At 74.2% G+C, this 114666-nt stretch carries 90 protein-coding genes and 3 pseudogenes (1 of these 93 only partly in view); 36 read left to right on the top strand and 57 right to left on the bottom strand.

Going from position 1 to position 114666, the window contains the following annotated elements:
* Positions 1-323 carry the end of a class I SAM-dependent methyltransferase gene (locus tag ABGA99_RS22580; RefSeq protein ID WP_347579930.1) on the top strand. The gene continues 574 nt to the left of window position 1, outside the view, so only the last 323 of its 897 coding nucleotides appear in the window; the start codon falls outside the window, past its left edge; its stop codon occupies positions 321-323.
* Positions 324-388: 65 nt separating this feature from the next.
* Positions 389-1909 carry a sulfatase-like hydrolase/transferase gene (locus ABGA99_RS22575; protein WP_347579931.1) on the top strand — a complete coding sequence of 507 codons (1521 nt, stop codon included), beginning with the start codon at positions 389-391 and terminating at the stop codon, positions 1907-1909.
* A gap of 18 nt (positions 1910-1927) precedes the next feature.
* Here ABGA99_RS22575 and ABGA99_RS22570 read toward each other — a convergent pair whose 3' ends face one another.
* A complete protein-coding gene (locus ABGA99_RS22570; protein WP_347580023.1) occupies positions 1928-4165 on the bottom strand; it encodes an excinuclease ABC subunit UvrA in 2238 nt (745 codons plus the stop codon).
* A 98-nt stretch (positions 4166-4263) separates the two neighbouring features.
* On the bottom strand, positions 4264-4698 hold the full coding sequence (locus ABGA99_RS22565; protein ID WP_347579932.1) for an anti-sigma factor antagonist: 435 nt from the start codon (positions 4696-4698) through the stop codon (positions 4264-4266).
* Between the two features lie 324 nt (positions 4699-5022).
* On the opposite strand from ABGA99_RS22565, the gene ABGA99_RS22560 reads away from it, so the two are divergent.
* The 3 genes from ABGA99_RS22560 to ABGA99_RS22550 all read left to right on the top strand — a co-directional run bounded on the left by ABGA99_RS22560 (position 5023) and on the right by ABGA99_RS22550 (position 10555).
* On the top strand, positions 5023-7107 hold the full coding sequence (locus ABGA99_RS22560; RefSeq protein WP_347579933.1) for a family 20 glycosylhydrolase: 2085 nt from the start codon (positions 5023-5025) through the stop codon (positions 7105-7107).
* Between the two features lie 150 nt (positions 7108-7257).
* Entirely contained in the window at positions 7258-8376 is a 1119-nt protein-coding gene (locus ABGA99_RS22555) for a hypothetical protein (RefSeq protein ID WP_347579934.1), read from the top strand.
* Positions 8377-8530: 154 nt separating this feature from the next.
* A complete protein-coding gene (locus ABGA99_RS22550) occupies positions 8531-10555 on the top strand; it encodes a translation factor GTPase family protein (RefSeq protein WP_347579935.1) in 2025 nt (674 codons plus the stop codon).
* A gap of 72 nt (positions 10556-10627) precedes the next feature.
* Here ABGA99_RS22550 and ABGA99_RS22545 read toward each other — a convergent pair whose 3' ends face one another.
* Genes ABGA99_RS22545 through ABGA99_RS22535 form a run of 3 tightly spaced genes read right to left on the bottom strand, consistent with a single transcriptional unit; the run spans position 10628 to position 14935 of the window.
* Positions 10628-12886, bottom strand: a complete 2259-nt coding sequence (locus tag ABGA99_RS22545) for an alpha-N-acetylglucosaminidase (RefSeq protein ID WP_347579936.1) — start codon at positions 12884-12886, stop codon at positions 10628-10630.
* 31 nt (positions 12887-12917) lie between these two features.
* The gene (locus tag ABGA99_RS22540; protein WP_347579937.1) at positions 12918-14135 is read right to left on the bottom strand and encodes a Gfo/Idh/MocA family oxidoreductase; all 1218 of its coding nucleotides are present in this window, start codon (positions 14133-14135) and stop codon (positions 12918-12920) included.
* Positions 14132-14935: a DeoR/GlpR family DNA-binding transcription regulator gene (locus ABGA99_RS22535; protein ID WP_347579938.1), complete on the bottom strand. Its 804-nt coding sequence runs from the start codon at positions 14933-14935 to the stop codon at positions 14132-14134. The genes ABGA99_RS22540 and ABGA99_RS22535 overlap by 4 nt, the downstream gene beginning before the upstream one ends.
* 96 nt (positions 14936-15031) lie before the next feature.
* Here ABGA99_RS22535 and ABGA99_RS22530 point away from each other — a divergent pair, with 96 nt between their 5' ends.
* Entirely contained in the window at positions 15032-15919 is an 888-nt protein-coding gene (locus ABGA99_RS22530; RefSeq protein ID WP_347580024.1) for a sugar isomerase, read from the top strand.
* Positions 15920-15940: 21 nt separating this feature from the next.
* Here the strand turns inward: ABGA99_RS22530 and ABGA99_RS22525 are convergent, their stop codons facing one another.
* Positions 15941-17602 carry an acetolactate synthase large subunit gene (locus tag ABGA99_RS22525; protein WP_347579939.1) on the bottom strand — a complete coding sequence of 554 codons (1662 nt, stop codon included), beginning with the start codon at positions 17600-17602 and terminating at the stop codon, positions 15941-15943.
* Between the two features lie 186 nt (positions 17603-17788).
* Between ABGA99_RS22525 and ABGA99_RS22520 the strand changes: the two genes are divergently transcribed.
* Positions 17789-20026, top strand: coding sequence for an ATP-binding domain-containing protein (locus ABGA99_RS22520; protein ID WP_347579940.1), 2238 nt, complete (start codon positions 17789-17791; stop codon positions 20024-20026).
* 87 nt (positions 20027-20113) lie between these two features.
* Here ABGA99_RS22520 and ABGA99_RS22515 read toward each other — a convergent pair whose 3' ends face one another.
* Genes ABGA99_RS22515 through ABGA99_RS22500 form a run of 4 tightly spaced genes read right to left on the bottom strand, consistent with a single transcriptional unit; the run spans position 20114 to position 25628 of the window.
* Positions 20114-22552 (bottom strand): glycoside hydrolase family 3 N-terminal domain-containing protein, encoded by a 2439-nt coding sequence (locus ABGA99_RS22515; protein WP_347579941.1) that lies wholly within the window; start codon positions 22550-22552, stop codon positions 20114-20116.
* Positions 22549-23367, bottom strand: coding sequence for a carbohydrate ABC transporter permease (locus tag ABGA99_RS22510; protein ID WP_347579942.1), 819 nt, complete (start codon positions 23365-23367; stop codon positions 22549-22551). Before ABGA99_RS22510 ends, ABGA99_RS22515 begins: the two co-directional genes overlap by 4 nt.
* Positions 23367-24320 (bottom strand): sugar ABC transporter permease, encoded by a 954-nt coding sequence (locus ABGA99_RS22505; RefSeq protein ID WP_347583299.1) that lies wholly within the window; start codon positions 24318-24320, stop codon positions 23367-23369. Before ABGA99_RS22505 ends, ABGA99_RS22510 begins: the two co-directional genes overlap by 1 nt.
* Positions 24321-24326: 6 nt before the next feature.
* Entirely contained in the window at positions 24327-25628 is a 1302-nt protein-coding gene (locus tag ABGA99_RS22500) for an extracellular solute-binding protein (protein ID WP_347579944.1), read from the bottom strand.
* Between the two features lie 141 nt (positions 25629-25769).
* On the opposite strand from ABGA99_RS22500, the gene ABGA99_RS22495 reads away from it, so the two are divergent.
* The 9 genes from ABGA99_RS22495 (at position 25770) to ABGA99_RS22455 (ending at position 37439) form a co-directional block, all read left to right on the top strand.
* Positions 25770-26801, top strand: coding sequence for a LacI family DNA-binding transcriptional regulator (locus tag ABGA99_RS22495; protein WP_347583298.1), 1032 nt, complete (start codon positions 25770-25772; stop codon positions 26799-26801).
* A 185-nt stretch (positions 26802-26986) separates the two neighbouring features.
* Positions 26987-27952, top strand: a complete 966-nt coding sequence (locus tag ABGA99_RS22490) for a pectate lyase (RefSeq protein WP_347579946.1) — start codon at positions 26987-26989, stop codon at positions 27950-27952.
* A gap of 295 nt (positions 27953-28247) precedes the next feature.
* A complete protein-coding gene (locus ABGA99_RS22485; RefSeq protein WP_347579947.1) occupies positions 28248-29381 on the top strand; it encodes a PQQ-dependent sugar dehydrogenase in 1134 nt (377 codons plus the stop codon).
* 97 nt (positions 29382-29478) lie between these two features.
* Positions 29479-30408, top strand: a complete 930-nt coding sequence (locus ABGA99_RS22480; protein WP_347579948.1) for an SDR family oxidoreductase — start codon at positions 29479-29481, stop codon at positions 30406-30408.
* Positions 30405-30944 carry a carboxymuconolactone decarboxylase family protein gene (locus ABGA99_RS22475; protein WP_347583297.1) on the top strand — a complete coding sequence of 180 codons (540 nt, stop codon included), beginning with the start codon at positions 30405-30407 and terminating at the stop codon, positions 30942-30944. The genes ABGA99_RS22480 and ABGA99_RS22475 overlap by 4 nt, the downstream gene beginning before the upstream one ends.
* Before the next feature lie 312 nt (positions 30945-31256).
* Complete coding sequence (locus ABGA99_RS22470) at positions 31257-32663, top strand: sulfatase-like hydrolase/transferase (protein WP_347583296.1); 1407 nt, start codon at positions 31257-31259, stop codon at positions 32661-32663.
* A gap of 39 nt (positions 32664-32702) precedes the next feature.
* On the top strand, positions 32703-33236 hold the full coding sequence (locus tag ABGA99_RS22465) for a winged helix-turn-helix domain-containing protein (protein ID WP_347579951.1): 534 nt from the start codon (positions 32703-32705) through the stop codon (positions 33234-33236).
* Between the two features lie 55 nt (positions 33237-33291).
* The gene (locus ABGA99_RS22460; RefSeq protein ID WP_347579952.1) at positions 33292-34230 is read left to right on the top strand and encodes an LLM class flavin-dependent oxidoreductase; all 939 of its coding nucleotides are present in this window, start codon (positions 33292-33294) and stop codon (positions 34228-34230) included.
* A gap of 515 nt (positions 34231-34745) precedes the next feature.
* A complete protein-coding gene (locus ABGA99_RS22455; protein ID WP_347583306.1) occupies positions 34746-37439 on the top strand; it encodes an FAD/NAD(P)-binding protein in 2694 nt (897 codons plus the stop codon).
* Between the two features lie 75 nt (positions 37440-37514).
* On the opposite strand, the gene ABGA99_RS22450 is transcribed toward ABGA99_RS22455, so the two are convergent.
* Positions 37515-38288, bottom strand: coding sequence for a hypothetical protein (locus tag ABGA99_RS22450; RefSeq protein ID WP_347583295.1), 774 nt, complete (start codon positions 38286-38288; stop codon positions 37515-37517).
* A 247-nt stretch (positions 38289-38535) separates the two neighbouring features.
* On the opposite strand from ABGA99_RS22450, the gene ABGA99_RS22445 reads away from it, so the two are divergent.
* Positions 38536-38985 carry a hypothetical protein gene (locus ABGA99_RS22445; RefSeq protein ID WP_347579954.1) on the top strand — a complete coding sequence of 150 codons (450 nt, stop codon included), beginning with the start codon at positions 38536-38538 and terminating at the stop codon, positions 38983-38985.
* Positions 38986-39027: 42 nt separating this feature from the next.
* Positions 39028-39921: a hypothetical protein gene (locus ABGA99_RS22440; protein WP_347583294.1), complete on the top strand. Its 894-nt coding sequence runs from the start codon at positions 39028-39030 to the stop codon at positions 39919-39921.
* Here ABGA99_RS22440 and ABGA99_RS22435 read toward each other — a convergent pair.
* From ABGA99_RS22435 to ABGA99_RS22375, 13 genes are all read right to left on the bottom strand, one after another.
* Positions 39908-40930, bottom strand: a complete 1023-nt coding sequence (locus tag ABGA99_RS22435) for an AraC family transcriptional regulator (protein WP_347579956.1) — start codon at positions 40928-40930, stop codon at positions 39908-39910. The two genes, ABGA99_RS22440 and ABGA99_RS22435, sit on opposite strands and share 14 nt — an antisense overlap.
* A 149-nt stretch (positions 40931-41079) precedes the next feature.
* Complete coding sequence (locus ABGA99_RS22430) at positions 41080-44118, bottom strand: family 16 glycoside hydrolase (RefSeq protein WP_347583293.1); 3039 nt, start codon at positions 44116-44118, stop codon at positions 41080-41082.
* Between the two features lie 99 nt (positions 44119-44217).
* The gene (locus ABGA99_RS22425; protein ID WP_347583292.1) at positions 44218-45150 is read right to left on the bottom strand and encodes a dihydrodipicolinate synthase family protein; all 933 of its coding nucleotides are present in this window, start codon (positions 45148-45150) and stop codon (positions 44218-44220) included.
* Positions 45151-45199: 49 nt separating this feature from the next.
* The gene (locus ABGA99_RS22420) at positions 45200-45793 is read right to left on the bottom strand and encodes a 3'-5' exonuclease (RefSeq protein WP_347579959.1); all 594 of its coding nucleotides are present in this window, start codon (positions 45791-45793) and stop codon (positions 45200-45202) included.
* Positions 45794-45849: 56 nt separating this feature from the next.
* Positions 45850-47115, bottom strand: coding sequence for an ROK family transcriptional regulator (locus ABGA99_RS22415; RefSeq protein ID WP_347579960.1), 1266 nt, complete (start codon positions 47113-47115; stop codon positions 45850-45852).
* 171 nt (positions 47116-47286) lie between these two features.
* Positions 47287-48015 (bottom strand): SRPBCC family protein, encoded by a 729-nt coding sequence (locus tag ABGA99_RS22410; protein ID WP_347583291.1) that lies wholly within the window; start codon positions 48013-48015, stop codon positions 47287-47289.
* A gap of 27 nt (positions 48016-48042) precedes the next feature.
* Entirely contained in the window at positions 48043-49239 is a 1197-nt protein-coding gene (locus ABGA99_RS22405; RefSeq protein WP_347579962.1) for a VWA domain-containing protein, read from the bottom strand.
* Between the two features lie 72 nt (positions 49240-49311).
* A complete protein-coding gene (locus ABGA99_RS22400; RefSeq protein ID WP_347579963.1) occupies positions 49312-50322 on the bottom strand; it encodes a MoxR family ATPase in 1011 nt (336 codons plus the stop codon).
* A 45-nt stretch (positions 50323-50367) separates the two neighbouring features.
* Positions 50368-51234 carry a xanthine dehydrogenase family protein subunit M gene (locus ABGA99_RS22395; protein ID WP_347579964.1) on the bottom strand — a complete coding sequence of 289 codons (867 nt, stop codon included), beginning with the start codon at positions 51232-51234 and terminating at the stop codon, positions 50368-50370.
* A complete protein-coding gene (locus ABGA99_RS22390; protein ID WP_347579965.1) occupies positions 51231-53615 on the bottom strand; it encodes a xanthine dehydrogenase family protein molybdopterin-binding subunit in 2385 nt (794 codons plus the stop codon). The genes ABGA99_RS22395 and ABGA99_RS22390 overlap by 4 nt, the downstream gene beginning before the upstream one ends.
* Positions 53612-54118 carry a (2Fe-2S)-binding protein gene (locus ABGA99_RS22385; RefSeq protein WP_347579966.1) on the bottom strand — a complete coding sequence of 169 codons (507 nt, stop codon included), beginning with the start codon at positions 54116-54118 and terminating at the stop codon, positions 53612-53614. Before ABGA99_RS22385 ends, ABGA99_RS22390 begins: the two co-directional genes overlap by 4 nt.
* A 75-nt stretch (positions 54119-54193) precedes the next feature.
* Positions 54194-55411 (bottom strand): cysteine desulfurase-like protein, encoded by a 1218-nt coding sequence (locus ABGA99_RS22380; protein WP_347579967.1) that lies wholly within the window; start codon positions 55409-55411, stop codon positions 54194-54196.
* Between the two features lie 74 nt (positions 55412-55485).
* A complete protein-coding gene (locus ABGA99_RS22375; RefSeq protein WP_347579968.1) occupies positions 55486-56772 on the bottom strand; it encodes a sulfite oxidase in 1287 nt (428 codons plus the stop codon).
* A gap of 216 nt (positions 56773-56988) precedes the next feature.
* Here ABGA99_RS22375 and ABGA99_RS22370 point away from each other — a divergent pair, with 216 nt between their 5' ends.
* The 3 genes from ABGA99_RS22370 to ABGA99_RS22360 all read left to right on the top strand — a co-directional run bounded on the left by ABGA99_RS22370 (position 56989) and on the right by ABGA99_RS22360 (position 59447).
* Positions 56989-57684, top strand: a complete 696-nt coding sequence (locus tag ABGA99_RS22370; RefSeq protein WP_347579969.1) for a hypothetical protein — start codon at positions 56989-56991, stop codon at positions 57682-57684.
* 32 nt (positions 57685-57716) lie between these two features.
* Positions 57717-58481, top strand: a complete 765-nt coding sequence (locus tag ABGA99_RS22365; protein ID WP_347579970.1) for a hypothetical protein — start codon at positions 57717-57719, stop codon at positions 58479-58481.
* Positions 58482-58544: 63 nt separating this feature from the next.
* Positions 58545-59447, top strand: coding sequence for an aldo/keto reductase (locus ABGA99_RS22360; protein WP_347583290.1), 903 nt, complete (start codon positions 58545-58547; stop codon positions 59445-59447).
* Positions 59448-59459: 12 nt separating this feature from the next.
* Here the strand turns inward: ABGA99_RS22360 and ABGA99_RS22355 are convergent, their stop codons facing one another.
* Entirely contained in the window at positions 59460-60410 is a 951-nt protein-coding gene (locus ABGA99_RS22355) for a beta-ketoacyl-ACP synthase 3 (RefSeq protein ID WP_347579972.1), read from the bottom strand.
* A 152-nt stretch (positions 60411-60562) separates the two neighbouring features.
* Positions 60563-61414, bottom strand: coding sequence for a glycerophosphodiester phosphodiesterase family protein (locus ABGA99_RS22350; RefSeq protein WP_347579973.1), 852 nt, complete (start codon positions 61412-61414; stop codon positions 60563-60565).
* A gap of 192 nt (positions 61415-61606) precedes the next feature.
* On the opposite strand from ABGA99_RS22350, the gene ABGA99_RS22345 reads away from it, so the two are divergent.
* On the top strand, positions 61607-62785 hold the full coding sequence (locus tag ABGA99_RS22345) for an endonuclease/exonuclease/phosphatase family protein (RefSeq protein WP_347583289.1): 1179 nt from the start codon (positions 61607-61609) through the stop codon (positions 62783-62785).
* 21 nt (positions 62786-62806) lie between these two features.
* Here ABGA99_RS22345 and ABGA99_RS22340 read toward each other — a convergent pair whose 3' ends face one another.
* The 7 genes from ABGA99_RS22340 to ABGA99_RS22310 form a co-directional block, all read right to left on the bottom strand.
* On the bottom strand, positions 62807-64315 hold the full coding sequence (locus ABGA99_RS22340) for an FGGY family carbohydrate kinase (protein ID WP_347583288.1): 1509 nt from the start codon (positions 64313-64315) through the stop codon (positions 62807-62809).
* 22 nt (positions 64316-64337) lie between these two features.
* Positions 64338-64940: an ATP/GTP-binding protein gene (locus ABGA99_RS22335; protein ID WP_347583287.1), complete on the bottom strand. Its 603-nt coding sequence runs from the start codon at positions 64938-64940 to the stop codon at positions 64338-64340.
* A complete protein-coding gene (locus tag ABGA99_RS22330; RefSeq protein ID WP_347579977.1) occupies positions 64927-65283 on the bottom strand; it encodes a DUF742 domain-containing protein in 357 nt (118 codons plus the stop codon). Before ABGA99_RS22330 ends, ABGA99_RS22335 begins: the two co-directional genes overlap by 14 nt.
* Positions 65283-65723: a roadblock/LC7 domain-containing protein gene (locus ABGA99_RS22325; protein ID WP_347583286.1), complete on the bottom strand. Its 441-nt coding sequence runs from the start codon at positions 65721-65723 to the stop codon at positions 65283-65285. The genes ABGA99_RS22330 and ABGA99_RS22325 overlap by 1 nt, the downstream gene beginning before the upstream one ends.
* A complete protein-coding gene (locus ABGA99_RS22320) occupies positions 65720-68314 on the bottom strand; it encodes a nitrate- and nitrite sensing domain-containing protein (protein ID WP_347579979.1) in 2595 nt (864 codons plus the stop codon). The genes ABGA99_RS22325 and ABGA99_RS22320 overlap by 4 nt, the downstream gene beginning before the upstream one ends.
* An 83-nt stretch (positions 68315-68397) precedes the next feature.
* Positions 68398-69921: an amino acid permease gene (locus ABGA99_RS22315; protein WP_347579980.1), complete on the bottom strand. Its 1524-nt coding sequence runs from the start codon at positions 69919-69921 to the stop codon at positions 68398-68400.
* A gap of 61 nt (positions 69922-69982) precedes the next feature.
* Positions 69983-70984, bottom strand: a complete 1002-nt coding sequence (locus ABGA99_RS22310; protein ID WP_347579981.1) for a hypothetical protein — start codon at positions 70982-70984, stop codon at positions 69983-69985.
* Positions 70985-71437: 453 nt separating this feature from the next.
* Between ABGA99_RS22310 and ABGA99_RS22305 the strand changes: the two are divergent.
* Together ABGA99_RS22305 and ABGA99_RS22300 are read left to right on the top strand one after the other, a co-directional pair.
* A pseudogene (locus ABGA99_RS22305) lies at positions 71438-72026 on the top strand (iron ABC transporter permease); the annotation flags it as partial.
* Positions 72023-72412 (top strand): ATP-binding cassette domain-containing protein, encoded by a 390-nt coding sequence (locus ABGA99_RS22300; RefSeq protein ID WP_347579982.1) that lies wholly within the window; start codon positions 72023-72025, stop codon positions 72410-72412. The pseudogene ABGA99_RS22305 and the gene ABGA99_RS22300, both read left to right, overlap by 4 nt.
* Positions 72413-72517: 105 nt before the next feature.
* Here ABGA99_RS22300 and ABGA99_RS22295 read toward each other — a convergent pair whose 3' ends face one another.
* Positions 72518-73033 carry a GNAT family N-acetyltransferase gene (locus tag ABGA99_RS22295; RefSeq protein WP_347579983.1) on the bottom strand — a complete coding sequence of 172 codons (516 nt, stop codon included), beginning with the start codon at positions 73031-73033 and terminating at the stop codon, positions 72518-72520.
* Between the two features lie 105 nt (positions 73034-73138).
* On the opposite strand from ABGA99_RS22295, the gene ABGA99_RS22290 reads away from it, so the two are divergent.
* Entirely contained in the window at positions 73139-73744 is a 606-nt protein-coding gene (locus ABGA99_RS22290) for a YdeI/OmpD-associated family protein (RefSeq protein WP_347579984.1), read from the top strand.
* Between the two features lie 89 nt (positions 73745-73833).
* Here the strand turns inward: ABGA99_RS22290 and ABGA99_RS22285 are convergent, their stop codons facing one another.
* The 3 genes from ABGA99_RS22285 to ABGA99_RS22275 all read right to left on the bottom strand — a co-directional run bounded on the left by ABGA99_RS22285 (position 73834) and on the right by ABGA99_RS22275 (position 75899).
* Positions 73834-74643, bottom strand: a complete 810-nt coding sequence (locus ABGA99_RS22285; protein WP_347579985.1) for an SAM-dependent methyltransferase — start codon at positions 74641-74643, stop codon at positions 73834-73836.
* Between the two features lie 186 nt (positions 74644-74829).
* Complete coding sequence (locus tag ABGA99_RS22280; RefSeq protein WP_347579986.1) at positions 74830-75075, bottom strand: DUF397 domain-containing protein; 246 nt, start codon at positions 75073-75075, stop codon at positions 74830-74832.
* Positions 75076-75077: 2 nt separating this feature from the next.
* Complete coding sequence (locus ABGA99_RS22275; RefSeq protein WP_347580026.1) at positions 75078-75899, bottom strand: helix-turn-helix transcriptional regulator; 822 nt, start codon at positions 75897-75899, stop codon at positions 75078-75080.
* Between the two features lie 325 nt (positions 75900-76224).
* Here ABGA99_RS22275 and ABGA99_RS22270 point away from each other — a divergent pair, with 325 nt between their 5' ends.
* Complete coding sequence (locus ABGA99_RS22270; RefSeq protein WP_347579987.1) at positions 76225-76473, top strand: hypothetical protein; 249 nt, start codon at positions 76225-76227, stop codon at positions 76471-76473.
* An 83-nt stretch (positions 76474-76556) separates the two neighbouring features.
* Positions 76557-77432 carry an IS701 family transposase gene (locus tag ABGA99_RS22265; protein ID WP_347579988.1) on the top strand — a complete coding sequence of 292 codons (876 nt, stop codon included), beginning with the start codon at positions 76557-76559 and terminating at the stop codon, positions 77430-77432.
* A gap of 57 nt (positions 77433-77489) precedes the next feature.
* Here the strand turns inward: ABGA99_RS22265 and ABGA99_RS22260 are convergent, their stop codons facing one another.
* Positions 77490-78062 carry a helix-turn-helix domain-containing protein gene (locus ABGA99_RS22260; protein WP_347579989.1) on the bottom strand — a complete coding sequence of 191 codons (573 nt, stop codon included), beginning with the start codon at positions 78060-78062 and terminating at the stop codon, positions 77490-77492.
* A gap of 83 nt (positions 78063-78145) precedes the next feature.
* Here ABGA99_RS22260 and ABGA99_RS22255 point away from each other — a divergent pair, with 83 nt between their 5' ends.
* Positions 78146-79096 carry an NADP-dependent oxidoreductase gene (locus tag ABGA99_RS22255; RefSeq protein ID WP_347579990.1) on the top strand — a complete coding sequence of 317 codons (951 nt, stop codon included), beginning with the start codon at positions 78146-78148 and terminating at the stop codon, positions 79094-79096.
* 113 nt (positions 79097-79209) lie between these two features.
* Here the strand turns inward: ABGA99_RS22255 and ABGA99_RS22250 are convergent, their stop codons facing one another.
* The 3 genes from ABGA99_RS22250 to ABGA99_RS22240 form a co-directional block, all read right to left on the bottom strand.
* Positions 79210-79545 (bottom strand): L-rhamnose mutarotase, encoded by a 336-nt coding sequence (locus tag ABGA99_RS22250; protein ID WP_347579991.1) that lies wholly within the window; start codon positions 79543-79545, stop codon positions 79210-79212.
* Positions 79542-80303, bottom strand: a complete 762-nt coding sequence (locus ABGA99_RS22245; RefSeq protein WP_347579992.1) for an SDR family oxidoreductase — start codon at positions 80301-80303, stop codon at positions 79542-79544. Before ABGA99_RS22245 ends, ABGA99_RS22250 begins: the two co-directional genes overlap by 4 nt.
* Positions 80304-80477: 174 nt before the next feature.
* Entirely contained in the window at positions 80478-81053 is a 576-nt protein-coding gene (locus ABGA99_RS22240; RefSeq protein ID WP_347579993.1) for a TetR family transcriptional regulator, read from the bottom strand.
* Between the two features lie 74 nt (positions 81054-81127).
* On the opposite strand from ABGA99_RS22240, the gene ABGA99_RS22235 reads away from it, so the two are divergent.
* Positions 81128-83014: an ABC transporter ATP-binding protein gene (locus ABGA99_RS22235; RefSeq protein ID WP_347583285.1), complete on the top strand. Its 1887-nt coding sequence runs from the start codon at positions 81128-81130 to the stop codon at positions 83012-83014.
* On the opposite strand, the gene ABGA99_RS22230 is transcribed toward ABGA99_RS22235, so the two are convergent.
* Positions 82999-86433 carry a S8 family serine peptidase gene (locus tag ABGA99_RS22230; RefSeq protein WP_347579995.1) on the bottom strand — a complete coding sequence of 1145 codons (3435 nt, stop codon included), beginning with the start codon at positions 86431-86433 and terminating at the stop codon, positions 82999-83001. The genes ABGA99_RS22235 and ABGA99_RS22230 overlap by 16 nt on opposite strands.
* Positions 86434-86562: 129 nt before the next feature.
* Between ABGA99_RS22230 and ABGA99_RS22225 the strand changes: the two genes are divergently transcribed.
* A complete protein-coding gene (locus ABGA99_RS22225; RefSeq protein WP_347579996.1) occupies positions 86563-87579 on the top strand; it encodes a helix-turn-helix domain-containing protein in 1017 nt (338 codons plus the stop codon).
* Between the two features lie 188 nt (positions 87580-87767).
* On the opposite strand, the gene ABGA99_RS22220 is transcribed toward ABGA99_RS22225, so the two are convergent.
* The 5 genes and pseudogenes from ABGA99_RS22220 to ABGA99_RS22200 form a co-directional block, all read right to left on the bottom strand.
* On the bottom strand, positions 87768-91583 hold the full coding sequence (locus ABGA99_RS22220; RefSeq protein WP_347583284.1) for a S8 family serine peptidase: 3816 nt from the start codon (positions 91581-91583) through the stop codon (positions 87768-87770).
* Positions 91584-91700: 117 nt separating this feature from the next.
* The gene (gene pcaD / locus ABGA99_RS22215) at positions 91701-92459 is read right to left on the bottom strand and encodes a 3-oxoadipate enol-lactonase (protein ID WP_347583305.1); all 759 of its coding nucleotides are present in this window, start codon (positions 92457-92459) and stop codon (positions 91701-91703) included.
* A 110-nt stretch (positions 92460-92569) separates the two neighbouring features.
* Positions 92570-93080, bottom strand: a pseudogene (locus tag ABGA99_RS22210) (protocatechuate 3,4-dioxygenase subunit alpha).
* Between the two features lie 10 nt (positions 93081-93090).
* Positions 93091-93405: pseudogene (locus ABGA99_RS22205) on the bottom strand (hypothetical protein); the annotation flags it as partial.
* Between the two features lie 125 nt (positions 93406-93530).
* Positions 93531-94427, bottom strand: a complete 897-nt coding sequence (locus tag ABGA99_RS22200) for a LysR family transcriptional regulator (RefSeq protein WP_347583283.1) — start codon at positions 94425-94427, stop codon at positions 93531-93533.
* Between the two features lie 57 nt (positions 94428-94484).
* Between ABGA99_RS22200 and ABGA99_RS22195 the strand changes: the two genes are divergently transcribed.
* Both ABGA99_RS22195 and ABGA99_RS22190 read left to right on the top strand, forming a co-directional pair.
* Positions 94485-95387, top strand: a complete 903-nt coding sequence (locus tag ABGA99_RS22195) for an EamA family transporter (RefSeq protein WP_347583282.1) — start codon at positions 94485-94487, stop codon at positions 95385-95387.
* A gap of 132 nt (positions 95388-95519) precedes the next feature.
* Positions 95520-96635 (top strand): isoaspartyl peptidase/L-asparaginase, encoded by a 1116-nt coding sequence (locus ABGA99_RS22190; protein WP_347583281.1) that lies wholly within the window; start codon positions 95520-95522, stop codon positions 96633-96635.
* Between the two features lie 112 nt (positions 96636-96747).
* Here ABGA99_RS22190 and ABGA99_RS22185 read toward each other — a convergent pair whose 3' ends face one another.
* The 9 genes from ABGA99_RS22185 to ABGA99_RS22145 all read right to left on the bottom strand — a co-directional run bounded on the left by ABGA99_RS22185 (position 96748) and on the right by ABGA99_RS22145 (position 106883).
* The gene (locus ABGA99_RS22185; protein ID WP_347580003.1) at positions 96748-97329 is read right to left on the bottom strand and encodes a hypothetical protein; all 582 of its coding nucleotides are present in this window, start codon (positions 97327-97329) and stop codon (positions 96748-96750) included.
* A 329-nt stretch (positions 97330-97658) separates the two neighbouring features.
* Positions 97659-98438 carry an FHA domain-containing protein gene (locus ABGA99_RS22180; RefSeq protein WP_347583280.1) on the bottom strand — a complete coding sequence of 260 codons (780 nt, stop codon included), beginning with the start codon at positions 98436-98438 and terminating at the stop codon, positions 97659-97661.
* A gap of 144 nt (positions 98439-98582) precedes the next feature.
* A complete protein-coding gene (locus ABGA99_RS22175; RefSeq protein WP_347580005.1) occupies positions 98583-100448 on the bottom strand; it encodes a serine/threonine-protein kinase in 1866 nt (621 codons plus the stop codon).
* Positions 100449-100566: 118 nt separating this feature from the next.
* Positions 100567-101337: an FHA domain-containing protein gene (locus ABGA99_RS22170; protein WP_347583279.1), complete on the bottom strand. Its 771-nt coding sequence runs from the start codon at positions 101335-101337 to the stop codon at positions 100567-100569.
* A gap of 103 nt (positions 101338-101440) precedes the next feature.
* A complete protein-coding gene (locus ABGA99_RS22165; RefSeq protein ID WP_347583278.1) occupies positions 101441-102337 on the bottom strand; it encodes a Gfo/Idh/MocA family oxidoreductase in 897 nt (298 codons plus the stop codon).
* Positions 102334-103533 (bottom strand): ROK family protein, encoded by a 1200-nt coding sequence (locus tag ABGA99_RS22160; protein WP_347583277.1) that lies wholly within the window; start codon positions 103531-103533, stop codon positions 102334-102336. The genes ABGA99_RS22165 and ABGA99_RS22160 overlap by 4 nt, the downstream gene beginning before the upstream one ends.
* Before the next feature lie 15 nt (positions 103534-103548).
* The gene (locus ABGA99_RS22155) at positions 103549-104415 is read right to left on the bottom strand and encodes a carbohydrate ABC transporter permease (protein ID WP_347580009.1); all 867 of its coding nucleotides are present in this window, start codon (positions 104413-104415) and stop codon (positions 103549-103551) included.
* A complete protein-coding gene (locus ABGA99_RS22150) occupies positions 104415-105431 on the bottom strand; it encodes a sugar ABC transporter permease (RefSeq protein WP_347583276.1) in 1017 nt (338 codons plus the stop codon). Before ABGA99_RS22150 ends, ABGA99_RS22155 begins: the two co-directional genes overlap by 1 nt.
* Positions 105432-105479: 48 nt before the next feature.
* Positions 105480-106883, bottom strand: coding sequence for an extracellular solute-binding protein (locus ABGA99_RS22145; RefSeq protein ID WP_347580011.1), 1404 nt, complete (start codon positions 106881-106883; stop codon positions 105480-105482).
* Positions 106884-107038: 155 nt separating this feature from the next.
* Here ABGA99_RS22145 and ABGA99_RS22140 point away from each other — a divergent pair, with 155 nt between their 5' ends.
* The 4 genes from ABGA99_RS22140 (at position 107039) to ABGA99_RS22125 (ending at position 112401) form a co-directional block, all read left to right on the top strand.
* Positions 107039-108085 (top strand): zinc-binding alcohol dehydrogenase, encoded by a 1047-nt coding sequence (locus ABGA99_RS22140; protein WP_347580012.1) that lies wholly within the window; start codon positions 107039-107041, stop codon positions 108083-108085.
* A gap of 76 nt (positions 108086-108161) precedes the next feature.
* The gene (locus ABGA99_RS22135; RefSeq protein ID WP_347583275.1) at positions 108162-108962 is read left to right on the top strand and encodes a sugar phosphate isomerase/epimerase family protein; all 801 of its coding nucleotides are present in this window, start codon (positions 108162-108164) and stop codon (positions 108960-108962) included.
* Positions 108959-110413 carry a trehalase family glycosidase gene (locus ABGA99_RS22130; RefSeq protein WP_347580014.1) on the top strand — a complete coding sequence of 485 codons (1455 nt, stop codon included), beginning with the start codon at positions 108959-108961 and terminating at the stop codon, positions 110411-110413. The genes ABGA99_RS22135 and ABGA99_RS22130 overlap by 4 nt, the downstream gene beginning before the upstream one ends.
* Positions 110410-112401 carry a glycogen debranching N-terminal domain-containing protein gene (locus tag ABGA99_RS22125; protein ID WP_347580015.1) on the top strand — a complete coding sequence of 664 codons (1992 nt, stop codon included), beginning with the start codon at positions 110410-110412 and terminating at the stop codon, positions 112399-112401. The genes ABGA99_RS22130 and ABGA99_RS22125 overlap by 4 nt, the downstream gene beginning before the upstream one ends.
* 96 nt (positions 112402-112497) lie before the next feature.
* On the opposite strand, the gene nhaA is transcribed toward ABGA99_RS22125, so the two are convergent.
* Positions 112498-114393 carry a Na+/H+ antiporter NhaA gene (gene nhaA, locus ABGA99_RS22120; RefSeq protein WP_347580016.1) on the bottom strand — a complete coding sequence of 632 codons (1896 nt, stop codon included), beginning with the start codon at positions 114391-114393 and terminating at the stop codon, positions 112498-112500.
* Between the last annotated feature and the right edge of the window lie 273 nt (positions 114394-114666).

The raw sequence follows: 114666 nt of genomic DNA, 5'->3' as shown, positions 1-114666 counted from the left end.
CCGGCCGCGGCCCCGTACGCAAGGACTCCCCGCACACGTACACCGACGGCCCGCCGCTCACCGGCCCGGTCACCAGCTACGAGTGGCGCCACGGCATCGGCGACGTGGTCACGGCGCTGACCGGCGCCGGTCTCGCCGTCGACCTGCTGCGCGAGACGGACCTGCTGCCGTGGCCGCGGTTCGCGGCGATGGAGCGGGACCCGCAGAGCGGCTGGTGGCGGCTGCCGCCGACCCGGCCCGCGGTCCCGCTGATCTTCGCGCTGCGCGCCGCACCCGCGCCCGGACCCGTGCGGGGGCTTGAACTCCGGGCCCGTTCCGGGTGACCCTCCCCGGACGACCGAGCCCCCGTCCGGGGTACGCCACCCGCCCCCGTCAGGAAGCACCCCGTATGACGCAGCGCACCCGCCGCCCCAACATCCTGCTCCTCACCAGCGACCAGCAGCACTGGAACACCCTCGGCCGCGGCAACCCCGAGATCCACACCCCGCACCTCGACCGGCTCGCCGCCCAGGGCACCGCCTTCGAGCGCGCGTACTGCCCCAACCCGACCTGCACCCCGACCCGCGCCTCGATGATCACCGGCAAGTACCCCAGCCAGCACGGCGCGTGGACGCTCGGCACCAAACTGCCCGAGGACCAGCCGACGCTCGGGCAGCACCTGGGGGCCGCCGGGTACGCCACCTCGCTGGTCGGCAAGGCGCACTTCCAGCCGCTCGTGAGCACGGCGGAGCACCCCTCCATCGAGTCGTACCCGCTGCTGCAGGACCTGGACCACTGGCGGGACTTCCACGGCCCGTACTACGGATTCGACCACGTGGAACTGGCCCGCAACCACACCGCGGAGGCGCACGCGGGCCAGCACTACGCGCTCTGGCTGGAGGAGCGGGGCTGCGCGGACTGGCGGCGGTTCTTCCGGCCGCCGACCGGCACCCTGGACCCCGGTGTGCGGCACACCTGGCCGATCCCCGAGGAACTGCACTACAACGCGTGGATCGCCGAGCGCACCGGCGCGCTGCTGGAAGGGTACGCCGAGCGCGGCGAATCGTTCTTCTGCTGGGCCAGCTTCTTCGACCCGCACCCGCCGTACCTCGTGCCCGAGCCCTGGGACCGGATGTACGACCCGGACGCGCTGACCGTCCCGGAGGCCGTCGTGGGCGAACACGACGGCAACCCGCCGCACTTCGGCCTCACCCAGCAGGACCGGCCCGACTTCTCCCCGTGGCAGGAGTCGGGGCAGTACGTCCACGGCTTCCACTCCCACCGGCTGCCGGCCGCCGAGCGGCGGCGGCTGGTGGCGACGTACTACGGGATGGTCAGCATGCTCGACGCCTACGTCGGCCGGATCCTGGACCGGCTCGACGCACTCGGTCTGGCCGAGGACACGATCGTGGTGTTCACCACCGACCACGGGCACTTCTTCGGCCAGCACGGGCTGCAGGCCAAGGGCGCGTTCCACTACGAGGACCTGCTGCGGGTACCGTTCCTCGTCCGGCTGCCCGGCCGGGTGCCCGCGGGGCGCGCCTCGTCCGCGCTGGTGTCGACCGTCGACCTGGCGCCGACGTTCCTGGAACTGGCCGGGCTGCCGGTGCCGCGGGAGATGACCGGCGTCAGCCAGGCGGAGGTCTTCACCGGCGGCGCGGCGAGCGCGCGGGACCACGTCATCTGCGAGTTCCGGCACGAGCCGACGTCGGTCAGCCTGCGCACGTACGTCGACGACCGCTACAAGCTGACGGTCTATCAGGGACGGACGTACGGCGAGCTGTTCGACCTGCGCGCCGATCCGGGCGAGACGCGCAACCTGTGGGACGACCCGGGGAGCGCCGGGCTCAAGTCCGAGCTGCTGCTCAGGTACATCTGGGCGGAGCTGGGCAAGGAGCCGATGTGGATGCCGCGGGTGGCGGCGGCGTAGGCGCTCCCCGGGGGCGGTTCAGTCCCGGTCGACGTACTCGCGCAGGTGCTGGGCCGTGAGCGTGTCCGCCTCCGCGATCAGGGCGGCCGGAGTGCCGGTGAACACCACCCGGCCGCCGTCGTGGCCGCCGCCGGGACCGAGGTCGATCAGCCAGTCGGCGTGCGCCATGACCGCCTGGTGGTGCTCGATGACCACCACCGAGTTGCCCCCGTCGACCAGCCGGTCGAGCAGCGCCAGCAGCTTGTCGACGTCGGCCATGTGCAGCCCGGTGGTCGGCTCGTCGAGGATGTACGTGGCCGCCTTCTCGGCCATGTGGATGGCCAGCTTCAGCCGCTGCCGCTCGCCGCCGGAGAGGGTGTTGAGCGGCTGGCCGAGGCGCAGGTAGCCCAGGCCCACGTCGGCGAGCCGGCCGAGGATGACGTGCGCCTGGCCGGCGGGGAAGAAGTCGTGCGCCTCGGCGACCGACATCCCCAGCACCTCGCTGATGTTCTTGCCGCGCAGCGTGTACGTCAGCACCTCGGGCGTGTAGCGCTTGCCCTCGCACTCCTCGCACACGGACGCGACGCCGGCCATCATCGCCAGGTCGGTGTAGATCAGCCCGATGCCCTTGCACTTGGGGCAGGCGCCCGCGGAGTTGGCGGAGAACAGGGCGGCCTTGACCCCGTTGGCCTTGGCGAAGGCGGTACGCATCGGGCCGAGCAGACCGGTGTACGTCGCGGGGTTGGACCGCCGCGAGCCGCGGATCGGCGACTGGTCGGCGACCACGACGCCGTCCCGGCCGGCGAGGTAGCCGTGCACGAGGGAGGACTTGCCCGAGCCGGCGACGCCGGTGACCACCGTGAGCACCCCGAGCGGCACCTCGACGCGGACGTCGCGGAGGTTGTGCAGGTCGGCGCCCTCGACGGCGATGTGCCCGCGCGGCTGCCTGGGCCGCTCGCGCAGCCGAACCCGGTGTTCCAGGTACCGGCCCGTCAGCGTGCCGGAGGCGCGCAGCCCCGGCACGTCGCCGCTGAAGGTGACGTGCCCGCCGTCGCTGCCTGCGCCGGGGCCGAGGTCCACGACGTGGTCGGCGATGGCGACGACCTCCGGCTTGTGCTCCACGACGAGCACGGTGTTGCCCTTGTCGCGCAGCCGCAGCAGCAGGTCGTTCATGCGCCGGATGTCGTGCGGGTGCAGCCCGATGGTGGGCTCGTCGAAGACGTAGGTGACGTCGGTGAGGCTGGAGCCGAGGTGGCGCACCATCTTCACGCGCTGCGCCTCGCCGCCGGAGAGGGTGGCGGAGGGGCGGTCGAGGCTGAGGTAGCCGAGGCCGATCTCGACCAGCGAGTCCAGCACCCCGCGCAGGTTGTCCAGCAGCGGCCCCACCGACTCGCTCTCGATCCCGCGGACGAACTTGGCGAGGTCGGTGATCTGCAGGGCGGCGCATTCGGCGATGTTCCGGCCCTGGATCTTCGAGGAGAGGGCGGCGGCCGAGAGCCGGGTGCCGCCGCAGTCGGGGCAGGCGGCGAAGACGACGGCCCGGTCCACGAACGCACGGACGTGGCTCTGCAGCGCGTCGCGCTCCTTCACCAGCCACATCCGCGTGATCTTGGGGATGAGCCCCTCGTAGGTGATGTTGTGGTTGCCGACCTTGACCTTCACGGTCTCCTTGTGGAGGAGGTCGTGCCACTCCTGTTCGGTGAAGTCGGCGAGCTTCGCGTCCGGGTCGTAGAAGCCGGAGGAGACCAGGACTTCCCAGTACCAGTTGCCGACGGCGAAGTTCGGGATGGTGACGGCACCCTCGTTGAGGGAGAGCCGGCGGTCGACGAGCTGGTCGACGTCTATCTGCGAGACCTCCCCCAGGCCCTCGCAGCGCGGGCACATGCCCTCGGGGACGTTGAAGCTGAACGCGCCGGAGGTGCCCACGTGCGGCTGGCCCAGCCGGCTGAACAGGATGCGCAGCATCGCGTACGCGTCGGTGGCCGTGCCCACCGTGGAGCGGGAGTTGGCGCCCATCCGCTCCTGGTCGATGACGATGGCGGCGGAGAGGTTGTGCAGCCCGTCGGCGTCGGGCCGGGGCAGGTTCGGCATGAAGGACTGCACGAAGGCGCTGTACGTCTCGTTGATCAGCCGCTGCGACTCCGCGGCGATGGTGCCGAAGACGAGCGAGGACTTGCCGGAGCCGGAGACGCCGGTGAAGACCGAGAGCCGCCGCTTGGGGATGTCGAGCGAGATGCCGGCCAGGTTGTTCGCCCGGGCGCCGCGCACCTTGATCACGTCGTGGGTGTCGGCGAGGCTCGCCGCGCCGGCGGCGGGCCCGGGGCCCGGAGGATGGTTCTCTGCTGCTTGCGCTGAACACATGAGCGCGATTCTAATCAAATTTGACTAGCGACCGCTCCCGGGTTTTCTTCGGGCAGGGCGTCGGCCAGCGACGGCACCGGACCGAGCGTGTCGAGCAGGCCGCAGTACCGCAGGATCCGGTGCGCCATGACGCCCTCGGGGCAGACCAGCCGCAGCTCGCCGCCGCGGTCGCCGGTGCGTCTGCGGGCGCGCACCAGCAGCCGCAGGCCCGAGCAGTCGAGGAACTCCGTACGGCCCAGATCGATGACCACGCGCGGCGCGGCCGCGCCGGTGATCACGTCGAGGTACGGCTCGACATCGAGCTGGGCGGCGAGGTCGATCTCACCGCGCAGCTCCAGCACCGTGAATCCGTGCAGCCGGTAGCTCCGCGCGAAGCGCGACTCCACCCGGTCGGCGTGTTCGTCGCCGCCGGTACGCCACGAAGCTCCGGTCACGTCGTCTGTGTACACCACGTGCTCCCCCCACGGGGCCCGTTCTGCCCAGCCGGGGGCAGGCAGCCGAGATCATAGTCACCGGGGTCCAGGGTGGACCGCCAACCGTAGTGCGGCATGTCGGGACAGGGGCAAGGTTGGCGCAAACGAGCCGGTCAAGATTCCCTCAACCGGGCGATTAATTCACAAACAGCTTGACCGATTCTCACACGATATGGCAATGGGCTGTCACTGCATCAGGTGCCGGCGCGTAAGTCCACGCCGCGCCGCGCTTCCGTCCATGGCCGCGGTCGCCGACGGGCTGGTACGCCTGGGCAGTTGACGTCGCCCGAGGGAGCCGCCATGCCGCAGGAGACCCCAGCGCCAGCACCGCGCAGCCCGTCCGTACGCACGGCGCCGCACGCCGGGCCGTACGCCCGGCGCCGGCAGCGGCGCCCCCGCAACCGCGCGCTGTGGCTCGCCGCGGCCGCCGGGATGCTGCTGTCCCTCGCCCCCGGCGTGCCCGCGAGCCAGGCCGCCGAGCCCAACTCCGCACCCGTCACGATCCCTTCGGTCCGCTCGTGGGAGGGCGGCTCGGGCACGTGGGAGCTGACCCGGGACAGCCGGATCGTGCTGGACCGCGGCGACGCCGGGAAGCTGGCGCCCACCGCCGCGATGCTCGCCCGCGAGCTGGACCTCCAGGAGGGCCTGCGCCCGCGGATCGCCACCGGCCGCCCCGGCCGCGGCGACATCGGCCTGGACCTCGGCGGCGGCGCCCCCTCCCCCGAGGGCTACGAACTGGACCTCGCCGACGCCGCCCGGGTCACCGCCCCGGACCGCCGCGGCGTGCTCTACGGCACCCGCACCCTGCTCCAGGCGCTGCGCACCGGTGCCGAGGAGCACACCGTCGTCCGCGGGACCGTGCGCGACCACCCCACCCACGGCGAGCGCGGCACGATGCTCGACGTGGGCCGCCGGTACTTCTCGGTGGACTACCTCAAGCAGCAGATCCGCCAGCTCGCCTGGTACAAGCTCAACACCTTCCATCTGCACCTGACGGACTGGAACGGCTACCGCATCGAGAGCGACCGGTTCCCGGAGATCGTCGCCGAACAGCACTACACCAAGCGCGAGTTGCGCGACCTGGAGGACTACGCCGCGCGCTACGGGGTCACGCTCGTCCCGGAGATCGACCTGCCCGGGCACGCCGTCTCCATCGGCGACGCCCGCCCCGACCTGGCGTTCGCCTGCGAGTCGATGTCCCGGCCGAGCAACGGCTGGGAGGGCTCCGACCGCGGCCACTGGACGCTGGACTACACCAAGCCGGAGACGCGGCGCTTCGCCCGCGAACTGGTCGCCGAGGTCGCGGACGTCTTCGACAGCCCGTACCTCCACATCGGCACCGACGAGATCCCGCTGCGCCCGGCGCAGGAGGCGTGCCCCGAACTGGTCGCGTACCAGAAGAAGCAGGGCTACCCCTACCCCGGCGACGTGCTGGTGGAGTTCATCGACGACCTGGCCGGGGCCGTCCGCGCCGAGGGCAAGACGGCGCAGGTCTGGCAGTGGTGGGACTTCCAGCAGCCCACGAGCATCGACCCGGACAAGCGCACCGGGGTCACCGAATGGCTCTCGCCCCCCGGCGGCCGGGCCGCCGAGGGCTACCCGACCGTCGGCATGGAGGAGAGCAAGCTGTACATGAGCGCCGGTTTCGGCGCCACGCCCGGTGACTACGCCTTCTTCGACGTACGCGACGTGTACCGCGACTACCCGTTCGAGTCCGCGCCCCACATCCTCGGCTACCGGATGGCCCGCTGGTCCGACCGCACCTACGACTACTCCGACGGCTGGGTCGACTACTTCGCCCGCCGCCCACTCGCCGTCGTCGCCGACCGCACCTGGGCGACCCCGGCCGGCTCCCCCGTGCAGCCGTTCCTCGACGGCTACGACCGCGTCGGCGACGCGCTGCCGCTCACGGTGCCGGACCCGGCCGACCCCGAGTCGCAGATCGGCGCCAACTCCGGTCTGTACGGGCAGGAAGGCTGGACGGCGACGGCCACCACCGAGGAGAGCGCCGGCGAGCCGGGCGGGGCCGCGCGCGCCGTCGACAACGACCCGTACACCCACTGGCACAGCGACTACGGCGCCGCGCTGCCGCAGCAGTTGTCCGTCGACACCGGCGCCCAGCGGAAGCTGGCCGGGGTGCGCTACATGCCGCGGCAGGACGGCGGCATCAACGGCCGGGTGAAGGACTACGAGGTGCTGGTCTCCGCCGACGGCGAGCGCTGGCGGACGGTGGCCGCGGGCAGCTTCCCGGAGGACCGCACGGAGTTCACCGTGCCGTTCCGGGAGGTGAAGGCGAGGCACATCGCGCTGAAGGTGCTCAGTGAGCACGGCGCGTCGGACACGTTCGCCTCGGTGGCGGAACTGGACGCCGTACGCGTCCGGTGAGCCCTGCGGGGTGCGCCGGGGTGAACGTCGAGCGGCGCCCGTGCGCACCTCCGGTGACGTACTGACATAACTGAAATACCCGGACAACCCTCACCCCCGGCGGGCGGTCTGACCCCGTGTCAGACCGCACCGCTGGAAGGGAATTCACGGATGAGGACACGGGTACGCACCGCCCTGGCGATCGCCGCGGCGCTCGCCGCCGGCGCCGCGCTCGCCGCCCCCGCGTCGGCCGCGGGCCGCACGCACGAACCCCGCTGGGAGATATCGCTCGCCGGCAGCCTGCCCGACGGCGCCTGGCTGCACTCGGTGACGTCCGCGGGCGGCAGCGCCTGGGCCGTCGGCACCGACAGCCTCTACGAGGGCATGCCCGACGGCGTCGTGCTGCACTGGGACGGCCGGCGCTGGCGGGAGGTCGAGGACCCCGCCCTGCCGCCGGTCTCTTACTGGAACAGCGTCGACTCCGCCTCGCCGCGCGACGTGTGGGCGTACGGCTGGAACTACGACGACGAGTACGTCGTCCGCTGGGACGGCCGGAAGTGGCGGCAGGTGCCGCTGCCGGAGCTGCCCGGCGGCGAGCACCACGGCTCCGCGGAGATCGCCGCCGAACGGGGCCGCGTGTGGGTGGCGGGCTGGAGGTGGCTGAGCACGTACGCGCGCGGCTCCTGGAAGACGGAGAGGGTGCCGAACGGGCTGGACCTGGCCGACGTCGACGCGCGCTCCTCCCGGAGCGCCTGGGCCGTCGGCGGCTTCGCCCACGTCGGCCAGGAGAGCCGGCCCGTGGTGATGCGCTGGCAGAACGGCCGCTGGAGCGAGACCGAGGCCCCCGGCGACCCAGACCTGCGGCTGACCGGCGTCCATGTGGAGTCCGACCGCAGCGTCTGGGCGACCGGTCGGGTCCCCGCGGCCGGCGGAGAGGGATTCGCCGAGCCCAGGGTCCTGCACTGGAACGGCCACAGGTGGCGGGATGTCACGGGGCCGGTGAGCGGGCTCTTCGCCGAGGCCCTCACCGGTGACGGCCGCGGCGGCATCTGGGTGTCCGGAGACCCGTACGGGTGGGAGGGCCCGCCGGTGCTCTGGCACTACGACGGCCGCCGCTGGACGCGCCACGAGGGCGCCACGGTGACGGCGGGCGAGACGCAGGGGTACGAGGTCGCCGCCCTGGCCCCGGGCGGGCGGCACGGCGGTCCGTGGGCCGTGGGCAGCTACGCGCGGGTCGAGGGCACGACGTCGTACCAGTCCGAGCTGATCGAGCGGTTCGGCCGCCGCTGATGCGTTAATTCGGTTGCCGCGCCCGGCCGGCCGCTGCTCCACTGGCCGGGCACGGCAGACCCATGTCCCCAGGACCGAGAGGAAACGCGCATGCGCGCAGCGTTCATGTCCACCCAGCAGGCCATCGCCACCTACGCAAGGGACATGACGCTTCGTGCACACGCTGAACCTGGGAATCCTGGCCCATGTCGACGCCGGTAAGACCAGCCTGACCGAGCGGCTGCTGCACGCGGCCGGGGTCGTCGAGGAGGTCGGGAGCGTCGACGACGGCAGCACCCGCACCGACTCGCTCGCGCTGGAGCGGCAGCGCGGCATCACCATCAAGTCCGCCGTCGTCTCCTTCGCGCTCGACGGCATCACCGTCAACCTCATCGACACGCCCGGCCACCCGGACTTCATCGCCGAGGTGGAGCGGGTGCTGCACGTGCTCGACGGTGCGGTGCTCGTGGTCTCCGCCGTCGAGGGCGTGCAGGCGCAGACGCGCGTGCTGATGCGCACGCTGCGGCGTCTGGCCATCCCCACGCTGGTCTTCGTCAACAAGACCGACCGGCGCGGCGCGCGCGATGAGGAACTGGTGCGCGACATCGCCGCCAAACTCGCGCCCGGCGCCGTCGCCATGGGCTCCGTCAGCGGACTCGGCACCCGGGCCGCCGCGTTCACCCCGTACGGCCCGGACCACCCGGACCACCCCGGCAACGCGGCCTTCACCGGCCGGCTCGCCGACGTCCTCGCCGGCCACGACGACGCGCTGCTCGCGGACTACGTCGCCGACGAGGCGGCGGTGACGTACCGCAGGCTGCGCAAGAGCCTCGCCGAGCAGACCGCCGGCGCGCTCGTGCACCCGGTGTACTTCGGCTCCGCCGCCACCGGCGCGGGCGTCGCGGAGCTGACCGCGGGCATCAAGGAGCTGCTGCCGGCCCCCGCCGGGGACGCGGAAGGCCCCGCCGCGGGCACGGTCTTCAAGGTCGAGCGCGGTCCGGGCGGCGAGAAGGTCGCCTACGTGCGGATGCTCGCCGGCACGCTGCGCACCCGCCAGGAGCTGACGTACGGCGACGGCGACCGCGCCCCCGTGACGGAGAAGGTCACCGGCGTCGAGGTCTTCGAGCAGGGCGCGGCGCTGCCCGCGGCCGGGGTCGCGGCCGGCCGCATCGCTCTGGTGCGGGGCCTTGCCGGGGTGCGCATCGGCGACGCGGTGGGCGCGGCCGTGGGCCGGGCGGCGGACGCGCGGCGGCACCACTTCGCGCCGCCGACGCTGGAGACGGTCGTGGTGCCGGACCGGGCCGCGGACCGGGGCGCGCTGCACGCGGCGCTCTTCCAGCTCGCCGAGCAGGACCCGCTGATCGCGCTGCGTCAGGACGACATCCGGCGGGAGCTGTACGTCTCGCTCTACGGCGAGGTGCAGAAGGAGGTCATCGGGGCCACGCTCGCCGACGAGTACGGGCTGCCGGTCTCCTTCCGCGAGTCGTCCGTCATCCACGTCGAGCGGCTGGCGGGCAGCGGTTCGGCGTACGAGAAGGGCGACACGGACACCAACCCTTTCCTGGCCACCGTCGGGCTGCGCGTCGACCCGGCGCCGCCCGGCACGGGCGTGGTCTTCGCGCTCGCGGTGGAGCTGGGCTCGATGCCGTACGCGTTCTTCAAAGCCGTCGAGGACACGGTCCGCGCGACGCTGCGCCAGGGCCTGTCCGGCTGGGAGGTCCCCGACGTGCGGGTGACGATGACGCACTCCGGCTACTGGCCCCGGCAGAGCCACGCCCACCAGGGCTTCAGCAAGGCCATGTCGAGCACCGGCGCCGACTTCCGCGGCATCACCCCGCTGGTACTGGCCGACGCGCTGCGGCGGGCGGGCACGCGGGTGCACGAGCCGGTGCAGCGCTTCCGGCTGGAGGCGCCCGAGGACGCGGTGCCGGCGCTGTGGCCGGTGTTCGCGGCGCTGGCCGCGGTGGTCGACGGGCAGGAGGTGCGCGGCGGGGTCGCGGTGCTGGAGGGCGAGGTGCCGGCGGCGCGGGTGCACGGGCTGGAGCGGCGGCTGCCGGCGCTGACCCGGGGCGAGGGTGTCCTGGAGACGGCCTTCGGCCGCTACCGGGCGGTGCGCGGTCACGCCCCGGCCCGGCCGCGCACCGACCACAACCCGCTGGACCGCAAGGAGTATCTGCTGCACGTCCAGCGGCGGGTGTGAGAGGCGGTACGGGTACGGGGTGGTGGCCACCCGTACCCGTACCGCGGCTGTGGGCCCCGCGGGAGCCGCCGCTCAGCGCACGAGCGCGGCGAGCGGGTCGCGGGCCAGGACACGCACCGTCTCCTCGGCGAGCCGGCGGATGTCGCCGCGCGGCTTCTCGGGGTAGCGGTCGCGGCGGCGCGCCCAGGCGTCCTCGTAGGCGAACCAGTCGACGGCGGCCGGCTCCTCGCCGGTCGCCAGGGCCGTGTCGAGCGTGGTGAAGTAGGTCCTCCAGCGGCTGTGGTAGAAGTCGCCGAGCAGGCCCTGCCATTCGCGGTTCGCGTAGTCGTGCAGCCCGGCCTCGCTGCCGGCGCGCGGGCCCCAGGTGGTGATCAGCGAGCGGGCGTCGTACTCCAGCAGGTCGCGCTCGGCACTGTCGGCGCCCCACGCGCGGGCCTCGGCGAGATGCCGGCCGAGCAGGTGCTGCGGGTCGGTGCCCACCACCCGGTCCAGCAGCCGGATCAGCTCCAGCCAGGCGGCGGTCAGCTCGCGCAGCGCGGCGCGGTCGCCGGCCTCGTACGCCTCCTTGATCCGCGCCAGCAGCGGGCGGCTGCGGTTGGCGAGCGCCTGTCTGGCGACGTCCATGAGGTCGTAGCGGTACGCGGCGGAGCGGCGCAGCCCGGGGGCGACGGCGAGGAGTTCGGTGAGCGCGCGGTCGAAGGCGGCGATGTCGTAGCGGTCCTCCTGCGGGCTCCAGGCGGCGGCGCTGCGGACGGTGAGACCGGGACGGGCGCAGAAGAGGCTGTCGGCGCCCTCGCTCCAGGAGTCGGCGCGCGTGGTGCCGTACGCGGTCTCGCGCAGCACCTGCCAGGCGGCGGCCGCGTGCGGGTCCTCGGCGCCGTAGCGGGCGGTGGCGTACGCGCGGAACCAGGCGTCGAGGTCGATCCGGCCCGGGGTCCAGGCGAGTTCGGTGAGCAGGGACATCGCGGCGGCGTTGTTGTCGGCGCCCTCGGGCATCATGGCGATGCCGGCCAGCGCGCTGCCCGGCTTGTCGCGCCAGGCGGGGTACAGCTCGGCCCAGTCGGGGGTGTTGGCGCCGAGGGGGGTGTGGCCGCCGAAGTTCCAGATGGCGCCGAAGGCGTAGGGGGTGCCGAGCCAGTCGGCCTCGCGGTCGGTGACGGTGGGGAAGCGGTCGGAGAGGCCGTCGAGGATGAGCATGCGGTCGCGGTCGACGGCGTCGAGGATCTCGCGGCGGGGGTTGTGCTGCCAGCCGAGGATCGCCCAGAGGGCGTCGGGGTGGGCGCGCCGGAGCGCCGCTTCCACGGCGCGGGCGGCGTCGCCCACGGGGACGCCGCCGGGGTCGCCGCCCTCGTGCAGCAGGTCCATCTTGTACAGGCCCGCGGGGCCGAGCAGGTCGCGCTGGTGGCCGTAGAAGGCGGCGGCGACCTCGGCGAAGTGCGGGTCGCGGGGGTCGAGCCAGCCGGGGCGGTCGAAGCCGACCCAGCCGCCCTGCGGGACGACGTGGGCGCCGGGGTTCTTCTCGGCGAAGCCGTCGGGGACGGTGCCGAAGTATCCGGGGAGCACGGGGGTCATGCCCAGCTCGCGTACGCGCGCGGTGATGCGGGCGCCGAGTTCGGCGCGCAGGCGCAGCAGGCGGGCGGAGACGGGGCCGCCGAAGTACGCCATGTTCTGCAGCAGCCACCAGGGCTGGTGCGCGGGGGCGGGGATCCAGGCGCGCATCTCTTCGTCGGAGTAGCCGAAGGCGCGGAAGGTCTCGTAGTAGACGGCGTCGGTGCCGACGCAGATCAGCACCTCGTTGACGCCGTGCAGCGCGAGCACGTCGAGGGCGCGCTCCCAGGCGGCGAAGTCGCGGTAGGCGCCGGTGTAGCCCTCGTTGGTGTCGTTGTACGCGAAGCGGTGCGGCACGTGCGCCTCGCCGGTGAGGGGGGCGCTCGGCGCGGGCAGCCGCGCGGGCAGGTCGAGTTGGTCGCCGTTCCAGGAGATGTGCGCCCGGGCGGCGCGCTTGAGGTACGCGCCGGCACCGGTGAGCAGCGCGCCGGTGCCGGTGGCCGCCACCGCGATGGCGCCGTGGGAGCCGGTGACGCGGTAGCGGTCGGGGCCGTCGGCGGGGAGCAGGGAGAGCTCGAACTGGCGGTGGTGGCGGGGCAGCAGCCGGGCCAGCGCCCGGCGGGCGCCCGCGGTGCCGTCCCCGCCACCGCCGTCCCCGTCGCCGTACGTGCCGTCGCCGCCGCCGCGCGCCGCGGCCGGCGCCGCGAGGCCGAGGGCCGGCAGCAGCATGGCGCCGCCGGCGATCGAGGTCCCTGCCAGGAAATGCCTGCGGTTCACGCTCATCGGTTCCTTCCGGGAAGACGGTGCTCGGGCCTCAGTGCTGATGTGCGGGCCGGCGCTGGCCGGCCGCGAAGTACGCCGCGAGCGCGGGGTCCGGCGGCGGTACGTCGTACGCCGTGCCGCCGGAGCGCAGCGAACGGGTCGCGAGCACGCCCGCGGCGACGCTCATCCGGGCGGCCAGCGGCGAGGTGTCGGTGGCGTCGCCGAGGCGGACGAAGCGGCAGAACTCGGCGATGACACGGTCGTCGGCCCGGCCGTGCGCGCCCTCGGCGGCGGGCACGCGGTGGATGGCGTCCGCGCCGGGGCGGTAGCCGGAGGGGCCGGTGTGCCAGACGCGGACCTCGTCGCCGGGGCGGTCGCCGAAGTTCTCCAGCCGGCCCTCGGTGCCGATGACGGTGTAGCTGCGCCAGTAGTCGGGGCTGAAGTGGCACTGCTGGTAGGCGGCGATGACGCCGTTGTCGAGGCGCATGTTCATCACGGAGACGTCCTCGACGTCCACCACGGGGTTCAGGTCACGGCGTGCGGCGGGCGGCCAGGTGTCGTCCCGGTGCCGGCCGGCGGGACGCGGGGTGCCGGGCGGACGGCGGGGCAGGTCGCCGTAGAGCATGAGGGCGCCGAGGGCGTGCACGCGGCTGGTGTAGCCGCCGGCGAGCCAGTGGACGACGTCGATGTCGTGGGCGGCCTTCTGCACCAGCAGCCCGGTGGTCCGGCGGCGCTCGGCGTGCCAGTCCTTGAAGTAGTAGTCGCCGCCGTACGCGACGAAGTGCCGCACCCACACCGTGCGCGGCACGCCGATGTCGCCGCGCGCGACGATGTCGCGCATCAGCCGGACGACGCCGGCGTGCCGCATGGTGTCCCCGACGTACAGCGGTGTGCCCGTCTCGTACGCGGTGCGCAAGATCGCGTCGCACTGCTCGACGGTGATGCCGAGGGGCTTCTCGACGAAGACCGGCTTGCCCGCTTCGAGCGCGGCGCGGGCGACGGTGGCGTGGGTGTCGTCGGGGGTGGCGACGACGATCGCGTCCACGCCGTCGGCGTCCGCGGCGTCGAGCAGCCGGCGGTGGTCGGCGTGGGCGACGGCGCCGGGGAAGCGCGCGCCGACGCCCGCGCGCACCACCGGGTCGGTGTCGGCGACGGCGGCCACGACGGAGCCCACCCCGGGCCGGTGGGCGGCGTCGGCGAGGTCGCCGCGCAGTCCGAGGCCGACGACCCCCAGCCGCAGGTCCGTCACGAAGCTCCCGCGCCCGCTCATGCCCGCACCACGGACATCCCCCGCTTGTCGAACCCGCGCGTCTTGTCCGCCGCCCGGTCGTCCGTGACGAGCACGTCGATGTCCGCCGGCGGGCAGATCCGGGCGAAGGTGCGGACCCCGAGCTTGGTGGAGTCGGCGACCACGACGAGCTTCGCGGCCTGCGCGGCGAGCAGCGCGTTGATGCTCGCCTCGTGCTCGTCGCGGGCGCTGGCGCCGTGCTCGGCGTCGACGGCGTCCGCGCCGACGAAGGCGATGTCGAGGCGGATCTCGCGCAGGATGTGGCCGGCGAGCGGGCCGACCAGTTCGTACGAGGACGGCATGGCGACGCCGCCGGAGACGACGACCTTCACGCTGCGCCGCACGGCCAGCTCGGCGGCGATGTTGAGGGCGTTGGTGACGACGGTCACGGCGGGCTGCCCGTCGCCGCGGGCGCCGTCGCCCTCGCCGTCGCCCCAGTCGGCGCGGGCGGCGAGCGCACGGGCCACCGCGGCCGTGGTGGTGCCGCCGTTGAGGCCGACGACCATGCCGCGCTCGGCCATGGCGGCCGCGGCCCGGCCGATGCGCTCCTTCTCGACGGCGTCCCGCCCGGCGCGGTGGCGCAGCGGCAGGTCGTAGGCCACGTCGTTCGGTACGGCGCCGCCGCGGGTGCGGACCAGCAACTGCTGCTCGGCCAGTTGGTCCAGATCGCGCCTGATGGTCGCCGCGGACACGGCCACCTCGACGGCCACGGCCTCCACGTCGAGCCGGCCACGCTCGGCCAGCAGCCGCAGCAGGGCACCGTGCCGTTCGTGCTGGTTCAACCCGAATCCTCCCAGCTAGGATGCTTGAAGATGCTTGGAATTCTGCCTTAGCATGCATGATTGAACAATGGTTCTCACACAGGGCGGGCGATGAAGATGACGTACGTAGCCGCTGAGCTGGCCGATCAGCCCGCGTGCTGGCGCCGGGCGACGGAGCTGGCGGGGGTGCACGGGCCGCTGCTGCCGCAGCCCGGGGAGCGGGTCGCCGCCGTCGGCTGCGGCACCTCCTACTTCATGGCGCAGGCCTACGCCGCGCTCCGCGAGGAGGCGGGCCACGGCGAGACGGACGCCTTCCCCGCGTCGGGCTTCCCGGCGGGCCGGCGCTACGACCGGGTGCTGGCGCTGACCCGCTCCGGTACCACCACGGAGGTGCTGCGGCTGCTGGGCACGCTGGACGGCTCGGTGCGTACCACCGCGATCGTCGCCGACGGCGCCACGCCGGTGGCCGAGGCCGCGGACGACACGGTGGTGCTGGACTTCGCCGACGAGCGCTCCGTGGTGCAGACCCGCTTCGCCACCACCGCGCTGACCCTGCTCCGCGCCCACCTCGGGGTGCAGCCGGCCACGGCGGTGGAGGACGCGGAGCTGGCGCTCGTCGAGCCGCTGCCGCAGGGACTCCTGGCCGCCCGGCAGTTCACCTTCCTCGGCGCCGGCTGGACGGTGGGCCTGGCGAACGAGGCGGCGCTGAAGATGCGCGAGGCGGCGCTGGCGTGGACGGAGTCGTACCCGGCGATGGAGTACCGGCACGGCCCCATCAGCATCACCACCTCGGGCACCGCGACCTGGATGATCGGCGAAGCGCCCGCGGGCCTGGAGGACGAGGTGCACGCCACCGGCGCGCTGTGGGTCACCGGCGGGCTCGACCCGCTGGCCGAGCTGGTCCGGGCACAGCGGCTGGCGGTGGCGCTGGCCGATGCCCGCGGCCTGGACCCGGACGAGCCGCGCCACCTGACCCGCTCGGTGATCCTCAGCCCCGCGGGCTGAGGACCACCGGGGCGGGGTCGGTCAGAACGGGCCCTGGAGGGCGCCGAGCCGGTCGGTCAGCCGCAGGTTCTCGGTGTAGTCGACGGGGCAGGAGATGACGTCCACACCGTCGTGGGCGAGGGCGTCGCGCAGCGTGGGCAGCAGTTCGTCCGCGGACTTCACCGCGTGCCCGCGGGCGCCGAAGCTCTCCGCGTACGTCACCAGGTCCGGGTTGGCGAAGCGGGTGTGGGAGTGGCGCCCCATCTCCAGCTCCATCTTCCAGGTGATCAGCCCGTACTCGTCGTCGACGAGGACGAGTACCGTCATCGGGATGCCCTCGCGGACGGCGGTCTCCAGTTCCTGGGAGTTCATCAGGAACGCGCCGTCGCCGGTCATCGCCAGCACCTGCGCGTCGGGCCGGGCGAGCTTGGCGCCGATGGCGCCGGGCACGGCGAAGCCCATGGTGGACAGGCCGTTGGAGATCAGGCAGGTGTTGGGCTCGTACGTGGGGTAGAGCCGGGCCATCCACATCTTGCCGGCGCCGGTGTCGACCAGCACCACGTCGTCGCGGCCCAGCGCCTCGCGGACGTCGGCGACGACGCGCTGCGGCGCGAGCGGGAAGGACGAGTTGCGGCGGCCGTGCGCCAGTTCCTCGGCGAGCAGGCCGCGGATGAGCCGGCCGTCGCCGTGGAACGTACGGCCGACGGCCTCCGCGAGGCCGTCGAGCGAGGACGACGGGTCGCCGAGCACACCGACCGCGACCGGGTAGTGGGAGTCGACTTCCGCCGGGAACTGGTGCAGGTGCAGGATCTGCTTGTCGCCCTGCGGGTTGATCTTGACCGGGTCGAACTCCTGCAGCTCGTATCCGACGCAGATGAGGACGTCGGCGCTGTCGAAGCCGAAGTTGGTGTAGTCGTGGCGCATGAAGCCGACGGCGCCCAGGGCGTTGGGGTGGTCGTCGGGGAAGACGCCCTTGCCGTTGAAGGTCGTCGCCACCGGGATGTCGAGCCGCTCGGAGAAGCGGATCAGGGCGTCCTTGGCGCCGGCGCGGGTGGCGCCGTGGCCGGCCAGCAGGATGGGGCGCGCGGCGCCCGCCAGCACCTCGGCGGCGCGCTCCAGTTGGGCCGGGGACGGGGCTTCGGGGCGCGGCCGGTTGATGGGCAGCGGGTCCAGCGGCGGGTCGGGAACGACGCCCTCTATGTCCTCGGGCAGCGCGAGGAACACCGCGCCGGGCCGCTCGCTCTGCGCGGTCTTGAACGCCTGGCGCACCATCTCCGGCACCGCGCCCGGGGCCCGTACCTGCTGGGACCAGTCGGTGACCGGAGCGAACATCGCGGGCAGGTCGATGACCTGGTGCGACTCCTTGTGCACCCGGTCGAGACCGCCCTGCGCGGCCAGGGCGACCACCGGGGTGCTGTTGGTGTGCGCGTCGGCGACGCCGAGCAGCAGGTTGATGGCCCCGGGGCCGAGGGTCGCTGAGCACACCCCCGCGCGGCCGGTGATACGGCCGTACATCTCCGCCATGAACGACGCGCCCTGCTCGTGGCGCACCAGGACGTAGTCGATGGAAGGTGAGGCGTTGACGGCGTCGACGAAGCGGATGTTCTCCTCGCCCGGCACGCCGAAGACGTGCGTCACGCCCTCCGCCTCCAGGCAGCGCACCAGCAGGTGCGCCACGTCTTCGGGGGTGTCTGCAGTGCTCATGCCCCGAGCGTAACCCGGCGGGCGCACGACAAAGGCTCCGCCGCAATTCGGCGGAGCCTCGGAATGCTATGCTGGGGAATTCTCTGCGCACATTCAGAAATGGTGAACCAGCGCTGGGGGAAAGTGCGATGTGGGCATTCTATCCGTGCGGGAGTTGAATTGTCAAACGAGGTGCAGAACGAGGAAATGCGACGGGAGCAGGAATTCCTTGACCTGCTCCACCGGCGCCTCACCGAGCTGCGTGACGGCGCGGCGGCGGGGGTGCAGGCGGCCCTGGCCCGGGACGGGGGCAACACCCTGCAGGCCAGACTGGAACGCGACGTCCTGGTGGCCGAACAGTCCGGGCTGCTGGCCGCGTTCAACGCCGGCGAGCACGGCCTGTGTTTCGGCCGGCTGAGCTTCCGCGACGGCCGCGACCACCACATCGGCCGCATCGGCATGCGCGCGGACGACGAGGAGCGCACGCCGCTCGTCGTCGACTGGCGGGCCGAGGTGGCCCGCCCCTTCTATCTCGCCACCGGCCACACCCCCATGGGCCTGCGCCGGCGGCGGCACATCTCCACCGAGGGCCCCCGGATCACGGGCCTGCACGACGAGATCCTCGACCTCACCGACACCGAGCGCACCGGGCTGGAGGGTGCCGACGCAGACGCGGTGCTCCTCGCCGCTCTCGACGCCGCCCGCACCGGCCGGATGCACGACATCGTGCAGACCATCCAGGCCGACCAGGACCGCATCATCCGCGCCCCGCACCGCGGCGTCCTCGTCGTCGAGGGCGGGCCCGGCACCGGCAAGACCGCCGTGGCCCTGCACCGCGCCGCGTATCTGCTCTACGCCCACCGCGAGCAGCTCGCCCGCCGCGCCGTGCTCATCGTCGGCCCGGGCCCCGCCTTCCTCGGCTACATCTCCGAGGTGCTGCCCGCCCTCGGCGAGACCGGCGTGCTGCTCGCCACCCCCGGCGAGCTGTTCCCCGGTGTCGACGCCACCGGCACCGACACCCCGGCCGCCGCGGCGGTCAAGGGCGGCACGGCGATGGCCGGCGCGCTCGCCGCGTACCTCCAGGACCGCCAGCGCCTCCCGGAGTCGACCGTCGTCATCCCGCACGAGGACGGCGAGCTGCACCTCGACCACTGGCTGGCCAACGCGGCCCGCCGGCGCGCCCGGGACACCGAACTGCCGCACAACGCGGCCCAGCCGCACTTCGCCTTCAACGTCATCGACGGGCTGACCCGGCAGCTCACCGACCGCCTCGGCGACGACCCGTTCGGCGAGGAGAACCTGCTGGGACCTGACGACATCGCCCAGCTCGGCAAGGCGGTCGCCGCCAACGAGGACGTGCACGCGGCCATCGCGGAGCTGTGGCCGCTGCTGACGCCGCAGGAGCTGGTCGCGGACTTCCTCGCCGAGCCGGTGCATCTGCCGGAGGCGGACGCGGAGTTGATCCGCCGCGCCGGCGGGCCCTGGACGCCGGCGGACGTGCCGCTGCTGGACGAGGCGGCGGAGCTGCTCGGAGACGACGGCCCGGCGCAGGCGGCGGCGCGGGCGCGCGCGGAGGCGGAGCGGCAGGAGCGGATCGCGTACGCGCAGGGCGTGCTGGAGATGTCGTACGGTTCGCGCACCCAGGAGTTCGAGGACCGCGACGACGACGAGGCGGAGGTGCTGGCGGCGCACGACCTGATCGACGCCGAGCGGCTGGCCGAGCGCCAGGAGGAGGCCGACAACCGCACGGCGGCGGAGCGGGCGGCGGCGGACCGGACCTGGGCCTTCGGCCACATCATCGTCGACGAGGCGCAGGAGTTGTCGCCGATGGCGTGGCGGCTGCTGATGCGGCGCTGCCCGACCCGGTCGATGACGCTGGTCGGCGACCCGGCGCAGACGGCGGAGCCGGGGGCGTGCGGGGCGTGGGAGGCGATCCTCGGCCCGTATGTGGAGAAGCGCTTCGAGCACCTCACGCTGGGCGTCAACTACCGTACGCCGGCGGAGATCATGGAGGTCGCGGCCGAGGTGGCACGGGCGGAGGACCCCGGGTACGCGCCGCCGCGCTCGGTGCGTACCACGGGCGTACGGCCCTGGGCCGAGCGCGCCGGGGAGTCGCCCGGCGCCGTGCCCGCGGCGGTCGCGGCGGCCGTGGCCCGGGAGTCGGGGGGCGCGGGGCGGCTGGCGGTGATCGCACCGCGGGAGCTGCTGCCGGCGCTGGCGGCGGCGCTGCCCGACGCGGCCTCGGGCGCGGCGCCGGACCTGACGCGGCCGGTGGTGCTGCTCGGGCCACGGCAGGCGAAGGGGCTGGAGTTCGACACGGTGATCGTCGCGGAGCCGGCGCTCTTCGGGGGCAGCGACCTGTACGTGGCGCTGACCCGGGCGACGCAGCGCCTCGGCGTCGTCTACGCGGACGCGCTGCCGGCGGCGCTCGGCGGGCTCGCCTAGCGCGGGAAGGTCGGTGCGCCGCACCGGACCGGGAGGAGCCCGGTGCGGCACACCCGCCCGGCCTGCGGCCGGGCTGTCAGGGGGCGCTCACCCGCCGTCGGCCCCGTCCCCGGGCGCCGCGGCCGGGGCGCCCGGGTCGCGGTGCGGGTCGAACGCGGCGTGCAGCCGGCGGGTGTGGTCCACGTACCGCGGCGGGCCGGTCAGCGTCACCGCCGCGGTGAGGCGCGGCGCCGCACTCGATGCCGACAGCCGCAGCTCCAGCGCGCCCGGCTCCACCACGCGGCGCCCGTCGCGGCCGGTGAACGAGGCCACGTCGGCCGGCACGACGGCGCGTACCCGGCGCTCCTCCCCCGCGCGCAGCGCCACCCGGGCGTAGCCGACGAGGCGCTGCACCGGCTGCACGACGGAGGCCACGGGGTCGTGCAGATAGAGCTGGACGACCTCGGTGCCGTCCCGCTCGCCGGTGTTGCGGACGGTGAAGGACAGCGCGAACTCGCCGTCCGTGGCGCACTCGTCGGCCGCCACCTCCAGCCCCGACCAGGCGAACGTCGTGTACGACAGCCCGTGGCCGAACGCGAACGCCGCGGTCGGGTCGACGTTGGACACCTCGTTCACCTGGCCCAGCCGGGGCGCGAGATACGTCGTCGGCTGGGCCCCCGGGCCGCGCGGCACGCTCACGGGCAGCCGGCCCGACGGGTTCGTCCGGCCGCCGAGCACGCCGGCCACCGCCGTCGTGCCCTCCACTCCGGGGAAGAAGGACTGGACGATCGCGGCCGCCTCGTCCGCCGCCCGCCCGAGGGCGTACGGCCGCCCGGCCAGCAGCACGGGCACCACGGGGGTCCCGCTGTCCAGCAGGGCGTCGAGCAGATCCTGCTGGACGCCGGGCAGCGCCAGCGACTCCGCGTCGCAGCCCTCGCCGCTGGTGCCGCGGCCGAAGAGCCCGGCGCGGTCGCCGAGCGCCGCGATCACGACGTCGGCCGCGCGGGCGGCCCGTACCGCCTCGGTGATGCCGTCCGTCTCCGGGCCGTCGACGGAGCAGCCCGCGGTGACGGTGACGGTGGCGTCCGGGAACTCCCGGCGCAGCGCCTCGTGGAGCGTGGGCAGTCCGATCCCGACCGGGATCTCCGGGTGCTTGACGCCGACGTGGACGGGGAACGAGTAGCAGCCGAGGACGGCGTGCGGGTCCTCGGCGTTGGGGCCGACGAGGGCGATACGGCGCGGGCGGTGCAGCGGCAGGGTGCCGTCGTTGGCGAGGAGCACCACGGCCTGCTCGGCGACCTCGCGGGCCAGCTCCCGGTTGGCGGCGGAGTCCAGGTCGACGGTGCCGCGCACCGCGTCCGGCTCGGCCGCCGCGCCGGCCGCGGCCAGCGCCGCCGGCACCGGCGTCCAGCCGGCGTCCAGCAGTCCCAGCCGGACCTTCTGCGTCAGCACCCGGGCCAGCGCGCGGTCGACCAGGCTCTCGTCGACCCGCCCGTCGGCGATCGCCGCGAGCAGCGGCGGCCCGAAGGTCTTGACGGTCGGCAGCTCCACGTCCACCCCGGCCGCCAGCGCGGCGCCTGCGGCACCGGCCCAGTCGCCGGCCACGCCGTGCAGCGTACGGAGGAAGGAGATGCCGAAGTAGTCGGCCACGACGGTGCCGTCGAAGCCCCAGGTCTCCCGCAGCAGCCCGGTCAGCAGCGGCGCGTCGGCCGCGGAGGGCACGCCGTCGGTGTCGGTGTACGAGCTCATCACCGACCCCACGCCGCTTTCCCGCAGCGCCATCTCGAACGGCGGCAGCAGCACGTCCGCGCGCTCGCGCTCGCCCACGGCGACCGGGGCCAGGTTGCGCCCGGCACGGGAGGCGGAGTAGCCGACGAAGTGCTTGAGGGTGGCGAGGACGCCGGCGGACTGCAGGCCCTGGATGTACGCGGTGGCCACCGTGCCGACGAGGTACGGGTCCTCGCCGATGGTCTCCTCCACCCGGCCCCAGCGCACGTCGCGTACGACGTCCAGGACCGGCGCGAGCCCCTGGTGCACGCCGACGGCGCGCATGTCCCGGCCGATGGCCGCGGCCATCCGCCGCACCAGCGCCGGGTCGAACGTCGCGCCCCACGAGAGCGGTACGGGGTACGCGGTCGCGCCCCAGGTCGCGAAGCCGGCCAGGCACTCCTCGTGGGCGAGGGCCGGGATGCCGAAGCGGCCCGCGGCCACGACCCGTTCCTGGGTGCGCATCAGCGACAGCGCGCCGAGCGCGGGATCGACGGGCGCGGTGCCGAACGGCCGCGTCAACTGGCCGAGCCCGGCGGGCAGCAGCGCGCCGAGGTCGACGGCCTCCTCCATCTCGTGCTGGTACGGCGCCACTTCGCCGCCTTCGGCGGAGGCGCCGACCCAGACTCCGAAGAGCTGGGCGACCTTCTCCTCCACGCTCATGGCGGCGATCAGCGCCGATACGCGGGTGCCGGTGTCGTGTGCGGGGTCGTTCCACACGGGGGTGGCCGTGTCCGGGGCGTCTGCCCGGGGTGTCTCTACTGCCACGTTCGCGGTCACTTTCCTCCGACGCCCATGAGGCCCTGGACCAGGGCACGCCGGGCGAACAGGTAGACGAGCAGGACGGGAATCATCGACAGGACCACGGCGGCCAGCAGCCCGGGCGCGTCGATGCCGCGCTCGGTCTTGAAGTTGTAGAGGCCGAGCGTGATGACCTTGGTGCTGTCGGACTGGGTCAGGACCAGCGGGAAGAGGAAGCCGTTCCACGCCTGGAGGGCGGAGAAGACCACGACGGTGGAGAGGCCGCCCCGGGAGAGCGGGAGGACCAGTTGGAAGAACACCCGCCGGGGGGTGGCACCGTCCATCGCCATGGCCTCGAAGAGTTCCTTGGAGATGTCCCGCATGGTGCCGCTGAGGATCAGCGCGGAGACCGGCAGGCAGAACGCGGCCGTGGGCAGGATGACACCGATGAGGTTGTCGTAGAGGCCGGCCTCGCTGATGAGGTAGAACATCGGGACGATCACGGCCTGGAGCGGGATGGCCAGGCCGAGCAGGAAGAGCCGGAAGACGCCGGTGGTGACCGGGCCGCGGTTGCGCACGATGGCGTACGACAGCGGCGGCACCAGCAGGAGCACGATGCCGACGACGCAGACGGTGACGAGCAGGGTGTTGAGGAAGTACCGGCCGAAGCCGGTGTCGAAGGCGCCGGTGTAGTTGTCGAAGGTGATGTCGCCGGGGAAGGCCAGCGGGCCGCCCTGGGCGAAGTCCGAGCGGGTCTTCAGGGTCGCCGAGATCATCACGTACAGCGGCAGCCCGACGAGGAAGAGCCAGACCAGCGAGCCGGCGCCGGCGAGGAAGTGGGGACGCCGTCTCATCACAGGCCCTCCGTGGTGCTGCGCATCTTGTCGTAGCCGGACAGCCGCACCATGACCAGCGAGATGAGCGTCGCCGCGAGCACCAGGACGAGCGCGATGGCCGCGCCGACGCCGTAGTCGAAGCTCTTGAAGGCCCGTTCGTACATGTAGTACGCGCTGATGGTGGTGTCGGTCCCCGGGCCGCCTTGCGTGAGGATGAGGACGGTCTCGAAGGTGGTGAGCCCGCCGACGACCATGAGGATCATCGATGTGATCATCGCGTTGCGCAGTTGCGGCAGCGTGATGTGGAAGAACTGCCGGTAGCGCCCGGCGCCGTCGATCTCCGCCGCCTGGTACAGCACGGGCGGGACGGCCCGCGCCGCCCCCTGGTAGATCAGCGTGTGGAACGGGGTGAACTGCCAGGTGCTGACGAAGGCCAGGACGCCGATCGCGGACGCCTGCTCGCCGAAGAGGTTGCCGTCGCCAAAGAGCCAGGTGGCCTCCGCGGGCACGCCGAAGTTGGGGTCGAGCATGGCGCCCCAGACGACCGCCACCGCGGTGGCGGACAGCAGCAGCGGGAGGAAGTAGACGGCCGAGAGCACGGCGCGGTTCTTCTGGTGGCCGGCCGCCCAGACGCCGAGCAGGATGCTCAGCGGGGTCTGGATCGCCACGCCGAGCCCGGTGAGCAGCAGGCTCAGCCAGATGCTCTTGATCATCACGGGGTCGTCGAGGACCCGCCGCCAGTTGTCAAGCCCGGTGAACTCCGGGTCGCCGATGCCGTCCCAGCTCATGAAGGACAGCACCGCGACCATGATCAGCGGTACGACGGCGAAGGCGGCGAAGAACAGCGTGGCGGGAGCCGCCCAGAGAAAGCCCGGGCGGCCCACGTCGGCCACGTTCGTGGTCCGCGTCCGGCGCCGCCGCCGCTCGGCGGGCGGGGCGGCGGGACGGACGCGCGTCATCTGTGTGGTCATGGGGCGTCAGGAAGTCGGCAGGGCCTGCATGGCCGAGATGAAGCCGTCCTCGTCGAGCTGTCCGTTGAAGAACTGCTGGACGGCCTTGTGCATGTCGGTGGCGGCGGCCTGCGGGTAGGCCTGGTCCCAGGAGAGCTGGAAGTGCGGCGCCTTCTCGACCAGGTCGTACTGGTACTTCGAGTACTCGGGGCTGGCCGCCTGGTCGAGGAAGTCCGGGGTGTTGGTCGTCGTCGGCAGGTTGCCGATGGACAACTGGTCCTTCACGAACGTGTCGGAGTACATGAGCTTGAGGAACTCCGCGATGGCCTCGGGGTGTTCGGCCTTCTTCATCACCGAGTAGTAGTTGTTGGTGTTGCCCGCGAGGTTCGCCGGGTCGCCCTTGCCGCCGTCGACGACCGGGAAGGCGCTGTAGCCGAGGTCCTCGGCGGCGAACGCCTCGTCCAGGCTCTGCTGGGTGGAGTAGTACCAGGAGCCCATCAGCTCGAAGCCGGCCTTGCCGGAGGCGACGAGCTGCGGCGAGCCGTTGTTGGTGAACTTCACCGAGTCGTACGTGTCGCCGAACGCGCCGGCGTCGACGAGCTCGCGGATCATGCCGAGTGCCTGCCGGCTGTCGTCGCTCGCCCACGCCTCCTTGTCGCCGTCCAGCGCCTGCTGGAACAGCTCGGGGCCCGCGATGCGGTCGTAGAGGTACTGGAACCACATCTGGGTGGGCCACATGTCACCGCCGCCGAGCGCGATCGGGGTGACGCCGGCGTCCTTCAGCTCCGCCACCGCGGCCAGCAGGTCGTCCCAGGTCTCGGGCGGCTGCACGCCGGCCTCGTCCAGCACCTTCTTGTTGTGGAACAGCATCACGGGCTGCGTGCCGCGCATCGGGATGCCGTACGCCTTGCCGTCCACGACCGAGGCGTCGAAGACCGAGGGCAGGAAGTTGTCCTTCAGGCCCGGGTCCTTCTTGATGAAGTCGTCGAGCGGCAGCAGCAGGTCGGCGTCGACGAACGGCTTGATGCTGCCGCCGCCCCAGTGGAAGAAGACGTCGGGTGCCTGCGGAGTGCTGATGATCGTCTGCAGCTTCTGCTGGTAGTCGGCGCCCGGGATGGTGTCCAGGCGGGCCTTGACCTTGGACGTCTTGTTGAACTCGTCGACGAGCTTCTTCTCCACCTTGTTGGTGGCGTCGCCGTAGACGAGGACGGTGAACTCGTTCTCGCCGGAGGCCGATCCGCCGTCGTCGCCGCAGGCCGCCAGGCTCAGCGTGAGCCCCAGCGCCACACCGCCGGCGAGTATGCGGGGCATCCGCCTACGTGTCTTCATACATACGCCTCTCGAAAATTTCGTCCCGAACACCGAAAGTCGATGTAGGGCTGGACAGTAGGCGAGCTGTCGCAGACGGTCAACGGGCCTGCGGCCGCGCGACCAAACCGTTACCGCTGACCGTGCCTTATCCTTCGAACCATGCGCGAAGACGACGACGTGGCCGGCCGAGTGACCCTGGCCGAGGTAGCGACGCAGGCCGGGGTGTCACTCTCGACGGTTTCGAAAGTTCTCAACGGGCGATCCGATGTCTCTCGGCCCACGCGCACGAAAGTCGAGCAACTGCTGGAGACGCACGGCTACCGCCGCCGGGCCCAGGCCGCCCCGCAGGCGCCGCTCATCGAGCTGGTCTTCCACGAGCTGGAGAGCGTCTGGGCGATGGAGCTGATCCGCGGCGTGGAGAACGTCGCCAAGCAGAACCACGCGAGCGTCGTCCTCACCGAGAGCGGTACGCGGCACGCGCCTGACCCCGACTGGATCGAGGGCGTCCTGCGGCGCCGGCCGCTCGGCGTGGTGCTGGTCTTCTCCACGCTGCCCGACCGGGTGAAGATGCAACTGCGCTCGCGCGCCATCCCGTTCGTCATCGTCGACCCGGCGGGCGACCCCGAGCCCGACGTGCCCTCCGTCGGCTCCGCCAACTGGTCCGGCGGCATGGCCGCCACCCGCCACCTCATCGAGCGCGGCCACCGGCGGATCGCCATCATCACCGGCCCCGAGGACATGATGTGCTCCCTCGCCCGGCTCGACGGCTACCGCTCGGCGATGGCCATGGCCGGCCTCGACGTCGACCCGGCCCAGATCCGCTTCGGCGACTTCCACGTCCAGGGCGGCTTCGATCACGCCATGGAGCTGCTCGACGGGCCCGGCCGGCCCACCGCCGTGTTCGCGGGCAGCGACCTCCAGGCCCTCGGGGTGCTGGAGGCGGCCCGGCTGAAGGGGCTGAGCGTGCCGGACGAGCTGTCGGTCGTCGGCTACGACGACGTGCCCCTGGCCCAGTGGTCCAGCCCCGCGCTCACCACCGTCCACCAGCCGCTGCGGCAGATGGCGGAGGAGGCGGCGCAGATGCTGCTGCGCCCGCGCGAGCCCGGCAAGGGGGCGCTGCGCATGGAGCTGGCCACCCGGCTGGTGGTACGGCAGAGCACGGCGGCGCCCGCGGAGCCGGCCGGTCCGTAGCAGCCGGGCCTCCCTCCGCCCGGGCCGGGCCGAAGTCCCGTACGCCGCCCGGGGGGATCCCGTACCTCCGCAACGGCACCGCGACCGGCAACCTCCCGCCGTCCGGCGGCAACCCACGGCCGGAGCGTGCCGCCGCCAGGCGGGCGCGCATCCCCCCACCCGCACACGTACCGGACGGAGAGCACATGCGCACGCACAGGAGGAAGCCCCGCACCATGTTCGTCGTCGCCACCGCGACGGCCACCGCCGCCGCCACCGCCGCCCTGCTGGTCCCGGGCGCGCTGGCCGACGAGGCCGCCCCGGCCGCGGCCGCCCCCATCGGCTTCGGCGCCGGCACCACCGGCGGCGCCGGCGGCCCGACCGTGAGGGTGTCGGACGCGGCCGCGTTCACCGCCGCGGTACAGAGCGCAGGACCGCGGATCGTCCAGGTCGACGGCACCATCCAGCTCGGCGGCATGACCAAGATCGCGTCCGACAAGACCGTCGTCGGCGTCGGCGGCAACGGCCGCATCAGCGGCGGAGGCGGGCTGAACATCAGCGAGGTCAGCAACGTCATCGTGCAGAACCTGACCATCTCGGGCAGCGACGACGACAACGTCAACGTCCAGTACGCCACGGACGTCTGGCTGGACCACAACACGCTGACGGACGCGAGCGACGGCAACCTGGACATCAAGCGCGCCTCGGACGACATCACGGTCTCGTGGAACCGCTTCCACGGCCAGGACAAGAACGCGCTGCTCGGCCACAGCGACTCCAACGCAGGCGAGGACGCCGACGCCCTGCACGTCACGTACGCCTTCAACTGGTTCGACGGCACCAACCAGCGCAACCCGCGGGTCCGCTTCGGCAACCCGGTGCACGTGCTCAACAACTACTACGACGACATCGGCTCGTACGGCGTCGCCTCCACCGAGGACGCCGGGGTGCTGATCGAGGGCAACTACTTCGAGAACACCGAGGACCCCTTCCACCTCGGCGAGGCCAGCTCGGGCCCCGGCACGATCGAGGCCCGCGACAACCACTTCCAGAACTCCGGCACCGGTGAGGCCGGCGGCTCCGTCGCGGACATCCCGTACGGCTACTCCGTACAGCCGGCGCAGAGCGTCAAGAGCACCGTGACCGGCGGCGCCGGCGCCGGGAAGCTCTGAGAGACGGCGCTGCGCGCCGCGGGCGGGCCCCGCGGGACACGTCCTGCCCCTCCCGCGGAGCGAAGTCCCCCGCGGCGCGCAGCGCTTCACCGGCGTACGGCACCGCCGTCCGGCTCCCCGGCACCCGCCCGGCACGGCCGACGGCGGACCGAACCCCCCTTCCCCGGGGCGAGGTTGCGGTATTCAACGGGAACGGCGCGCGGGTTATCCTCCTGCGCACCAGGGGCATGCCCCGACCGTGCGAGCGCACGCACCGTTCCCCCCACACCCTCAACCCCACCCCAGGAGGGTCACCATGAGAGTGCGTACCATCTCGGCGATCGCCGCCGGGTTCTGCCTCGCCGTCTCCGGCGTCGCCCTGTCCGCGGCCAACGCGGACCCGCCCGCAAAGCCGAAGCGTGCGGCGGTCGAGCTGACCACCGTGGCCGAGGCCCGGAACCCGAGCGCCGGCACCGCCGGCCCCGGCGACTCGGTCTGGATCGCCGAACGCGCGGGCACCGTCCGCGTCCTCACCGACTCGGGACTCGGCGAACCCGTGCTCGACATCTCGGACGACACGACGACCGACGGCGAGCGCGGACTGCTCGGCATCGCCTTCGACCCGGAGTTCGCGCACTTCTACGTCTCCTTCACGGACCGGGAGGGCACCAGCACCGTCGACGAGTTCGCCGTCGCGGACGGCGCACTCGACCCCGGCTCGCGGCGCACCGTCCTCACCCAGGAGCAGCCCTACTCCAACCACAACGGCGGCCAGATCGCCTTCGGCCCCGACGGGATGCTGTACATCGCCCTCGGCGACGGCGGTGCGGGCGGCGACCCGCACGACTACGGCCAGAACCTCGACACCCTGCTCGGCAAGCTGCTGCGGATCGATCCGGGCGGCGGCGACCCGTATGCGATCCCCGAGGACAACCCCTTCGCCGACGACGGCGACGCGCGCGGTGAGATCTGGGCGTACGGGCTGCGCAATCCGTGGCGGTTCTCCTTCGACGCCGAGACCGGCGACCTGTGGATAGGCGACGTCGGGCAGAACAGGGTCGAGGAGATCGACTACGCCCCGGCCGGCAGCCCCGGCGGCGAGAACTACGGCTGGGGCCGGATGGAGGGCTCCGAGGTCTTCGACGGCGAGGAGCCGGCGAACCACGTGCCGCCGGTCCACGAGTACGGCCGCGACGGTCTCGGCTGCTCGGTCACCGGCGGCTTCGTCTACCGCGGCGAGGCGATCCTGGACCTGGCCGGTCAGTACCTGTTCAGCGACTACTGCGACGGCACCGTCCGCGCTCTGCAGGTCGAGAACGGCGAGGTCACGGGCGAGAGCGACCTCGGCGTCAGTGGCGGCGAGGTGATCTCCTTCGTCCAGGGCGGCGACGGCGAGTTGTACGTGCTGGACCTCGGCGGGCCGATCCAGCGCCTGGATGCGGCCGGGTAGTCCGCACCGGCCCGCGGGCCGCCGCAGCGCGGCCCGCGGGCACCGGCGGGCGCACGCCCCATTCCGGTCGCGGGCGCGGGACGTTACCGTGCGGTAGATGAAGCGACCGGGGTTCAGGGATCTGACGGGACGACGGGTCTTCGTCACCGGCGCGGCGGGCGGCATCGGCCGCGCCACCGCCGCGCTGGCCGCGGCCCGCGGCGCGGAGCTGTTCCTCACCGACCTGGACGGGGACCGCCTCGACGCCACCGTCGCGTGGCTACGGGCCCGGGGCGGGACCGTACGCCACGCGGGCACCGCCGACATCGCCGACCTCGACGCGGTACGGGCCGTGGCCGACGACGTGCACGCCGCTGCGGCCGGGCCGATGGACGTGGTGATGAACATCGCCGGGATCTCGGCGTGGGGCACGGTGGAGCATCTGGAGCACCGGCACTGGCGCGCCATGGTCGAGGTCAACCTGATGGGCCCGGTGCACGTCATCGAGGCGTTCGTGCCGCCGATGATCGCGGCCGGCCGGGGCGGGCACCTGGTCAACGTCTCCTCGGCGGCGGGCCTGCTCGGACTGCCGTGGCACGCGGCGTACAGCGCGGGCAAGTTCGGGCTGCGCGGCGTCTCCGAGGTGCTCCGCTTCGACCTGCGCCGGCACGGCATCGGCGTCAGCCTGGTCTGTCCCGGCGCGGTGGACACGCCGCTGACCGAGACCGTGGAGATCGTCGGCGTGGACAAGGAGAGCAAGGCGTTCAAGCGGCTCCAGGCAGGCTTCCGCCGGCAGGCGGAGTCGCCGGAGGCGGTCGCCGGAATGATCCTCAAGGGCGTGGCACGGAACCGCTATCTGGTGCACACCTCCGCGGGGGTACGGGCCGCGCACGGGCTGCAGCGCGTGGCGCCGCCGCTGTACGCGCTGGCGATGCGGGCGATGAACTCCGCCACCCACCGGCTGCTGCGCCGCGCGGTCCTCGCCCCGCCCGAGCGGACCGCTCCCGGCGGCGACCGGCTGCCCCCGAAGGACGGGGACGCACGGTGAGCGCGCCGCGCATCGCCCCCGGCGGGCGCCGCGACGTGGGCGCGGCGACCTGGCTGCTCAGCCGCGCGGCGGGCCGCGTCGCCGGCACCCGGCCGCCCGCGCTCTTCCTCGTCCTCGGCCGGCACCGCCGGCTGTTCCGGGGCTGGCTGCGGTTCGCCGGCCGGCTGATGCCCCGCGGCACGCTGCCGCGCCGGGAGACGGAGCTGGTGATCCTGCGGGTGGCGCATCTGTGCGGCTGCGCGTACGAGTTCGAGCACCACCGCAGGCTCGGCCGCCGGGCCGGGCTGACCCCCGCCGACGTGGCCCGGGTCGAGGCCGGGCCCGACGCGGACGGGTGGACGGAGCGGGAGGGCGCCCTGCTCGCCGCCGTCGACGCGCTGCACCACGACCGGGACCTGGACGACGCGCTCTGGCGACGGCTGCGGACACACCTGGACGAGCAGGCGGCCATCGAACTGCTGCTGCTCGCCGGGCACTACGAGATGCTCGCCACGACCATCGCCGCACTGCGCCTGGCGCCGGACGCGGCCCGCTAGCGGGCCCGCCGCGGCCCTCCCGTACCCCCGATCAGGGGTCGGCATTCAGCCGTTCCACAGTTTTCCGACCAAATTTCTAGGAAAACCATTGACGCAGGCCAGCGCGGTACGCAGGATGGTGGGCATGTCCTCGACGCGGGCGCTTCTCTTCCGCCGCAGGCACGTCGACTTCTGTCACGTAGCCAGCGCCGTCTGCCGTCACGGCTAGCCGCCGGCCGACTTCCTCCGCACCCCTGACCCGCCCGCGCCGCAGCCGTCGCCGTCCGCGCGCCGGTGGGCCGGCTCCCCCTGCCCTCCGTCCTCGGGAGACCCATGTCCTCCTCCCCGTCCCGCCGCGCCTTCGGCGGACTGCTGGGCTCCGCCGCCACCGCGGCCGCCCTCGGCACCGCCGCCTCGCCCGCCGTCGCCCAGACCTCCGAAACCCCCTTCCGCGCCGCCGCCGACCGCACGGCGCGGCGGCCCAACATCCTCTTCGTCCTCGCCGACGACCTCGGCTGGGCGGACCTCTCCGGCTACGGCTCCCCGCACATCCGCACGCCGCACCTGGACCGGCTCGCCCGCCAGGGCGTGCGGTTCACCCAGGCCTACTCGGGCTCGGCGACCTGCTCGCCGACCCGCTTCTCGCTCTACACCGGCCGGCACCCCGGCCGTACCGAAGGCGGGCTCGCGGAGCCGATCGCCGACAGGTCGGCGGGCCTGGAGCCCGGCCACCCGACGCTCGCGTCCCTGCTGCGCGACGCCGGCTACGCCACGGCGCTCATCGGCAAGTGGCACTGCGGCTTCCTGCCGGACTACAGCCCCACGCGCTCCGGCTGGGACAGCTTCTTCGGCAACTTCGGCGGCGCCCTGGAGTACTACTCCAAGCTCGGCTCCGGCGGCGAGTACGACCTGTACGAGGGCGAGGTCGAGTACCGCGACCTGCGCTACTACACCAGAGTGCTCACCGAGCGCGCCGTACGGCACCTGCGCACCCGCGACGCACAGCCGTGGCTGCTCAACCTCAACTTCACCACCCCGCACTGGCCGTGGATCGCCGACGGCGACGAGGCGGAGAGCGCCGAGATCGTCCGCCGCATCAAGGCCGGCGACCGCCGCGCCCTGTGGCACGCGGACGGCGGCTCGCTGGAGAAGTACCGCGACATGGTCGAGGACCTCGACCGCTCCGTCGGCCAGGTGCTCGCCGCGCTGCGCGCGAGCGGGCAGGAGCGCGACACCCTCGTCGTCTTCGCCAGCGACAACGGCGGCGAGCGCTGGTCCCACCAGTGGCCGCTGTCCGGCGAGAAGGCGTCGCTGCAGGAGGGCGGGATACGCATACCGCAGATCGCCCGCTGGCCCGCGCGCCTGGACGGCGGCCAGGTCAGCCACGTGCCGCTGTACTCCCCCGACTGGACCGCCACGCTGCTGGAGCTGGGCGGCGCCCGCCCGGCCGCCTCCCATCCGCTCGACGGCCGCAGCCTCGCCGGCTACCTGCTGCGCGGCGAGGACCCGCCCGAGCGGGACCTGTTCTGGCGGGTGCGCGGGGAGCGGGCGCTGCGCCGCGGCGACTGGAAGTACCACCGCGGCAAGGACGGCGCGGACCGCCTCTTCGACCTCGCCCACGACCCGCGCGAGCGGGCCGACAAGGCGTCCGTACGGCCCGAGTTGCTGGCCCGGCTGCGTACCGCGTGGGAGAAGACGGACGCCGGTCTGCTGCCGTACCCCGCGCCGGCCGCCGGCTGACCGCCCGTCCCGCTCCGACCACCCGAAGGAGACCGACCCATGACCCACTCCCTCCCCGCCCAGGGAACCGGGGGCGAAGCCGCGGGCGCCGTACGCCATCTGCGCCTGGTGCGTGAGCCCGCACGGCACGGCGAGCGCACCGCGGACGGCAAGCCGCTCCTCGGCTACGTCGTGCTCGTGCCGCCGGGCCTCGATCCCGCGGACCTCCTGGCCGAGGGCGCCGACGCCGCGCCGCTGCAGCGGGCGCCGCAGAGCGCGGGCCCGCCGGACGCGCCGCCCGGCGGCGGGCCCGTGCGCATCGACGTGGAGCGGCGGGTGGCCGAGGTGGACGGGCAGCCGATGGACCTGACGTTCCTGGAGTTCGAGCTGCTCGCCCATCTCGTCGCCCACCCCCGCCGGGTGCACTCGCGCGAGTCGCTGGTGACCACCGTCTGGGGCTACAGCCACGTCGGCGACGGCCGCACGGTCGACGTCCACGTCGCGCGGCTGCGCCGCAAGCTCGGCGCGGCCCACCGGCACCGGATCGTCACGGTCCGGCGCATGGGCTACAAGTACGAGCCGATCGAGCCCTGACGCGCCCCGGTCTCGCCCCCTCTCCGTTCCTCCCCTACCGAAAGGCGAGCTCCCCATGGCCGCCCAGCTCCACCTCTCCGCAGCCCTCGACGACGCGACCGACGACCACCGCCCCGCCCACGCCGGCGGCGCGAGCCCCCCGCCGCCGTACGCGCGCTGGACCCGGCTGGTGCGCCTGGCCGAGCAGGGCGGTCTCGACTTCGTCACGCTCGACGGCGCCGGCGGTCCGGGCGGCGGCCCGGGGCGGCTCGACGTGCTGGCCGTGCTCGCCCGGGCGGCCGGCAGCACCAGCCGCATCGGGCTCGTCCCGGCCGTCGCGGCGCTGCCCGCGGGGCGGTTCGCGCCGCTGACGTCCGCCGCGGCACGCATCGCCGTCGACGGCCGGGCCGGCTGGCTGGTACGCACCGCGCTGCCCGGCGACGGCCCCTTCGGCACGCAGCCGCACGTCCGGGACGCGCACGGCGCGGGCGGGCCCGGCCGGCGCCCCACCGCCCGCCGGCCCCTGTCCGGCGCCCGGCTGCGCCGGCCGCACCGGCCGCCGGTGGCGGTGGTGCTCGACGTGCACGGTCCCGACCGGCGCTGGCTGCAGGCCGCCCGGCACGCCGACGTGGTGCTCCTGGACGCCGAGCACCCGGCGGCCGCCCAGGTCTGCCGCGCGGCGCTCAAGCACCAGGCGGCGGCCGCGGGCCGCGACCCGCACGCCCTGCGGGTGCTGCTGCGCCTCGGGGTGGATCTCGGCCGCGGCGGCGGGCGCGGGCTGCGGCCGCGGGCGGAGACGCTGCACTTCGCCGGGTCGCCGGCCGAGTTGGCGGGAATCCTGGCCGAGTGGCACGCGGAGGGGGTGGCCGACGGCTTCCACCTGCTGCCGGCGCATGCGGCCACCGACCTGCTCGCGGTCGTGTACGGGCTGGTGCCCAAGCTGCGCGAGCGCGGGGTGTTCCGCTCCGGCTACCGCGGGCGGACGCTCCGCGAGCACCTGGCGCCGACGGCCTGACCGCCGGCCGCCCGGCCGCAGACCGCCCGGCCGCCGGCCCCCGCGGGAGGACCGGGGCGCCGGCAACGCAGCGGCCCCGTACGGCTCAGTGAGCCGTACGGGGCCGCTGCCGTGCCGCCCGCGGCCGGCGGTGCTGGCACCGGCCGGGGCGTCCTGGGGGGCGTACGCCGGTCACGTACGCGCATTTCCGTGAACCGGACGGCCGTGCAGGAGCGGCCGTGGAAGGGAGCAGGGCCCTTCGCACTCCTCCGGGTTAGCGAAGGGCCCTGCCCGTCTGTGTGGAGCCCGGTACGGCCTCGCGTCTCCGCGGTCCGGTCACCGTCTCCGACCGATTCCTAGTATTCCCATCGGTGTGCTAGGAATTATGGAAGCAGTAGCCTCGTCACGTCAACAGGTGCCCGGGGGTGGACCCGAACCCGGGACGCGAGATCATGGACGAGTCAGTTCCCGGCTCAGCTGGAGGTACCGTGGCCGCGCCTTCGTCTTCCCCCGCCGCTGGTTCCGCCCGCCATGTCGTGGCCGTCGTCGGCGCGGGCGCCGCGGGGGCCCTGACCGCGATGCAGCTCTGCGAGACCGCCGTCCGGCGCAGCACGCCGCTGGAGCTGGTGCTGATCGACCCGGCGCCCGAGGCGGGCCGCGGCGTCGCGTACGCCACCCCCGACCCGCGGCACCGGCTGAACGTCCCGGCCGGCGGCATGAGCTGCTACCCGGACGACCCCACGCACTTCGTGCGCTGGCTCCGCGCCCACGGCGAGCCGGCCGCCTCCGCCTGCGATTTCGTCTCCCGGCACCGCTACGGCGCCTATCTGGCCGACTCCCTCGGCCAGGCCGTCATCCGCGCCCACGGCACCGTCGCGGTCAGGCGGCTGCGGACGAAGGCGACGGGCTGTACGTGGACCGCCGGCGGGCGCGCCACCCTGCGCCTCGCCGACGGTCGTACCCAGCGGGCCGACAGCGTCGTCATCGCCACCGGACCCACGCCCGGTCCCCGCGCCTGGGCCCCGGCGGCCCTGCGCACCAGCGACCGCTTCGTCCCCGACCCCTGGGCGCCCGGCGCCCTCGACGCACTTGCGGAGGACGCGCACGCCGCCGCCGACGTACTGCTCGTCGGCACCGGCCTGACCGCCGTGGACATGGCGCTGACCCTGGAGCGGCCCGGCCGCCGCGTGCATGCCGTCTCCCGCGGCGGCGAACTGCCCCGCCCGCATGCCCTGACCGCGCTGCCGCCCCTCCAGGCGGACCCCGGCCTGCCCGGGCTGCCGCTGGCGGAGCTGCGCGCCGCCGTGCGCCGCCACGTGGCCGCCGCCGTACGCGCCCACGGCGACTGGCGTCCCGCCGTGGACGGGCTGCGCCCGCTGACGCAGGCGATGTGGGCCCGGCTCTCCGACGACGACCGGGCCGACTTCCTGGCCCGCGACGCCTCCCGCTGGAACGTCCACCGCCACCGCATGCCCCCGGCCACCGCGGAGTCCGTACGGCGGGCCCTGGCCGCCCGGCGGCTGCGGCTGCACACCGGGCAGGTGCGGGACGTCGCCGAGGGTCCTGACGGCGGCCTGGCCGTCACGCTGAGCGACGGCCGGACGCTGCGCGTCGGCTGGGTGGTCGACTGCACCGGTCCGGGGCTGCGCGTCGAGGAGTGCGCCGACCCGCTGTGGCGGGGGCTGCTCGCGGACGGCATCGCCACGCCTGGCCCGCTGGGCATCGGGGTGGCCACCGACGCCGGCCGGCTGCGCCCGGGCCGCGACCCGGCGATACGGGCCGGCTCCCCCGGCGCCGCTCCCCCGCCGCTGTTCACCCTCGGCGCGGCCCGCCGCGGGGAGCTGTGGGAGACCACCGCCGTGCCGGAGATCCGCGTCCAGGCCGCCGAGGTCGCCGCCGCCGTGCTGGAGCCGCTGCGCGAGCCGGTACGGGGCCGGCGCCGGCCCACGGACATCAACGGCCTGCCCCTTTCCACGCACGCCGCTGCCGCCGCCTCGTACCGGGTGGGGCTGGAGCGGCTGCTGAAAGTCCGCGCCGGCGCCGAGACCGCGCTCGCCCGGGCCGTGGAGCTGGACCCCGGCTTCGCCCTCGGGCACGCGGCGCTCGCGCTCGTCGGGCACGAGTGCGGCGCCGAGGTCGACGTCCCGCGGGCGCTGGCCGACGCGCAGCGCGCCGCGCACGAACGCGCGGACGAGCGGGAGCGGGCCTTCGTGGAGGTCGTGACCCGGCGGATCGCCGGCTCCGGCGGTGACGAGGCGCTGACCCGGCACCTGGCCGCGTACCCGGGCGACGCGCTGGCGCTGAGCGTCGCCGTGCCCACCATCGCGTTCTCGGGCGTCACCGACCTCGACGGCGCCATGGCCCGCCGGCTGGTGGAGCGCACCACGTCCGCGTACGAGGGGCACTGGTTCCACACCTCGCTGCTGGCCTTCATGCGCCAGGACGACGGCCGCTTCGACGAGGCCGGGGAACTGGCCCGACGGGCGCTGGCCGTGGAGCCGGCCGCGGGTCACGCCGTGCACGCGCTCGCCCACGTCCACTACGAGACCGGGGCCCACGAGCGCGGGCGGGACTGGCTGGACGGCTGGATCGGCGACCAGGGCCGCGGCGCCACGCACCGGGCGCACTTCTCCTGGCACGTCGCCCTGCACGAGCTCGCGCTCGACGACCCGGACGCGGTACGGCGGCGCTGGTTCGCGCAGTTGGCGCCGGGCCGGGTGAACGGAGTGCGGGCGCTGGTGGACTCGGGGTCGCTGCTGTGGCGGGCCCGGATGTCCGGGTGCTGGACCGGCGAGCAGCCGGTGGAGGGCGTGCTGGCGGCGGTCGAGCGGGAGGTCGTGGAGCGGCCGGCGACGCCGTTCACCGCGATGCACAGCGCGGTGGCGCTGACCGCCGCGGGCGACCTGGCGGCGCTGCGCCGCCTGCGTGCGCACGCGGCGGGCGCGGACCCGGTGCAGCGTGAGGTCGTCGCGCCGCTGTGCGAGGCGCTGGAAGCGGTGCTGGAGGAGCGCTGGCCGGACGCGGTGGCGCGGCTGGAGTCGATCCGGCCGGTGCTGCGCAAGGTCGGCGGCAGCGCGGCGCAGCGCGAAGTGGTGGAGGAGACGCTGCTGTTCGCGCTGGTGTCGGGCGGCAGGTGCGAGGCGGCCCGGCGGCTGCTGGAGACCCGGCTCGACCGCCGCGACTCCCCCGCCGACCACCGCCGCCTCGCGGCCCTGCCCGGGCTGGACTGACCTCCGTACGGCACGGCCTGTCCGTACGGCGTCGCCCCGCGGGCCGCGCCGTACGGAGCAGCGCAGGGCCCGCGCTCAGTCCTCCTCGGCCTCCGGCCGCAGCGGGCGCCAGTACTGGCGCGTGCCCTCCTCGCGCAGCACGTAGCCGAGGCGCTGCGCCTCCTCGCGCAGTTCCTCCACGTCGGTGGCGTTCTTCTTCTTGAGCGCGTGCTCCCGGGCCTTCACCACGGCGTTGGCCGCCGCGGACAGCTCCGCGGAGTCGCGCACCCAGCGGTGGTAGCAGCCGGCGTACGGGTCCTCGTGCAGCCACCGGTAGCCGTGCGCGGTGAAGCCCCGGGCGAGGTCGGCGGACTCCAGGTCGGTGGGCCTGCGCAGCAGTTGGCGGGAGGCGGCGTCGAGGATCACCAGCCGGTCCTTGTCCAGGAAGGCGGCGGCGACCTCGGCGCGGGCCAGGATGCGGGACTCGCCGTCCTTGTCGATCCGTATCGTGTCGTCCTCGAAGGTCACGCGCATCGCCAGTACGTACAGGAGGAGCCCGCCGCCCAGCCCCAGCACCAGCCCGACGACGGGTCCCGCGACCGCGGTCCAGCCGTCGTCGAAGGAGGCGACCAGCTCGAACGGGCCTTTCATCGGCGCCCACTTCAGCCCGGCGACCTCGTCCGCGACGCGCGGCACGAGCCAGCCGAGGAAGAGGCCGAGCGCCGGCAGGCCGGCGAGCAGCAGCAGGCGGTACAGCAGGCCGGGGCCCACCGTGGCGGCGGCGCGCTTGCGGAGGCGCTCGCCGCCGGGGTCGCCGGGGTCGCCGCCGTGGCGGTCGTCACGGGACATCGCGGGTGCTCCGGAATCCATCGTCGTTCGTCCTTCCTGCCGGTCCCGGGCGACGCTACGGACGCGGGGCGGGGCGGCGGATCGGCCGAAGGTCTGCGGAGCCCGGCGCGGGTACGACTTTGGTCGCTTTCCGGGGCCGCGGCGGGCCGGGCCACGCAGTGTCCAGGAACTGTCCACTCAGCGACAAGGACTCGCGCCCTCCCTGCTGGAACGCTGTGAGCAGGCGTTCTCGCCGTCAGAAGACCCGGACCTCCCGAAGGACGTTCACGTGCGAACCAAGTCCATGCTCACCGCAGTCACCGTCTCCGCGGCGTCCCTGGCCGCGCTCGGCACCCTCTTCACCGCCCCCGCCCAGGCCGGGCCGCGCGGCGGCTGCGACCAGGACAGTCAGAGTCCTCGCGTCTGCCTCTTCGAGAACACGAACTTCAACGGCGGTTCGTCGGGGCCGGCGTCATCGGACCACTGGCGCACCTTCGTCGGCAGCGACGACGACTTCCGGAACAACAACTGGCTGAACCGCAGCAGCAACGACAGCGGTGACGGGATGGACAACGAGACGAGTTCCCTCAAGACCAGCATCGCCACCTGCGCCGTCATCTACCAGCACCCCAGCCGCACCGGCGCCTCCTCGCTGCTGTTGCAGAACCTCTCCGCGGAAGAGCTGTACGGCACGGGCATCGGGGACAACCGGGCCAGCTCGCTCGACATCACCTGCTGAACCCACCGATCCCCGCCGACCGAACGCACAGGAGTACATGCGGTGTTCCCTCGCGCCCCGGGCGAGCGCGGCCCGCTGACGCGGCCGGCTCTCCTGCTCGCCGCCGTGGCCCTGGCCACCGGTTGCGGTTCCGCCGCGCCGGAGGCCGGGTCCTCCCGGCCCGTCGGGCAGCCGGCCGACCGGATCGTCCTGCCGTTCGACGACTACCGGCTCACCGCCGGCGACGTCGCCGTGATCCAGGCGGCGGAAGGCGAGCTGATGCGACAGTGCATGGAGCGTGCGGGCCACAGCTGGACCAGGCCGCCGGCGCGGACGGCGGCGGGGGCGGCGGGGGACCCCGGGGCGGCAAGCGGCGGGAACGACCGCCGCTACGGCGTGGCGGACGAGTCGACGGCGCGGCGGCACGGCTACCACGTGCCCGACGACCCCCGGGAGGCCCGTGACCTCAAGGCGCAGCGTTCCTGGCTCGCCGCCCTGGGCCCGGCCGAGGAGCGGACCCTCCTCGGCGAGGGCGGCTGCGCGGACGAGGCCGCCGCGCGGCTGAGCGCCGGTGGCGCCGTGCCGGGAGCGGAGTGGTTCACCGCGTACGACTTCGCATCGGTCGACGCCTCGGCCGCCGCCCCGCCGGTCCGGTCGGCCGTCTCCCGGTGGCGTACGTGCATGAGCGAGCGGGGGTTCGACTACGACACCCCGCTTGCGGCGATCGAGGACCGTTCCTGGAACCTCGACGCGAAGCGTGTCACCTCCCGGGAGATCTCGGTCGCCGTCGCGGACGTCGGGTGCAAGCGGGAGAGCGACCTCGTCGCCGTGCGGGCAGCCGCCGAGACGGGCATCCAGCGTGATCTGATCGCCCGGGAGCCCGGGAGGTTCAGGGAACTGAAGCGGGACCTGGAGCGCTACCGGCACAACGCCGACAAGGCCCTCAACGGGGGCTGACCCCGGCCGGCGGCCCGGCGGCGGACGGCGAGGAGGTGCCGGGCGTGGTGAGCGCCGCGCGCCGGTAGTCGCGGGGCGTCAGGCCGTAGGCGGCGCTGAACGCGCGGGTGAAGACGGCGTGGTGCTCGAAACCGCACCGGCTGGCGACCCGGTGGACGGGCACCGCGCGCTGCGCCGGATCGCCGAGGATGCGCCTGGCCCGTTCCAGGCGCCGGCCGCGGATCCAGTCCGCGACGGTGGCCCCCGGCCCGTGGCCGCGGAAGAGGCGGTGGAGGTAGCTCGGGGAGATGTGGTGCGCGGCGGCGACGGCCGCCGGTGTCAGCTCGGGATCGTGCAGGTTCCGCAGGATGAAGGACTGGATCTCCAGGGTCCGGGTCCGTGCGCGGGCCTCCGGCGTGAGCAGGTCCTCGGCGTCGGTCTCGCGGGCCAGCAGCGCGGACAGCAGGTCGACGAAGACCGTCTCCAGCCGCGGCAGGTCGGCGGCCGTGTACACACCGGCCTCGTCGACCAGCCCCCTGAGGAACTCCGCGAGTAACGCGCCGATGCCCGAGCGCCCCGACAGGCCGCGGCCCGACACCCTTTGCACCTGAGCCGGGGCAAGCGCCAGCGCGGCGCGGGGCACCTCGACGCTGACCGCCTCCACCCGCTCCCGGACATGGACGGCCAGGGCATGGGAGGAGTGGTTGGTACGCAGGTCGTACGGGCCGAACACCGCGTCGACGCCGCCGTCGTCGACCCCCACGGCCCCCCGTACGAGCAGCGAGAGGTGGAACATCTCCGGGTCGCACTGACGGATGAGCCGCGGGGTGCGCCGGACGACGACGGGATCGATGACGTTCGGCCACACGAGCACCCGCTCCATCTTCAGCAGGCGCATGTCGGCGTGGAAGCCGGGACCGGGACGACTGCCCAGGTCGAGCGGAGCGTGCAGCCTGGATATCTGATCGCGCCACGCCTCCGCACGGTCGGCAGCCGGCACGTCCTGCGTGCGGAACAGTGTCTCGATCACCGCGCCCCCTCGGTCGGATGCCGCACATATTATTCGCCCCGCGCCACGCCCTGGCCGGGTTCCAGGGCGAGACCGGGCCGGGTCCGGGCCGGACGTGCACCGGCCCCGGAGCCGTGGGGCTCCGGGGCCGGTGAGGGCTCACCGCCGGATCACAGGGGCTGGACGGTGATGTTGCGGTAGCGGACCGCGTTGCCGTGGTCCTGGAGGCGGATGGCGCCGGCGACCGGCGTCTCCGCCTTCCCGGCCCCGGTGGGGCCGTCGACGGCGACGTCGTCCTGGACCTTGACGCCGTTCCACACCACCGAGATACGCGCGTTCTCGGTCTTCTTGCCGTCCGCGTCGAAGCGGGCGGCGCGGAAGGTGATGTCGTACGTCTGCCAGGTGCCCGGCGGCTTCGCCGCGTTCACGTCGGCCGCCTTCTTCTTGTAGATGGCGGCGGCGTCGTCGTTCGCCAGCGGGTCCTTGCCGTACGAGTCGAGGATCTGGACCTCGTACCGCTCCTGGAGGTACACGCCGCTGTTCGCGCGGTCCTGCCCGGTGACGTCCGGCGGCAGTTCGGGCAGCCAGAACTCCACGTGCAGCTTGAAGTCCTCGTACGCCTTCTTCGTGCGGATGTCGCCGCAGCAGACCTCCATGGCCTCGCCGTCGAGCAGCGGCCACTCCGGCGTCCTGCCGTCCACGTGCTGGAAGGCGGAGCGGTCCGCGCCGTCGAAGAGCGTGACGGGCTCGCCGCTGGGGTGGACGCTGATCATGTCGAGGTTGACGTGCCCGGTGTCGTCCCCCTCGTTGACGTAGCGGATGGTGTTCCTGCCCGCCCGCAGCGAGACCTTCTCGGTCTTGGTCGTCCACTCCTTCCAGGTGCCGGTGGACGCGAGCTGCGCCTGCTTCACCTTCGTGCCGTTGACGTACATGCTGACCGTCTTGGTGCCGGTGAAGGGGTCCGGGCCGTTGGAGTAGCGCAGTCCGACGTCGTAGGTGCCTCCCTTTTGGGTCGTGACGTCGAACGTGGTGGAGGCGCCCTTGGTGCCGTAGCCGGCGGCGAAGCCGCGGCCGGAGTGGCCGGCGTGGTCGTAGGCGAGCTTCGCGCCGCCGTCGAGCCGGGCCTCCTCGGCCTCGTACGCGGTGGGCACGCGGTCCTCGTCACCGGGGATGTTGTTCAGCGTGTACCACGCCTCGGTGCTCCACAGCTCCTGGCCGCCCTCGGCGGTGAACGGGCGCGGGGAGCGCACGTGCACCACGTGGCCCGGCTTCAGGCCGGGGATCTGAAGGGTGACCTTCTTGCGGTCGTCCGACAGCTCCGCGGAGGTCACCGGCAGCACCTCCTCGTCCACCTTGGGGCCGCCGTACTCGGGGGTGGGGACGTAGCGCCACTGGGTGACCGAGTAGCTCTCGGCGAGCGCGTCTGCCGTCTCCTGCGACAGCGGCTTGGTGTACCGCATCTCGAAGCCGGTCCTGGTGGCGTCCATCGAGACGATGTCGAAGGCGTCGTTCCCGCCGGGCGTCAGCTTCTGCAGGCCGTGGGTCAGCTTGCCGGGCTGGCCCCAGTTGCCGCCCGCGCCCAGGCCGCCGGCGTAGATGGCGCCGTCGGGGCCCATGCTGATGCGGTTGACGCCGGCCTCCAGGCCCTGGGTCATGCGGAAGACGGCGCCCTGGTAGTCGCCGTCGACCTTCTGCAGGTCGGCCCGCTGGATGCCGCCGTAGGTGACGTCGCCGAAGAGGAGCTGGCCCGCGAACGTGCCCTTCTCCATGTACAGCGGCGTGCTGGGCGAGTTGGCTATCTCGTTCTGCGGCAGCCAGAGCACGGGCTGGGTGACGGGCTTGTCGTCGAACGGCCCGTCGGGGTTGGTGTAGTGGTTGAAGAAGCGGTCCTGCTTGACGTGCAGGAGCTTCGACGACGGCAGCCAGCCGCCCTGGTTGTCCAGGACGAACAGGTCGTCGTTCGGCCCCCAGCCGATGCCGTTGGGGGTGCGCAGACCGCCCGCGACGTAACTGACCTTGCCGGTCTTGCGGCTCACCTTGACGGTGGTGCCGCGGTTCTCGGCGGGCTGCGGGTCGGTGGTGGCGCCGCCGTAGTTGATGCTGACGGACAGGTTCAGGTAGAAGAACCCGTCCTTGTAGAGCAGGCCGAAGGCGAACTCGTGGAAGTTGCCGCCGAACGGCCAGGTGGCGACGGTCTCGTACGCGTCGGTGACGTCGTCGCCGTCGTCGTCCTTCAGCCGCGTCAGCTCGTGCTTCTGCGAGACGTAGAGGGAACCATCGACATACTTGATGCCCATCGGCTCCTTCAGGCCCTCGGCGACCTTCTCCACCGTCACCTTCTCGGGCGAGGTGTCGCCGGTGACGTTGTCGAGGAGGTAGACCTCGCCGGTGACGTTGTCGGTGCCGCCCCAGGTGGCCACCGCGAGCCGGCCGTCGGGCAGCCAGTCCATCGCGGACACCTGCGGCTCGAAGCCCTCGGGGCGCAGGTCGGTCAGCTTGAAGTCCGGGTGGACGCTGTTCAACGGCAGGCCGTCGCCGGGCGAGTCGGTGAAGCCCTCGCACTCCTTGCGGCCCGGCGCGGTGACGCGGACGACGCCGGCGTCGGTGCTGAGCACCGAGTTCGGCACGGTGGTGAAGCCGCCGGCGCCCGGGGGCTGCCAGGCCAGGGTGACCTGCTGGCCGCCGCCGCGCTCGAAGTGCTCGATGAACAGCGAGTGGTAGCCGGCGGTCAGCTCGACGGTGCCGTCCTTGGGGGGATCGGTGCCGTGCAGTCCGTCGTGGTCGATGACGACCTCGTTGTCGATGAGCAGCCGTGAGCCGTCGTCACTGGTGAGGCGGAAGGTGTACGTGCCGTCCTGGGGCACGTTGACGTTGGCGATGGTGTGCGAGACGAAGTTGTCCTCGAAACCGAAGTCCCCGGCGGTCGAGAAGTCGATCTGCGGCATCAGCTTGTCGACGTTCGGGGTCTGCGCGGGCTTGAGCGTACAGATCTCGTCGAGCGGGACCTGCACGTCGTACGTGCGCAGCGTCACGCCGGGCTCCTGCGGCGGGAGTTCGGCGAAGGGCTGGTTCTGCGGGCCGGGGGCCCGTTCGGGGTCGGGTGCGGGGTCGGCGCCGGCGGGTGCGGCCCAGACCCCGCCGACGAGGAAGGCCGCCGCGAGCACCGTGGTCATCCGTCTGCGGACTCGTTGGTACAGCCGTGCGGACATTCGTTCCTCCAGACGCGAAAGGGGGCGGGAAGAACCTTCGGATTCCGGGCGGGTGCGGCGCTGAGCCTAAAGACTTCGTCCGGGCCTGTCCATACTTTGTCATCCGAGAGAAAAAAGTTCCGGAACCAGCTCACGGGCGTCGCGGCGGGCGGGGAGCACGGCCTCCTCGGGCGCGGGGGTGGCCGGCCAGCGGGTGCGTACCCCCGTGTCGGCCCAACCGCCCACGGCGGCCAGGAACTTGTCGAGCGCCGGATTCGACAGGCCGCGGGCCTGGAGTGGCGCGATGTGCCGGCGGAACAGCTCGGCCAGCCGGCGCTGGACGTCCAGGGCGGCGGCCGGGTCGGTGTGCATCGACTCGTACCAGCGGACCGAGCCGGCCGGGGCGAGGGCGGCGACGTTGGAGTAACTGCCGTGCGCGCCGCGGGCGATACCGGAGGCCAGCAGATGGCCGGGGACGAAGACGGAGCAGCGGGCGGCGTCCGGACGTACGGCCTCGTACCAGTCGTCGTCGCCGCCCGCGGTCTTCAGCCCGACGAGCGCGGGCACGTCGTCCAGCAGCCGGCCCAGCAGCGTGGGTGACACCGGGGTCTTGGCGTGCGGCGGGTTGTAGAGCACCAGCGGCACCGGATCCGCCGCCTCGGCGATCCGGGCGAGGAACGCGACGGCCTCGTCGTCGGCGAGCGGCAGCCAGTCCGGCAGGATCACCTGCAGCGCGCCGGGCGCCAGTTCGCGGGCGCGGCGCACCCGGGCGAGGGCGGTCTGCGCCACCGGGTGGGAGGCGCCGATCTGGAACGGCACGCCCGCGGCGGTGCACCGCTCGGCGAGCAGTTCGTTGATGCCGTCGAACTCGTCCTCGGTCAGGGTGTGGAACTCACCGGCCGTGCCGTGCGCGTAGATCCCGTGCAGGCCCGCGTCCAGCAGCGCGTCCAGTTGTCCGGCCAGCCGGCCCCGGTCGATCGCGTCCCCGGCGTCCAGCGGCAGCAGCAGCGTTCCCCAGACCCCGGTGATGTCCTTCGCTCTGAGTGGTGTCATGCCTGGAGCGTACGAGCCCGGCGTCGGGGGCCGGCACGGGCCGTTGGTCCTAGAGCCAGCCCGCGGGGAGCGGGGCGCCCCCGTCGTGGAGATGCCGGAGCGCGGCGGCGATGGAGTGGCAGTCGAAGAGCGCCGAGTGCTCGGCGCCCGCAGCGGGCCTGGACAGGCCGAGGACCTGCCAGAGCCTGCCGGAGTTGGCCGACGCGGTCTGCGGGGCGAGGGTGTTGAGCCAGGGGCGCACGTTGAGGAAGCCGTGGGACAGGAAGCCGTGCGCGACCTGCTCGCCGCGGGCCCGGGCCCAGCCGACGTTCTCGCCGAGCACGATCATGTCGTTGCCGTACGAGAGCACCGAGCGGCCCGCGCAGAAGCCGAGGAAGTCGCCGAGCGCCGCCGCGGGGTCGCGGCCCTCGCGGTCGACGGTCTCCTGGTCGATGCCGGTCAGGTCGGTGAAGTACGGGGACAGCCGCGGGTTGACGACGGGCCGGACCAGGGTCTCGAACTCCTCCGCCACCGCGAACTCCGCGTCCAGCCGCAGGGCGCCGATCTGCACGATCTCCCGCAGCTCGCCCGGCGCCGACCAGTCCCGCTCCGGTGCTCCCGGCCACGTGGTGAACTCCAGGTCGAAGACGATGAATGACGGCACGGGGCCCTCCTCCGGTTGCGCGGCAGCCAGCGTACGGCCGCGGCCGCCCGGAACGATCAACGGGGGTGGCCGGCGGCCGTGTCGCCCGGCTTTGGTCCGGCGGCGGGTTCGGTGCCGGCGGTCCCGGTGCCGGCGGTGTGCGCGGCGGCGAGGCGGGCGTCGGCGCGGTCCGGGGCGTAGAGGTCGTCCACGACCATGGCGGCGGCGCCGACGAGGGCGGAGCGGTCGCCCAGCCGGGCGGTGACGACGTCGAGGTGCGCCGTGGTCCGCGGCATCGCGCGCCGGTAGAGCAACTCGCGTACGCCGGTGAGGAACGGCACGGAGGACAGCTCGCCCGAGATCATCAGCACCCCGGGGTTGAGCAGCGTGACGACCGTGACCAGCACCTCGCCCACCCGCTGCCCCGCCTCCCGGGCCAGCCGCACCGCCTCGGGGTGCCCGGCGGCCAGCAGGTCGCGCACGTCGGAGCCGGACGCCGCGGGCACGCCGAGGCCGTCGAGCCGGGCGGCGAGCGCGTGCCCGCTGGCGACGGCGGCGAGGCAGCCGTAGGAGCCGCAACTGCACAGCGCCTCCCGGCTGTCGTGCAGCCGTATGTGCCCGATGTCGCCGGCGCCGCCGTCGATGCCGCGGTAGATGCCGCCGTCCACGACGACGCCCGCGCCTATGCCGGTGGACGCCTTGACGAGCAGGAAGGCGGCGCAGTCGGGGAAGCCGGCGCGCTGTTCCCCGTACGCCATGAGGTTGGCGTCGTTGTCGACGAACACGGGGAGGTCCGGGGCGCCGCCCAGCCGGGCGGCGAACGTGCGCCGCAGGTGTCCGGTGAGGGGATAGCCGTCCCAGCCCGGCATGATCGGCGGCTCCACGACCCGGCCTGCGGCGACGTCCACGGGGCCGGGCACGGACAGCCCGATGCCGCACACCCGCGCCGCGCTCTCCCCCGCCTGTGCCAGCAGCGGGCCGAACCAGCGGCACACCTCCGCCAGCACCGGCTCGGGACCGTCGCCGATGACCAGCGGCCCGGTCCTCTCGGCGAGTAAGTTGCCCGCGAGGTCGAGCACGGCGGCCCGGCCGTGCCGGGTCTCCAGGTCGGCGGCCAGGACGACGGCGTGCCGGTCGTCGAACTCCAGCCGGGCGGAGGGCCGTCCGCCGGTGGAGGTGCCGGCCACCTCGCGGATCCAGCCGGCGCGGAAGAGCTGGTCGAGGCGGAGCCCGACGGTGGACCGGGACAGCCCGGTGGCCCGCTGCAGCTCGGCGCGGGTGGGCGCCTGGCCGCTGCGGATGAGGCGCAGCAGGCGGCCCGCGCTCGCCGGGTTCCCGGCCATCGTCCACCCTGTTCCCTGCTCGTCGGCGCGCCGGGGGCACCGGTGCGCCGGCCGGTCGGCCGGTCCGCGCGCGCCGCCCTGGTGCGGGCGCGCTCCCCCGGAGAACAGAAGTACCACGCGGGGCCGGCGACCGCCGAGCGGGGCGGGGTTGCGCGGGCGCCGGGCGGGGGTTCAGCGGCGGTGGCGTGCGCGGCGTACGGCCAGGGCGACGGCGGCGAGCGCCGTCGCGACCGCGGCTCCGGCGGCGGCCCGCTTGGCGACGGGGACGCCGGCCGTGCGGACCAGGTCCAGCGGCTTTGACCCGGGGTCGGCGGTCCGTACCGCGGGGGCGGCGGGCCCGGCTCCGGACGGCGGCCCGGCTCCGGCCCCGGCCGCGGTTTCCGCCGCTGCTTCGGCCGCGGCGGCCTCCCCGTCCGGCTCCCGGTCAGGGCCCGCGCCCGTGGCGGTCTCCGCGCCGCCGTCCGCCAGCTTCCCCGCCAGGCACTCCGCGAACCGCCCCACCAGCCGATCGCCCACCTCCGCCAGCACCCCCCGCCCGAACTGCGCGGGCCGGCCCGTGACCGCCAGGTCCGTCACCACCGACACCCGCGTGCCGCCACCGGTCTCCGTCAGCTCCCCGGTGACCGTGGCGCGCGCCGTACCCGTGCCGCGGGTCTCCTTGCCGTTCGCGGAGAGCACCATGCGGCGGCCCGCCCCGTCCTTCTCCTGGAAGGAGGCCGTGCCCCGGTAAGTGAGCGTGATCGGGCCGACCTTCACCTTCACCGTGCCGCGCACCGTCTCGCCGTCGAAGCTCTCGACCGCCGCCCCCGGCATGCAGGGCGCGATGCGCTCGATGTCGAGCAGGGCCCGCCACGCCTCGTCGGCCGGTACGGGAACGGTGAACTCGTGCCGCAGCTCCATGGCGGTCCCTTCGTTGCCGGTTCGTCGTCATGCGTCGGCCGCTCCCCTCACGACCGCCGCCAGCCGTTCGAGTGCGGCCAGGCTGTGCCCGGCCACGAAGGTGTCGACGTGTGGCAGCACCGCGGCCATGCCGCCGGCGAGCGGCGCGTAACCGGGGCGCGCCTTGCGCGGGTTGGCCCAGACCACGCGGTGCGCCAGCCGGTGCAGCCGGCGGGCCTGGGCGCCGAGCAGGGTGACGTCCCCGCGCTCCCAGCCGTCGGAGAGCACGACGACGACCGCGCCGCGGGCCAGGCCGCGCTGCCCCCAGCGGTCGAGGAAGGCCCGCAGGGTCTCGCCGAGCCGGGTGCCGCCGCTCCAGTCCGGCACGGCGGTGCCGACGGCGGCCAGTGCGGCGTCCGGGTCGCGGTGGGACAACTGCCGGGTGACGCGGGTCAGCCGGGTGCCGAGCGTGAAGACCTCGGTGGCGGGGGCGGCGCGGGCGGGGCGGCCGTGGCGGGCGGCGTGGGCGAAGCGCAGCAGGGCGTCGGCGTACGCGGACATGGAGCCGCTGACGTCGAGCAGCAGGACGACGCGGCGTGGCTTGTGCACGGGGGCGCGGTGGCGCAGGGCGGCCGGTTCGCCACCGCCGCGCAGCACTTCCCGCACGGTACGCCGCGGGTCGACGGCGCCGCGGCGGGCCGGGCGGCGGCGGGCGGTGCGGCGGTGCTCGCCGCGGAGCGCGAACGCCGTGCGCAGCCGGTGCAGTTCGGCGCGCTCCGCGGCGGTGAGCCCGGCGATGTCGCGGTGCCGGAGCACCTCGGCGGAGCCGGCGCGGGCGGCGGCGGGGGCCGCGGGGCCGGTGCGGTCGCCGTCGTCGCCGGGCGCCTGGACCGCGGCGGGAGCGGTGCGGCGGACGCGGGGCGGTGGCGTGGTACGGGGCGGGCGCGGGGGCACCGAGCGGTCGCCGAAGTACGCGGCGAACGCGCGGTCGTAGGGCGCCAGGTCCTCCGCGCGCCCGCAGAGCGTGAGCCGGCCGGCCCAGTACACCTCGCCCCGCCCGGTACCGAGCGCGTCCACGGCGCCGAGGAACGCCTGCACCCGCTCGCCGCCGGCCGGCACCCCCGTCTCCCGCAGCGCCCGCGCGAACCCGAGGAGCACGGCGACGCCGTCGCCCCAGCCGCCGGGTCCGGCCGGACCCGTGGCACCGGCACCCGGGCCGTCAGCAGCGCGGCCGGCATCCGGCACACCCGCGTGGGGCCAGCCCCGGCCCGTACCCCGGCGGCCCCCTTCCGCTTCCCGCTCTCCCGCCACCGCGGGTCAGCTCCCCCGGGCCGCGGCCAGCAGCCCGCGCAGGTCCAGTGCCGTCGCGCGCTCGGTGTCCTCGCGGTACTTCAGCACCGAGCCCAGGGTGGCCACCGCCAGGTCCGCGTCCAGCTCCGTCGCGCCGAGCGCCGCGAGCGCCTCGGCCCAGTCGATCGTCTCCGCCACCCCCGGCGGCTTGACCAGGTCCATGGCGCGCAGCTCGTGGACCGCCGCGGTCACCTGCTCCGCGAGCCGCCGCGCCACCCGGGGGCGGCGGCTGCGGACGATCGCCAGCTCGCGGGCGTAGCCGGGGTGGGCGAACCAGTGGAACAGGCAGCGCCGTTTGAGCGCGTCGTGGACCTCCCGGGTGCGGTTGGAGGTGAGCACGACCACCGGCGGGGTCTCGGCCCGCAGCGTGCCCAGCTCCGGGATCGTCACCGCGTACTCCGACAGCAGTTCCAGCAGGAACGCCTCGAACTCGTCGTCCGCGCGGTCGATCTCGTCGATCAGCAGCACGCTCGGGTTCGTCCGCAGCGCGCGCAGCAGCGGCCGGGCCACGAGGAACCGCTCGCCGTACAGCTCGTCCTCCAGGCGGCCCGCGTCCGTGGCGCCCGCCGCCTGCGCCGCCCGCAGGTGCAGCAACTGACGCGGGAAGTCCCAGTCGTAGAGGGCCTGGGAGGCGTCGATGCCCTCGTAGCACTGGAGCCGGATCAGCGGCGCGCCGAGGACGTCGGCGAGGGCGGCGGCCAGCGCGGTCTTGCCCGCGCCGGCCTCGCCTTCGCAGAACAGCGGGCGGTGCAGGGTGAGGGCGAGGTGGCAGGCGGTGGCCAGGCCCTCGTCGGCGAGATAGCCCGTGGCCTCCAGCCGGGCCCGCAGGTCCCCGACGGACGCGGGCCGCACGTGCGTTGCGGGTACGGGCCGTGCGGCCCCTGACGCGGACCGCACGGCCTCCGGTGCCCGCGCGTCGCGGGCGACGCCGTGCGGCCCGCGCCTCTCCGGCTCCCCCGCCGGCTCCTCACGCGCCACCGCGCTCGCCTCCTCGGGCTCCGGCCGTCCCGTCCCGGCCGCCCGTCACGCCGGGCCGGCCGCCGCGAGCACCGCCCTGCGGGTGAGCACCCGGGCGAGGTGCGCGCGGTACGCGGCCGAACCCGACAGGTCCGCCGCCGGGCGCGTGCCCTCCGCCGCGGCGGAGGCCGCCTGGGCGACCGACTCCTCCGTGGCCTCGGCCCCGGCGAGCGCCGCCTCGACGGCCGCCGCCCGCACCGGCGTCGGGCCCATGCTGGTCAGCCCGATCCGGGCCTCGGCGACCCGCCCGCCGTCGCGCCGCACCGCGGCGGCCACGCCGACCAGCGCCCACGCCTGCGCCGCCCGGCTGAACTTCTCGTAGCGAAAGCCCCAGCCGTCGTACTTGGGCACCCGGATCTCGGCCAGCAGTTCGCCCGGCGCCAGCGCCGTGGTCAGGTAGTCGGTGAAGAACTCCCGCGCCGGGACCGTCCGCCGCCCGCCGGGTCCCACCGCGGTCAGCTCGGCGTCCAGCGCGAGCACCACCGCCGGCAGGTCGGCGGCGGGGTCGGCGTGGGCCAGCGAGCCGCCGAGGGTGCCGCGGTGCCGGACCGCCGGGTCGGCGACGGTGGCGGTGGCCGCAGCGAGCAGCCCGGCGTGGCGGCGTACCAGCGGGTCGGCGAGCACGTCGTGGTGCGTCGTCAGCGCGCCGATCACCAGCGCGTCGCCGTCGTCGCGTACGCCGCTCAGCTCCGGGATCCGGCCGGCGTCCACGACGAGGTCGGGGAGGGCCAGTCGCATCCGCAGCAGCGGCAGCAGGCTCTGCCCGCCGGCGAGGACCTTCGCCTCGCGCCCGGCGGCCTCGGCGTCGGCGAGGGCGCCGACGGCCTCGCCGACCGACTCGGGCCGTACGTAGTCGAATGCCGCGGGGATCATGCGGAGGCTCCCTTCGCCGCCTGCGCGTCCTGGATCGCCCGCCACACGCGCTCCGGCGTGCAGGGCATCCGCACGTCGGTGACGCCCAGCGGGCGCAGCGCGTCGACGATCGCGCCGACGACCGCCGGCGTGGAGGCGATCGTGCCGGCCTCGCCGACGCCCTTGACGCCCAGCGGGTTGGACGTGGCGGGGGTCTCGGTGCGGTCGGTGACGAAGTCGGGCAGGTCGGGGGCGGCGGGCACGTGGTAGTCGGCGAGGGTGCCGGAGACGAGGTTGCCGTCGTCGTCGTAGACGGCCTCCTCGTACAGCGCCTGCGCGATGCCCTGGGCCAGCCCGCCGTGCACCTGGCCCTCCACGATCAGCGGGTTGACGACCTTGCCGACGTCGTCCACGGCGACGTACGAGCGGATGCGGACCGCCCCGGTCTCCGTGTCCACCTCGACCGCGCAGAGGTGGGTGCCGTGCGGATACGAGAAGTTGTCCGGCTCCACGACGTGCCCCGCGTTGATCGTCGGCTCCATGCCGTCGGGCAGATCGTGGCCGGTGAAGGTCGCGAAGGCGACCTCCTGGATCGTCTTCGTCGCCTCCGGCGAGCCGCGGACGGCGAAGGTGCCCGCCGTGAACTCCAGGTCCTCCTCGCTCGCCTCCATCAGATGGGCCGCGACCCGGCGCGCCTTGCCGACGACCTTCACCGCCGCCTCGTGCACGGCGACCCCGCCGACGACGAGCGAGCGCGAGCCGTAGGTGTCCATGCCCTGCGGCGCGATGCGGGTGTCACCGTGGAGCACGTCGACGTCCTCGACGGGCACGCCGAGCACGTCGGCGGCGATCTGGCTCCAGGTGGTGGCGTGCCCCTGGCCGTGCGGGCTGGTGCCGGTGATCACCTCGACCTTGCCGGTGGGCAGCATGCGGATGCTCGCCGCCTCCCAGCCGCCGGCCGCGTACCGCAGGTCGCGCAGGACGCGGCTGGGCGCCAGGCCGCACATTTCGGTGTACGTGGAGACGCCGACGCCGAGCCGCACGGTGTCACCGCGGGCGTGCCGCTCGCGCTGCTCGGCGCGGAGGGCGGCGTAGCCGAAGTGGGCGAGGGCCTTGTCGGTGGCTGCCTCGTAGTTGCCGCTGTCGTAGGTGAGGCCCGCGACCGAGGTGTACGGGAACTCGCCGTGCCCGATCCAGTTGCGCCGGCGCAGTTCGACGGGGTCGAGGCCGAGTTCCGCGGCGAGTTCGTCCATGACGCGTTCGACGGCGTACGTGGCCTCGGGGCGGCCGGCGCCGCGGTACGCGTCGGTGGGGGTCTTGGTGGTGAAGACGCCGGTGCAGTGGAAGGCGTAGGCGTCCATCTTGTAGATCCCCGGGTACATGAAGGCGCCGAGGATCGGGATGCCGGGGGTGACGAGCATGAGGTACGCGCCCATGTCGGCCAGCAGGTCGACCTTCATGCCCAGCAGCCGGCCGTCGCGGGTCGCGGCGACCTCGACGTCCTGGATCTGGTCGCGGCCGTGGTGGGTGGCGAGATAGCCCTCGGAGCGGGACTCGGTCCACTTCACCGGGCGCCCGAGCCGCTTGGCGACGACGAGCGCGAGGGCCTCCTCGGCGTACACCTGGAGCTTGGAGCCGAACCCGCCGCCGACGTCGGGGGCGATGACGCGGATCTTCTGCTCGGGGATGCCGGTGACGACGGCGAGCATCACGCGCAGGATGTGCGGGATCTGGGTGGCGGAGTACAGGGTGTACTCGTCGGCGCCGGTGGCCGCGGGGGCGGCGACCACCGCGCGCGGCTCCATGGCGTTGGGGATGAGGCGCTGCTGTACGTAGCGGCGGGTGACGACGACGTCGGCGCGGGCCCTGGCCGCGGCGTAGTCCCCGCTCGCCAGGGGCCAGTCGAAGCAGCGGTTGGTGCCCTTGCCGGCGTGGACGAGCGGGGCGCCGTCGGCGAGCGCGGCCTCCATGTCGAGCACGGGCGGCAGCGGGGTGTAGTCGACCTCGACGGCCTCCAGCGCGTCGGCGGCGGCGTAGCGGTCGCGGGCGACGACGACGGCGACGGGGTCGCCGGCGTGGCGTACCTCGTCGACGGCCAGCGGCGGGTGGTCGGGGTGGACGATGTCCTCGGTGACCGGCCAGGCGCAGGGCAGGGAGCCCAGCTCGCCGTCGAGGTCGGCGGCGCCGAACGCGGCGACCACGCCGGGGCGGTCGCGGACGGCCGTGAGGTCGAGGCGGTCGATGCGGGCGTGCGCCATCGGGCTGCGCAGCACCGCCATGTGGAGCATCCCGGGCAGGGTGATGTTGTCGGTCCAGCTCGTCCGGCCGGTGACCAGGCGGGCGTCTTCCTTGCGCGGGTGGGAGCGGCCGACGGCGGGCGCGGCCTGCTCTGCGGTGGTCATATCGCGGCCTCCCCGGCGTCGTCGGCACCGGCACCTGTTCCCGCTCCGGCTTCGGCGGCGGCGAGGACCGCGCGCACGATGTTCTGGTAGCCGGTGCAGCGGCAGAGGTTGCCCTCCAGGCCGTGTCTGACCTCCTCGGCGGTCGGGTGCGGATTGGCGCGCAGCAGGTCACGGGCGGCGAGGATCATGCCGGGTGTGCAGTAGCCGCACTGCAGCCCGTGCTCCTCGTGGAAGGCCCGCTGCAGCGGGTGCCACCGGCCGTCGGCGGCCAGCCCCTGGATCGTCGTCACCTCCGCCCCGTCCGCCTGAACGGCCAGCATGGAGCAGGATTTGACGCTCGCGCCCGCCACGTCGACCGTGCAGGCACCGCAGTTGCCGGTGTCGCAGCCGACGGGTGTGCCGGTCAGGCCCAGGCGGTCGCGCAGGTAGTGCACGAGGAGCAGGCGCGGCTCCACGTCGTCCTCGTAGGTCGTGCCGTCGACTGTGACCGAGATGCGGCTCATGTGCCCTCCCCGGATCGGACGGGTCCGTGGCGCTGTGGTGTGCGCCACTGTAGGACCGCATCCGGGGCGGGGGAACTAGGCCGTCGTACGCAGGAATTCCCCGAGGCCCGCGACCAGCCGCTCGACGTCCTCGGCCGAACTGTACGGCGCCAGACCGGCCCGCAGTCCGCCGCCGTCGCCGAGCCCGAGGCGGCGGGAGGCCTCCAGGGCGTAGAAGGAGCCGGAGGGGGCGTTGACGCCGCGCCCGGCCAGGAAGCGGTACGCCGCCTCGGTGCCGCGGCCGTCGAGGGTGAGCAGCAGGGTCGGGGTGCGGTGGGCGGCGCGGGAGCGCAGGGTCACGCCGGGCAGGGGGGCGAGGCCGTCCTCCGCGCTGAGCCGCAGCGCGTCCTCGTGGGCTTCGATCGCCGCGTACGCCCGGATCAGCCGCGCCCTGCGGTCGCCGCCGGCGTCGGGCTCGGGATCGAGGCCGGCGAGGAAGTCGACGGCGGCGCGGGCCCCGGCCAGCAGCTCGTACGGCAGCGTGCCCTGCTCGAAGCGCTGCGGCACGGCGTCGGTGGCGGGCAGCAGCTTGTCCGGCGCGAGGCTGCGCAGCAGTTCGGGCCGAGCGCCCAGCACGCCCAGGTGCGGGCCGAGGAACTTGTACGGGGAGCAGACGACGAAGTCCGCGCCGAGCGCCTCGGCGTCGACGGCGGCGTGCGCGGCGTAGTGCACCGCGTCGACGTGGACCAGTGCCCCCGCGTCGTGTGCCATCCGGGCCAGTTCCGGCACCGGCGGCCGGGTGCCGATGAGGTTGGCGGCGGCGGTGACCGCGACCAGCCGGGTCCGCTCGGAGAGCACGGCGGCCAGGTGACCGGGGGTCAGCTCGCCGGTGTCCGGGTCGAAGTCGCACCAGCGCACCGCCGCCCCGGCGTGCTCGGCGGCCTGCACCCAGGGGCGGATGTTCGCGTCGTGGTCGAGGCGGGTGACGACGACCTCGTCGCCCGGCCCCCACGTGCGGGCCAGGGTGCGGGCGACGTCGTACGTGAGCTGCGTGGCGCTGCGCCCGAAGACGACGCCGCCGGCCGGCACGCCGAGCAGGTCGGCGAGCGCGGCGCGGGCGCCGTCCACGATCGCCTCGGCGTTGCGCTCCGCGGCCGTGACACGGCCCTGGTTGGACAGCGGGGCGCCCAGCGCCGCCGCCATCGCCTCGATGACGGGGGCCGGCGTCTGGGTGCCGCCGGGGCCGTCGAAGTAGGCGGTCCCGTCCTTCAGCGCCGGGATGCGGGCGCGTATCGCGGCCAGGTCGTACGTCACGGGCGGCCTCCTGCCGGTGCCGGGGATCACCAGTGTGCGCGCTCACCCCCCGCCGGCGGGAGACCGCCCGCGGCTCAGGCGACGGTGACCGGGTGGCGGACGACCGCGTCGAAGAGGTAGCCCTGGTCGTTGTGGACGGTCCGCGCGGGCTGGGTGCGGCCGCTGGCGTCGGTGGCGCGGGCGCGTACGTCGGCCGGGCCGGGACGCTCCGGGCGCCAGGTGGCCGACCAGCGCACCCAGCCGTCGGCGCGCGGGGCGTCGGCGAGCCGGGCGCGGCGCCAGGTGACGCCGCCGTCGGTGCTGACCTCCACGGCCCGTACGCCGCCCGCGCCGGACCAGGAGCGGCCGGTCAGGCGGTGTGTCTCGCCGGCGGCGAGGGTGGCGTTCCAGGGCAGTTCGAAGGCGCTCTTGAGGGTCTGCCGGCTGAGCGGCTCGCTGCCCTCGGGCGGGTAGGAGGGGCCGAAGAGCCGGTAGAAGTCGGTGTTCCACGGGGAGTACAGCGGCTCGGCGGAGACCTGCACGTCGCCGACCCACTTGATCGAGGAGATACCCACCCACGACGGTACGAGCACGCGCACCGGGTGCCCGTGGTCGGCGGGCAGCGGCTCGCCGTTCATCTCGTACGCGAGGATCACGTCGTCCAGCGCCTTGGCCACCGGCAGCGGGCGGCGCACGTGGCCGAGGTTGATCCCGTCCGCCACGTACTCGCCGTCCAGCCCGCGCGGCATCACGTCGACCGCGCGCCGGGTGAGCCCGGCCCGCCGCAGCACGTCGCCCAGGCGGGCGCCGCGCCAGCGCGCGACGCCGATGGCGCCGAGGGTCCACGAGGTGCCGGAGACGGTGCCGCCCTGCTGGCTGGCGAAGAAGCTGCGGCCGTTGCCCGCGCACTCCACGAACGCGGACCGGACCGCGGCGGGCAGCGCCTTGAGGTCGTCGAGCCCGAACTCCGCCTCGCCGCCGCGCAGTCCGTCGCCCCAGACGCGCAGGCTCCAGTCGGCGGCGTCGAGCACGGGGGTGGCGGTGTGGTTGCGGACGAAGAAGCGGTCGGCGGGGGTGAGGTAGCCGGTGTCCTTCAGGGCGGGCCAGTTGGTCTCGGCGTTGGTGCCGCGGACCGTGAACAGCTCGGGTGGCAACGGCTTGACGATGCCGGCGGCGGCCCGGGGTGCGGACGCCGCCGCCCCCGCGGGTGCCGCGCCGAGCGCGCCCAGGGCGCCGGCCCCGCCGGCGGCGGCGAAGAGCCGCAGCATGTCGCGCCGGGCGACACCCGGGGTGCGGGCGTCACCGTCGAGCCACTGGCGCAGGCGGCGGCGGTCGTACGAGGTCTCGTCGGACGGCTGCGATTTCGGCATGACGTCGATCATCCGGGCGCCCGTCCGCAGAACGCCATTGCCTGTTTGTGAAGAACTCGTGAAACCACCCGGAGGGCGTACGGGCCGCGGGCCCGGCTCGCGCACGGGAGCGAAACGAAGCGCGAGTGACGAGCGTTCGTGCGAGGGACGGGCGAGACGGACCGCGCCTGCGGGTGGATTACGCGCGCAGGGGGCGTACTCGGGCGCGGCGCGGAGCAACGTGTGGCCGTGACCCGGGAGAAGACACCGCGCGCCGCGCGGCCCGCCGTACGCGCCGCCGTGCTGCTGGCGGCGCTCGCCGCCACCGGCCCGGCCGCGGCCACGGGCGCGGCGCCGGCCGCCGCCGACGCCCCGCGGACCGCCGCCGTACGGGGGTTGGCCCTGCCCGCCGACGGGTGCGTGCGCGTCGGCGGGGACCTGCCGCTGGAGGAACTGGGGCGTATCGCACGGGAGCAGGGCGTCGGGGAGGCGGTGCGGCAGGGGTGCGGCAAGAAGCCCTCGCCGACGCCCACCCCGAAGCCGCCCTCGCCGACCCCCACGCCGTCGCCGTCGCCGTCGCCGACGCCGACGCCGACCCCGACACCGACGCCCGCGCCGCCCCCTCCGTCCCCTACGCCGTCGCCGCGGGCACCCGCGCCCGCACCGCCGGAGCCGGCCGCGCCCGAGCCCGCCGTGCCGCCGGCCGCCGCGCCCGCACCACCGACGCCCACACCCACGCCCGCGCCCAGCCGCACGCCGGGCCCCGACCCCGCCCCCTCGCCCTCGCCCTCGCCCTCGCTGCGGCCCCTCTACCACGAGCCGCCGCCCCGGGAAGTCGACGAAGGCACCTCGCCCGTCACCAGGACGCTCCTCTTCGTCGCCCCCGCGATCCTCGCCGCCGCCGCCCTCAGCGGCTCCGGCGCAGCGGCCCGTAACCGCTCCTGACCGCCCCGCAGCCCGACCGCCGGAGGCATCCCGTGTCCGAATGGCTCATGCTCACCCTCGCGATGGCCACGGCCATCGCGATCGTCGTGCTCATCACCGTCCTCCGGCACCGCCGCCCCGACGAGGAGTTCGACCCCGACGAGACCCCCGACGTCATCGAGTACATGACGATGATGATCGGGGTGGTGTACGCGATCGTGCTGGGCCTGGCGATCGCCGGCGTCTGGGAAGCCAAGAGCAGCGCGGAGGACTCGGTGCAGCGGGAGGCGTTCGCGCTGCACGAGACCAGCGAGCGGCTGGCCGAGTACCCGGCCCCGGTGCGCGAGGAGATCCGCGCGGACATCGCGGCGTACGTCGGCTACGCGGTGCACGAGGAGTGGCCGGCGATGCAGGACGGCGACGGCCTCGACGAGCGCGGCGACGAGCTGCTGGACGAGGTACGCCGCGGACTCGTCGCGTACGTGCCGGAGACCGACGCCGAGAACCGCGCCGCCTACGCGCTGGGCGACCAGATCGCCGCGGCCGAGGAGGCCCGCAACGAGCGGGCGTTGAACTCGGGGCCCACGATGCCGTCGCTGGTGTGGTTCGGTCTGATCGCCGGCGGTCTGGTGGCCATGGGCATGGTCTTCGCGCTGCAGATCCAGCGCTCGGCGCGCGAGTTGATCCTCGCCGGGCTGCACAGCGGGCTGCTGGCGTTCCTGCTCTTCCTGGTCTGGGAGTTCGACCAGCCCTACGTCCGCGACTCGGCGGGCATGCTGGAGCCGTTCACCACGCTCTTCCCGAAGGCCGCCGGCTGACACCCCGCCGCTCCCCCGCGTCGGTGGCGGCCCGGCCGCCGCCTCAGGTTGTAGCGTCGCCGCATGACGCACTCACCGACCGCACCGTCACCGGGCGCCGCCGGGCCCACGTTCGACCTCGGCGGCGACATGCCGGTCGGCCGTATCGGCTACGGCACGATGCGGCTCACCGACCACCCCGGCATCCCCCCGTCGGAAGCGGTCATCTGGGAGCCGCCGCGGGACCGGGCCGGGGCCGTCGCCGTGCTGCGGCGCGCGGTCGAGCTGGGTGTGGGGCTCATCGACACCGCCGACTCCTACGCCCTCGGCGCCGTCGAGGAGGTCGTCGCCGAGGCGCTGCACCCGTACCCGGACGGGGTCGTCGTCGCCACGAAGGCGGGCCTCGCCAGACCGGGCCCGGGGCAGTGGGTGCCGCTGGGCCGGCCCGCGTATCTGCGGCAGCAGGCGGAGCTGAGCCTGCGCCGGCTGCGTACCGACCGCATCGACCTGTTCCAGTTGCACCGCGTCGACGCCGACGTGCCGCTCGCCGACCAGGTCGGGACGCTGAAGGAACTCCAGGACGAGGGCAAGGTGCGGCACATCGGCCTGTCCGAGGTCGACGTCGGGCAGCTGCGCGCGGCGCGCGAGATCGCCACGATCGCCTCCGTGCAGAACCTCTACAACCTCGCGATGCGCGACCACGAGGCCGTCGTCGACTACACCGCCGCCGAGGGCATCGCCTTCGTGCCGTACTTCCCGATGGCCGTCGGCACGCTGGCCGCGCCCGGCGGCCCGGTCGCGGAGGTGGCCGCCGAGCTGGGCGCCACGCCGGCGCAGACGGCGCTGGCCTGGCTGCTGCGCCGGGCGCCGAACGTGCTGCCCATCCCGGGCACGACGTCGCCCGGTCATCTGGCGGAGAACATGGCCGCACGGGATCTGACGCTGTCGGACGAGCAGTTCGCCCGCCTGTCCGCGGTCGGCGGCTGACCGGGCGCGGCCCTACGGGCAGCGCACGATCTGGCCCGCGTACGACAGGTTGCCGCCGAAGGCGAAGAGCAGCACCGGCGCGCCGGATTCCACCTCGCCGCGCGCCACCAGCTTGGAGAAGGCCAGCGGCACGCTCGCCCCCGAGGTGTTGCCCGACTCGGTGACGTCGGTGGCGACGACGGCCTGCGGGGCGCCCAGGCTGCGCGCGAGCGGCTCGATGATCCGCAGGTTCGCCTGGTGCAGCACGATCGCGCCGAGGTCCGCCGGCGCCACGCCGCCGCGCTCGCAGACCCGGCGGACGATCGGCGGCAGCTCCTTGACGGCCCAGCGGTAGACGGCCTGGCCCTCCTGGGCGAAGACGGGCGGCGAGCCCTCGATGCGTACCGCGCGCCCCATGCCGGGCGCGGAGCCCCACACGACGGGGCCGACGGCGCCCGCCTCGTCGGGGCCCGCCGCGGGGGCGAGCACGGCGGCACCGGCGCCGTCGCCGGTGAGGACGGCGGTCGAGCGGTCGGTCCAGTCGGTGACGCCCGTCAGCTTCTCCGCGGCGATGACCAGGGCGCGGCTCGCGGCACCGGCCCGGAGGGTGTGGTCGGCCTGGGCGAGGGCGTGGGTGAAGCCGGAGCAGGAGACGTTGACGTCGATGGCCGCCGGCGCGGGGATGCCCAGCCGCTCGGCGACCCGCGCGGCGATGCTCGGCACCCGGTGCTCGGCGGTGCAGGTGGCGACCATGACGAGGTCGACGTCCTCGGTCTTGGTGCCGGCGCCGGCGAGGGCCTTGGCGGCGGCGTGCGCGGCCATCATGTCCACGGTCTCGTCGTCGGCCGCGACGTGCCGGGTACGGATGCCGACCCGGCTGCGGATCCACTCGTCGTCGGTGTCGACGAACTTCGCCAGATCGTCGTTCGTCAGCACCTTCCCGGGCTGGTAGTGGCCGAGTGCGAGGATCCGCGATCCGGTCATGGGCCGCCTCCGCTGGGGTGACTGGTCGTCCGCTGTCCTTCGAGTCTGCCGGGTGTGCCCCGGGTTGGGCAGTGGAGATCCATCAAAGCGGCGGCGCGGGTCTTTGGCGGGGTGTGCCCTTGCCGCGCCGCCGCCTCACCTTCCGTGCGCCCCTACGTGAGGGACTGCGGGTAGTCGGTGATGATGCCGTCGACGCCGAGGCCGGCCATCTTGCGCATCGCGCCGGGCTCGTCGACGGTCCAGACGTTGATGTCCATGCCCAGCTCGTGGACGCGGTCGACCAGGGCCTGGTCGGTGACGGTGTACTGCGGGTTGACCTGGTCGGCCCACTCGCTCAGCGCGACCAGCTCGGCCTCGGTGGGACGGTCGGCGTCGAGGAAGCCGATGGGCACCTCGGGCATGAGGTTCTTGAAGCCCTGTGCGTCGTCCGTCTCGAAGGACTGCACGGCCAGTTGGCCGTTCGCCAGCGCGCGCTCGACGTAGGCCGGCCTGGCCTGCAGCAGTTCGGCGAGGTCCGCGGGCAGGCCGGCGTCGTAGTGCCCGCACGGGCTGATCTCGGCGAGCAGGCCGGACTTCCTGTCGATGAGGTCGATGACGCGGTCGACGGTGATGATCGGCTCGCCGGCGTACCTGGCCGAGAACCAGGAGCCGGCGTCCAGGCGGCTCAGCTCGGCCCAGGTGAAGTCGGAGACGCGGTAGCTCGGCCGGCCGGGGTAGACCTCCTCGATGTCGGTGGTCCGCTCCATGGTGCAGTCGTGGAAGTTGACGAGCTTGCCGTCCTTCGTGCGCTGCACGTCGATCTCGACGAAGTCGGCGTCCTGGCGGACCGCCAGCCGGGTCGCCGCCGCGGTGTTCTCCGGCGCCACGCCGGAGGATCCGCGGTGGGCGATGACGTCGGGCCCGGCGGACGCGGCCTGGGCGACGGACGCGCCTGCGAGGACGCCCGCGGCCGTCAGGGCCGCGAGGACGGGCGCCGCCCGCAGCAGGGATCTCACGAGCTTCACAATTGACCTTCGCTCTCGTGGTGTTGGTGGTGCTGCCGAGGCTGAAGACGTGACGTTAAACAAGACGGACGATCACGTAAAGAGGCCGTGATCGGGACATGACCATGCTTGCCCGGGGCTGTCCCGGATGCTGGGATGCGGTGGTGCGCGTACGGTCCCCGGTGGCCGGCTGCGCGCGGGAGAGGCGGAGCGATGCGGAGCGTACGGCGCGGCGGGAAGCTGGGCGGTCTGGTGGTGCTGGCGGTACTGGTGACGGCGCTGGGGGCGGGGTGCGGTGCGCCGGGCAGGCAGGGGCCGGAGCCGGACGACGGACGGCGGGAGCACGAGGCGCGAGACACGGAGCAGGCGCGGGAGAGCCGGCAGGCGCGCAAGGACGGGACCGGGCACGAGGCGCGTGCCGTGCGCGTGGCCACGTACAACGTCTACCTCGGCGCCGACTTGAAGCCCCTGTTCGACGCGGGGAGCCGGGAGGAGCTGGCCGCTCGTGCGGGCGAGGTGTACGCGGCGATGGAGGCGACGGACTTCCGCGAGCGCGCGACGGCCCTCGCCGACCTGCTTTCGGCGCGCGGGCCCGAGGTCGTGGGGCTCCAGGAGGTGGCCCGCTGGGAGAGAGGTCCCGCGGGCGGCGAGCTGACGGTCCGCTACGACTTCCTGCGGTTGCTGCTCGACGAACTCGCCGCCCGCGGCACCCCCTACCGGGCCGTCGCCGCGAACGACAACTTCACCGGTCGCATGCCCGTCTCGGCCACCGAGGAGGCGCGGTTCACCGACCGGGACGTGATCGCCGTACGCGACGGGCCGGCCGCCTCCCGGCCGCGTACGTCGCACGCCGCCTCCGCGGCGTACGACGCGAAGGCCACCCTGCCCTCCCGCATCCCCGGCCTCTCCTTCGAGATCCCGCGCGGCTGGTCGTCCGTGGACGTCACGGTGCCCGGCGGGACGTTCCGCTTCGCCACCACCCACCTGGAGGCGTTCGGCACCCCCGAGGTACGCGCCGCCCAGGCCCGCGAGCTGGCCGCCGCGCTCGCCGGCTCGCCGCACCCCGTCGTGCTGACCGGCGACTTCAACTCCCGCCCCACCGACGCCCGCGGTGCCTACGGGACCCTCGCCGAGGCCGGCTACGCGGACGCCTGGCCGGCGGCGGGCGGCGGCCCGGAGGGCGGCTGGACGGCGGGGCAGAGCGGGTCGCTGCTGGAGGAGGACGAGCTGTCCCACCGCATCGACCACGTGCTGTACCGGCCGGACGGTGTGCGGGCGGTCACGGCGGAGGTGATCGGCGACCGGGAGGCGGACCGCTCCACGCCGACGGGGTACTGGCCGTCGGACCACGCGGGGGTGGTCGCAGAACTCCGGCTCGGGGGCGGGCGGTAGCCGGTGCCGGCGGCGGGCCTCTCAGCCTCGGCCGTCCTCCGGTCGCCTACCGTCCGCGGGCCCGGCATCCGGCTGCGCGGCCGGCGCGTCCTGCCGCGGCAGCGCCGCGCCCGCGGCCGTACGCCAGCGGTCGAGGAACTCCTCCGCGCGCGCCCGCGGCCAGCGCGGCTCGTACGTCCTGCCCGGCGTCCACCGCGGCACCGCGTCGGCTGCGGTCAGCTCCGGCTCCAGCGCCATCCGGGCCAGCGCCGCGGCGCCGAGCGCGGTGGCGTGCGGCGAGGGGTAGACGTCGACGGGCACCTGCGAGAGGTCGGCCTGCGCCTGCATCAGCGTACGGCTGCGGGTCAGCCCGCCGTCCACCCGGAGCCGGGTGAGCGGGCCGCCGAGGTCGGCGGCCACCAGCCCCGTGACCTCCGCGACCTGGGCGGCGACGCCCTGCAGCACGGCGAGCACCAGGTGCTCCCGGCGGCTGGCCAGCGTCAGCCCGGCGAACGACGCGGTGGCCTCCGAGCGCCACCAGGGCGCGGCGAGCCCGGCGAAGGACGGCACGCACACCACCCCCGCGGCGTCCGCCGCCGCCACCTCGTCCAGCTCCGCCGCCGAGCCGACCAGGCCCAGCTCGGTCAGCCAGCGCACCGCGGAGGCCGCCGTGTACACCTGGCCGTCCACGCAGTACGGCGTCGCGCCGCGGGCCCGCCAGGCGACCGACGTGGTCAGCCCGGAGCCGGAGCGCACCGCGGCCTCGCCGGTGTTGGCGAGCAGGAACGCCCCGGTCCCGTACGTGCACTTGGCGGTGCCCGCGGTCAGACAGCCCTCGCCGAACAGCGCCGCCTGCTGGTCCACCACGAGCCCGGCGACCGGAATCTCGGTGCCGAAGGCGGCGGTGGTGCCGGCCACCTCGTCGCAGGCCACGATCCGCGGCAGCTCGGCGGGGTCGAGGCCGAAGAGGGCGACCAGCTCGGGGTCCCAGTCGACGGCGTCGAGGTCGAGCAGCAGCGAGCGGCTGGCGGTGGCCGCGTCGGTGACGTACGCGCCGGTGAGGTGGTGCAGCAGCCAGGTGTCGGTGGTGGTGACGACGCCCTCGCGGACACCGTTCTCCCGCAGCCAGGTCATCTTCGGCGCGGAGAAGTACGGGTTGAGCACCAGGCCGGTGCGCCGGGCGACCCATTCGGCGGCGTCCGCGCGCGCGTCGCACTGCCGCTGCGCGCGCGAGTCCTGCCAGCTCACCGCCCGCGACAGCGGCTTGCCGGTGGCGCGGTCCCAGGCGAGCACGGTCTCGCCCTGGTTGGCGAGCGCCACCGCGTGCACGGGCCGGTCCGCGGCCGCCACGGCCTGCCGCCCGGCGGCCAGCACCGAGGCGAGCAGTTGCGCCGGGTCCTGTTCCACCCCGCCGTCCGGCAGGTAGTCGGGTGTCACCGGCACCTCGGCGAGGGCGACCACGCCGCTGCCGTCGCCTTCCCGCGCCTCCGGGTCGACGACGAGGGCCTTGGTGCCTGAGGTGCCCTGGTCGATGGCGAGCACGGTCGTCATGGCGGGACGGGCCTCCTTGCGTTCAGCGGGCGTGGGAGGGTTCCGCGGACGCGATCAGATGGTCCATCAGGGCGAGCAGTACGCCGCGTACCGACTCGCGCTCGCGGGCGTCGAACAGGACGATCGGGGTGGTGGGCTCCTTGAGGGTGAGCGCGTCGCGGATCTCCTCCGGATCGTAGTCCTGCTCGCCGTGGAAGCAGTTGGCGGCGACGACGAAGGGCAGGTCGCGGCTCTCGAAGAAGTCGACGGCCGCGAACGAGCGGTCCAGCCGCCGGGTGTCGACGAGCACCACCGCGCCGAGCGCGCCGCGCAGCAGGTCGTCCCACATGAACCAGAACCGCTCCTGTCCCGGGGTGCCGAACAGCATCAGCACCGCCACGTCCAGGGTGATCCGGCCGAAGTCCATGGCCACGGTGGTGGCCGACTTCTGCTCGATGCCGGACAGGTCGTCCACGCCCACCCCGGCCGCGCTCAGCCGCTCCTCCGTGCGCAGCGGCGTGATCTCGCTGACGGCGCCGACCGACGTGGTCTTGCCCACTCCGAACCCGCCTGCCACGAGGATCTTCACGGGCGGGAGGTAGGCGTCCCGGACGGCGTCCGGGGCCTCGGTGTCAGGCTCGCTCAAGGCCGCTCCTGATTCGTCGGAGGAAGTCGATGTTCATGGCGTCCGGATCGCTCATCGGCGGTCTGTGCTCGATGAGCCCCTGCTCCAGCAGTTGGGCGAGGAGGACGGCGGCCGGCGTGAGCCGCATCTCGATCCGGGCCGCCAGCTCGGCCACGGCGATGCCGGGCCCCGCGCACAGCCGCAGGATCGTCTGCCACTCCTCCGGGATGCTGCGCGCGTCGTCGGCCGGTACGGCGGCGCGGACCGTGGAGTGCATCGTGAACTGCTCACCGGGCGCCCGGTCGGTGCGCGATCCGGTGAGCGCGAACGTCCGTGTCCTGCGCGTTCCCCGTGGCGCGCTCATTACCGGAGTCGGGCCCTGCGGTCCCCGACGCCCAGCTGGTGCTTGAAGGCGCGGGCGACGCGGACGGTCTCGCGCATGGCGAGGCCGATGGACTCGGGGCCCGAGGTGTAGACGACGAGGGTGCTGCCGTTGCCGCAGGCGGTGAGGATGAGGTGGCTGTGCTCCATGGTGATGTTCAGATGCAGGACGGACCCGCCGTCGACCGGCATCGACAGCCCGTCGGCGAGGCTGGCCAGGCCCGAGCAGGCGGCGGCGATGGTCTGGACGTCCTCGCGGGTCCAGTCCAGGCCGTAGCCGCAGAGGGCGAGGCCGTCGTCGGCGAGCAGCACGAAGCCGGTGAGGTCCGGCACGAGTTGCAGGTTGTCGCGGAGGTTGTCGAAGACGGCCGCGTCCTCCGGGCTCGCGGGGATGACGTTCTTCACGTGCCTGAGGCTGCTCATCGGTCGCTGTCTTCCTCCGGGTCGGTCAGGGCTTCCTGAAGCTGGGTGAACGCCGACTCGATGCTGTCGAGCGGGCGTCGGTCCATGGCGGTGGCGGGCCGGCGTCTGCCGTCGCGCAGCTGGCCGGCCATGCTGGTGCCGGGCACGCGCTGGGGCAGCCCGCCGGCGCGGGCGGCGGGGCGCGCGGGCGCCGGCTCGGCCTCCTCGGGGGGCGCTGTCGCGGTCTGGGGGGTGGCGGGGACGGGCTGCTCCTCGGTCGGTTCGTACGCCGGTCGGGGTTCCGGCCGGGTGGCCGGCCCGGGGGCCGGTTCGGGGTGGGGCTTCCTGGCGCGTACGGGCAGGGGCTCCCCGGCCCGTACGTGCTCGGGGGCGGCGGGCCCCGCCGGGGCGGCGGGCGCGGGGGCGGCTGCGGTCGCGGGCTCGGCGGGCGCCTCCCGGGCCGGGCGGCGGGCGGGTGGGCGGTGCCGTTCCGGGGCCGGCGCGCCGTCGTCCGCGGGGCGGGCCGGTGCCACCCCCGGCGCCGGGTCGATGGGCCGTACCGGACCGGTTGGCCCGCCGGCGCGGGCCGGCTCGCGGCGTACCAGACCGGCCGCCGTCGGCTCACGCCGCTTCGCGGGCCGCGGGCCCGACTGCCCCGGCAGCGGCTTGCGCACCGGGGTGCGGTCCGCCAGTTGCTCCGGCGCGCCGGTCAGCAGCGCGGACGGCACCAGCACCACCGCCAGCACGCCGCCGAAGCGGCCCTGCTGCAGCGTGACCCGTACCCCGTGGCGCTGCGCGAGCTGCCCGACCACGAACAGGCCGAGCTGGTCGGAGGACTTGGCGAGCACCGCGTACGGCGGCACATCCAGCAGCCGCCCGTTGAGCGCCTCGAAGTACCAGCTCTCGGGCGCCCGCCCCTTGTCCTCGACCTCGATCGCGACGCCGGTGGCGGTGTGGGTGGCGCGGACGAAGACCTCGTAGCCGCTGGGCGAGTAGGTGGTGGCGTTCTCGATCAGCTCGGCGATCAGGTGGGTCAGCTCCCCCGCCACCTCCGGCACCACCCACGCCTCGGCCTGGAACTCCTTGGTGACCTGGGCGAAGCCGCGGGACTCACCGGCGGCGTCGACGATCAGGTTGGCGATGTGCACCGGCTCGGTGTGCGGGTTGGTGACCGCGCCGCCGGAGAGCACCAGCAGGTTCTCCAGCTGGCGGCGCACCCGCACGGTGAGGTGGTCAAGCTCGTACAGCTCGGACAGCAGCGCGGGGTCGGTGTCGGCGTAGCGGTGCTGCAGTTCGTCCAGCGTGCGCAGTACGGCGAAGATGAGCGTGACCGCCCGCATGGTGACGCCCTCGGCGAACTTCTCGAAGCCGAACCGCTCCTCGTGCACCACCCGCGCCGCCTCGACCACCTCTTCCGCGAGCCGGGCGACGACGTTGGAGATCTCCCCGAACTCGTCGGCGGCGGCGACCTGTCCGGGCAGCGCCGACAGGTCGACGTCCTCGCCGCGCTGCAGCCGGACGATCATCTGCGGAAGCTGCCGGCGGGCGACGGCCAGCGCGCTGGAGCGCACCTCCTCGGCCCGCCGCACGATGGTGCGGCTGATCCACAGCACGACGGCGAGCATGATCGCGACCAGCACGAGGCCGCCTGCGGCGATGGTGTAGGCGGTCACGCGCAGCTCGCCGGCCCGGTCCTCGGCGTCGTCGGCCAGCGCCTGGATCCGGGCGGTGGCCAGGCCGGCGAGACTCGGGGCGAGGTGTTCGTACGTCTCCTGCCACCCGGCGGTCGCGGCGGGCAGCGTCACGGGACTGCCCGCGTCCCGGCTGACGCCGAGCACCGCGTCCTCGATCCGGGTCTTCTCGGCCCACTCCCGGGAGTCGGTGAGGGCGTCGTAGCGGTCTTTCTCCTCGCCGGGCAGCAGCGGACCCGCCAGCGTCCCGTACGCGAACCGCTGCACGCCGACGGCCTCGGCGAAGCGGGCGTGGTCCGCCGCGGGCAGCCGGCCGTCCTTCGCGCCCGCCAGCAGGGTGTCCTGGAGCGCCAGGGACTCTCCTGCCTGCAGCAGGGCGGTCAGCGGGCGGGAGCCCTGGGCGAGGCTGCCGTTGTGGGCGCGCACCCGGATGTGCACGGCGATGGTCTGCTCGATGGCGCGGGTGTACGCCGCCAGCGCCTCGTTCCGGTCCCCGGAGCGCTCGGCGGCCCGTTCGCGTACCCCGCCGAGCGCCGAGACCCCGCGCAGGGCGGCTTCGAGCGGCGGGCGGGCGGCGGTGTCGGGGGCCTCCTCGGCCAGCTCGCGAAGGGCGAAGGCCGCCTCGTCGGTCAGGGCCTGCTGGTTGCCGAGCTGGGCGGCGTTGACCGGCCCGCGGGCCCAGTGCAGCGCGGTCATCCGGCGCTCGGCCTGCAACTCGGCGACGAGCGCGAACGACGGCTGCTGGAGCCGGTCGAGGGTGTCGGCGTAGTCCTGCACGGCCCCGGCCCGGTTCAGCTCCCGGACGGCGCCGACCGCGGCGAGGGCCGCGAGCGCCGCCGTGACGACCGCGGCCAGGAGGCGAAGGAGCGTACGCAGGCGCATGGGGCGTCCGGCGTGGGCGGTGGGAGTGGTTGCGGACATCGGACCTCACGGAGCGCTGGTCGTTTGCGGTCGGGACGGGGCGCCGGGCCGCCGCCGGTACCGGGGCGGCGGCCCGGCGCGCGTCACACCAGGTCCTTGCCGAGCTCTGCCATCTCGGGGTCGGCGGTGTAGACGGGTGTCTTGTACGAGCGCCGGCCGGCCACCCACCAGGAGACGGTGGCCAGCAGCAGCACCGCGGCCAGGGCCACCGAGGCGTAGTTGAACGTGTCCACGGTGACGGGCGACGCCTGCGGCAGACAGAAGATCACCGTGATCACGGCCACCCAGCACACCGCGACCCAGCCGATCAGCGAACTCCACCTGCCCAGGTTCCACGGGCCGGGCACGAAGCGGTCCTTCGCGCGCAGCCGCAGATAGATGGGGATGGCGTAGGCGGGGGTGATGCCGATGACGTTGATGGCGGTGACCGCGCCGTACGCGGTCGCCGAGTACAGCGACGGCAGCGCCAGGCAGAACGCGACGGCCACCGACAGCATGACCGCCCGGGTGGGCACGCCGGTGCGCGGCGAGACGCGGCGCCACAGCTTGGATCCCGGCAGCGCGCCGTCGCGGGAGAAGGCGAAGACCATCCGGGCGGTGGCGGCGGTCTCGGCGTTGCCGCAGAAGAGCTGGGCGCAGATGACGATGAGCAGCAGGGCTTTGGCGCCGCCTTCGCCGATGGCGTCGATGAAGATCTGCGCGGGTGGCACGCCGGTCACGGACTCCTGCGTGCCGACGTAGTCCTGGATGGCGAAGGTCAGCCCGGCCAGCAGCACGAAGCCGGCGACCCAGGAGACCCAGATCGCCCGGACGATTCCCTTGGCGGAGCTGACCTGCGCCTGGGTGGTCTCCTCGGACAGGTGCGCGGAGGCGTCGTAGCCGGAGAAGGTGTACTGGGCGAGCAGCAGGCCGATGGCGGTGACGTAGAACGGGTTGTTCCAGCCGGTGTCGTTGTTGAACTCGCCGAAGACGAAGCCGGCCGACTGGTGGTGGTCGGGGACGACGACCAGGACGCCGACGATGATGGCGACGCCGGCCAGGTGCCACCACACGCTGATCGAGTTGAGGATGCTGACGACGCGCACCCGCAGCAGGTTCAGCGACATGTGCAGCACGAGGATGACCGCGAAGATCACCAGCGTCTTCTCCGCGGTGGGCTCGAAGCCCCACTGGAGGTTGAAGAACGCACCGATGAACAGGGCGCATCCGTAGTCGATGCCGGCGATGGCACCGAGCAGGCCGAGCAGGTTGAGCCAGCCGGTGTACCAGCCCCAGCGGGGGCCGCCGAGCTGGTGGGCCATGTAGTAGAGCGCGCCGGAGGTGGGGTACGCGCTGGTCACCTCGGCCAGGCCCATGCCGACGCAGAGCACGAAGAGGCCGACGGCCACCCAGCCCCACATCATGACGGCCGGGCCGCCGGCGCTCAGTCCGAAGCCGTACAGGGTCATACAGCCGGAGAGGATCGAGATGACCGAGAAGGAGATGGCGAAGTTGCCGAACGGGCCCATCCGCCGCGCGAGTTCCGGCTCGTAGCCGAGGTCGCGGAGATGGGCGTCGTCGTCCTTGCGCCGGGACGTGCCGGCGGTGCTGACCGGCGCTCGTGACATGGAGTGACCTCCGATGGGGAATGGCAGGGACATGACAGACGAAAGGGACAGACGCGCCGGGTCACCCGCTGCCGAGGGCCGTCGAGCGGGCACGTAAGAACTCGGCCTCGGCCAGGTCCTGCCGGTCGGGGTCCTCGGTCACGTAGGCCCAGGGCAGGAGGGTGGCGTACGGGCCGAGACCGGTGAAGACGCGGGCGGCCTCGGTGAACTCCCGGGCGGCGCTGAGCGCGTGGGCCAGGTGGTTGAGATCCAGCACCGAGCGCACGTCGGCGTTGGTGACGTCGAACCAGCCGTCGAGGGCGCGCAGCGTGTCGCGCAGGATGTCCTCGCGGGACCACTGCCGGTGCACGAGCGCGTCACCGCGGCCGCGGCGGCGCTCGAAGTGGTAGTGCTCGGCGTGCGCGAAGAGCGGCAGCACGAGGAGCGGGGAGGCGAGCGGGGCCCAGGAGCCGACCCAGCGGGCGAAGTCCATCGCGTACGCCTGGGAGCCGCCGGCGGCCGAACAGATCTGCAGCACGCGGTGGTACGCCTCGCGGTTGTACCGGTCCCGCTTGACGACCTCGTCCAGCAGCCCCCACGGCCCGTACGGCAGCAGGTTCTCCGGCGGCGCCGCCCGGTGCTCGGGCCGCTGCTGCCGCGGGTCGATCGCGGCCAGCGCCAGCAGGCACACCCACGGCACGGGGTCCCCGGGATGCAGCAGCGCCGCCTCCCGGCACACCTGCCGCGCGTCCTCCTCCAACTGCCCGGCGCTGGGGTGCCGCTGCCGGTACGCCTGCACGGCCCGCCCGACGGCGACCCGCGCCAGCATCATCCGCGCGTCGGCGCTCTCCGGCTCCTCGTCCAGCCAGATCTGCACCACCGCCGACTTGGCGGCCACCACCCCGAGCACCTGCGACCGCGCGGTCCGCGCCGCCCAGTCGGCGCCGGTCCGGCCCAGCAGCGCACGCATGGACATCCACCGGCCGACGCGCAGGTCGTCGACGACGGTCCGTAAGTCGTCGTCGAGCCCGGCGAGATGGTAGACGGGGCGGAACTCCCCGCCGCGCCCGGAACCGCGGGCCATCACCACCCCCCGCGCTGCATGCGGCGGGGCGCGCTACGGCCGGGACAGGGCGACAGGAGGCGGGGCGGACCGGCTGACCGGGCGCACCGCGGCGACTGCCATGCGATGTTCATCGAAACCTCGGGCACGCGCACACGAGTGGTGCGTGGTACTGGTGCGCGGCTTTCCAGCGGATGTTCGTGATGGGGTCGAGGGGATCGTAGCGACAGGAGGGCCGCCTGTGTCACCAACCCACGAAAGTTGCCGACTAGCAACGCAAGGTCTGGACCACCAACCACCGTCCGGCCCCTCGCACAACGCCCCTGTCCGGCATGTCGGCACGACACCGCGCCGGACAGAACCGGAGTGCACGGGTCGCTGCCGCCGTTGGAGCCGGTGGACCCGCCCGTGCTGCCGCCGGTGCCGCCGTTGCCGCTCGCCGGCGTCACCGACAGCGTCGCCGGGTCGAGCGCGCGCACGGAGGTCGTCACCCTCATCCTCACCGGCATCGCCGTCAACGCCTTCGCAGGCGCGCTCATCGGCCTGTTCATCTTCTTCGCGGACAACGCGCAGGTCACGCAGATCACCTTCTGGCAGCTCGGCTCGCTCTCCCAGGCGACCTGGCCGAAGGTGCTGGCCGTGCTGCCGTGCGCGGTCGTCGGTCTGGCCGTCGCGCCGCTCTACGCGCGCAAGCTGGACCTGCTCGCCCTCGGCGAACGGCCCGCGCGGCACCTGGGGGTGGACGTGGAGCGGCTGCGGCTCGCGCTGGTGCTCGTGGTCGCGCTGCTGACGGCCGCCGCGGTGGCGGTGGCGGGCGTGATCACGTTCGTGGGGGCTGCTGGTGCCGCATCTGCGGCGGACGGCGGCGGGTCCCGGGCACCGGTTCCTGGTGCCGGGCAGCGCGCTCGGCGGCGCGCTGGTGCTGGTCGTCGCGGACCTCGCGGCGTAGACCCTCGCGGAGCCGGCGGAGCTGCCCCTCGGCGTGCTGACGGCGCTGGTGGGCAGCCCCTTCTTCTTCTGGCTGCTGCGCAGGACCCGCCGCAGGCAGGGGGGTTGGGCATGATCCGCACGCTGCTCGGCGCCCGCGCGGACCGGCGGCCGCCGGAGCCGCTGCCGGCGGGCGGCACCGCGGCACAGGCGCGGGGCCTGGTCGTGCGGCTCGGAGGCCGGGCGGTGCTCGACGGCGTCGATCTGAGCGCGCGCGCCGGCCGGCTCACGGCCCTCGTCGGGCCGAACGGCGCCGGCAAGTCGACGCTCCTCACCGCGCTGGCCGGGGACCTCGCGCCGGACGCCGGCGAGGTGCCGGTCGGCGGCCGGGTGGCGGCCTCGGGCCCGCCGGCGGAGGTCTGCGACGGCGCGCTGCTCAGCGACGTCTACCGGCACCCGGTCGAGGTCCTGGAGCACCCGCGTACCGGCGCGATCCTGGCCGTCCCCCACCGCGAGCCGTGACCGGCCCCGCTCACGCCGGCCGGGAAACGGCCCCGGGGGCCGGGCGGGAGGCGGCCGCCCCCGGGCGCCCGCCGGGCAGCCCGAGGCCCGTACGCTCCGCAGCCGTTACGTTCCCCGTATCCCCCCGCCGGTCGCCGGTTTCTCGTACCGGTGGCAGGGCACCGTCACCGGGCCGTCCGCGCCCTCGGCCTGATAGTCGAGCGGTCCCTCGTCCGTCCAGCCCTGCCGTGCGTAGAACCGGCGCGCCCGCGCGTTGCCCGTCACGACCGCCAGCCACACCCGTCCGTGGCCCCGCTCGGCCACCCGCCGCTCCCCCTCCGCGAGCAGCAGCGCGGCGACGCCCGTGCCGCGGTGCTCCGCCGCGACGAAGAGCTGCTCCACCTCGTCCCCCGCGGCGGTCACGAACCCGGCCAGCGCGCCCCCGACTTCCGCGACCGCCGTCTCGGGCACCCGCGCCGCCGCCCGGGCGGCGAACGACTCCGGCGTGCGCATCGCCACCAGCTCGTCCGAGACATGCCCCAGGTGCGCGTCCCGCCACGCGCTCTCCCACAGGCGCGCCACCGCCGGCGCGTCCCCGGGGTGGGCGGGCCGCAGCGTCGGCTCCTCGTCGTGCGTCGTCATGCCCCCACGCTAACCGCGGGCTGTGACATCCGCCTCCGCGGCCCGCCCCGGAGATCGCCGGTGCGACGTACGGTGGCCCTACCGGCGGCGAAAGGACGAGACGACATGACGTCCCCCGGCAGCGAGCCACCCGACGCGGCCTCCCCCGACGGCGCGCCGGTCCGCGCCTTCGACGGTCCCGCCGGTCTGGAGTCCTGGCTCGACGAGCACCACGGCCTGCGGTCGGGGATGTGGCTCAAGGTCGCCAAGAAGGGGTCCGGGATCACCTCCGTCACGATGGCCGAGGTCGACGACGTCGTGCTCTGCTACGGCTGGATCACCGGCCTGCGCCGCCGGTACGACGACGCCCGCTTCCTGCAGAAGATCACGCCGCGCCGGCCGCGCAGCCAGTGGTCGCGGGTGAACGTGGACCGGGTCGAGGCCCTGACGGCGGCCGGGCGGATGCGCGAGCCGGGGCTCGCGGCGGTACGGGCGGCACAGGCGGACGGGCGGTGGGAGGCGGCGTACGAGTCGCAGAAGAACGCCGGGGTGCCACCCGACCTCGCCGAGGCGCTGGCGGGCAGCCCGCGGGCGGCCGGGTTCTTCGACGGGCTCGGGAAGACGGACCGCTACCTGGTGATCCTGCGACTGCTGCGGGCGCGGTCCGAGGAGAGCCGGGCGGTGCAACTGGCGCGGGTCGTCGCGATGCTGGAGGCCGGACAGCGCCCGTAGCACGGCGATGCGCAACGCCACGCGACGGGCACGGCACGGCACGGCACTCGGCACAGCGGCGCAGCACCGGCCTGAACGGCCGGGCCGGTTCAGGACTTGTGCGCGACGCCGCCGTAGACGTCCGTGGGCTCCGGGTCCGAGCCGGGCTCGGGGCGCCACAGCGGGCAGGAGACTATCCCCGGCTCGATCAGCTCCAGGCCGTCGTAGTACGCGCCGATCTCGTCCGGGGTGCGCAGCACGTACGGGATGGCGCCGGTGTCGTCGTACCCCTGCTGGGCTTCCTGCAGCGCCTTGTCCGTGGCCGTGCTGTCGTAGTGCACGAAGTAACTGCCCAAGGGCAGTGCGGCCTGCAGGCGGCGCACGATGGACTTGGCCTCTTCGTAGTCCTGGATGTGGCCGAGGATCCCCATGAGCATCAGGGCCACCGGCCGGGAGAAGTCGAGGGTCCTGCCCGCCTGTTCCAGGATCGTCTCGGGCTTGTGCAGGTCGGCGTCGACATAAGTGGTCACACCCTCGCGGGTGCTGGTCAGCAGGGCCTGGGCGTGCCGCAGCACTAACGGGTCGTTGTCGACGTAGACGATGCGCGCATCGGGCGCCAGGCGCTGGGCGACCTGGTGGGTGTTGTCGTAAGTCGGCAGGCCGGTGCCGATGTCGAGGAACTGGCGGATGCCGGCCTCGCCCGCCACATGGGTCACGGTACGGATCAGGTAATCACGCGACGCCCGGGCCATCGTCTCGATGTTCGGGGCGATCTGGCGGTACTCGTCGCCCGCCTGGCGGTCGACCGCGTAGTTGTCTTTGCCGCCCATCCAGTAGTTCCAGATCCGGGCCGAGTGCGGCACGGTCGTGTCGATCTTGGAGAGCGCCCCCTCGGCGGGGGTGGACTGGCCTTCTGCCATCGGGATATCTCCTGCCCTGCGGCGCGCGCTAACGGTGCCGGCTAACGTAACGTCACTTCACGGTCGTGCGGGGGGTGTTCCGCCGGTCCGGCGGCACGGATCGGCGCGGATCGGGGCGGAGGGAGGGCATCCGCCCCCCGTCCGCCCACGGTCCGCGCCCGCGGCCGGCGAGTGGCGGCCGGTCCGTCAGTCGACGAGGTAGTCGGCCTGGCCGTCCTTGGCGCCTTCGAGGAAGGCGATCATCTCTTCACGGGTGTAGACGAGGGCGGGGCCGGTCGGGTCGGTGGACTGGCGCAGCGCGACGCTGCCGTCGGGCAGCCGCTTGGCCTCCACGCAGCTTCCGCCGTTGGTGCCGCTCCAGGGCTTCTGCCAGCCCTCGGTGCCGAGTTCGGTCGCCGTGACGCCGTTGCGGAATGGGGGGTCGGCTCGCATGGTCAGTACTCCTTACGCATCTCCACCAGGCGTGACCTGGTCCGGTCCACCGGATCGGCCTGGACGGCCATCCGGTCGAGTGTTTCCAGATACCCGACGACGTCCTCGGGCTGGTCGACGTAGACCGCGCCGGTGAGGTTCTCCGTGTAGACGATGTCGGGCAGTTCGGTGAAGCCGAAGCGGAAGTAGTGGAACGGGCCGAACGCGCCCGGGTGCGGCCCGGCCGAGAACGGCATGATCTGCATCTTCACGTTCGGCAGCTCGATGGCTTCGATCAGCCGGTCTATCTGGGTCCGCATCACCTCAGGACCGCCGACCGGCCGGCGCAGCACCGACTCCTCCAGCACGGCCCACATCGCGGGCGCCCTGGGGGCGGTCAGCAGGTCCGCGCGGGTCGTCCGCAGTGTCACGCGCCCCTCGACGTCCTCGTCCGAGGCGTTGGGAAAGCCGACCCGGAAGAGCGCCCGGGCGTAGTCCGCGGTCTGCAGCAGCCCGGGGACGTAGTGCGGCTCGTAGATGCGGATGACCGTGGCGTCGGTCTCCAGGCTCACGTAGGCCCGGAACCATGCGGGAAGGACGTTGCGGTACTTGTACCACCAGCCCGGCTGGTTGGCCTCCTTCGCCATCCTGAGGAAGTCGTCGGTCTCGGCGCCTCCGACACCGTAGAGGCGCAGCAACTCCCGCACGTACGGGATGCGCAGGCCTACTTCCGCCTTCTCCATCCGCCGCACGGTCAGCGGCGTGACGTCGATGGCCTCCGCGGCGCGGTCGAAGCTGACCTTCGCCTTCTCCCGCAAGTGCCGCAGCCGCTTTCCCAGGACCATCCGCAGCACGGTCGGGGCGCTGCCGCCACCAGAGCGTGTTTCGCTCACGTCCTGACCTCCCGGCACGGCTGCTACCCGGGGAGTGTGTCACGGACGCCATGACGGTGACAGGGGGGCCATGCACATTCTGAAATTATCAGGGCGATGCTTGCGGGCTGCTGTTGCCGACGGTCATAGTGAGGGGAACTGCCGACCACGCCGACCGCGCTCACGCCCCCACCGCGGTCCGGTCGCACGGCAGTTGGCGACTCCAGGGACCCGTCGGCCGACCACCGCCGGGAGGGGGCACATCCTCGACCGCGTACGAACCTCCGAGGAGCGCATCGTGAGCAGCAGACTGGGCCTCGGCCTGGGGCACGAACGCCATCCGTTGCTGGGCAAGCTCGTGCTGGACCGGACCTCCGGCCGCACCGGCGTGCTCCGCGCCATCTGCCCCGAGCCCGAGACCCACACGGTGTGGTCGGCCCCCGTCCTGCGCCAGGTCGCGGGGCCCCGGATGGCCTGGCTGGTCCCGGTGGGCGGCGGAGTGGAGTGGACGACGAGCCCGGACGCCATCGTGGAGGCGACCGCCTGAGAGCAGGCGGCCGAAGGCACGTTGCGGACTGCCCGGCCCCGGAGTCGGAGCGGCTGCGATCGAGGAGCGCGGCGCACCGTCGGATGAGGGAGGTACGGGCCTTCTCCTCCGCCGGCGCTCGGAAACGCTCAGTACTCCGGTGTGACTTCGCGATCTTGTGGGGATCCCGGCCGGAACGGGTACGGCCACCGCGTGATCGTCGGGGGGCGCTCATCGACCGCCGACTTCACCCACCCGAGCGGTCTGGGTGCGCCGACCCCGAGCGCCGTCGCACGGCTGGAATACCCGACGACGTGACCTTCGCGACCAAGCCCCGCCTGGGAGGGGACATGATCGCTGCCGCGTTGGATGCCGGAGTCACCGCCTCCTGGGTGACCGGCGACGAAGCCTACTGTCAGGACCCCCACCTTCGCGCCCGTCTGGAAGAACGGGGTATCGGATACGCCCCGGCCGTGGCCTGCTCGGCCAGGGTGCAGATCAACAACGGCCGCGAGCCTGCCCGCGCGGACACCGTCGCGGACCGCCTGCCGAAGGCGTCCTGGCACCGGCAGAGCGCCGGCAGTGGCGCGAAGGGCCCGCGCCACTACGACTGGGCCTGGGTCCGCATCGGCAGTGACCACCATCGCCACCTGCTCATCCCCCGCAACCGGACCACCGGCGAACTCGCCTTCTACCGGTGCTGGTCACCCGCCGAAGTGTCGCTGTCGGGGCTGGTCCGTGTCGCCGGTGCCCGCTGGAGTGTCGAGGAGTACTCCCAGGCCGCAAAGGGTCAGGTCGGGCTCGACCACTACCAGGTCAGGCACTGGACGGCATGGCACCGGCACGGCCGTCACCACGGCCAAACTGCTGCACTGGTCCAGCTGGCGCCGACACCACCGGCCAGCGGCTCGACGCAGTCACTACCGGCGACGATCTCTCAAGGAACCCATCAGATGGACCAGGAAACCGCACTGAGGTAAGGCCGTTTCCCGGACAGCCGGTTCCACGCTTATCTGCGAGGCCTGTTTGCGGCCGGCTCAGCGGTTCGCTGGAGCTGGCGGCGTGACCACTTCGCGCAGCTCGGCGGTGGCCTGGGCCATGAGCTGAGCGAGGGTGGTGTCCGGCTCGGCCAGCCAGCGGGGCATGGCGCGCCGGTGGATCGCCAGCACCACGTCGATGGTGAAGCGTGCTTTGCCGGGCTCGACGCCGCGGCGCTCGAGCGCCGGTGCCAGCGCGTCGGCGATGTCGGCGAGCTTGATCAGATCGCGCTCGGCCAGTGCCGGGTTGGCGGCGATCACTCTTCCCCGGCGCAGCAGGAACTCGCGTGGGCGGAAGATCTCCTCGGCGGTTCCCAGCGCGGCCAGCAGCGCCTCGATCGGGGTGAGGCCCGGGTCGGCCGCCTCGACCTGGGCGACGAGGTGGGCCTCGAGTTCGTTGCCGGCGAAGAGGACTTCCCGCTTGTCGGGGAAGTAGCGGTAGAAGGAGCGCTCCTTCAGACCGGCGGCGCCTGCGATCTGCGCGACCGAGGTGCGCTCGAACCCCTGCGTCTCGAACAGTTCGAGCGCCGCGCGTTCGAGCCGGCCCTGTGCGTCGGATTCCCATCGCGGCATACCCACCAGGGTACGACAACAGGAGCTGTTGTCAGCTGGTACGGTCAATGACAACAGATGCTGTTATCACCTGGGAGATCGTCATGAAGGCTCTGCAATTCGACCGGTTCGGTTCCCCGGACGTGATCGTGCTCCGCGACGTCCCACAGCCGGAGCCGGGACCCGGCCAGATCCGGATCGCCGTGCGGGCGTGCGGCCTGACACCGGCCGACTGGCACGTCGTCGACGGTCTCCTCGCCGACCATCTGCCGCCGCTGCCGCGCGGGCTCGGCCTGGAGGTCGCGGGCACCGTCGACGCGCTCGGCGAGGGCGTCACCGGCGTCCAGATCGGCGACCGCGTGTTCGGCCCGGCCGCCTTCGACGGCCCGACGGCCGGCGCCGCCGAGTACGCGCTGATGCCGGCCTGGGCACGCATTGCCGAGGGCGTCACCGCCGAGCAGGCCGCCGCGCTGCCGATGGCGGCCGAGACGGCGTGGCGCGCGCTCGACGACCTCGGCGTCCAGCCCGGTGAGCTGCTGCTCGTCCACGGCGCGGGCACCACCGTGGGCGAGGCGGCGGTGCGCTTCGCCCTGCACCGGGGTATCCGGGTGATCGCTACAGCCGGGCCGACTCGGGCCGCCGCCCTCGAAGAGATCGGCGCCCAGGTGACCGCCTACGGCGAGGGCATGGCCGAACGCGTCAGCGCACTGACCCCGGGCGCCGTGGACCGCGCCCTGGACACCACGCCGACCGGGGGCCGGATCGACCGCGCCGACCAGCCCAGCCCGGCCGGCGGCTCGCTGCCGACCTTGATCGAGCTGACCGGGGATCCCGACCGTGTCCTCACCGTCTCGGACTTCGCCGCCGCAGCCGAACTGGGCGTCCGGATCACCACCGAGATCCGCTACGACCGGATGAATGAGTTCGCCAGGCTCGCCGGCGAAGGCATCCTGGTCGTACCTGTCGCCCGCACCTACACCCTCGACCAGATCCGGGACGCGGCCAAGCTCAGCCAATCCCGCCGCCCCGGCGGCAAACTCATGCTCGTCCTGTGATCACCTTGCCGGCCTGGTCAGGCGAAAGGGGCCCACACAACCCGGTGATCACACGGTGACCGCACCCGTTCCCGCCCAAGGTCCCTACAAGACTGCGAAGTCACACCGGTTTACTAGCCGGGCGCGCCGCCGGGCGGCCGGAGTTCCCAGACGACGGGGAGGCCCGCGCTGGTGCCCTCGTCGGTGTAGTCGTGGACCACGTCGAGGAGTTCGGCCATACGGGCCTGCCAGGCGACGTTCACCGGGAGGTGTTCCAGTTCGGCGAGGAGGCGGGCGTAGTCCTCGCACTCGATGACGTGGAAGAGGTCGGTGCCGCTGCGCCAGATGGTCCAGGAGGTGGCGCCGGCCCCGCGGATGGCCTGCGTCAGCCCCTCCGGGACCTCGCGGTGGGCGGCCTCGTACTCCTCGATGCGGTCGGCGCGGACCTGCGTGCGCAGGGCGATCCTCATCGGCCCGGCTCCGGGGCGCGCAGGCGCAGGCCCTGCATGCCGCCGTCGACGGCCAGGGCCGTGCCGGTCACGGAGGCGGCGGTGGGGCTCGCCAGGTAGGCGATGGCTGCGGCGACTTCGTCGGCGGTGACCAGGCGGCCCATGGGCTGGCGGGCGTGGAGTGCGGTGCGTTCGGCCGCGGGGTCGGGGGCCTGGTCCAGGAGCCGGCTGACCCAGGGGGTGTCCGCCGTGCCGGGGTTGACGCAGTTGACCCGGATGCCTTCGCGTACGTGGTCGGCGGCCATCGCCAGCGTCAGGGACTGCACGGCGCCCTTGGTGGCGGAGTACAGCGCGCGCTGCGGGAGGCCGGCGGTGGCGGCGACGGAGCAGGTGTTGACGATCGCGGGGTGCGCGGAGCGGCGCAGGTGGCGCAGGGCGGCGCGGGTGGTGCGCACGACGCCGAGCAGGTTGACGTCCAGCACCCGGTGCCACTCGGCCTCGTCGTTGTCCTCGACGGTGCCGACCGCGCCGATGCCGGCGTTGTTCACCAGGACGTCGATACCGCGCAGGGCGCCGGCCGCGTCGCTGATCGCGGTGGTGACGGAGGCGTCGTCGGAGACGTCCGCGCGGTATCCGCGCAGGGGTTGGGGTACGTCGTCGGGGTGGAGGTCGAGGACGGCGACCTGGGCGCCGCGCTCGGCCAGCAGCCGCGCGGTGGCCAGTCCGATCCCCGAAGCCCCGCCGGTCACCACGGCCTTGAGCCCGTCGAAGTCCTTCATCCTGAAATGACCTCCTGTCATCCGACGATTCTCTCGGCGGGCGTAAGCCCGTCAGACGCGGCGCACCTAGGCACGTAGCACGATCTGCATATTTACCAGATCGATCGATGTCTGCGACACCCCATGGAGCGAAGATCCGCCCGCCCGGCATGAATTGATCGGATCTCTGACGGGCTACGACGGCGCGCCCACGGACCTCCGCAGCGTGTACAGGCACAGGCTCAGCGCGTTGTGCTTGGTGTCCCCGCCGCGCTGGCGCTGCCACGCGATGTACAGCAGGGACCAGAGGAGCTGGACGATCCAGTCGGCGTCCAGCCGGCCGTCCAGGGTGCCTTCTTCCCGGCCGCGTTCGACGAGCCTGGCCAGCGCCTGGTCCGCCTCCGTCTCCTCTTCCCAGTCCTCCCAGTTCCACGTGCCGGCCAGCGAGTCGTCGAAGGCGATCGCCAGGCTCTCGCCCAGCTCGAAGTACTCCTGGCAGAGGCGCTCCAGCGCGGTGAGCGCGGGGCCGTCGTCGGGCCGGGCACGGTCGGTGGCGGCGGCGATCTTGTCCAGGACGTCCGCGCCGATGGCGGCGACCAGATCGGAGCGCTCGGCGAAGTAGCGGTGCACCGTGGTGCGCCCGACGCCCGCCGCCGCCGCCACGTCGGCCAGCGAGGCCGTCGGGTTCTGGGCGAGCACGGCGGTGCCGGCGTCGAGGATGGCGCGCCGTGTCCGGGCCCGCGCGCCGGTGCTGCTCACTGCGGTGTCCATGCCCATACCGTACCGCCACCCCCAGAATGGAACTCGTTTGACGGGAATGGAACAGCGATGTTCTACTGCCGGGCATGAGTGTTCCGGAAAGCGTGCGCCTCCTCTGGTCGTTCGCCAGGCCGCACCGGGGGGTGCTGGCCCTCGGCCTGCTGCTGGCCCTGGCCGGCTCCGCCCTCGCTCTGGCGTCCCCGATGGTGACGAAGTGGGTGCTGGACTCCCTCGCCGACGACGCCTCGCTCACGGGCCCGGTCGTCACACTGCTGGTGCTGATGGTCGTCGGCGCGGTGCTCGGGCACCGGCAGTGGGTGATCCTCGGCGCCGTGGGCGAGCGCGTGGTGCTGGAGGCGCGCGAGTCGATGGTGCGCCGTTTCTTCCGGGCCACGGTGCCGGGCGTGACCGCCCGGCCGCCCGGCGAGCTGGTCTCCCGGGCCGTCTCCGACACGACGCTGCTGCACGCGTCGGCCTCGGGCGCGATCGTCGGCCTGGTCAACGGTGTGGTCATGCTCGTCGGCACGCTGGCGATGATGGCCGTGCTGGACCTCGTACTGCTCGCGACCACGGTCGCGTCGGTGGTCCTCATCGTCGTCCTCTTCGCCACCCTGATGCCCGGTATCGCGCGGGCGGAGGAGCAGGCGCAGGAGCATGTCGGAAGGCTCGGCGGGCGGCTCGAAGGCGCGCTGCGCGCGGTGCGTACGGTCAAGGCCAGCGGCGCCGAGGAGCGCCAGGCCGACGGGATAGCGCGGGAGGCCAGGGCCGCGGCCGACCAGGGGCTCAAAGCGATCCGGCTGCAGGCGGCGGTCTGGGTGATCGCCTGGACGGGTATCGAGCTGGCGATCATCCTGATCCTCGGCCTCGGCGCGTGGCGCGTGGACGCCGGATCCCTGGAGGTCTCCGGGCTCATCGCCTTCCTGCTCTACGCCTTCGGGCTGATGGGGCCGGTGACCGAGCTGAGCCAGCACACCTCCGAGCTGCAGTCCGGGATCGCCGCGGCCAAGCGCATCCGCGCGGTGGACGGGCTGACCACCGAGGAGGAGTTCGCCGGCGCGGCGGCGGGTGCGCCGGCGAAGCAGGCCGCCGCGCCCCCCGGCGCGGCGGACGAACGGGCGGGCGAGGGGCCGGGCGGCCCGGCGCACGACGGGTCCGGCGGCGGTGCCGTGCTCGAACTACGCGGCGTCACCGCCGGGTACGGGCCGGGCCGCGAGCCCGCGGTGCGCGGCATCGACCTGGCCGTGCCGCGCCGCGGGCACACCGCCATCGTCGGCCCGTCCGGCGCCGGCAAGACGACGCTCCTGTCGCTGATCCTGCGCTTCCTGGAGCCCCAGGAGGGCGAACTGGCGCTCGACGGGCGGCCGTACCACGAGCTGAGCCACACCGCGATCCGCTCCCGGCTGGCGTACGTGGAGCAGGACACCCCGGTCGTCCCGGGCACCATCCGGGACAACCTGCTGTTCTCCCGCCCCGACGCCGGGGAGCAGGACCTGCGCCGCGTACTGCGCGACGTGCGGCTGGCCGAGAAGGTCGACGGCCTCGACGACGGGCTGGACACCGAACTGTCCTCGACCGCCGTCTCCGGCGGCGAGCGCCAGCGCATCGCGCTGGCGCGCGCGCTGCTGCGCGAGCCCGACGTGCTGCTGCTGGACGAGGCCACCGCCCAGCTCGACGCGCTCACCGAGGCCGCGGTCCACGAGTGCATACGCACCCGGGCGCGGGCCGGCGCCGTCGTCACGATCGCCCACCGGCTGTCGACCGTGATCGACGCGGACACCATCGTGGTGATGGAGTCCGGCCGGATCCGCGCCCGCGGCACCCACGATGAACTGCTGGCCGCCGACGCGCTCTACCGCGGCCTGGTGGAGGCCCTGCGTATCGCCTCGGCGGGGTCGGGGGCCGCTGCGCCCGCCGGTCACGCAGCGGCCCCCGCCACCGTCGTCGCCCCCGGTGCGCCTCAGCGCACCGGGTAGGCGTCGACGATGGTCTGGTCGACGGTCCGGCCTTCCGCGGCCGAGCCCTCGACACGTACGGAGACGGAGTCACCCGCGCGCGGCCGCACCCCGGGGGCCGTGGCCAGCACGGAGCCGTCCGGCATGGGCACGGCCAGCATGCGGTGCCAGCGGTCACCGGAGTCGGTGGACACCCACAGCCGCAGCGTGCCCTTCTCCTTGCGCCAGTCGCTCGGGCTCTCGGAGGACACCAGCCCGGCTCCCAGCATCAGCGGGACACCGGCGCGCAGCGTGCCGTCGTCGCGGGTCGGCGGCCGGTAGTCGACGGTGAGCAGCCGCGGCTTGACGGCGGATCCGCCGGGCGCGGGCCCGCGGGACGGGAAGGTCCAGCTCGTGTCCGTCCGGCTGCCGAGCGGCAGCCGCGCGGTGTCCGGGCGCGCGGTGTGCTCCAGCCGGTAGGTCGCGGGTTCCGACGGGACGTCGAAGTACGAGCTGCCCGGCTGGCGCGGCAGCACCTCCGTGCCGTCGCGGTACAGCCGCAGCCTCTGCTGGCCGAACACGCCGGCAGGGTCCTGCCCGTTGTGCTCGCCGTCGCTGAGGTCGACGGGCACGGCGAGGCTGCCGTCGTAGTGGTTGCCGGCCACCACCGCCGGAGCCAGCCCGCGGAACCACACGGGCTCGCCTCGCTCCCCGCGCTCGTACGCTCCCGTCGGCCCGCACATCGACAAGCCGCCCGCGGACGGCGCGCGCACGCAGTGCTGCCAGCGCACCTCCGGTCCCGCGGTGACCAGTTCGGTCCTGCGCCGCGGCACGTCCAGCGGCTCGCTCATCCCGAACCCGGCGTGGATCCGGTCGGAGTAGGCGTAGCGCGTCTCGGCGTACGTGTCGGGGCTGCCGCGCAGCGCGCGGTAGTCGGACGTCATCCTGGCGAGGCCGTGGGCCTCGGCGCGGGAGACGTCGTAGACCGGCGGGTCGGCGATCTTCTCGCCGCCCAGCACCAACTCGTAGGCGTCCGCCTGCCGGCCGTGCGCCGGGCCCGTCGCGTCCAGCCGCCAGCGGGTCTCGAACGCCACGGTGCCGCTCTTGACCGGTCCGGTCGGCTGCAGGAAAACCCGGCCCTCGGTGACCTCTTCGCCGCGGGCGTAGATGCCGTCGCCGATGCCCGTGCCCCGCTTGGCGTCACCGCGCTGGTAGTGGATGGAGACGTGCTCGACCTCGGTCTGCGCGCCCGCGACCCGCGCCGGCCGCAGTTGCTTCGCCTTGCGCGCGTCGATGGTGTACTCCATGTCCCGGTCGAGCATGACCTCGGGCGAGCCGGCGAACGCGACCGTGGCCGGGGAGCCGTCGCGCGCCGGGGTCTCGACCTTCGCCATCACGCTGAGCGACCCGGGCAGCATCCGGGCGGTGCCCTGGCCGTTCTCGTCCAGGTGCACGGTCTGGGAGCCGCCGCCGCTGACGGGGCGGTAGTCGTCCATGTTGGCGAGGTACACGGTGCCGCCCGCCCAGGGCTCGCCGTCGCGGTCGAGCACGGTCAGCCGGATGTCGTGGCGGGGCGCTTCGAGGTAGGCGTTGAACGGCAGGGTGACGGTGTCGCGACCGTCGCGCTCCACCACGACCCCACCGGCGTAGACGCGCGGCGGCGCCGCGCCGGGGTCGAGCCTGGCCGTGATCGTCTGCTTCTCCCCCGGCGCCACGGTGACCTGGGCCGGGCTGACGGTCAGGAGGTCGTCGGGCGCGTCGTCGCCGTAGACGTCGCGGGCGTTGTCGGAGAGGTCCAGGCGCTCGGGCGCGGTGCCGTTGTTGGTGACGGAGAACTCGACGGTGCGCGGCTCGCTGCCGTCGGGGTAGCGCAGGTAGCCGAAGTCGACGTTGCCGCGGTCGAATGCGAGGGTGTCGGAGACGGCGCCGGGCACGTCGAGCATGCCCGCGCCGGCGTACTGCGACTGCGTCCTGTCCGCCTCCCCGTCCGCGGTGGTCATGAGCGCGGTCTTCACCCGCTCCCAGCTCCAGCCGGGGTGCTTCTCCAGCAGCAGCGCAGCGGCGCCCGCGACATGCGGCGCGGCCTGGGAGGTGCCGTTCATCATCGTGTACGGATCGGCCGTGCCGCTGCCGGAGCGGGCGCCGGTGATGCCGGTGCCGGGCGCGATCAGGTCGGGCTTGGCGCGGAACGTGGCGCGAGTCGGCCCGACGCTGGAGTAGAACGCCGTCTTGCCGCTCTCCACCGCGGCGCCGACCGTCAGCGCGCTGCGCGCGATGCCCGGCGACTGGATGGAGCCGCCGAACGGGCCCATGTTGCCCGCCGCCGCGACGAAGAGGGTGCCGGTGTCGGCGGTGAGCGCGTCCAGCGAGAGGGCGACCGGGTCGTCCCGCTCTCCCGGCTGCGCGCCGAGGCTGAGGTTCGCCACCTCGGCGCCCTGCTCGGTGGCCCACTCCATGCCCGCGATGACCCAGGACGACTGCCCCCGGCCGTCGTCGTCGAGCACCCGGGCGTTGAGCAGCCGGGCGCCGTGGGCGACGCCGCGCCGGGCGCCGTCCGCCGCCGCGCCGGTGCCGGCGACGATCGAGGCGACGTGCGTGCCGTGGCCGTCGGGGTCGCCGGTGGAGCCGCTGCCGGTGAAGTCCCGGGCGGCGGCGATCTGTCCGCGCAGGTCGGGGTGGTCGGCGTCGATGCCGGAGTCGAGCACGGCGATGTCCACGCCGACGCCGCTCAGGCCGCTCTCCCACGCCTCGGGTGCGCCGATCATGCCGAGGTTCCAGTCGAGTTCCGCGGCCCGGACCTCGCGGTCGAGCCACACGTGCGTCACCCCGGCCGCGGCCCTGGGTCCCGCGGGGGCGGCGAGCCGCTCGGCGAAGCCGGCGGCGGCGTCCTTGGGCACGGCGACGGCGGTGGCGTCGATGCTGGGCAGCCCGCGGATGTCCTCGGCCTCGTCCAGAGCGGCCAGCGGGCGGGGGCCGCGGACGATCAGCGGAAGGGTGTCGGTGGCGGCGTCGTCGTAGTCCATCGCGGCCAGCGCGGTGACGTTGAACAGTTCGGTGTCCAGGACGCCGGGTACCAGTGCGGCCACGCCGTCGGGGATGACGTACACGTCGCCTCCCTCGTGCAGGGTGGTGAACGACGTGCTCCCCCCGACGCCTTCCGCGGGGGTCACGGAGACGGTGGGCCGGCCGTCGGCGACGGGGCCGAGGGTGACGGTGTCGCCCGTCACGAGGGTGATTTCGGTGCCCGGTTCGGTCTTCGCCGCGGCGCCGTCGTCCGGGCCGGACGACGCGTCGGCGAAGGCGCCGGGGGCGGAGTCGGTTGCGGTGGCGAATGCCGCCGGGTGTGACACTGACGATTCCGGCAGCGCTGTGGCTAGAGAAGGCACGGAGGCCAGCAACGAGGCGAGGCAGCCGAGCACGGCGGCGCGGATGGGCAGGTAACGCCGGGGCGAACGATGCATGACTTGGGTTGTAACCCGCTCGTCCGGCGCCAAGGAAGCGGTTTCCGTTGGCGACTTGTCGCCATGTCGGCTCTTGGCCAGACAGGGCGAACGGCGGCGGGGACCCGTGCGGAAGGAGCGTGAGAGACGATGCTGGAGCCGGCAGGCGTCGAACCGACGGAGGAACGGGTGTACCGGCTGCTGGTCGGGCTGCACGGCGCGGACGCGGAGACCGTGGCCGCGGAGCTGGGCCTCGACCGGCGGCGGGCGGAGTCGCTGCTGACCTCGCTGCAGGAGAAGGGGCTGGTCAGCGGTCCGGAGCAACGCCCGGGCAGCGCGGGGCACTTCGTGCCCGTGGCACCGGACGTGGCGCTCGGGCCGCGGCTGCTGCGCGGGCAGGAGGCGCTGGAGCGGGCCAGGCGCGGGGTGACCGAGCTGACCGAGGAGTTCCGGGCGGGCGGCAGGCGCCGCGACGCGCGGCAGCTCGTCGAGGTCGTCACGGGCGTGGCGGCGATCCGGCAGCAGATACGCGACCTCGCGTACGGCTCGCGCACGGAGGTGCTGGCGCTGTGCAAGGCGGGGCACGTGGCGATGCCGTCGGCGGACAACGACGAGGAGTTCGAGATGCTCGCCAAGGGCGTGCGCTACCGCGTCATCTATGAGCGCGCCCTGCTGGAGGAGCCCGGGATGCTGGGCAACGTGGCCCTCGGCGTCCGCGCGGGCGAGGCGGCGCGGGCGGCGAGCGCGCTGCCGGTGCGGCTGATGATCGCCGACGGGGTGCTGGCGCTGTGCCCGCTGGTCCCGAACGCGGACAGCAGGTTCGGCGAGCCGACGGTGGCGGTGGTACGCAGCAGCGCGCTGCTGGACGCGCTGATCGCGCTCTTCGAGAGCCAGTGGGCGGCGGCGTCGCCGCTGCACGTCACCGGGGCGGGCGAGCTGGCCGGGCTCGGCGACGGCGCCGGGGCGGCCGGCCCCGCGCTGGCGGAGGACGAGCGCTATCTGCTGTCGCTGGTGGTGGCGGGGCTCGCGGACAAGGCCATCGCGACGCAGCTCGGCATCAGCCAGCGCACCGTGCAGCGTCGGCTGCGGGACATGATGGGCCGCGTGGGCGCGGACACCCGGGCACAGTTGGTGTGGCAGGCGGCCCGCCGCGACTGGCTGCCGTGACGGCGGTGGGGACGGCCGTGCGCGGCTGAGCGCAGGTCCCGTAACCGCAGGGCGGACGCACGGCGGGGTGCGCCCGTACGACAGGCGTGCCCGAAGGGCACGAACACCCCGCCGGGAGAGATCCCGGCAGGGCGCGCACCCGCACCGGTGCGGCCGGATCGCTCCGGCCGCACCGGTGACGGAGGGTGTCACTTCAGCGCGTAGGCCCGCTTCACCGTCTGCTCGACGCTGTTGCCGGCGTCGTCCCACGCCTTCACGCGCAGCGAGACGAAGCCGCCGTCGTCACCCACCGAGGGGTGCCGCAGCCAGACCCGGTAGCCGCCGTCCCACCAGGGCATCGCCGTGGCGTCCCGCCAGGTGGCACCGTCGTCGAAGGAGGTGGAGACCTCCATCCCCTTGATGCGCCGCCCGTCGAGGCCGTCCTGGTGCCGCGCCGTGATGCCGAGCGGCACGAGCCGCCCGCCGGGCGCCGCGCCCCGCGCGTCGGTGGGCACGTCGTAGTCGAGCTGCACCAGCGGCAGCAGGTCCTGCCTGCCCGCCGCGGGGCGGTCGGCCGCGAACGACCAACTGGTGCGCGTGCTCACGCCCGTGCGCCACTCCGGGGTGGTCCTGTCGACCGCGAGGTCGAGACGGTACGTCCCCTTCCCGCCGGTGCCGCCCGCGGGGAACGCGCCCCACGCCGTGCGGCCTTCGGCCAGCTTCTCGCCGTCGCGGTACAGCGCCGCCGAGGACTTGTCGGCGGGGGTGCCGTCCCAGTCGCCGCCGTCCAGGCGGCTGTAGTGACCCTCCTGGGAGTCGGCGAACTCCGGGATGCGGATGGTGAGCTGGTCCCCCTCGCGGTACGAGGTCAGCCCCTCCACGCCGCGCGGGATCGCGGGCCGCACCACGGGCGCGAACCAGCTCTCCTCGACCCGCTCGCCCGCCCGGTAGGTGCGGGCCTCCTGGATCATCCCGCCGGCCAGCGGGTTGAAGGTGTCGAAGGTGTAGCGGTGGTGGACGTTGTGGCGCCAGAGGGTGTCGCCGGCGCTCACGTACTCGGTGCGCTCGTGCGGAGTGGGCACGTGCCGCTGGTACTGGTTGATGGCCGTCCCCATCCACGGCCGCCAGCCGAAGCGCTGCTCCTTGGCCCAGGGGTTGCCGCCGGAGTCGCCGTAACTGGTCTGGACGGTGGCGGTGTTCGAGCCGTTCACCCGGTGCACCACCCGCTCGGGCACCTGCTGCTTCGCCACCTGCATCACGTCGTACATGTACGGGCTGGCCGGCGTACCGCGCAGTTCGACGGTCGCCCGGCCCCCGGCCAGCGCCGCGCGCAGCTTCTCGCCGACGTCGTACCGGACCATCGCGCCCACCGCGGGCAGCCGGTCGCCGCCGGGCCGCCACACGCTCCAGCCGGGTGTGCCCTCCGGGCAGACGACGATGACGTACTCGGCCCCGGCGGCCGCGGCGCGGCGGACCACGTTCTCGTCCTGCGGGCTGTCGCCGTCGACCAGGACGGCCGCGCGGGCGAGGTCGGCACCGTCGTCGGCGAGGGCGGCGAAGTCCGCCTCCGTGCCCGCGCCGGCGTCGACCAGCGGCAGCCGCCGGTTGCCGTCCAGGGCGGGGGAGCGGCCCATCAGGCGTACGGCCTCGATGCCGGCGCTGCCCTGTGTCCCGGTCCCGCGGACGGTGCCGGTGAGCATCGGGGCCTCCAACTGCCAACGGGAGGAGACCTCGAAGACGCCCTCGCGGGCCTTGGCGGTCGGCGTCACGTACAGCTTGCGGCCGTCGACGCTGAACTCCATGTGCCCGTGGGAGATGCTGCGGTTGCCGAACTCGCGGTGGCTGTAGAAGCTCATGACGGCTTCCTGCACCGCCGGCTTCGGGGTCTCGATCTTCACCTCGTTGGCCTTGCGGGCGTCGAGGACGACGTCCAGGTCGCGGTCGACCTTGAGCTGCGGGTCGACGATGAGGCTGTCGACGCTGCCGCCCGGGATCTTGTCGGAGATCACTGCGTGCAGGAAGTACTCGCCCTCCGGCACCTCGACGGTCAGCGTCCTGCCGTTCGCGATGTACGTGACGACGTCGTAGCGGTCGTCCTCGCCGAAGAGCGTGACGGGGTTGACGAAGGCCGGCTGCCCGGCGCGGTCGATGCCGCGCAGCGTGACGGTGCGCGTCGGTGCCTCGCGGACGGCGCCGATGGTGGTGTGCGCGACGGTGTCGCCCGCGGTGGCGGTGACGTACCCGCCGTAGCGGCCGGGGCGCAGCCCCGCCGGGTCGAGGGTGACCGGGACGGTCGCGGTGCCGCCGGCGGCGATCTCGACGGTGTCGCCGTCCGGCAGGCCCACGGCGTCGGCCGGGACCGGCTCGCCGTTCGCGGCCCGCAGCGAGGCGGCGAGCTGCAGCGTCACCGGCGCGTCGGAGGCGTTGGTGTACGTGACCTCGCGCCGCACCGGCTCGCCGCCCTCGTCGACACCGCCGAAGCCGAGGGTGCCGGTGGCGTACACCTGCTGCGCGTCCGCGCGGGCGGCGTCCACGCGCCCGCCGCCCTGCTCGTAGACCGTCAGGTCGTCGTGCCGCTGCGCGGTGCTGACCAGCGCGTCCTTGAGCTGCTGCGCACTGAAGTCGGGGTGGCGCTGCGCGATCAGCGCGGCGGCGCCGGCGACGTGCGGCGCGGCCATGGAGGTGCCGGAGGCGGCCGTGTAGAGGTCGTCCACGGGCGTGCCCATGGCGGTGCCCGCCGCGCGGGCGGCGACGATGTCCACGCCGGGCGCGGTGATGTCGGGCTTGACGGCGAGGTCGCCGACGCGCGGGCCGCGGCTGGAGAAGCCGGCCAGCGACTCGTCGCGGTCGACGGCGCCCACGGTGAGCGCGGCGTCGGCGGCGCCGGGCGAGCCGACGGTGGCCGAGCTCGGGCCGTTGTTGCCGGCCGAGGCAACGAAGAGGGTGCCGGTCTCGGCGGTCAGCCGGTTCAGGCCGAGGCTCAGCGCGTCGGTGCCGTCGGTGGCGGCGTCGGTGCCGAGGCTCATGTTGACCACGTCGGCCCCGGCGCCTGCGGCCCACTCCATGCCGGCGAGCACCTGCGACTCGGAGCCGAAGCCGTCGTCGCCGAGCACCTTGCCGACCAGCAGCCGGGCGCCGGGGGCGACGCCCTTGCGGGAGCCGTCGGAGCCGGCGCCGGTGCCGGCGACGGTGGCCGCGACGTGCGTGCCGTGGCCGAAGGCGTCGCCCGTGGTGGGGCTGTCGGAGAAGTTGCGGGCCTCGTCGACCTTGCCCGCCAGGTCCGGGTGTTCGGCGTCCACGCCCGTGTCGAGCACGGCGACGGTGACGCCCTCGCCGTCGTGGCCGCCCTGCCAGACCTCGGGTGCGCCGATCTGCGCCACGCTGCGGTCGAGCGAGGCGCTGACCTTGCGGTCCAGCCAGATGCGCTCGATACCGCCGGCGAGCTTCGGCCCGGCCGCCGTCCTGGCGTTCTTGCGGTCGTCGTCGACGGCCTCCCAGAGGCGGTCGGCCCCGTCCTTGCCGGCCTTGACGGCACGGGCGTTCAGGCTCGGCAGCGCGGCGCCCGCGGTCACCCCGGGCAGCTCAGCGGCATCGGCGGTGCGGGCGCCCTCGGCGTAGGCCACGATCAGCGGGATCCGCTTGCTCTTCCCGTCGCCGTAGCCCTGCTCGACCAGTTCGGTGATGTTGAACAGGTCGCGGTCCACGGCACCCGAGCCGACGTAGGGCACCGCGTCGGTGGGGATGACGTGCAGGTCGCCGTCGATTTCGAGCTGCTCGAAGCCGCCGCCTCCGCCGGCCCCGTCGCGTGGCGTCACGGTGGCGGCCTGCCGGCCGTCGGGGAAGCGCTCAAGCCGCACACGGTCGCCGGTGACGAGCGTGACGACGCTGAGCGAGGAGCCGGCCGCCCGGTCCGCGACCGTCGCGCCGCCGGGTGAGGCGGCTGCGTGGATCGCGGATGGCGCCAGGGTGACCAGGAGCGCGCCCGCGGTGGCGAGCGCCGGCAGCTTTACTCGTCGTAGATGCACGGGGAAAGCTTTCGGTCCTGACGGGCGGCTGTCACGATCTACGGCGTGCCGGGCTTGCGACATGTCGCCTGTACGACAACGGGCGCCCGGCTTCGGGCGGGTGGCCGGGCGCCCGGTTCAGCCGGGGCTGTACCGGTTTCCCGGGCCGTACGCGGCGGGTGCGAAGTGGGCGAGCAGAGCGGCCAGGACGGCCGCCGGCCGCTCGACGGGCGCCAAGTGGCCGGTGCGGGGCAGCTCGACGAGGGCGGCGTCGGCGATGCCGTCGGCCAGGGCGCGGGCGTGGGCGGGCGGGGTCGCCACGTCGTCCCGGCCGGCGACGACGAGGGTGGGCGCGGCGACGCGGGCCAGGTCTGCACGGAGGTCGAGGGCGGCGAGGGCGTCGCAGCAGGCGGCGTACGCGGCCGGGTCGGCGGCGCGCAGTGCGGCGGTCAGGGTCCGTACCGCCGGGTCGCCGCCGGCCGCGAACCGCGCGGTGAACCAGCGCTCCGCGGCGGTGCCGGCGACCGGCTCGATGCCCTCGGCCCGGACCAGGGCGGCCCGTTCGCGCCACCGGGCCGGCGGGCCGAAGCGGGCCGAGGTGCAGATCAGGGCGAGCGCGTCGACGCGGCCGGGGTGGTGGGCGGCGAGCCAGGTGCCGACGGCACCGCCGAGCGAGATGCCCGCGTAGCGGAACCGGGCGACGCCCAGGGCGTCCGCGACATCGAGGACGAGGCGGGCGAGCTGCGCCACGGTGCCGCCGGCGCCGAACAGCCCGGCCCGCGAGCGGCCGTGCCCCGGCAGGTCCCAGCGCACCACGCGGAACACCTGGGCGAGCGCGGGCACTTGGGCGTCCCAGACGGCGGTGGTCGTGCCGAGGGACGGCCCGAGGACCAGCACGGGGCGGCCCTCGGGCCCTTCGACGCGGTGGTGCAGCAGGGGCGCGGCGGTGGCCCGGCTCCCGGCCCCGTGCGTCCGGCGGCCGGTCGCGCCCGTGCTGCGTAACCCGCTCACCCCGGGCCGTCCCCGCCGGGCCCGGAAGGCGCGCGGACGTCGAGGAAGACCGTCTCCTTCTCGCCCTGAAGGTGCACGTCGAAGCGGTACGTCCGCTCCCCTTCGGCGCGCGCGAGCAGTGCCGCGCGCAGCTCCCCGGGCAGCGCGGCCACCGGGCCCCCGGCGGGCGGCGCGGCGAGGTAGGCGCGGGTGTATCGCCCAGTGGCCGTCCCCGTCGGTGGCCACGCGCGCGAAGCCGGTGAAGTCCACGCCGTTGCGGCCGGGGAAGCCGCCGGTCACGGGGGCGCGGCGCAGCGAGCCCGGCCGGCCGTCGAGCGCGCCGCCGGGGGCGGCCTGCCAGCACTCCAGCAGCGCGTCCGGCACCGGCTCGCCGGCGCCGTCGTGGACGCGGCCGTGGACGGTGACGGTGTCCGGGTGCCCGGCCGGGGCGACGTCGCCGACGCCGGGGAACGGCAGCGCGTGGCCGTAGAAGGGGCCCACTGTCTGCGCGGGGGTGGGATCGTGCATCAGCGGCCTTCCTCCCCCGGTTCCGCCAGGTGGCGGCGGGGCCGTCGAGGACGACGTCCCAGCGGTAGCCGAGGGACCACTCCGGCACCGACAGCGCGTGGTCGTAGGTCGCGACCAGCCGGGCGCGGGCGGCGGCGTCGGGGTCGGCGAGGGGCAGCGGCGGCCGCCGCGGGTGGCGCAGGACGGTGCTGCGGTACGGGGCGAAGTCGCGGGCCGGGTGGTGCGGGGCGGGGGCGCCGGCGGCCACGGCGGCGGCGGTGGCGCGATGGGCGGCGGCGATCTCCTCGGATATCCGACGCTGCGTCAGGTGTGGTCCGGCGGCCACGGCCGCTGCACCTCCCGGGGGCGAGGCGGCTCCGGCGCGGTTCCCGGCACCGGGTCCCGCGTGCGCCTGGCGCACGAGTGTTCACATCGGCTCCCCGCCGAGTCTCCGCGCTCACCTCGCGGGTGTCAACGCCCCCGCGCCGGCCGGGTCTTGCCGCCGCGGCGGGCCTCGTGTTCGCGGTAGAGGTCCTGGAGGAGCGCGACCGCGTCGTGCGTGGCCGGGTGCGGGTCGTGGCGGCGCCAGACGAACAGCACGGCGACCGGCGGCGCGTCGCGTACGGGCCGGTAGACGATGCCGTCGCGGCGGTACTGCGCCACGGTGCTCTCCGGGGTGAGGCCGACGCGGCGGCCGGTGGCGATGTCCGCCAGCCAGTCGTCGACGTCCCGGGTGTGCTCCACCGCCGGCCGCGCCGCCTCCGGCCACATCTCGGCGCTGGTGGTGCCGGTGCGGCGGTCCACCAGGACGGTGCGGTCGCGGATGTCGGCGAGCCGCAGGCTGCGGCGGCGGGCGAAGGGATCGTCGGCGGCCATCGCGCAGTAGCGGCGCTCGTGGCCGACGACGGCGTGGGCGTAGCGCCGCTCGTCGACGCCGGTGCGGACGAGGGCGAGGTCGCAGAGCCCTTCGGCGAGGCCGCCGGTGGCGGAGTTGGTACGGATCAGATGCAGCTCCACGTCCGGGTGCCGGCCGGCCCAGCGGCGCTGGAACTCCGCGGTGTGCCGGCCGGCCGCCGACCAGGCGTGCCCGATGCGCAGCCGGGTGTGGCCGGTGGTGGCCTCGCCGACGAGGTCGTCCGCCTCGGCGAGCAGGTGCCGCGCGCGGGCGAGCACCTGGACGCCCGCGGTGGTCGGGGTGACGCTGCGGCTGGTGCGGTGGAGCAGCCGGACGCCGAGGATCCGCTCCAGCCCCAGCAGGGTGCGGGAGACCGCGGCCTGGGAGACGCCCAGCTCGATGGCGGCGTCGGTGAAGCTGCCGGTGTCCACGATGGCGACCAGGCAGCGCAGGTGCCGGAGCTCCAGATCCATGACTTCAGCGTATAGAACGCGCGGCACATGCATTTTGCGCATACGAACCGGGCGCGCATGCTCCGTGCCATGACCGCGGAACCGCAGCCCGCCACCGCCCTCCGACCGCGCCCCGGCCCGCAGGAGGGCGCCCGGCCCGGCGGCCGCGCGGCCGGGGTCGCGATGATGCTCGGCAGCGGGCTGTCGAACCAGACAGGCGCCGCCGTCGCCGCGCTGGCCTTCCCCGTCGTCGGCCCGGCCGGGGTGGTCGCCGTACGGCAGTGGGTGGCCGGGGCCGTGCTGCTGGCGGTGGGGCGGCCCCGGATGCGTACGTTCACGCGCGCACAGTGGTGGCCGGTGCTGGGGCTGGCCGCGGTGTTCGCGGTCATGAACCTCTCGCTGTACACCGCGATCGGCCGGATCGGCCTCGGCCTCGCGGTGACGCTGGAGTTCCTCGGCCCGCTGGCGGTGGCGCTCGCCGCCACCCGCCGCCGCACCGACCTGGCGTGCGCGCTGGCCGCCGCCGCGGCCGTCGTCGTCCTGACCCGCCCGCGCCCCGCCGCCGACTACGCGGGCATCGCGCTCGCACTGCTCGCCGCCGTCTGCTGGGCCTGCTACATCCTGCTGGGCCGCACCGTCGGGCGCCGGCTGCCCGGCGTGCAGGGCCCGGCGGCGGCGGCCGTCTCCGGCCTCGCGTACGTCCCCGTCGGCGCCGTCGTGCTGGCCCACCGCCCGCCGACCGCCGCGGCGCTCGGCTACGCCGTCACCGCGGGGGTGCTCTCCTCCGCCGTCCCCTTCCTCTCCGACCTGCTCACGCTGCGCCGCGTCCCGGCCCGGCTGTTCGGCACCTTCATGAGCGTCAACCCGGTGCTGGCGGCGCTCGTCGGCACGGCCGTGCTGGACCAGCGGCTGGGCCCGTACGAATGGGCGGCGATCGCCGTGATCGTCACCGCCAACGCCGTTGTCGTCACCCGCCGCTGACAGGCGCACCCCGGCCGATCGGTGGTGTACGACGCCTTGGCAGCCGGCCCGTACGGCGCCATGATCGCCCCCGGCGGCCGGGCAGCGCGCCGGGCCGCCAGGAGTGATGTGCACCAGCGAGAGGAGCGGCTCATGTTTCGCAGGACATCGACGCTCGCGCGCACCGCGCTGCTTGCCGCGGCGGTCGTGATCACCCCGGTCACCGCCCTCGGGGCGGCCGCCGCGCCGCAGCAGGGCGCGGCCGCCGACCGGGCGCCGGCCGCGCCGGCCGGTACCCGTACCACCCAGGATCAGAAGGAATCCGGCGATCCGAACACCAGCGAGAAGGCGCGGGACGTCGTCTTCGCCCTCCACGGCGGGGCCGGCACCCTCAGGCGCGAGGACATGACCCCCGAACTGGAGCGGGAGTACCGCACCAAGCTCACCGAGGCCGTCCGCACCGGGCAGCGGGCGCTGGCGGACGGGAAGTCCAGCGTCGCGGCCGTCGAGGCGGCGATCAACGTGCTGGAGGACTCGCCGCTCTTCAACGCCGGCAAGGGCGCGGTGTTCACCACCGACGCGGAGAACGAACTGGACGCCTCGATCATGGACGGCGCGACCCTGGACACCGGCGCGGTCACCGGCGTGACCCACATCAAGAACCCGATCTCACTGGCGCGGGAGATGATGGACAACTCCCGGCACGTGCTGATGAGCGGCGAGGGCGCGGAACGCTTCGCGCAGCACCGCGGCATGGACCTGGTGACCCAGGACTACTTCTTCACCGAGCGGCGGTGGGAGTCCCTGATGGCCGCCAAGGGCGGCGAGTCGGACTTCGACTTCGGCGAGACCGGCACGGTCGGCGCCGTCGGCATCGACGGCGACGGCGACCTGGCGGCCGGCACGTCGACGGGCGGGCTGACGAACAAGCCCGTCGGGCGCATCGGGGACTCTCCGATCGTCGGCGCGGGCACGTACGCGAAGAACGGCAACATCGCGGCGTCCGCGACCGGCACCGGCGAGCTGTTCCTCCGCGAGGCCGTCACGCACACCGTCTCCGCGCAGGTCGAGTACCTGGGCCGGTCGGTGTCCAAGGCGGCCGGGGCGGCGATCGACAGGACCGAGGCGCTGGGCGGCGACGACACCGGCGGGGTGATCGCACTGGACTCCCGCAGGAACCTCGCGTTCACCTTCAACACCTCGGGAATGTACCGGGGTTACGCCACCGCGGACGGTGAGATCGTGGTCAAGATCTTCGCCGACGAGTGACGGCCGGGGCGGCGGGGGCCGGTCTCCCGCCGCCCGCCGCACCGGCCCGGCGGGCTCGGGGCGGGTGCGCCGCGCCGGGCGGCGGCCCGTACGGCCCGACGGTCCGAAGGCGTCAGCGGCTCGTGCAGCACGGCATGGGGGCCGGGGCCTCGAACGGGATCAGCGTCTCCGCCGCCGCCCGGACCGCCGCGAGCACCAGCCGCCCGTCGAGCCACTGCGGGCGCACGTGCCCGCGAGTGACCATCCTGGCCTCCCACGGCGGTCCGTGCGGCGCGCCGAGCAGCACGACCTGCTCGATCGCCGAGGCGCCCAGCAACTCGCCGACCGTCATCGTCCCGCTCAGCGCGTCCGCCCCCGGGTACAGCACCGCGCGGCCGACGCTGCGCGAGGCGTGCTCGGCGGCGGCGCGGGCCGCCGCCGCGGCGGCCTCGCCGGGGCCGTGGCGGGTGCCGCCGGGCAGCCCGGCGACGGCGTGGCCGCGCGCGGTGAGCCACCGCCAGGCGGCGGCCGCGTCGGTGGCGCCGGCCAGCGCGAGGGAGACGGCGATACGGGGCTGCTCGCCGGAGACGAGGTGGGTGCAGCCGTACGCGGTGCGCGGCAGCCGCAGTTCGCCCGCCAGGGCGTGCAGCAGGTGGTCCGCGTCGCGCAGTTCGGTCAGTCCGGGGTCGGCGCCGAGGACGTAGGCGCTGCTCATGCGCGGTGGCGGGTCGCGATACGGGCGGCGGGATCCGCGCCTCGCCGGTGATGGTCGCGGGGTCGGTGTCCGTGGCCCATGACGCCCTCCCAGTCGTGCCGGGTGCCGCGTCCTGACGCGGCGGCTGCTGCCGAGGGTCGGGCCGCAAGATGAACGCCGCGCGACCCGGCGGTGATCGCCGAAGGGCAGTCCGGCGGCGGGTTCGAGGGCAGGCCGGGGCGGACCGCCGGGCAGGGCGGACCGGCCGGCGGCGCCGGCCGTACGCCTGCGGCCACGGGCGCGCCGGGCACCCGGCCGGCCGGACGCCCGCCGCCCGACCGCGGCCTGCCTCAGCCCGCCACGCCGTCCAGCAGCCCCAGGTCCGGCGGCACCAGTGCCGTCGCCGCCACCAGATCCGTCAGCAGCCGGTGGTCCGGCGTACAGCCCTGCGGCTCCGGCGCCTCCTCGGCCCGTAGCGCCGGCAACCGCCCGCCGTGGCGCGCCAGCCGGCGGCGTACGTCCTCCACCCGGCTTGCGACCTCCGCCGTGCCCCACCGCTCCCCCGGCCGCAGGAACGCCATCACCTCCGCCGCCTGCCGGTACGGCAGCGGGCGCGGGTCCGGCTCGTGGCGCAGATACCGCTGCCCCAGCACCACCAGCACCAGCCGCTCGTCCTCGGACAGCGCCCACGCCGCCGGCAGCGGTGCGCCCGCGAGGCCCTCCGGACCCGCCGTTTCCGGACGGACCACGTACAACTCCACCAGATGCTCGCGGAAACCGGAGCCCCTGACGAACACCGGCGTGTACCCCGCGGCCAGCGGCAACCGGTCCGAGCCCGGCGGCAGCAGTCGCCCGCGCGGCAGCCGCAGCGCCTGCTGCCCGGTGTTGCGCAGCGTCCAGCCGCCCTCCAGATACGTCAGCTCGCCGTGCCGCCGGCTCACGCCCTGATCGCTCCGGCCCACGGACAACTCGACGTCCCCGCCCGCGCCCTCCTCGCCGGGACCGCGCCCGAACCGTACGGTCAGCCCGGGCAGCGGCGCCACCTCGATGCCGTCGGCTGCCGAACGCGCGTGCAGCGTGCCCGGCTGCGCGGGCCTCACACCGCGGGCCAGGCTGTCGCGCCCGCTCATCCCCGGTGTCCTCGGATACGGTCCATCGCAGGTCCCCTCGGCCGCGGCCGGCTGCTGCCGACCGCCCCACGGTGCTCCCTGCCGCCGGGGACCCCTCCCCGCCGCCGGTCACGAACCTGTACGGGGCGCACGGGCCGTACCGGTTCAGATCCTCGGCAGCTCCCGCGCGGCCGTCTCGGCGAGCTGCGTGGCCATCCCGCACAGCTCGTCCGGCGACTCGTCGTCGCCGTCGAGGGTGAGGTAGAGCAGTTCGACGGCCTTCTGGCCGTTCTCGTCGGGGTACTCGCGGTACTCGACCCGTACCGTGCAGGTGTCCTCGCCGTCGTACGCCGGGGAGACGACCGCGTCGCGGCCCGCCATCATGGTCACCCTGCCGTCCTCGCCGCTGAGCGGCTGGTCGCGGTCGTAGCGCAACTGGACCTCTATGTCGCGCGTGGTGCTGTACCAGTCGCAGTCCCAGTTGCCGAAGCCCACGTCGGGGTCGCCGGCGTCGACGCCGGGGACGATCTCCAGCGCGCGGGCGTCGAGCAGCCGGCAGGCGTCCAGCCACAGCAGCGACACGTCCGCCGCCGGCGGGTCGCGGCGCGGGACGGTGCGCTTCTCGGTCCGGGCCTTGCCCAGCGTCTCGCTGGCGGTCCTGGCGGCGATGTCGGCCATGTCGCACAGGGTGCCGATGCCGCCGTAGTCCCGGGCGGCCCCGCCGTCGACGTAGATCCAGATGCTGACGTCGCTGTCCGCCTCGTCCGGCAGGACGAGGGCCCGCGCGCACTCGTCGCCCTCCTGCGGCCCCTCGATGATGCCGATGCCGCCGAAGGTACGCACCGGGGCCGGCGACTCGGGTGCGGGTCCCGCGTCGAACTCGACCTGGACGTCGATGTGTTCCCCGTCCTCGCCCTGCGGGTAGACCAGCACGTCGCAGCGGTCGAAGTTGCCGTAGTCGCGGTCCCGCTCCACGCTCTGGCCGAACCGGGCGAACTCGCCGGGGTCGGTCAGGGCGCACGGGTCCATGGTGCGCCGGTCGCCGATGACCGAGCCGGCGTGCGGCTTCCCGTCGCCCGGCTGACGGCCCGGCTCGTCGTCGTCGCGGTCGGGGGTGAGCCACCAGAACCAGGCGCCGGCCAGGGCCGCCGCCGCGACCAGCGCCGTGCCGGCGGCGACGGACGCCCGCGGGTGCCGGCGCGGCGTGCCGAGGAAGGCGAACCGCCGGGCCCACCTGCGCTGCCCGGCCGCCTCCTCCAGTAACCGGCGGGCCTCGGCCGCGTCGGGCCGCCGGTCGGCCCGGCGGCGGAGCATCGCTTCGAGCGGCGCGGCGAGGGGCCCGGTGTCGCGCTCCCGGCGCAGCACACCCTGGCTGACCTTCCACTCGCGCAGCGTGGACTCGTCCTCGTCGCCGTCGTCCTCGTCGTGGGGGACGCCGGTGACGGCCTTGTAGAGCATCGCCGCGAGGGAGTACACGTCCGAGCGGGGCACGGGCGAGCCGTTGACGACCTCGGGGGCGGCGTAGTCGGGGGTGTAACTGAGCGGGCGGTCCGGCGAGATGGTCTCGTTGCTGCCGGTGCGCTGGGCGGAGTCGAAGTCCGTGAGCTTGGGCGTGCCGTCGTCGGTGATGACGACGTTGGCGGGCTTGACGTCGCAGTGCACGACGCCGTTGGCGTGCAGCGCCGCCAGCGCCGACGCGATCTGCGCGCCTATCCGCGCCGCCTTCTCGGGCGCCATCCTGGGCTGCTTCTCCAGGCTGCCGCCGGTGACGTGTTCCATCACGAGCCAGCAGCCCGCGTCCGGTCCCGACTCGATGAACTCCACGCCGTAGAGCGTGACCACGTGCGGGTGGGTGGCCCTCGCCTGGGCGCGGGCCACACCGAGCAGCCGGGGGCGCTCGCCGATGGCGCCGCCGCGTTTGAGCACGACCCTGCGGCCCAGTTGCTCGTCCGCGGCGAACCAGACCTCGCCGCGCCCCTCGTCACCGATCAGCTCTTCGAGCCGGTAGCGGTCGCCGACAAGCCGACCCACGCGCACCGCGACTCCTTTCGCCTGTCTGCAGGGCGAAATGTAGCGGCTGCGCGCGGCACTGGCACGGCGTCTTCACGACTTCCCCGCGTCAGCCGCGCCGAAGCGGCGAAAAGGGCGCTCAGCTTGAGAAATAGTCGTCCAGGAGTTCGAGATCGGTCGGTACGAGGGTGGTGGATTCCACCAGTCCGCGCAGCAGGTTGTGCTTCAGGACGCTGTCGCTCGGGCCGCCGCCGTCGTCGCCCCGGGTCACCTGGTACGGGAACCCGCCGCGCGCCAGCCGCCGGCGGACGTCCTCGACCCGGTGCTCGATGACGCGCTTGGTGATCCCGTCGGCGCCGGGCAGGAAGGCCAGCAGCTCGGCCGCCTGCCGGTAGGACAGCGGGCGCGGATCCGACTCGTACTGCAGGTACTGCTGTCCGAGGACGACGAGCACCAGCCGCTCCTCCGGGGAGAGCGGCCAGCGCTTGGGCGGCAGCGTCTCGGCGCGGTGGCGCGGCACCCGGCCCGCCTCGCCGGCGTCCGTGACGTACAGCTCGACGAGGTGCTCGCGGTGGCCCGAGCCCTTGACGAACAGCGGTGTGTAGCCGGGGGCGAGGGGGATCGGCTCGGTGGAAAGGTGCATGAGCCGGCCGCGGGGCAGCCGGACGAGCTGCTGGCCGGTGTTCCGCAGCCACCAGGTGCTGCGCTGGTACGACAGCTCTCCGTGCCGGCGGCTGACGCGCAGGTCGTCCTCGCCGACGCACAGGTCGACCTCGTCCTTGTCGCGCCCGAAGCGCACCACGCGCTCGGCGCCGGGCGGCACCCGGATTCCGCCGGCGACACTGCGGGCGTGCAGGGTCCCGGGCGGCGACGGCGCGGCCCCGCGCGCCAGGCTCTCTCGCAGGGTCATCGCCGGCCTCCGCAGCTTGTGACGGTACGTGCCCCACCAGTGTCCCGCGCGGCCCCGGGAGGGGTCCCGGGGCCGGTGCGACCGGCGTGGAACCGGCCGGGGTTCAGCCCGGCAGGGCCTGGTGCAGCAGCTCCTGGAGGCGCAGGCCGCGGCGTGCGTCGAGGCCGCTGGGGCGGCCGGCACGGACGGCGGCGGCGAACTCGCGGCGCAGTACGGGCCAGCACTCGTCGTGGTCGAGCCCCGCGGTGTCGTAGACGAGTTCGTCGCCGGGGCCGAACAGCTCGACGCGGGTGCGGGCGGCGGGCAGCCGGACACTGCCCGACAGCGACGCCTGGCTGACGGCGCCGTTCTCGTGCTCGCAGGTCAGCTCGATCCAGCGGCGCGGGTCGCCGGTGCCGCGCACGGCGGCGACGGGGCCGACGGCGGCGTCGAGGAGGTCGAGCAGGTGCGGGCCGAGGTCGAGCAGGGCGCCGTGCTCCAGCCGCCAGGCGGTGGCGAACTCGCCGCCGAGGAAGGCACCGTGGAGGTAGCAGGAACGGGCACCGGAGATGTCCGCGGCGGCGGCGCGGCGCAGGAAGTCGCGGGTGGCGGGGTGGTACCGCTTGGTGAGCACGAGCTGCGAGACGACGCCGTGCTCGGCCACGGCGGCGGCGACGGCGCGGGCGGCCGCGAGGTCGGGGCCGAGGGGCTTCTCCAGCAGCAGCGCCTTGCCCACGGCGGCGGCGCGTACGGCCAGTTCGGCCTGGACGGCCGGCGGTACGGCGAAGTCGACGGCCTCGCAGCCGTCGAGCAGTTCGGCGAAGGAGCCGGCGACCGCGGCCCCGTACGGCGCGGCCACCTCGGCGGCGGCCTCGGGACGGCGGGCCCAGACGGCGGTCAGCTCGGTCTCGGGTCCTTCGGCGAGCATCCGGGCGTGCATGGCGCGGGCCCAGGGCCCCGCGCCGACGAGCCCGACCCGTACCGGCGGCACCGGTATGTCGGCCTCGGCGCCGGCCGTCATCGCGCACCGTTTCCGCTACGGGCCGCCAGCCGCTCGTCCGCGCGGCCGGGCGCGTACAGGTGCTCCACCACCAGCGCCCCCGCGCCCGCGAGCCCCGCACCGTCGCCGAGGCCGGGCGTGACGACCTGGAGGTGCGCGGTGGTACGCGGCATCGCGCGCTGGTACAGCAACTCCCGTACGCCGGTGAGGAAGGGCGTGCCGGCGAGGTCGCCGACGATCATGAGCACGCCGGGGTTCAGCAGCGTGACGACCGTGGCCAGCACCTCGCCCACCCGCATCCCGGCCGCGCGCGCGAGCCGCACCGCGTCCGGCTGCCCGGCGGCGAGCAGGTCGCGCACGTCGGAGCCGGAGGTCGCGGGCACACCCAGCTCGGTGAGCCGGCCGGCCAGCGCCCGCCCGCTGGCGACGGCGGCGAGGCAGCCGTACGAGCCGCAGGCGCAGAGGGCGTCCATCCCGTCGTGCAGCCGTACGTGCCCGATGTCGCCCGCGCCGCCGTCGATGCCCCGGTAGATGCGGCCGTCCACGACGACGCCGGCGCCGATGCCGGTGGAGACCTTGACGAGCACGAAGGCCGCGCAGTCGGCGAACCCGGCGCGCTGCTCCGCGAACGCCAGGAGGTTGGCGTCGTTGTCCACGAGCACCGGCACGTCCTCGGGGCCTTCCGCGTGCTTGGCGAAGGAGCGGCGCATGTGGTCCTGGATCGGGTAGCCGTCCCAGCCGGGCATGATCGGCGGCTGTACGACGAGGCCGGTGTCGAAGTCCACCGGGCCCGGCACCGAGATGCCGATGCCGCACACCTCGTCCGCGCGCCGCCCGGCCTCGGCGAGCAGCGGGCCGAACCAGCGCCCCAGCTCGTCGAGGACCGGCTCGGGCCCGTCGCCGACGCGCAGTTCGCCGGTGCGCTCGGCGAGCGGCCGGCCGGCGAGGTCGAGGACGGCGGCGCGGCCGTGCCGGGTCTGCAGGTCGGCGGCGAGCACGACGGCGTGCTCGGTGTCGAACTCCAGCTGCACGGAGGGCCGGCCGCCGGTCGAGACGCCGGCGGCACCGCGCAGCCAGCCGGCGGCCTGGAGTGCGTCGAGCCGGCCGGCGACGGTGGAGCGGGACAGGCCGGTGGCGTCCTGCAGCGCCGCCCGGGTGGTGGCCTCGCCGGTGCGGATGAGCTGGAGCAACTGCCCCGCGCTGGCCTGGTTGCGCATACGTCGTCTCTCCGCTCAGCTCTTGTCGGCGCCGCTGGTCAGCCCCTCGGTGAGGAGCCGTTCCGCGGCGAAGAACAGCAGTACCACGGGGATGGTGAGGACCACGGAACCGGCCATGAGCACGGTCTTGGAGACCTCGATGCCGTTGGAGAGCTGCGCCAGGCCCAGCGAGACGGTCCAGCTCTCCGGCTCGGCGGCGAGGAAGAGCAGGGCGAACAGGAACTCGTTCCAGGCGATCATGAAGACGTACAGCCCGGTGGCCATCAGCGACGGCGCGGCCAGCGGCAGCACCACCTTGCGCAGCGTCTGCAGCCTGCTGCAGCCGTCGAGCGCCGCCGCCTCCTCGATGGAGGCCGGGATGGTGACGAGGTAGTTCTTCAGCATGTAGACGGAGACCGGCACGGTCTGCGCCACATAGACGATCGCCAGGCCCACCAGGCTGCCGGACAGGCCCATCCGCGCGAACATCACGAACAGCGGGACGGCCAGCAGCGTGGCCGGGAACAGGTAGACGGCCAGGAACATCGCGCTGACCTGGCGGCTGCCGAAGAACTTCAGCCTGCTGACGGCGTACGAACCGGGCACGGCGGCGGCGAGCGTGAGGACCACGGTGCCGAGCGAGACCAGCGCCGAGTTGAGCATCAGCTTCAGGAAGCCCTGGCCGCCGTCCTCGGTCGGCTTGAGCACGTCCCGGTACGTCGCGGTCGTCAGCTCCTTCGCCGACACCCACATCGAGCCGGGGTCGACCAGCAGGGAGTCGATGGGCTTCAGCGACAGCACGACCATGTAGTAGAAGGGGACCAGCGTGATCAGCGCCAGGAACGCGATCACCACCCAGCGGAGCGTGCCGAAGAGGCGGTCCTCGAACTGCGCGCGCGTCATCACGCCTCCTCCTGGACCCGCTTGGCGAAGAACGTGAAGTAGACGCCCAGCAGCACCGTCAGCACGGCCGCCAGGACGAGCGCCTGGGCCGCGGCGGCGCCCACGTCGAAGCGCGAGGTGAGGAAGTCGTAGACGCGCACGGCGGCGACGTCGGTGCCGGCGCCGCCGCCGGTGAGCAGATAGACGTCGTCGAACTTGTTGAACGTCATGATGAAGCGCAGCACGCACAACAGCGCGATCACGGGCATGAGCTGGGGCAGCAGGACGTGGCGGAAGCGCTGCGAGACCGTGGCGCCGTCCACGGTCGCGGCCTCCTCCAGGGTGTCCGGCACCGCTTGCAGCCGGGCGAGGAGGAAGAGGAAGGCGAAGGGGAAGTAGCGCCATATCTCGAAGGCGATGACGGTGAGCAGGGCCAGGGGTATGTCGACGTGCCAGCCCAGCAGGTTCACCTCGTACTGCCGGGTGGACAGGAAGGCGATCGGGTCGTCCCAGCCGAAGGCGTCCCGGCCCCACTCGTTGACCACGCCGTACTGCGGGCTCAGCGCCACCTCCCAGACGAACGCGACGGCGACGACGGGCGCGACGTAGGGCAGCAGCATCGAGCCGCGCAGCAGGCCGCGGCCGCGGAACGGGCGGCGCAGCGCGAGGGCGGCGACGAGGCCGAGCAGCACGGAGCCCGCGGTGGCGCCGACGGTGTAGACCAGGGTGGTGCCGAGGCTGGACCAGAAGCCGGCCGAGGCGAAGACGTCGGAGAAGTTCTCCAGCGACCAGTTGCCGAACAGCCCCATGCCCTGGATGTCGACGAGCTTGGCGTCCTGGAAGGCCAGCAGGACCGTCCAGAGGATCGGGACGATCACGACGACCAGCACCACCAGGAACGTGGGGCTGACGAAGGCCAGGCCGGCGCGGTTCTCGCGGCGGCTCGCGGTCAGGGGGCGGCGGGCGCGCGGCCGGCCGCCGGCGGGCGGGCGCGGGCCCGCCGAGTTCGCCGCGGGGCGGCTGTCGATCGTGGTCATGTGCGGTTTCCTCGGTGAGGGTGCCTCGGGGGAAGAGGGGCCGGCCGGTTACTCAAGGGAGGTCTTCAGCGCGTCGACTTCTTCGTACGCCTCGCGCGCGGCCTCCTCGGGACTCGTCTGTCCCGAGGTCATGGCGCCGACGGCCTTGGCGACGGGCAGTTCGCCGTTGGTGGCGCCGACGAGCGCGCCCTCGCCCTGGTCGATGCCCCATCGCTTCATGTCGCCGACGCCGGCGACGAGCTGGTCGAGCAGTTCGGGGGAGAAGACCTCCTCCATCGACTTCCTGCTGTCGACGCCCATGTCGCTGGCGCGCCAGGCGTCGAGGTAGCGCTCGGGCCGCTCGGGGGTGCCGGTGCGGACCGGGATCTTGCCCTCGGGCGCCATGCCGAACCAGTCCTCGTAGCCGGCGCTCATCATGTACTCGATGAACCGGGTCGAGGCCTCGGTCTCGGCGGTCTTGGTGGCGAGCCACGAGGTGATCTCGCCGAACTGGGCGGGCTCGCCGCCGCCGGGGCCCTTCAGGGAGGTGACGATGCCGCTGTTCTCGGCGAGGAACCCGGGGTCGTCCTTGCACTCGGCGCAGCTCGGCATGGCGTCGTTGCGCAGCCCGGCCAGCTCGTCCAGGAGGAACGAGGACCAGATGATCATGCTGGACTGGCCGGCGAAGTAGGTGGCCCGGGTGGTGTCGACCGTCTGCAACCCGGGCGGGCCGTACCGGCGGGCGAGGGAGTCGTACGTCTCGAAGGCGGTGCGGCACCGCGCGGAGTCCAGGCCGATGTCGCCGCCGCCGTCGACGAGGTCGCAGCCGTTGGCCAGGGCGAGGTCCTCGAAGCTCTGCTGGGTGAAGACGTCGGCGGGGTCGGTGGCGACGGATATCCCGTCGCGGCCCTTGACGTCCAGCGTCCCGGCGGCCTTCAGCAGGCTCGCGTAGTCGTCGGGGACGTCGAGGCCGGCCTCGCGGAACAGGTCCTGGCGGTACGCGACGATCTGCACCCAGGCGTCGGAGGGCACCCCGAGCCGGGTGCCGCCGTCGGCGGTCAGGCGCAGCCCGTTGGCGTCGAAGGTGTCCTTGCCGAGCCGGTCGACGACCTCGGCGGGGATGCGGGTGTTCAGCAGCTCGTTGCTGTACATCTGCCAGGCCTGGCCGAGCGGTACCGCGCCGATCACGTCGGGCAGGTCGCCGGCGGCGGCGGCCGACATGATGAGCTGCGGGAGCTGGTTCTCGTCCACGCCGACCAGCTCGACCTCGACGCCGGTCTCGTCCTCGAAGCGGTCGACGACCTTCTGGGTACTGGCGATGCGGTCGGTCAGGCTCTCCTCCGACCACACGGTGATCTTCCGGTCGGGCTTGCCCGGACCGGAGGCGTCGGTGGCGCAGCCGGCGAGCACACCCATGGCGAGGGTGCTGGCGAGCAGGGCCGAGATCCGCGACCGCCGGGTCCACGTGCGCATGTTCTGATCCTTTGACTGTTCCTTGGATCGACTTAAGCGTTGGCGGACTGCATCACACCACTACTTTTTCATGTTGACAAGACATAAGTCTGAGATATGTTCGACGCAAGTCGTTAACAGCCGTGCCCCCGATCAGCCCACCCGGAGCACCCACCGTGGAACGCGTCGTCCAGTTCACCGCCCCCCGCCAGGTCGAGGTCGCCGAGCACGAGAGCGCCCCTCTGCCCCCCGGCCACCTGCGGGTCCGTACCCGGTACTCCGGCATATCCGCCGGCACCGAACTCACCGCCTACCGGGGCACGAACCCGTATCTGACCCGCTCCTGGGACCCGGAGGCCCGGCTGTTCCGCGAGGACGCGGCGGGGCTTTCGTATCCGGTCGCCGGCTGGGGCTACTCCGAGGTCGGCGAGGTCACCGAGGTCTCCCCCGAGCTGGCCGGTACCCCGGCCCTGCCCGCGGCCGGCGACCTGGTCTGGGGCATCTGGGGCCACCGCAGCGAGGGAGTCGTCCCCGCCGAGCGCCTGGCCGGGCACACCCTGCCCGCCGGACTCGACCCGCTCGCCGGGTCGTTCGCCAGGGTCGGAGCGATTGCCTACAACGCGGTCCTCGCCGCCGGCATCCACGTCGGCGAGGACGTCGCCGTCTTCGGGCAGGGCGTCATCGGGCTCCTCGCCACCCGGCTCGCCGCGCTCAACGGCGGCACCGTGACCGCCGTGGACACCCTCGACGCCCGGCTGGAGCGGGCCGGCCGGCACGGTGCGGCCCGTACGCTCAACGCCCGCGCCGACGCCGTCGCCGAGGGGATCCGGGCGGCGACCGAGGGGCGGGGCGCCGACGTCGCCATCGAGCTCAGCGGTGCGTACGCGGCGCTGCACGAGGCGGTGCGCTCCGTCGTCGTCGACGGCCGGGTGGTGGCCGCCGGCTTCTACCAGGGCGACGCCGTCGGGCTGCGGCTCGGCGACGAGTTCCACCACAACCGGGTCCGGCTCGTCTGCTCCCAGATCGGCGGCGTCCCGCCGGAGCTGGCCGGGCGGTGGGACCAGCAGCGGCTCCAGCGGACGTTCCTGCGGCTCGTCGCCGAGGGCCGCGTCGAGGTGCTGCCGCTGGTCAGCCATGTGGTGCCGGCGGCACAGGCGGCGCAGGCGTACGCCCTGCTCGACGAGCGGCCCGAAGCCGCCCTCCAGGTCGTCCTGGAGTTCTGAGGACACCGTGCCCGACCCCGCACCCCGCTCCGCGCATCCGCGCACACCCCCGCGCAGAAAGGCCGACCGCCCCGCCATGTTCTCCCTCGCGGCCCAGGAACAACTGCTGCCCGGCGACAGCCTCCAGGAGAAGTGGGAGTTCGCCCAGGCCGCCGGCTACGACGGCATCGAGCTGCGCGCCCAGGGCGAACTGCGCTTCGCGGCCCGGCTGCCAGAGCTGAAGCGGGCGCTCTCCGACGGCGTCGTCATGCCCACCGTCTGCGTCGAGATGCTGCACTTCTTCGGCGCGTTCGACGCCGGGCAGCGCCGCGACGCGGTGGCGCAACTGAAGTCGCAGCTCTCGGTGATCGCCGAGATCGGCGGCATCGGCGCGCAGACCCCCGCGTCGTACGGGATGTTCTCCCGCCGGCTGCCGCCCTTCACCCCGCCGCGCGACGAGGCCGGCGACCGCGCCGTGCTGCTCGACGGGCTGGCCGAACTGGGCGAGCACGCGCGCCGCGAGGGCGTCACGCTCTTCCTGGAGCCGCTGAACCGCTACGAGGACCACATGGTCAACCGGCTGGAACAGGCCACGGAACTCATCCGCGCCACCGGCCTGGACAGCGTGCGCATCGGCATCGACAGCTACCACATGAACATCGAGGAGGCCGACCCCGCCGCAGCCGTCCTCGACAACGCGCCCTGGATCGGGCACGCACAGGTCTCCGACTCCAACCGCTTCCAACCCGGCGCCGGCCATCTGGACTGGCCCGCCTGGCTCGGCGCGCTCCGCGCCGCCGGCTACACCGGCTGGCTCGCCGCCGAGTGCCGGCTGACCGGCGACCCGGCGGCGGCCGTCGCCGCGGTGCCGGGGTTCCTGCGCAGGGCCGGCGCATGACGGCGGTTCCCGCGAAGGGGCGGGGCGCGACGGCGCTGACGGCGGCGCCCGGGGACGGGACGGGCGGCGGAGTGTCCGGGCCCGTACGCCCGGACGACCCGTGGCGGGCCGCCGCGGCGGTGCTGCTCGGCAACTGGACGGGTACCTCCACCGTCCCGTCGCGCACGCTCTACCCGCACCAGTGGAGCTGGGACTCGGCGTTCGTCGCGATCGGGCTGCGGCACCTGTCGCCGCGGCGGGCGCAGCGGGAGCTGGAGATGCTGCTCGGCGCGCAGTGGGGCGACGGCCGTATCCCGCACATCGTCTTCAACCCGGCCGTGCCGCACGCCGCGTACTTCCCCGGCCCGGACTTCTGGCGCTCGGCGGGCCCGCCCGCGGCAGGCCGGAGCGGGGGTGCCGGTACGGGCGCGGGGGCCCGCGCCGGCGCCCCCGCGCACACCCAGACCTCCGGCATCGTGCAGCCGCCGGTGCACGCGCTCGCCGCGCTGCTGGTGCACCGCGCGGACCCGGCGGCCTCCGCGCGCCGCGGCTTCCTGGCCCGCGTCCGCCCGCGGCTGCTGGCCTGGCACCGCTATCTCACCGAGGACCGCGACCTCGGCGGCGCCGGCCTGGCCGCGATCGTCCACCCCTGGGAGTCCGGGATGGACAACAGCCCCTGCTGGGACGGCCCGCTGGCCCGGATCGAGCCGGCCCCGGCGGCGTCGTTCCGCCGGGCGGACCTCGCCCACGGCGATCCGTCGGACCGGCCGACCGACCTCGACTACGGCCGGTACGTACGGCTCGCCGCCGACTACCGCGACGCGGGCTACGCGGACGCGGGGGTGCGGCACGGCTTCGCCGTCGAGGACCCGTGCGTGAACGCGCTGCTGATCGCCTCGGAGGAGGCGATGGCGGAGATCGCGGCGGAGCTGGGCGCCGACCCGGGGGTGCACCGGGAGCGGGCCGCGCGGCTGACGGAGGCGCTGGTGGCCCGGTTGTGGGACGACGGGGCCGGCATCTTCCGCAGCCGCGACCTGCGGACGGACCGGGCCATCGAGGAGTACGGCGTCGCCGGGCTGACCCCGCTGCTCGCCTCCGGGCTGCCGTCCGCGGTGGCGCGGACGCTGCGGGACACCCTGGCGGGCGGGCACTTCCGCCTCGGGGAGCTGCCGCTGGTCGCGTCGTACGACCTCAAGGGGCGGGCGTTCGACCGCACCCGGTACTGGCGCGGGCCCGCGTGGTTCAACACCGCCTGGCTGCTGGAGCGCGGCCTGCGCGGGCACGGGGCCGCAGCAACGGCGGACGCGCTGCGGCAGGCGGTGCTTTCCGGGGCGGCGGCGTCGGGGTTCGCGGAGTACGTGGACCCGCTGACGGGTGCGGGCCGGGGGGCCAGGGGCTTCAGCTGGACGGCGGCGCTGGCGCTGGACCTGGCGACGTCCGGCGGGGCGTGGCCCGGGGCGGCGGCGCGATGAGCGACGGACGGGTCCTGCTCGTACGCGACGGTACGTTCGCCGCGCTCACCCGGGGCGGCGCCGTCACGGGCCGCCGTGGCACGTCCCCGGACGGGCTGTTCCGCCACGACACCCGGCACCTCAGCCGCTGGCGCCTGACGGTCGACGGCGCGGAACCCGCGGTCCTCACCCCGGCCCGCGACGGCACCCTCCCTGCCACCAGTGTCCTCACCCCGCCGGCCGTCCGCGACGCCCCGGCCCCGTACACGGTCTTCCGTGAACAGGCCGTCGCCCCGGGCCTCCTGCTGGAACGCCTGCGCCTGGTCAGCAACAGCCCGGAAGAGTCGACGGCCCGGCTGGAGCTCCTGGCGGACGCGGACTTCGCGGACCAGTTCGAACTACGGTCGGACGGCCGCACGTACGCCCGCCCGCCGGAGGCGACCCGGGCGGCCCGGGAGCGGCCGGACGGCGTCGAGTTCACCTATCGCCGCGGCGAGGGGTGGCTGTCCCGTACGACGGTGCGGTGCGACCCGCCGCCGGACGAGGTGACGTACGCGGACGACGGCCCCGGGCGCGCCGCAGGCACCGCCCGGCGGCTCGTGTGGACGCTGAGCCTCCCGCCGCACGGCACCGCGGAGCTGGCGCTGCGCGTCGAAGCCCGCCCGCACGGCGCCCCGGCCGCCGCGGACACGGCGACCCCGGCCGAGGCCGCAGCCGAAGTCCGCGCCGGGATCGAGGCGTTCACCGGCCCGCCGCCGGAAACCGGTACCGCTCCCCTCTCCCCCGCCGAACGCTCCGCGCTCCGGCGCGCCTGCGCGCACGGGCTCGCCGACCTCGCGCTGCTGCGCGTGCCCGCCGCCGGGCCCCGTGCCGAAGCGCTCCGTGTGCCGGGGGCCGGGATTCCGTGGTTCCTCACGGTGTTCGGGCGGGACTCCGTACTGACCTCCCTCTTCGCCCTGCCCTACCGTCCCGCCCTCGCCCGCGACACCCTCCTCGCGCTCGCCGCCACCCAGGGCACCCGGTACGACGCCTTCTCCGCCGAGCAACCGGGACGTATCGCGCACGAGGTGCGCCACGGCGAGCTGGCCGCCTTCCGGCAGGTGCCGTACGGGCGTTACTACGGGTCCGTCGACGTCACCCCGCTCTTCCTCGTCCTGCTCCAGACGTACGCCGAGGCCACCGCCGACACCGCACTCGCCGCGCGGCTGGAGCCGCAGGCGCGGGCCGCGGTGGCGTGGATGCTGGGGGACGGCGGGCTGGACGAGCGCGGCTGGCTGGTCTACACGCCCGATCCCGGCGGGCTGGTCAACCAGAACTGGAAGGACTCCGCGGGCGCGATCTGCTTCGCGGACGGTACCCAGGCCGACGGCCCCCTCGCGGTCGCCGAGGCGCAGGGCTACGCGTACGACGCCCTCGTCCGCACCGCGCGGCTCGCCCGCGGCGTCTGGGGCGACGCCCCCTACGCCGACCGTCTCGACGCCCTCGCCACCGGGCTGCGCGACCGCTTCCACCGCGACTTCTGGCTGGATGCGCAGGACTTCCCCGCGCTGGCGCTCGACGGCCGCGGGCGGCAGGTGGACGCGCTCGCCTCGGACGCCGGCCACCTGCTGTGGTCCGGGATCCTGGACCGCGCACGCGCCGAGCGCACCGGGCGGCGGCTGCTGGCCGGCGACTTCTTCTCGGGCTGGGCGGTGCGTACGCTGGCGGCCGGTCAACGGCCGTACCACCCGCTGTCGTACCATCGCGGGAGCTGCTGGCCGCATGACAACGCCGTCATCGCCCTCGGCCTGGCCCACTACGGCCTCGATGCCGAGGTCCGCACGCTGGCCCGGGGGCTCCTGGCCACCGCGGAGGCGCACGGCTGGCGGCTGCCGGAGGTGCTGGCCGGTTACGCACGCAGCGACCACCCGGCACCCGTACCGTATCCACACGCCTGCTCCCCGCAGGCGTGGGCGGCCGCCACCCCGCTGGCGCTGCTCACCGCAGTCTCCGGGGGCGGCGGAACCTGACGCCCGCCGCCCCCGGTCCCCCACCTCCGCGCCCCGCCCGAGCCGGACCCGCGCCCCGCGCACCGGCCGACCGCCGCCGCGCTCGGCGGCCGGCGCTCACTCCTCGTCCTCCTCGTCCAGCATCGCCCGTGCCCGCGCCGCCCGTACCGCGGCCGAGAGGCTGTCGATGTCGTACGCGCCGTGGTGGCGGCGCCCGTTGACGAAGAACGTCGGCGTGCCGGCGACCCCGCTGAGGTCCGCGGACTCGGTGTCCGCGGTGACCCGGCCCGCGCCGCTGCCGGTGTGCAGCGACCGGCGGAACCGCTCGACGTCGAGCCCCAGGTCCACCGCGTGCTCCAGCAGGTCCCGCGGCGTCAGCCGGTCCTGGCCCGCGAGCAGCCGGTCGTGCATGGCCCAGAACGCGTCCTGCTCGGCCGCCGCCTCCGCGGCCTCGGCGGCAAGCTGGGCGCGCGGGTGCACGTCGGTGAGCGGCAGGTGCCGCCAGACGTAGCGGACGTCGCCGAAGTCGGCGAGGAGGTCGCGTACGACGGGCTCGGCCCGGCCGCAGAACGGGCACTCGAAGTCGCCGTACTCGACGACCGTGACGGGCGCCTTCAGCGGGCCGCGGATGTGGTCGCGCTCGTGGTCCACGGGGACGGCGAGGTCCACGACGACGGGGGCGGTGCCCAGGAGGGCGCGGATGCGCCGGGGCTTGGGCAGCCGGGCGGTGGCGAAGGCGACGAGCGCGGTCACGGCGCCGGAGCAGACGACGGCGGCGAGGATCCCGATCTTCGCCTGGGCAAGCTCCTCCCCGTGGAACGCCTTCGTGGCGATCAGCAGCGCGACGGTGAACCCGACCCCGGCGATGGTGCCCCCGCCGGCGACCGCCGCCCAGCCGACGGGCGGGCGGGTCCGGCCCCGGCTCAGCCACGCCGTCAGCGCGGTGGCGCTGACGATACCCAGCGGCTTGCCCAGCACGTACGCCGCCAGGATGCCCAGCGTCACGGGCGAGGTGAACGCGCGCGCCAGCAGGTCGCCGTCGAGCTGGATACCGGTGTTGGCCAGGGCGAACAGCGGGACGATCACATAGCTGCTCCACGGGTGGTACATCCGCTGCAGCCGCTCGTTCGGGGAGATCGCCGAGGCGATGCCCTGGCGTGCCTCCCGCTCCAGCTCCGAGGTGGGCTGCTCCCGGAACGAGCGGAACAGCCCGCTGGCCCGCTCCAGCTCGCTGCGCGGCGCGGGATAGGCGTACGTGGCGAGCCCGATGAGCAGCCCGACGACGACCGGGTCGATGCCGGACTCCACGAAGGCGACCCACATCGCGACGCCGAGCAGCGCGTAGACGGCGCCGCGACGGCTGCCGGAGTTGCGCAGGGCCACGATGGCCGCGAAGAACACCACGCCCGCGAGCAGCGCGGGCCACTCGACGGAGCTGCTGTAGACGAAGGCGATGACGGCCAGGGCGACGAAGTCGTCGACGACGGTGATGGTGAGGACGAAGGTGTAGAGCCGCCGCGGGAACCTCTTGCCGAGCAGGGCCAGCATGCCGAGCGCGAAGGCGGTGTCGGTGGACATCGCCACACCCCAGCCGGAGGCGGAGGAGTCGCCGGCGTTGATGCTCAGATAGATGAGCACCGGTACGAGCATCCCGGCGACGCCGGCGACGAACGGCAGCGTCATACGGTGCCGTTCCCGCAGCTCCCCCATGTCGAACTCGCGCCGTGCCTCCAGCCCGACGACCAGGAAGAACAGCGTCATCAACCCGGTGTTGACCCATTCGCGCAGGTCCATGCCGAGGCTGCGGTCGCCCAGCTCGACGGACAGGTGGGTGTGCCAGAGGTCGGCGTAGCTGCCGGGTGCGGCGTTCGCCCAGACGAGGGCGATGACGGCGGCGGCGACGAGGAAGGTGGCGCTGCCGCTCTCGGTGCGGATGAACGTCCACCGGGCCGAGGTGGCCGGACCCGCTTCCGTCGTCCGGTCGGCGGGCGGCGCGGCGTCCGGCTGCGGCATGCTCGGTCTCTCTCGTCTCGCGAACCTGGTCGACGCGAGGACGTGGGGGCGCCGCCGTGTACCGATGTTACGCGCCGCGCACGCCCTGCCCGGGGTGCGCGGCGCTCCGGCACGGCGCCGGAATCACGGCAGGTCCGTGGCCCGGGTGTCTTCGATCCAGCCCATGGTGCGTTGGACTGCTTTGAGCCAGTCCTTGTATTCGCGTTCGCGGGTGGTTTCGTCCATGCGGGGGGTCCATTCGGCGGCGCGGCGCCAGTTGGCGCGCAGGGTGTC

The sequence above is a fragment of the Streptomyces sp. B5E4 genome, from assembly GCF_039871555.1.
Taxonomy (GTDB): Bacteria; Actinomycetota; Actinomycetes; order Streptomycetales; family Streptomycetaceae; genus Streptomyces.
The sequence above is the reverse complement of the archived record's forward strand: the minus strand, read 5'-3'. Positions and strand labels throughout refer to the sequence as shown.

Bases quoted from the DNA above. Each gene is read 5' to 3' on its own strand.
- ABGA99_RS22170 (WP_347583279.1), bottom strand. From the start codon at position 101,337: ATGACCCTGCGAGAGAGCCTGGCGCGCGGGGCCGCGCCGTCGCCGCCC.
- ABGA99_RS22280 (WP_347579986.1), bottom strand. From the start codon at position 75,075: ATGCGAGCCGACCCCCCATTCCGCAACGGCGTCACGGCGACCGAACTC.
- ABGA99_RS22540 (WP_347579937.1), bottom strand. From the start codon at position 14,135: ATGAGCGGGCGCGGGAGCTTCGTGACGGACCTGCGGCTGGGGGTCGTC.
- ABGA99_RS22510 (WP_347579942.1), bottom strand. From the start codon at position 23,367: ATGAGACGGCGTCCCCACTTCCTCGCCGGCGCCGGCTCGCTGGTCTGG.
- ABGA99_RS22415 (WP_347579960.1), bottom strand. From the start codon at position 47,115: ATGGCCGGGAACCCGGCGAGCGCGGGCCGCCTGCTGCGCCTCATCCGC.
- ABGA99_RS22255 (WP_347579990.1), top strand. From the start codon at position 78,146: ATGAAGGCTCTGCAATTCGACCGGTTCGGTTCCCCGGACGTGATCGTG.
- ABGA99_RS22150 (WP_347583276.1), bottom strand. From the start codon at position 105,431: ATGACCACGATCGACAGCCGCCCCGCGGCGAACTCGGCGGGCCCGCGC.
- ABGA99_RS22225 (WP_347579996.1), top strand. From the start codon at position 86,563: ATGCTGGAGCCGGCAGGCGTCGAACCGACGGAGGAACGGGTGTACCGG.
- ABGA99_RS22395 (WP_347579964.1), bottom strand. From the start codon at position 51,234: ATGATCCCCGCGGCATTCGACTACGTACGGCCCGAGTCGGTCGGCGAG.
- ABGA99_RS22145 (WP_347580011.1), bottom strand. From the start codon at position 106,883: ATGCGCACGTGGACCCGGCGGTCGCGGATCTCGGCCCTGCTCGCCAGC.
- ABGA99_RS22250 (WP_347579991.1), bottom strand. From the start codon at position 79,545: ATGAGGATCGCCCTGCGCACGCAGGTCCGCGCCGACCGCATCGAGGAG.
- ABGA99_RS22155 (WP_347580009.1), bottom strand. From the start codon at position 104,415: ATGACGCGCGCGCAGTTCGAGGACCGCCTCTTCGGCACGCTCCGCTGG.
- ABGA99_RS22160 (WP_347583277.1), bottom strand. From the start codon at position 103,533: ATGCGCAACCAGGCCAGCGCGGGGCAGTTGCTCCAGCTCATCCGCACC.
- ABGA99_RS22295 (WP_347579983.1), bottom strand. From the start codon at position 73,033: ATGACGACGCACGACGAGGAGCCGACGCTGCGGCCCGCCCACCCCGGG.
- ABGA99_RS22355 (WP_347579972.1), bottom strand. From the start codon at position 60,410: ATGACCGGATCGCGGATCCTCGCACTCGGCCACTACCAGCCCGGGAAG.
- ABGA99_RS22265 (WP_347579988.1), top strand. From the start codon at position 76,557: ATGAGGGAGGTACGGGCCTTCTCCTCCGCCGGCGCTCGGAAACGCTCA.
- ABGA99_RS22485 (WP_347579947.1), top strand. From the start codon at position 28,248: ATGAGAGTGCGTACCATCTCGGCGATCGCCGCCGGGTTCTGCCTCGCC.
- ABGA99_RS22320 (WP_347579979.1), bottom strand. From the start codon at position 68,314: ATGTCCGCAACCACTCCCACCGCCCACGCCGGACGCCCCATGCGCCTG.
- ABGA99_RS22330 (WP_347579977.1), bottom strand. From the start codon at position 65,283: ATGAGCGCGCCACGGGGAACGCGCAGGACACGGACGTTCGCGCTCACC.
- ABGA99_RS22195 (WP_347583282.1), top strand. From the start codon at position 94,485: ATGCTCCGTGCCATGACCGCGGAACCGCAGCCCGCCACCGCCCTCCGA.
- ABGA99_RS22345 (WP_347583289.1), top strand. From the start codon at position 61,607: ATGCGGAGCGTACGGCGCGGCGGGAAGCTGGGCGGTCTGGTGGTGCTG.
- ABGA99_RS22360 (WP_347583290.1), top strand. From the start codon at position 58,545: ATGACGCACTCACCGACCGCACCGTCACCGGGCGCCGCCGGGCCCACG.
- ABGA99_RS22575 (WP_347579931.1), top strand. From the start codon at position 389: ATGACGCAGCGCACCCGCCGCCCCAACATCCTGCTCCTCACCAGCGAC.
- ABGA99_RS22325 (WP_347583286.1), bottom strand. From the start codon at position 65,723: ATGAGCAGCCTCAGGCACGTGAAGAACGTCATCCCCGCGAGCCCGGAG.
- ABGA99_RS22470 (WP_347583296.1), top strand. From the start codon at position 31,257: ATGTCCTCCTCCCCGTCCCGCCGCGCCTTCGGCGGACTGCTGGGCTCC.
- ABGA99_RS22130 (WP_347580014.1), top strand. From the start codon at position 108,959: ATGACGGCGGTTCCCGCGAAGGGGCGGGGCGCGACGGCGCTGACGGCG.
- ABGA99_RS22245 (WP_347579992.1), bottom strand. From the start codon at position 80,303: ATGAAGGACTTCGACGGGCTCAAGGCCGTGGTGACCGGCGGGGCTTCG.
- ABGA99_RS22560 (WP_347579933.1), top strand. From the start codon at position 5,023: ATGCCGCAGGAGACCCCAGCGCCAGCACCGCGCAGCCCGTCCGTACGC.
- ABGA99_RS22520 (WP_347579940.1), top strand. From the start codon at position 17,789: ATGCGACGGGAGCAGGAATTCCTTGACCTGCTCCACCGGCGCCTCACC.
- ABGA99_RS22185 (WP_347580003.1), bottom strand. From the start codon at position 97,329: ATGAGCAGCGCCTACGTCCTCGGCGCCGACCCCGGACTGACCGAACTG.
- ABGA99_RS22390 (WP_347579965.1), bottom strand. From the start codon at position 53,615: ATGACCACCGCAGAGCAGGCCGCGCCCGCCGTCGGCCGCTCCCACCCG.
- ABGA99_RS22425 (WP_347583292.1), bottom strand. From the start codon at position 45,150: ATGACACCACTCAGAGCGAAGGACATCACCGGGGTCTGGGGAACGCTG.
- ABGA99_RS22465 (WP_347579951.1), top strand. From the start codon at position 32,703: ATGACCCACTCCCTCCCCGCCCAGGGAACCGGGGGCGAAGCCGCGGGC.
- ABGA99_RS22235 (WP_347583285.1), top strand. From the start codon at position 81,128: ATGAGTGTTCCGGAAAGCGTGCGCCTCCTCTGGTCGTTCGCCAGGCCG.
- ABGA99_RS22300 (WP_347579982.1), top strand. From the start codon at position 72,023: ATGATCCGCACGCTGCTCGGCGCCCGCGCGGACCGGCGGCCGCCGGAG.
- ABGA99_RS22480 (WP_347579948.1), top strand. From the start codon at position 29,479: ATGAAGCGACCGGGGTTCAGGGATCTGACGGGACGACGGGTCTTCGTC.
- nhaA (WP_347580016.1), bottom strand. From the start codon at position 114,393: ATGCCGCAGCCGGACGCCGCGCCGCCCGCCGACCGGACGACGGAAGCG.
- ABGA99_RS22500 (WP_347579944.1), bottom strand. From the start codon at position 25,628: ATGAAGACACGTAGGCGGATGCCCCGCATACTCGCCGGCGGTGTGGCG.
- ABGA99_RS22460 (WP_347579952.1), top strand. From the start codon at position 33,292: ATGGCCGCCCAGCTCCACCTCTCCGCAGCCCTCGACGACGCGACCGAC.
- ABGA99_RS22315 (WP_347579980.1), bottom strand. From the start codon at position 69,921: ATGTCACGAGCGCCGGTCAGCACCGCCGGCACGTCCCGGCGCAAGGAC.
- ABGA99_RS22180 (WP_347583280.1), bottom strand. From the start codon at position 98,438: ATGAGCGGGCGCGACAGCCTGGCCCGCGGTGTGAGGCCCGCGCAGCCG.
- ABGA99_RS22260 (WP_347579989.1), bottom strand. From the start codon at position 78,062: ATGCCGCGATGGGAATCCGACGCACAGGGCCGGCTCGAACGCGCGGCG.
- ABGA99_RS22430 (WP_347583293.1), bottom strand. From the start codon at position 44,118: ATGTCCGCACGGCTGTACCAACGAGTCCGCAGACGGATGACCACGGTG.
- ABGA99_RS22340 (WP_347583288.1), bottom strand. From the start codon at position 64,315: ATGACGACCGTGCTCGCCATCGACCAGGGCACCTCAGGCACCAAGGCC.
- ABGA99_RS22545 (WP_347579936.1), bottom strand. From the start codon at position 12,886: ATGAGCGTGAACCGCAGGCATTTCCTGGCAGGGACCTCGATCGCCGGC.
- ABGA99_RS22275 (WP_347580026.1), bottom strand. From the start codon at position 75,899: ATGGTCCTGGGAAAGCGGCTGCGGCACTTGCGGGAGAAGGCGAAGGTC.
- ABGA99_RS22200 (WP_347583283.1), bottom strand. From the start codon at position 94,427: ATGGATCTGGAGCTCCGGCACCTGCGCTGCCTGGTCGCCATCGTGGAC.
- ABGA99_RS22525 (WP_347579939.1), bottom strand. From the start codon at position 17,602: ATGAGCACTGCAGACACCCCCGAAGACGTGGCGCACCTGCTGGTGCGC.
- ABGA99_RS22190 (WP_347583281.1), top strand. From the start codon at position 95,520: ATGTTTCGCAGGACATCGACGCTCGCGCGCACCGCGCTGCTTGCCGCG.
- ABGA99_RS22410 (WP_347583291.1), bottom strand. From the start codon at position 48,015: ATGGAGCTGCGGCACGAGTTCACCGTTCCCGTACCGGCCGACGAGGCG.
- ABGA99_RS22530 (WP_347580024.1), top strand. From the start codon at position 15,032: ATGACGTACGTAGCCGCTGAGCTGGCCGATCAGCCCGCGTGCTGGCGC.
- ABGA99_RS22505 (WP_347583299.1), bottom strand. From the start codon at position 24,320: ATGACCACACAGATGACGCGCGTCCGTCCCGCCGCCCCGCCCGCCGAG.
- ABGA99_RS22450 (WP_347583295.1), bottom strand. From the start codon at position 38,288: ATGGATTCCGGAGCACCCGCGATGTCCCGTGACGACCGCCACGGCGGC.
- ABGA99_RS22490 (WP_347579946.1), top strand. From the start codon at position 26,987: ATGCGCACGCACAGGAGGAAGCCCCGCACCATGTTCGTCGTCGCCACC.
- ABGA99_RS22310 (WP_347579981.1), bottom strand. From the start codon at position 70,984: ATGGCCCGCGGTTCCGGGCGCGGCGGGGAGTTCCGCCCCGTCTACCAT.
- ABGA99_RS22495 (WP_347583298.1), top strand. From the start codon at position 25,770: ATGCGCGAAGACGACGACGTGGCCGGCCGAGTGACCCTGGCCGAGGTA.
- ABGA99_RS22135 (WP_347583275.1), top strand. From the start codon at position 108,162: ATGTTCTCCCTCGCGGCCCAGGAACAACTGCTGCCCGGCGACAGCCTC.
- ABGA99_RS22375 (WP_347579968.1), bottom strand. From the start codon at position 56,772: ATGATCGACGTCATGCCGAAATCGCAGCCGTCCGACGAGACCTCGTAC.
- ABGA99_RS22555 (WP_347579934.1), top strand. From the start codon at position 7,258: ATGAGGACACGGGTACGCACCGCCCTGGCGATCGCCGCGGCGCTCGCC.
- ABGA99_RS22165 (WP_347583278.1), bottom strand. From the start codon at position 102,337: ATGACGGCCGGCGCCGAGGCCGACATACCGGTGCCGCCGGTACGGGTC.
- ABGA99_RS22290 (WP_347579984.1), top strand. From the start codon at position 73,139: ATGACGTCCCCCGGCAGCGAGCCACCCGACGCGGCCTCCCCCGACGGC.
- ABGA99_RS22285 (WP_347579985.1), bottom strand. From the start codon at position 74,643: ATGGCAGAAGGCCAGTCCACCCCCGCCGAGGGGGCGCTCTCCAAGATC.
- ABGA99_RS22385 (WP_347579966.1), bottom strand. From the start codon at position 54,118: ATGAGCCGCATCTCGGTCACAGTCGACGGCACGACCTACGAGGACGAC.
- ABGA99_RS22240 (WP_347579993.1), bottom strand. From the start codon at position 81,053: ATGGACACCGCAGTGAGCAGCACCGGCGCGCGGGCCCGGACACGGCGC.
- ABGA99_RS22125 (WP_347580015.1), top strand. From the start codon at position 110,410: ATGAGCGACGGACGGGTCCTGCTCGTACGCGACGGTACGTTCGCCGCG.
- ABGA99_RS22230 (WP_347579995.1), bottom strand. From the start codon at position 86,433: ATGCATCGTTCGCCCCGGCGTTACCTGCCCATCCGCGCCGCCGTGCTC.